Source organism: Aminobacter sp. DSM 101952 (assembly GCF_001424795.1).
Taxonomy (GTDB): domain Bacteria; phylum Pseudomonadota; class Alphaproteobacteria; order Rhizobiales; family Rhizobiaceae; genus Aminobacter; species Aminobacter aganoensis.
This window is the reverse complement of record NZ_LMCL01000005.1, coordinates 1-115,343: the sequence shown is the minus strand read 5'-3', so window position 1 is coordinate 115,343 and position 115,343 is coordinate 1. Positions and strand designations below refer to the sequence as shown.

Here is a 115,343-nt window from a genome sequence, read left to right as displayed (position 1 = left end):
TTGCCGTGCTGATGATCGAGCACGACATGGATCTCGTTTTCCGCTTCGCCAGGCGCGTCATCGTGCTCGCCGCCGGTGCCATCATCTTCGACGGCTCGCCAGCGGACGTCACCAGGGACGCCCGTGTCCGCGAAGCCTATCTCGGAAGCTACGCCAATGACCGCAGCGCCGCTTGAAGTCGCCGACCTGAGCGCCGGTTACGGCCCGACGCGGGTCCTGGAGGGCGTCAGCTTCTCCGTGCCGGCCGGCGCGCGGCTGGCCGTGCTCGGCCGCAACGGCATGGGCAAGACGACGCTGCTTGCCACGATCGCCGGCCAGACCAGGCGCTATGGCGGCTCGATCCGCCTCGGCGGCACCGATCTCAGCAGCCAGGAAAGCTCTGCTCGTGCCCGCAGCGGCCTCGGCTACGTGCCGCAGGCACGCTGCATCTTCCCCTCCCTGACCGTCGAGGAAAACCTCTTCGTCGGCCTCAAGGGCCGCGACCGGTCGGCGATCGAGGAAGCCTACCAGATGTTCCCGCGGCTCAAGGAGCGCCGCCGGAACCTCGGCTCCCAGCTTTCCGGCGGCGAGCAGCAGATGCTGTCCACCGCCCGCACCATCCTCGGCAAGCCGACAGTGCTCTTGCTCGACGAGCCGCTGGAGGGGCTGGCCCCGGTCATCTGCGAGGAGCTGATGACCGCGTTCTCGAATCTGGCTTCCGGCGGCGAGATGACCGTTGTCCTGGTCGAGCAGCGCATCCAGAGCGCGCTTGATTTCGCCGACCACGCCATCATCCTCGAGCGTGGCCGGGTTGCCTGGTCCGGCACGCCGGCGGAGCTGTCCGCCCGGCCCGAGGTGGTGGAAAAGCTGCTCGGCGTCGGCGGCCTGCACTGAGCTGCCGAAAGGCTCCGGCTACCCGGCTGCGGCCTCCGCCGCCTCGGTCGTCGGTGTTGCCTCGCTTGGCTCCTTGATCCTGAACCAGGCGACATAGAGTGCGGGCAGGAACAGCAGCGTGATCGCCGTGCCGGCCAGGATGCCGCCCATCATCGCATAGGCCATCGGCGCCCAGAACACCTCGCGCGCGATCGGGATCAGCGCCAGCGATGCCGCCGCGGCCGTCAGCGCGATGGGGCGCATGCGGTGTTCCGATGCCTCGATCACCGCGTGCCATTTGTCGGTGCCGGTGGCGATCAGCTCCTCGATCTGCACGATCAGGATCACCGAGTTGCGGATCAGGATGCCGACCAGCGCCAGCACGCCGAGAAGCGCCACGAAGCCGAGCGGCTGTCCGGTCGGCACCAGTGCCGCCACCACGCCGATCAGCCCCAGCGGCGCCACCGCCACCACCAGGAACAGCCGCTGGAAGCTCTGCAGCTGGATCATCAGCACCGTCGCCATGATGAACAGCATGATCGGCACGACCGCGACGATCGGACCCTGGCTGTTGGCGCTTTCCTCGACCGAGCCGCCGGTCGCCACCGCATAACCCGCCGGCAGCTTGGCGGCGAAGGCCTCGACTGCCGGCTTCAGCTCGGCAACCACGGTGTCGGGCAAGGTGTTGCCGACCATGCCGGCCTTGACGGTGATCGTCGGCATCCGGCTGCGCCGCCAGATCGTCGGCTGTTCCAGCTCGTAGCGGAAGTCGGCGACCGTCGCGAGCGGGATCGCCTCGCCGTTGCCGGTCGGGATCTGCAGGTTGCGCAGCGTCTCGATCGAGCCGCGCTCGACGTCCTGGGCCCGCACCACCACATTGATCAGGTAGGTCGCGTCGCGCACCTGGGTGATCGCCACCCCGCCGACCACGCTGTTCATGGCGCTGGCGATATCCTCGGAGGTGATGCCGAGCTGGCGTGCCTTGTCCTGCAGCACCTCGACCTTCAGCACCCGCGACGGTTCGTTCCAGTCGAAGCTCGGCGCCTGCAGCTTGGCATTGGCGGAGATGACGCCCGCCAGTTGCTGCGACAGCGTCCGTACCGCCTGCACGTCGGGACCGCTGACGCGATACTGCACCGGCCGGCCCACGGGCGGGCCGAGCTCCAGCGTCTTGACGAAGGCGTCGGTGCCCACGAACTGCTCACGCAGGATCTTCTCGATCGCCGGCTGCACCCTCTGCCGCGCCTCGAGATCCTTGGTCACGATGACCGTCTGGCCGAAATACGGGTTGGCCGGCTGCACGTCATAGGCCAGCACGAAGCGTACCGCGCCCTGGCCGATGTAGGAGCTGAAGTGGTCGATGTCGGCGTTGCCCTTGAGGGCGACGTTCTCGAACTGCTCGATCTCGGCGCGCGTCTCGGCGATCGAGCTGTTCTGCGGCAGGTTCCAGTCGACGATCAGTTCGGGCCGGTCCGACGGCGGGAAGAATTGCTGCTGCACGAAGGTCAGCCCGACCACCGACAGCGCGAACAGGACCACGGTCGCGATGATGGTCAGCCAGTGACGGCGCACCGCCCAATTGAGGATGCGGGAAAAGCCCGCGGCAACGCGCCCCGGGCGGTCGTCGTGCTTTTTCATCGTTGCCGGCAAAAGCGTGACGCCGAGCAACGGCGCAAACAGCACCGCCACGATCCACGACAGCAGCAGCGACACCGCGATGACCACGAACAGCGTGTAGGTGTATTCGCCGGCCTGGCTGCTGTTCAGTCCGATCGGCACGAAACCGGCGACGGTCACCAGCGTGCCGGTCAGCATCGGAAACGCCGTCGAGGTGTAGACATAGGTCGCCGCTTTCCGCAGCGAGTCGCCCACCTCCAGCCGTGCCACCATCATCTCGACCGCAATCATCGCGTCGTCCACCAGCAGGCCGAGCGCGATGATCAGCGCGCCGAGCGAGATCCGTTGCAGCGAGATGCCCATATAGGCCATGACCAGGAAGGTGATCGCCAGCACCAGCGGGATCGACAGCGCCACCACGAAGCCGGCGCGTATGCCCAGGCTGATGAACGACACGGCGAGCACGATGGCCACCGCCTCGAACAGCGCCCGCGTGAAACCGGAGACGGCATGCTCGACGATGGCCGGCTGGTCGGCGACCTGGTGCACGCCGACGCCGATCGGCAGTTCGCCGGTCACCTCGTGCATCAGCTCCTTCAGCGCCTCGCCGAATTCCAGCAGGTTGGCGTTGGGCTTCATGCCGATGGCCAGCCCGATCGCCGGCGCGCCATTGACCCGGAACAGCGAGGTCGGCGGGTCGACATAGCCACGGCTGATGGTGGCGACGTCGCTCAGCCGGAAGAAGCGGTCGTTGACCCTGAGGTTGATCGCCTTCAGGCTCTCCTCCGAGGTGAACTGGCCGCCGACGCGCACCGCGATGCGCTCCGACCCGGCCTGGATCACCCCCGACGGCGCAATCGCGTTCTGCGCCTGCAGGCTGGCGACGATGGCTTGCTGGTTGAGGCCGAGCGCCGCGATCTGGCGGGTCGAGAATTCGAGGTAGATGACCTCGTCCTGCGCCCCGATCAGCTCCACCTTGCCGGCGTTCGGAATGGTCAGGATGCGGGTGCGCACTGTCTCGACATGGTCGCGCAGCTGGCGCATCGACAGCCCGTCGGCGGTAAAGGCATAGACATTGCCGAACACGTCGCCGAAGCGGTCGTTGAAGAACGGCCCCTGCACCCCTTGCGGGAAATTCGGCCTCAGGTCGTTGACCATGTTGCGGACCTGCACCCAGGTCGGCGCCACGTCGCGCGCCTTGGTCGTCGACTTGAGGTTGACGAAGATGATCGTCTGGCCGGCGGTGGTCACGCTGCGGCTGAAGTCCAGGCTTTCCAGCTCCTCGAGCTTCTTTTCGATACGGTCGGTCACCTGCCGCGTCGTCTCGTCGACCGAGGCACCCGGCCAGTTGGCCTGGATCAGCATGGTCTTGATGGTGAAGCTCGGATCTTCCTCGCGGCCGAGGTTGAGATAGGCGAACACGCCGGCGATCGTGAAGATCAGCATGAAGTACCAGACCATCGAGCGGTGGCTCAGTGCCCAGTCGGAAAGATTGAAGCCCTTCACGCTATGCCCCCTCGTCGATCCTGACTTTCTGGCCTTCCTGGAGGCTGTGCACGCCTGCCGTCACCACGCGTATGCCCGCCTCGATGCCGCCGGCGGTGAAGCTGGCGCCGTCCTTTTCCTTGACCTCGATACCCCGCAGGCTGACGGTCGACGCTGCCTGGTCGACGACCCAGACGAAGCTCTTGCCGTCCTTCTCCAGAAGCGCCGACAGCGGCAGGTCGATCGCCTCGTCGGCCTTCGATACCGGGATCGCGGTGACCGTGGACCCCAGCCGGAAGGCTGTCGGCGGCTCGGTCAGCGCCAGCCGCACCCGTCGCGTCCGGGTCGAGGCATCGGCCTGCGGCGCGATCTCGCGGACATGCGCCTTGGTGCGCAGCGACAGCGCCGACTGCAGCGACACTTCGAATTCGGCGCCCTCCTTCAATTCGCCCGCCATCTGGTCGGGAACGTCCACCACCGCCTCGCGGGCGTCGGAGCGCGCCACGGTCACCACCATCTGTCCGGGCGACACCGTCTGCCCCACTTCGGCGCCGGTGGCGGTGACGATGCCGTCGAAATCGGAGAACAGCCGGGCATAACCGAGCTGTTCCTCTGCCTTGGCAAGGGCGGCGCGCGCCCGTTCGACATTGGCGGCGGCCGAATCGAGCGCCTGCTTGGCTGAATCGTAGACCGCCTGCGAGGTGTTGGATTCCTGGAGCAGGGTGCGCTGGCGTTCCTCGCTCGCCGAGGCGTTGGCAAACTGCGCCTCGGCGGTCGACAGGTCGGCGCGGGCCGACTGCATCGACAGCTCAAGCGCCAGCGGGTCGATGGCGGCGAGCGTCGTTCCCCTGGTCACCTGGTCGCCGACGCCGACATCGCGTGCCACCAGCCGCCCCAGCAGGCGGAAGGCGAGGTCGGCGGAAAACTCCGGCTGGATGGTGCCGGCGAAACCCTGCACCGTCCGTGCATGCGGCTCGACGACCACCGACAGCACCGGACGCATGACTTCGGCGGGAGGGGCCTGTTCCTGGCTGCAGCCGGCCAGTGCCAGCACGGCCATCATGGCCATTGGCAAGGGCGGCCTCATGGCGTCACCTCCACCACCTGACCGGGGCTCAGCAACTGGCCGCCTTGCGCGACGACCGTCTGCCCCGCTTCCAGCCCCTTCGACACGACGACGACGCCGGAGGCGAACGACAGCACCTCGATCGGCACCATCGCCACCGCCTTGGTGCCGGGATCGACGGTCCACACGGCGGGCCTGCCGTTCTCCGACATCAGCGCCTGCCACGGCAGCATGATGGCCTGCTGCGGCTTGGCGGTGATCGTGCCCGTGATCGCCGCGCCGAGCGGCATTTCCGCCGGCGTGTCGGGCACCGCCACCTTGACGCGGATCGAGCCGGAGGCCGGGTCGACGGCGGGCGACACCTCGCGCACCTGGCCCGTCGCCTCGATCCTGGGGTCGGAGATCAGGGATATCCTGACCGCCGGTGCCACCGGGGTACGGGCGACCATGGCCTCGTCGACATTGAACACCGCGTCGCGGTCGCCGTCCTCGGCGACGGTGAACACCGTCTGCGCCGCCTGAACCACCTGGCCGACCTCGATCGTCCTCGCCGTAACCACGCCGGACGCGCTGGCCTTCAGCTCGGTGTAGCCCAGGCGGTCCCGCGCATTGGCAAGCTGGCTCTGCGCGGCCTCGACCCCGTTTCGCGCCACGCGCAGCGATTGCTCCGCGAGGTCATATTCGCGCCGCGTCGTGAAGCCCTGGGCAAGCAGCGTCTTCTGCCGGTCAAACGCCGCAGATGCCTGACGCAGCTGTGCGTCGGCGGAATCCAGGCTGGCCTGTGCCGCGCGCACGTCGGACTGCTGCTCCTGTGGGTCGAGCCTGGCCAGGACCATGTCCTTGGCCACGCGCTGGCCGACATCGACGGCTCGTTCCGAGACACGTCCGCCGACCTGGAACGACAGGCTGTTGAGCGTACGCGCGGCGATCACGCCGGTCAGCGACGTGGCCGGGGCGAAGTCGGACAGCTTCACCTCCACTGCGCGGACTACTACCGGCAGCCGTTCCGCCGCCTCCTGCTTCTGGCAGGCGGCCAGCGGCACTGAAAGGCAAAGGGCAAGAAGGACGAACGAGGAGGTCGAATGGGCGCGGGCAGGCGTCCTGCCATGCGTGCCTGACGGGTTCGGGTTCGCGGAAGTCATGTACATCCCCCAAAATCGTTCCCCCACAGGCTACGACGGAGATTGCGATCCGGCAACGGCAAGACGTGTTCCGGGCGGCTACGGGCGTCGGTCATCGTTTTGTGATCCTGCGCAGGCGCCATGGACTGGGAACCAGTACATTTCCCGAGCGTTCTGTTGGTCGCAATCAACCTCGGAGGTCGCCATGGATCGCCTGCTTTTCGACAGTCCAGTACAGATCCGCATCGGGCCGGAAAGCACCCAGCGCGAGGTCACGACCGTCAAGGGCGCTTATGAGGCGCTTGTCGACTGGCCGCATTCCAAGCGCAGCGGCCCGCTCTACCGCGAGGCGGTCGAGATCGTCTCCGCCGCGCTGGCCGGCACCCGCACGCGCGAGGCGGCCCGGCGGGCCTTCGTCGCCGCGGCCGACGAGATCGGCATTCAGGTCTGAGCCATCGCCGGCTTCCCGGCCGCGATCAGGGTCAGGCCGTGGCGAGCTTGGCCGGGGCGGGCTTGGCCTGCTGGGGGCGCTGGCTCAGCCAGACGCTGCCGAGCACCACCACCATGCCGAGGATCTGCGCTGCGCTCAGCGACTGGCCGAGCACCGACCAGCCGAGGATCACGGCGGTCATCGGGCTGAGGAAGCCAAGCGGCGACACCACCGACGGCTCCAGCTTGGCGATGCCCCGGAACCACAATATGTAGGTCAGTGCCGCGCCGATCAGGCCGAGCCAGGCGAGGCCGAGCAGGTTGGACATGGTCAGCGAAGGCAGCGACGGCTCCTGCAACAGGGCGACGGGGAGGAGCAGCAGGCCGCCTGCGGTCAGCTGCCATGCGGTGAAGGTCAGCGGCGACACGGGCGGCTGCCAGCGGCGGCTGAGCACCGTGCCTGCCGCCATCGACACGGCACCGGCAAGACCGGCGGCGATGCCGATGGGATCGAGCGCCGCATTCGGCGTCAGGATCAGCAGCGCCACGCCGGCCATGCCGGCAAGCGCTGCGACGATCGCCAGCGGGCGGATCGGCGAGCCGAGCAAAGCGCGGGCAAGCAGGATGACGATCAGCGGCTGGATCGCGCCGACAGTGGCCGCGACGCCGCCCGGCAGGCGGTAGGCGGCGACGAACAGCAGCCACCAGAAGACCGAGAAGTTGAGCGCCCCGAGCACCAGCACACGGGCCCACCAGATGCCTTGTGGCAACTGCCGCACGAGCAACAGCAGCAACAGGCCGGCGGGCAGGGCGCGCAACAGCGCCACCGTGAGCGGATAGCCGGCCGGCAGGAACTCGGTCGTCACGATATAGGTGCTGCCCCAGATGGCGGGGGCGATGGCCGTCAGCAGCAGGTCGGTGTTCCGGGACATGGGATTTATCTCCACATCAATAATCTTGATGTCAAGATATCCTATGTTCTCTTGACGTCAAGAGAATTTTTCCCGAAAGCTTGGCCATGGATCGCGTTGACGACATTCTCGCCCAGTGGAACCGCGAACGGCCCGACCTCGACGTCGCGCCGATGGGTCTGATCGGCCGCCTCAACCGTGTGTCGCAGCATCTCGGCCGCGAGATGGAAAAGACTTTTGCGGCCCACGGTCTGAACTATGCCAGCTTCGACGTTCTGGCGACGCTGCGCCGCTCCGGCCCGCCCCATGCGCTCTCGCCGGGCGATCTTTCGGCGGCGATGATGATCACCTCGGGCACCATGACCAATCGCGTCGACCAGCTGGAAAAGGCGGGTCTCGTCGAGCGCCGCCTCAACCCCGACGACCGCCGCAGCTTCATCGTCTCACTGACCGACAAGGGTTTTGCCATCATCGACGCTGCGGTCACCGACCATGTCGCGACCCAGACGCGCATCGTCGAAAAGCTCGCCCCGGAAGAGCGCGCCGTGCTGAGTGCGCTGCTCAGCAAGTTTCTTGTCGGTTTCGAGAGCGAGTGAGGCAAGGCAGGGCAAGAGCCGCAGCGTCCCCGGTATGGGCGCCAGTCGCTGCGCTGCCCTCATCCCCTGCCGGGACCTTCTCCCCGTAAGGACGGGGAGAAGAAGGCTGGCCGCAATGCCTGCGCCCTCATAGGGGCAACGGGCTTTTTGAGAAGGGCGATGAAGGATCAGGCTCAACGCTGACGTCCCCCTCGCCCCGTTTACGGGGAGAGGGTAAGGGTGAGGGGCAGCTCCAGCTCACCAAACCAGCGTCGGTGAAACTCACCCCGCCAGCGCCTGCTCCAGGTCGGCGATCAGGTCGTCCCCGTCCTCGATGCCCGCCGACAGCCTGACCAGCGAATCCGAGATCCCGATCTCGGCGCGCTTCTCCGCCGGGATCGAGCCATGCGTCATCAGCGCCGGATGCTCGATCAGGCTCTCCACCCCGCCCAGGCTTTCCGCCAGCGTGAACAGCTGCGTCCTCTCGAGGAAACGTTTTGTCCCCGCAAGGTCGCGGTCGAGGTCGACGGAGATCATGCCACCGAAATGATACATCTGCGCCTTGGCAATCGCGTGCTGCGGATGGCTTTCGAGGCCGGGATAGATCACCCGCACAACGTCCTTGCGGCCTGCCAGCCAGCGCGCGATTTTTTCTCCATTGGCCGAATGCCGCTCCATGCGCAGCGCGAGGGTCTTGATGCCGCGCAGCGCCAAAAAGCTGTCGAACGGCCCCGAGATCGCGCCGATGGCGTTCTGCAGGAACTTCAGCTGGTCGGCGAGGTCCTTGTTGTCGCCCACCACCACGCAGCCGCCCACCATGTCGGAATGGCCGTTGAGATATTTGGTCGTCGAATGCACGACGATGTCGATGCCGAGTTCAAGCGGCCGCTGCAGGTAGGGGCTGCAGAAGGTGTTGTCGGCGACCGAAAGGATACCCTTGCGCTTGGCCAGCGCCGCCACCCCTTCGAGGTCGACGATGCGCAGCAGCGGGTTGGTCGGCGTCTCCACCCACAGCATCTTCGTCTCCGGCCGGATCGCGGCTTCCACGGCGGCGAGGTCGGTGAAGTCGACGAAGCTCACCTGCAAGCCCGCCGAGCGCTTGCGCACCCGTTCCAGCAGGCGGAACGTGCCGCCATAGATGTCGTCGGTGGCGACGATATGCGCGCCGCTGTCGAGCAGCTCGAACACCGTGCCGATCGCCGCAAGCCCCGAGGCGAACGCGAAACCGGCGGAACCGCTTTCGAGGTCGGCGATGGCGCGTTCGAAGGCAAAGCGCGTCGGGTTCTGGCTGCGGGCGTACTCGAAACCCTTGTGCACGCCCGGGCTCTGCTGGCCATAGGTCGAGGTCGCGTAGATCGGCACCATCACCGCGCCCGTCGTCGGGTCGTGGCTCTGGCCGCCATGGATGGTCCGCGTCGAAAATGCCAGCCTGTTCTTCTGCGTCGTCATTTTGTCCGCCTGAGATGGTTGATGAGGTCGACCCGGGTGATCAGCCCGACGAATTCGTCGCCGTCGAACACGATCGCCACTTCGTTGCGGTCGAAGATCGGCAGCAGCGCGTCCAGCGTCTGGTTGGCCTGCAGCGTGTGCAGGTCCTTGGCCATGGCCGTCGACACCGGCGCGTTGAAGCGGTTCCAGCGGCTGTCATAGGGTCCGTCGACCTTGGACAGGATGTCGCCCTCGTCGATGATGCCGACGAGCTTGCCGTCCTCCAGCACCGGCAGCTGCGACACGTCCCCGCGCCGCATCCGGCCATAGGCGGTGAGCAGATTGTCCTCCGGGCCGACGAACACCGTGCCGCCCTCGCGATGCGAGCGCGCCACCAGGTCGCTCAAATCGCCGTGCTGCTCCTTCTCGGCCAGCCCCTGTTCGGCCAGCCAGAAGTCGTCGAACACCTTGGACAGGTATTTGTTGCCGCTGTCGCAGACGAAGGTCACCACCCGCTTCGGCGTCTTCTGCTCGCGGCAGTAGCGAAGTGCGGCCGACAGCAGCGTGCCCGACGACGATCCGGCGAGGATGCCCTCCTTGGCCAACAGGTCGCGCACCGCCAGCATGCTTGCCTTGTCGTTGACCGAATAGGCCTTCTTGACCAGCGAAAGGTCGGCATTCGGCGGCACGAAGTCCTCGCCGATGCCTTCCACCGTCCAGCTGCCGGCCTCTTCCATCTTGCCGGTCTTGACCAGCGGCGCCAGCACGGAGCCGACGGGGTCGGCCAGCACCATCTCGGTCTTCGGCGAAACTTTTGCGAAGAACCGCCCGAGCCCGGTCAGCGTGCCCCCCGATCCGACGCCCACCACCACCGCGTCGACGTCGCCGTCGAGCTGGTCCCAGATCTCCGGGCCGGTCGTCGTTTCATGCGCCTGAGGGTTGGCCGGGTTGGCAAACTGGTTGACGTAGAACGAGCCGGGGATCTCGGCGGCGATCTTCTCGGCCATGTCCTGGTAATATTCGGGGTGGCCCTTGCCGACGTCCGAGCGCGTCAGCCGCACCTCGGCGCCGAGCGCCCGCAGGTGCTGGATCTTTTCGCGGCTCATCTTGTCGGGCACCACAAGGATGATGCGGTAGCCCTTGGGAATGCCGACCTGCGCCAGGCCCAGGCCGGTGTTGCCGGCGGTCGCCTCGACGATGGTGCCGCCGCGCTTCAGCTTGCCCTCGCGCTCGGCCGCCGCGATCATCGACAGCGCGATGCGGTCCTTGATCGAACCGCCGGGGTTCTGGCTTTCGAGCTTGATGAACAGCCGGCAGGGCCCGGTGTCGAATTGCGTCAGCTCGACGACCGGCGTTTCGCCGATCAAATCGAGCACGGACCTGAAGGGCGGGTGCAGGCGGCTCATGGCGGCGTCTCCCTCGTGCAGGTAGCTGAACATAGCGCATCTCGCCGGGCGGGGCATCCGCCGGATCTGGCCGCATTTACCGGCGGCAACCCCGGCGAACAAAGGCAAGCGATTTCGTTTCCGGCCGATGCCTGAGAAGGAAATTCCGTGAGAGGCCGGCGAGTTCCCTTTCGCAGGCAAACTGGTTTCGTCCTCACGCGTTGTTGACTCTCCACCTGGTGGAGCACCTACAAGGGGTCGTCATGGACGACAGGATCTACACCATCGGCGAGCTTTCGAAGCTGAGCGGCATCACCGTTCGAAAGCTCCGTTTTTATTCCGACAGGGGACTTCTGCCCCCGACGATCAGGGCGGAGAGCGGCTACCGCATGTATTCGGGTGCCGACCTCGAACGGCTGGGCCTTATCCTCGCCTTGCGCGACGCCGGCGTCAGCCTCGCCGAAATCGGCAAGATCCTGTCGAACCGCCTCGCCATCTCGGCCGTGCTGGAGCTCAGGCTCAAGGCGCTCGAGGCGGAAATCAAGTCCAAGCGCCGTGTCGCCGCCGCCCTCAGGGCGGCCATCCGGGTCCCCGACCCGACAACAGACGACCTCAGGAGAATATGGACCGTGACAAAACTCTCCCAGACCGAATTCCGCGCCGCCATCGAGGGTTTCTTCGACGCTGCCGCCGCCGATGCCAACGTGTCGCCGGAATGGAGAAAGCAGATGATCGATTCCTCGACGCCCGAGCTGCCAGACGATCCCACGCCCGAACAGGTCGACGCCTGGACCGAGATCATGGCCTTCGTCTCGGACAAGGAATATGTCGCCGAGCTGCGCAAGGGAATGGCGACGATGTGGAACGGTGAGTTCGATCCCGCCGCCTATGCCGAGGCCTCCAACGCCACCTTCGCCCGCGTCCGCGAGGCGATCGGCAAAGGCAAGAAGCCGGACTCCGATACAGGCAAGGCAATTGCCCGCGACTGGCTCGAAAGCTCGGCCAAGGCGATGAACAGGACACCCGACAAGGCGTTCCTGGAGTGGCACGACAACCAGTATCGCAAATACCACGGGCGCTCGGCCCGCTATTACGAGCTGCTCCGCATCCTCAGGGGCGACCGGCAGCCCGACACCATCAGCGAGGAATGGAGCTGGATCAACGCGGCGATGGGCGCGGCGTTCTGATCTGGCGCAGGGTCAGCATTGATCGAACACGGCCCGCTAAACGACGAAGGGCCCGCGCGGCGGGCCCTTCGTGTTCGTTTGGCTGGGTGCCTTCTGTCGTGAGCGCGTCCTCAACTCGTCGCCTGAACGAGTCGAACTGCGCTTCTTCCGAACAGTCTGCCACTTCGCTCGATTGCCAGTGCGGGAGGAGAATACGCGATGACTGCTGTCATTGCATGGATTCTGGTGTCGAGCTGTGCTTCACTTGGTCCAATCGTTGGGAACAACATGAGCACCTCAGACACGCCAATCAGAGCCGAGGCCAACAGTTCGGTGGTCGCCAGAAATTATGCCTTCATTCTTGTCGGAGGCGTCTTCTTCCCATTGTTGATTGTCGCCCATTTTATAGCTCGGAAACGTAGCCGCCAGCCGGTCGGGTTCGAGCAAAGCCACTACCAGTTTCAGTATCGGACTACTTCGGTCACGTTGATCATTCTGCTTGCTTTGTGCGTCATCTGGATACTCCTCGTATCCCGAATGAGCCCGACAACTCCGTTGGAAGCGGCGCAGTATCAAATGAAGTTCAGCTTCGTTAGCCAGATAGGCTGGTTAGGTTTCGTTTGGACGGCGATTAGGGCTATTCGTGGGATCTATCTATCGGGGGCCAATAGGACGATCCAGAACTCAAAAACGCTGTGGGTTTGGCCCAGATAGCAACGCAGCAGACATCCGTCTTCCCCATGGACCGAGGATGGGCGCGGACCTTCGAATGGCAATACCAACTGCGATGAAATCGAAATGCTGTGACGCTTATTGGCCTGCGATCCCGTCGATGGCGCCAAACAAAAAAGGGCCCGCAATGCGGGCCCTTTGCATTCGTATCAGCGAAAACTTATTCGAAGTCGCCGAGGTCGCGCACGGCACCGCGGTCGGCCGAGGTGGCGAAGGCGGCATAGGCCTTCAGCGCCTTGGTCACCTTGCGCTTGCGCACCTCCACAGGCTTCCAGCCCTTGGCGTCCTGCTCGGCGCGGCGGGTGGCGAGCGTCGCCTCGTCGACGCGCAGGCTGATGGTGCGGTTGGGGATGTCGATGTCGATGATGTCGCCCTCGCGCACCAGCCCGATCGTGCCGCCATTCGCCGCTTCCGGCGAGACGTGGCCGATCGACAGGCCAGAGGTGCCGCCCGAGAAGCGGCCGTCGGTCAGAAGCGCGCAGGCTTTGCCCAGGCCCTTCGACTTGAGGTAGCTGGTCGGGTAGAGCATTTCCTGCATGCCGGGGCCGCCCTTCGGGCCCTCGTAGCGGATCACCACCACGTCGCCGGCCTTGACCTCGTTGGCGAGGATCGCCTTGACCGACGCATCTTGGCTCTCGAACACCCGCGCCGGGCCGGAGAATTTCAGGATCGACTCGTCGACGCCGGCGGTCTTCACCACGCAGCCGTTGAGCGCGATGTTGCCCTTCAGCACGGCCAGGCCGCCATCCTTGGAAAATGCGTGCTCGGCCGAGCGGATGACGCCGTTTTCACGGTCGGTGTCGAGCTCGTCCCAGCGCCGGTCCTGGCTGAAAGCCGTCTGGGTGGGCACGCCGCCGGGTGCGGCGAGGAAGAAGTCGCGCACCGCCTGGCTCTTGGTTCGCGACGTGTCCCAATGGTCGATGGCTTCGCCGATCGTCGCCGTGTGCACGGTCGGCAGGTCGCGGTTCAGCAGGCCGGCCTTGTCGAGCTGGCCGAGGATGGCGAAAATGCCGCCGGCGCGATGCACGTCTTCCATGTGCACGTCCTGCTTGGCCGGCGCCACCTTGCACAGCACCGGCACCTTACGCGACAGCGCGTCGATGTCGTCCTGGTCGAAGTCGATCTCGCCTTCATGGGCGGAGGCCAGGATGTGCAGAACGGTGTTGGTCGACCCGCCCATGGCGATGTCGAGCGCCATGGCGTTTTCGAACGCGCCCTTCGACGCCACGCTGCGCGGCAGCACGCTCTCGTCGTTCTGCTCGTAATAGCGCTGTGCCAGGTCGACGATCAGGTGTCCTGCCTCGACGAACAGCCGCTTGCGGTCGGCATGCGTCGCCAGCGTCGAGCCGTTGCCGGGCAGCGACAGGCCGAGCGCCTCGGTCAGGCAGTTCATCGAATTGGCCGTGAACATGCCCGAGCACGAGCCGCAGGTCGGGCAGGCCGAGCGCTCGATGATCTTGACGTCCTCGTCGGAAACCTTGTCGTCGGCGGCGGCGACCATGGCGTCGACCAGGTCGAGCGCCACGTTCTTGCCGCCGAGCACCACCTTGCCGGCTTCCATCGGGCCGCCCGAGACGAACACCGCGGGGATGTTGAGGCGCATCGCGGCCATCAGCATGCCGGGCGTGATCTTGTCGCAGTTGGAGATGCAGACCATGGCGTCGGCGCAGTGCGCGTTGACCATGTATTCGACGCTGTCGGCGATGATCTCGCGGCTCGGCAGCGAATAGAGCATGCCGTCATGGCCCATGGCGATGCCGTCGTCTACGGCGATGGTGTTGAACTCCTTGGCCACGCCGCCGGCCGCCTCGATCTCGCGGGCGACGAGCTGGCCGAGGTCCTTGAGGTGGACGTGGCCCGGCACGAACTGGGTGAAGGAGTTCACCACGGCGATGATCGGCTTGCCGAAATCGGTGTCTTTCATGCCGGTGGCGCGCCATAGGCCACGGGCGCCCGCCATGTTGCGGCCGTGAGTGGTGGTGCGCGAACGATAAGCAGGCATGGGGGCTCTCTCATACAATAGATGGCTAACAGTGGGATTGAGCCACTATCGCCCCTGCGTCAACCATTTTCCGCCTGAACGCCATTCTGGCATGCCGGCAGCGGGAAGCTGCCATGCGCCCAGCGCAGCCCGGCGGCGGTTCAACCCTTGGAGCTGGCTGATTTCTTGCCCTTGCGGCCGCGCCTCAGTTCGGCGACGCCGACCGTCAGGCCCATCGCCAGCGCCATCGTCGCGGCCAGCGAGCGGAAGCCGCCGAAATCGGCCTCCGCCACCTCGAACCACACCTTGGCGAACTGCGCCAGCGGCGAGAACGCGCTGTCGGTGATGGCGATGACGGGCACGTTGTTGGCCGACAGCACCCGTGCCTCCTCGACGGTCGCCGAGGCATAGGGCGAAAAGCTGATGGCGATCACTGCGTCCCTGGAGCTGGCAAACGAAATGATCTCGGGGCTCAGGCCGGAGGCGGATTCGATCAGCTGGCTGCGCACGCCGAGCTTGCCCAGCGCATAGGCGATGTAGCTGGCGACGGGATAGGAGCGGCGGCGGGCCAGGATGTAGATCGTCTCGGCGCCGTGCAGGATGTCGATGGCGCGGTCCAGCGTCTCGTCGTCGAGATTGCGCGACATCACGTCGAGCGACTTGCTGGCGGCGGCGAGGAAACCGTCGACGATGCGGCGGTTGGAGGTGCCTTCGTCGGCATCGCCGCGCACCACGGTCAGGCGTTCTTCGTAGGAGGTCGTCCGCTCCCTCAAGCGCTCGCGAAAGACCTGCTGCAGGCTGGTGAAGCCGTCATAGCCGAGATGCTGGGCAAAGCGGATCAGCGTCGACGGCTGCACGCCCGCCGATGTGGCGATGCTGGCGGCGGTGCCGAAGGCGATCTCGTCGGGATTGTCGAGCGCATAGGCCGCCACCTGCGCGATGCGCTTGGGCAGGCTCTCGCGGCGATCGAGGATCAGCGCCCGCAATGCCTCGAAATCGCGCGGCAGTGCCTCCGAAATCGTATCCGCCATCTCGTCCATTCCGCCTCCGCCTATTCCACCATAACGCCGCGCCCACGGGCTGTCCAAATAAAATGAACTGTATGTTCCATTTTCGCCAAAATTCGACTATTCAGTCCGCCATGAGCATGATCCCGAAAAGTGGGAACCGGTCTCGTGGACCGGATCACGCTCCGACAACAAGGAATTCGCCGCATTCCGATGCCTCGGAATGCGTAGTCCTATAAACCGGGAGTGCGTGAAGTGACAGGTGTAGGTCTTATCGGAACCGGCTTCATGGGCAAGTGCCATGCGCTGGCGTGGAATTCGGTGCGCACGGTGTTCGGCGACGTGGCGAAAGTCAGGCTCGTCCATCTCGGCGAGGCCAACGCCGATCTCGCCAGGCAGCGTGCCTCCGAACTCGGCTTCGACAAGGCGTCGGGCGACTGGCGCGCCGTCGTCGCCGACCCCGAGGTCGACGTAATCTCGCTGACCACGCCCAACCAGTTCCACCCCGAAATGGCCATCGCCATCCTCGAGGCCGGCAAGCACCTGTGGTGCGAAAAGCCGATGGCGCCGACGCTCGCCGAGGCCGAGGCCATGGCGGCGGCCGCCCGCAAGTCGGGCAAGACCGCAGTGCTCGGCTACAACTACATCCAGAGCCCGGCCATCCGCCACATCAGGCAATTGCTCGACGAAAAGATCATCGGCGAGGTCAACCATCTCCGCGTCGAGATGGACGAGGACTTCATGGCCGACCCCGAGGCCCCGTTCTTCTGGAAGCACGAAGCCAAGTCAGGCTACGGCGCGCTCGACGATTTCGCCGTCCATCCGCTGTCGCTGATATCGGCCCTGTTCGGCCGCGTCGGTTCGGTCATGTGCGACATGGCCAAGCCCTATCCCGACCGTCAGGTCGCCGGCGGCGGCCGCCGCGCGGTCGAGACCTACGACATCGCCTCCAGCCTGATCCACCTCGAAAACGGCGTCTCCGGCACGCTTCTGGTCAACCGCTCCGCCTGGGGCCGCAAGGGCCGCATCCAGGTCCAGATCTTTGGCTCCAAGGGCTCGATCGTCTTCGACCAGGAGCGCTTCAACGAGATCCAGCTCTACGTCACTTCGGATCGTGCGACCGAACAAGGCTACCGCACCATCCTCGCCGCCCCCGTGCACGAGCCCTACGGCAAGTTCATCCCCGCCCCCGGCCACGGCCTCGGCTTCAATGACCTCAAGACCATCGAATGCCGCGAACTCCTCGCCCGCATCGCGGGGCAGCCGGCGCGCGTCATCGACTTCGACGAGGGGCTTGAGATCGAGCGTACGGTGCATGCCATGGCGCAGTCGTTTGCGGAGCAGAAGTGGGTGAAGGTGAGGTAGGGCGTACGCTCTACGCCTCAGTAGCCCTCATGGTGAGCTTGTCGAACCACGAGGGCGCTAGGCATCCCATTCTGCGGGCCAGGACCCCCATGGTTCGACAGGCTCACCATGAGGGTCTCGCGGAAGCTCTTCCCCACCCCGCCTGCACCACATAAAACGCCAGCAAGATCGCCGTGTTCATCTCAAGCACCTCCTCGACCGCCGAGAGCGCGCGTGACGATGCCGCGATGTCGATCGCCTGCGCCAGGCCGATGAAGCCGACATGCAGGAAAAGCAGTGCGTGGCCCGACAGCCAGCCCGTCGTCCCGGCCATGTTGCGCGCGATCTGGCGTGCCGCGAACAGCACCAGCCCGGCCGACAAGGCGAGCACAAGCGCCACCAGCAGCCAGGCCAGGTTGTGGCTCACCTGTTGCAGCAGGCGAAACGCCAGGATCAGCAGGTCGTGGAAACCGTCGAGCTGTCCGCCGCCATAGAGCGGCAGCGGCTGGAGCCCGAACAGCCGCGAGCCGAAGCTGGTCTCGTCCAGGAACTCGGCGAGCCCGATCAGGCCGGCCAGGACGACCGCGAACCGCGCACCGCGCAGAATGGTAGAGGCCGCGGCGCCCAGGACGGCTGCGGCCAGGAAGATCACCGTCCCCGTCTCGACGATGCCGTCCTCCTGGAGCAGCAACTGGCGGATGCCGGGCGCAAGGATTGCTGCGAGTGCCGCCGCCGCAGTGACGGCGCCGACCAGTGCCAGCGCCGCGACGACGAGGCGCAACTGCCCGCGCCGTCCCGGGTTCGGCGTCGCGCCGGCCAGTGGGGAATACGCAAAGTCCGCCATGGACCTCTCCTGTCACAAATCCGTCAAGTGCCTGTCACGGTAAGCGTCATTCCGGCGAAGCAAGGGCGGCACCGATCACTCTTGGCGACCGTCTGTGACAGGAGGCTCCCTATCATTTGTTGCAGCGGTTCAGTCGCGCCCGAATGCGTGTTGACACCCGGCATCGAGCTTGTATCCAGTCGAACCACGGATTCGACTTGTCGTCGTCTGAGGGGGAAACATGAAACGTCTTGCCGTTGCTGCGGCTGTAGTGGTGTCAACTGCCGGGTCTGCTTTGGCGCAGGACGCAAGCCGGGTCGGCGTCGACTGGTCCGGCGTCTATGTCGGCGCGTTCGCTGGTGGCGCCAATGGCGATGCGTCATACACCAACGTGCCCGTTGGCATTCCCGATGTGGGCGCGATCGATGGCGGCCTTGCCGGCCTGAAAGCAGGCTATCGTTACCAATACGGGCCGGCGGTGGTGGGCGTGTCCGTGGACGGAGCGCTGGCCAACGTCAAGGGCATGGTAGGCAGCTTCAATCATGCCCGGTTCAAGGTCGAATGGCTGGCAACCGCCAACGCCCAGCTTGGCCTGGCGTTCGGTCGCGCACTGGTCTACGGCACCGCCGGCGGCGCGCTGGTCGGTCTCCAGCACGACTATGACTCGGTAGCGTCCGTTGACGTTTCTTATCCCCGCCGCACGCACTCGGGCTATGCCGTCGGCGGCGGCGCCGAATATGCATTTGCGGACAAGGCCTCGATCAGTTTCGAAATCCGCCATTTTGTCCTTGAGGAGGAGACCTTTCCCCAGGTGCTCAATGTGATGGGTCACGCCGTCGATGCCAATTTCACCGCCGGCACCATCGGATTGCACGTCAGGTTCTAAGAGATCGTCGTCGCGCGCCGTGCGCATCGGCCGGCCACGCTGCGATACCGTCAAATGCTTTGCCTGGGACATCGGCGTGGCCGTCCCGCCGCAGGTGCTCCGGCCGCCGAGCTTGCCTCGTGGCGGCCTGCACTGGTATTGCCGGCCGGACCGCCTGCGCGGCGGAAAAAGGCGGAACGAACCCGATGACCAAGCTCCCCGACCTGCCGGTTTCGGCGGTCCTGCCGCACCTTGCCGAGGCCTTGTCCTCCGGCAACAGCGCGGTTCTGGTCGCCCCGCCCGGCGCCGGCAAGACCACGCTGGTGCCGCTGGCGCTGCTCGACGCGCCCTGGCGCGGCGACGGCAGGATCGTCCTGCTCGAGCCGCGCCGGCTTGCCGCCCGCGCCGCCGCGCGCCGCATGGCAGCGCTTCTCGGCGAGGAGCCCGGCGAAACCGTCGGCTACGCCATGCGCATGGAAAACAAGGTCAGTGCACGGACGCGCATCCTCGTCGTCACCGAGGGCGTTCTGGCCCGCATGATCCTCGACGATCCCGAACTGCCCGGCATATCCGCCGTGCTGTTCGACGAGTTCCACGAGCGCTCGCTGGATGGCGATTTCGGTCTCGCGCTGGCGCTCGACGTGCAGGGCGCGCTGCGCCCCGACCTCAGGCTCGTCGTCATGTCGGCGACGCTCGACGGCGCCCGCGTGGCAAAGCTCCTCGACGCAGCCCCGGTCATCGAGAGCCAGGGCCGCAGCTTCCCCATCGACATCCGCTACGACGAGCGCCCGGCCGGGGTTGCCATCGAGGACGCCATGGCCAGGGCGATCCGCACGGCACTCGCCGACGAACCGGGCAGCGTGCTCGCTTTCCTGCCCGGGCAGCGCGAGATCGAGCGCACCGCCGAACGTCTTGACGGCCGTATCAGTGCCGATGTCGACGTTGTGCCGCTTTATGGCATGCTCGACGGAAAGGCCCAGGACGCTGCGATCGGGCCCGCTCCGGCCGGCCGCCGCAAGGTGGTGCTGGCGACCGCCATCGCCGAGACCTCGATCACCATCGACGGCGTCCGTGTCGTCATCGATTCCGGCCTGTCGCGCCTGCCCAGATACGAGCCGTCGAGCGGGCTGACGCGGCTGGAGACCGTGCGCGCCTCGCGCGCCGCCGCCGACCAGCGCGCCGGCCGTGCTGGCCGCACCAGCCCCGGTGTTGCCGTGCGCTTGTGGCGCGCCGAACAGACGGCGGCACTTCCGGCATTTTCGCCGCCCGAAATCCTGGAGGCCGACCTCTCCGGCTTCGCGCTCGACTGCGCCGCCTTCGGCGTTGCCGATCCCGCTACGCTTGCCTTCCTCGATCCGCCGCCGGCGCCGGCGTTGGCCGAGGCGAGGGCATTGCTGGCCGATCTCGATGCCATCGATGCCGATGGCCGCCTGACGCCCTCCGGCCAGGCGATGCGAAAACTCGCTCTGCCCGTCCGCCTCGCCCACATGGTCGCCGAAGCGGCAGGGCAGGGTGCGGCCCTCGAGGCCGCACAGCTCGCCGTGCTGATGACCGAGCGCGGCCTCGGCGGCGACAGCGCCGACCTTGAACGCCGGCTGCAGCGCTTCCGCAACGAGCGCGCCCCCCGCGCCAACGCGGCACGGCAACTGGCCGAGCGCCTGGCGCGGGCGGCGGGGAAGAATGCCCCTCACCCTTACCCTCTCCCGGTGAATGACGGGGAGAGGGGAGCATCGACGTCGCGGCCAGCCTCCTTCTCCCCGTCGTCACGGGGAGAAGGTCCGGCAGGGGTTGAGGGGCAGCGCGAACCTGCGCGAGGGTCCGCAACGTCAGACCCGCTGACTCCCGGCGCCCTTCTCCTCTTTGCCTGGCCCGACCGTGTCGCCAAGGCGCGCGGTGAGCGCGGCCGCTTCGTGCTCGCCAATGGCAGAGGTGCCGCCATCGATGCCGCCGATCCGCTCGCCGGCGAGCAATATCTCGTCGTCGCCGATCTCCAGGGCAAGGCACAGAACGCCCGCATTGCCTCCGCCGCCGCAGTCTCCGAAGCCGACATCCGCACGATCCTTGCGTCGCATCTGGAGCGGAAGACGCAAGCCGCCTTCGACCGGGAAAAGCGCTCCGTCCGCGTCCGCGAAACCGTTCGCATCGGCGCCGTCACCCTGTCCGAGCGCATGCTGCCGGCACCGAGGGGCGAAGAGGCCGACCGCGCCATTCTCGAAGCGCTCCGCGCCCACGGCCTCGACCTTCTCGACTGGGGCAAGGAGGCCGAGACGCTGCGCCAGCGCCTCACCTGGCTGCACCGCGGCCTCGGCGAGCCCTGGCCCGACATGGCGGACGCAGCCTTGCTCGACCGCCTGGAGGAGTGGCTGCTGCCCTTCCTGCGCGGCGAGGCATCCTTCGCCCGCATCGGCGCCGGCGTGCTGCACGACGCGCTGCTGTCGCTCGTCCCGCACGATCTCCAGCGCAAGATCGCCTCGCTTGCCCCGACGCATTTCACCGCGCCCTCCGGCAGCCATGTGCCTATCCGCTACGATGGCGAATTCCCGGTGCTGGCCGTTCGCGTGCAGGAGCTGTTCGGCATGGACAGGCATCCCGCGATTGCCAACGGCACCGTGCCGCTCACCCTGGAGCTGCTGTCGCCGGCCCATCGCCCGATCCAGACGACACGCGACCTGCCCGGCTTCTGGCGCGGTTCCTGGGCCGATGTCCGCTCCGACATGCGCGGCCGCTACCCCCGGCATGTCTGGCCGGACAACCCGCTGGAGGCCCAGGCGACCGCCCGCGCCAAGCCGCGCGGCACCTGACGCCTGGCCCGGCGCCGGCAGGCTGCGGCACCGTCGGCGCGGTTTTCGGAAAAGACCGTGCACGGGCACTTGGCGTGGATGCGCCTTGCAGCGCATATAGCGGGCATGAATTCGCTGACCCGCACCCCCGACCTCCAGCACAGCCACCGGCTGCGGCTCAACACGCTCATCCGCCTGCGCTGGCTGGCGATTGTCGGCCAGAGCTTCACCGTCGTGGTGGTTGCCTACTGGCTGGAGTTCCCGCTGCCGGTCAGCCTGTGTTTCGCGCTCATCGCCAGTTCCGCCTGGCTCAACCTGTTCCTCGCCTTCCGCTATCCCGCCACCCAGCGCCTCAACCCCTTTGCCGCCTTCGCCATCCTCACCTTTGACAGCCTGCAGCTCGCCGGCCTGCTGTTCATCACCGGCGGCCTCACCAATCCGTTCTCGCTGTTGATGACGGTGCCCGTCGTCATCTCGGCGACGTCGCTGCCGCTGCGGCTGACCGCCATGCTGGCGGTTTTGGTCATCGTCATGGTCAGCCTGCTTGCCTTCTTCCACCTGCCGTTGCCCTGGTACGACGGCATCGTGCTGGCAATGCCGTTCATCTATACCTCGGGCATCTGGATCGCGGTCTGCTGCTCGATCGCCTTCACCGCCATGTATGCCTTCCGCGTCGCCGACGAGGCCCGCCTGCTCGCCAACGCGCTTGCCGCCACCGAGCTGGTATTGCAGCGCGAGCAGCACCTGTCGGCGCTCGACGGCCTCGCCGCCGCCGCCGCCCATGAGCTGGGCACCCCGCTCGCCACCATCACCCTGGTCGCCAAGGAGATGGAGCGCGCGCTCGGCAACGATCCGAAATACGGCGAGGACGTCACGCTGCTGCGCAGCCAGAGCGAGCGCTGCCGCGAGATCCTCAAGCGCCTCACCAGCCTGTCTTCGGAGGGCGAGGAACATCTCGCCCGCCTGCCGCTGACCTCGCTGGTCGAGGAGGTCATCGCCCCGCACCGCGATTTCGGCATCTCCATCAAGCTCGACCCCGGCGAGCGCATCGGGCCCGAGCCGGTCGGCCACCGCAACCCGGGCGTCATCTACGGTCTCGGCAACCTCGTCGAAAACGCCGTCGACTTCGCCCGCAGCCGTGTCACCGTGCACTGGCGCTGGGACAGCGACACCGTCGCCTTCAGCATCATGGACGATGGCCCGGGCTTCCCGGCGGACATCATCGACCGCATCGGCGAGCCCTACATGTCGACCCGCCAGGGCGCCGAGCCCGGCGGCGGCCTCGGCCTCGGCCTGTTCATCGCCAAGACCCTGCTCGAGCGTTCCGGTGCCGAGATCAGCTTCAGCAATTCCAGCGGGCCGGGCGAGGGGGCCGTGGTCCGGATCTCGTGGCCGCGCACCGTCTTCCTCAATCCGGCCGCTGCCGGCACGACGATGTTCGACACCGCATGAGGCCTGAAGTCACGGCATTTGGGCCTGCGCCATTGGACATGACGCCTCCGCACCTATATCTGCTTGGAAAAACATAAGAACGACTGGGATCAACGATAAAAGGACAGAGGCGATGACCACCCAGGACATTGCGGCCGGATTGCCGGGCGAAGACCACTCACTGCTGCTCGTCGACGACGACAAGCCCTTTCTGACCCGCCTGGCCCGCGCCATGGAAAGCCGCGGCTTCGCCGTCGATACCGCCGAGAGCGTCGAGGAAGCGGTCGCCAAGGTCCGCGCCAATCCGCCGGCCTATGCCGTGGTCGACATGCGCCTGGGTGACGGCAACGGCCTCGATGTCGTCTCGGCCATCCGCGAGCGCCGCGAAGACACCCGCACCGTCATCCTGACCGGCTACGGCAACATCGCCACCGCCGTCACCGCCGTGAAGCTCGGTGCCATCGATTATCTCTCCAAGCCTGCCGACGCCGACGACGTCTATGCCGCGCTGACCAATTCGTCCGGAGAGCGCGCAGCTCCGCCGGAAAACCCGATGTCCGCCGACCGCGTCCGCTGGGAGCATATCCAGCGCGTCTACGAGATGTGCGAGCGCAATGTCTCTGAAACCGCACGCCGGCTCAATATGCACCGCCGCACCCTCCAGCGCATCCTCGCCAAGCGGGCGCCGAGATAAGCGAATAGCGAGCAGTGAGTGGCGAATAGTGGGCGGCGCTTGATCTTCAGGCGCCGTTTCTCGTTCTGCTATTCCCTATTCCCTATTCCCCTCTTACTCGCTTTCCCCTTCCAGCGCCGGCACCGCCACGCCCGCCAGCTCCGCCGCCAGCAGCCGGGCGGCTCCCGCGCGTGCGATGCGCAGCATCAGCGCCTTGCGTGTCGCCGCCGCGATCCGGTGTTCCGGAGCCTCGCGCATGATCTCGGCGCCATAGCCGTCGGAGAGGATGAAGCCGCACTCCTCGGGAAAGATGCCGGCCGGCACCTCGGGATGCGTGGCGAAGAAGAAGCGGTCCGAGTGCAGCCGGTATTCCGGCCATTTGCGGTCGACGCGGAAGTCCTCGATCGACGACTTGATCTCGATGATCCAGATGTCGCCCTGCCGGGTCAGCGCCACGAGGTCGGCGCGCCGTCCCGTCGCCAGCGACAGTTCGGGCAGCACATGCGCGCCCATCTGCATCAGCAGGCGCTGCACGCCGCGACGCACCAGCATGGCGCGCTCGGACTGGCGGCCATCGACGAGGGGGTTGGAAGCGACGGGGGAAATGATCGGCATGGACCAATCATTACATCATTTGTTCACGTTTTGAACCCGCTCGCTGGATTATTCCAGACAGCGTCCCGCCAGGCGGTTCCGCGCCCGGGCAAAACCCGCCATTGCCGCCTGTCGTTGAATCTGTTGGTTTTTCCCGCGATGCGTGTTGCCGAAATGCCATAACCCGGACCTTACGTTAACGAGAGCGCGGCTTTGCTGGTCCGCGCCTCTTGGCAAGCAAAATGCCTGACCGGTAAGAATGGTGGCAAAAATGAGGCCGAATCGGTCCGGATGTCGCTCTTGCTTGGGAACCCCACATGCGATTGAAGTCTCTTGCCATTGTCGCCGCCCTGGCGCTGACCACCGCACTCGCGGGCTGTTCGACCGACGGCGTCTCGCGCATGTTCTCCAACGATTATGGTGGCCGCGTCGATGCCGGCTACCAGCTGCCGACCATCCCGATCAGCAAGGTTCCGCGCCAGTTCCATCGCCAGATCGTGCGTTACGAGACCAACGAGGCTCCGGGCACGGTCATCGTCGATACCGGCCCCAAGTTCCTCTACCTCGTCCAGCCCGACGGCAAGGCGATGCGCTATGGCATCGGCGTCGGCCGCGAAGGTTTCGAATGGCAGGGCACTTCCCGCGTCGCAGCGAAGCGCGAGTGGCCGGTATGGACGCCGCCCTCGGCGATGATCAAGCGCCAGCCCGAGCTCGCCAAATGGGCCGGCGGCATGCCGGGCGGACCCAAGAACGCGCTCGGCGCCCGCGCCCTCTATCTCTACAACAAGGGTGGCGATACCGGCTACCGCCTGCATGGCACGCCGGAATGGAACTCCATCGGTAAGGCCATGTCCTCGGGTTGCATCCGCCTGATGAACCAGGACATCATCGACCTCTACAACCGCGTCGACGTCGGCGCCAAGGTCATCGTGCAATAACTGCGAACCGTCCAGGCAACACGGACGTCGCAAACGAAAAACCGGGCGCTTTGGCCCGGTTTTTTGTTGTCTGGTCTTTTCGTCCCCGCTGATGGCCCGCGGAACGGCCTCGGTCTCAGGAGATCTGTTCGACCTGCTGGACCTCCGGCACGAAATGGCGAAGCAGGTTCTGGATGCCGTGCTTCAGCGTCGCCGTCGACGATGGGCAGCCGGCGCAGGCGCCCTTCATGTGCAGGAACACGGTGCCGTTCTCGTAGCCGCGGAAGGTGATGTCGCCGCCGTCCTGGGCCACCGCCGGGCGCACGCGCGTGTCGAGCAGTTCCTTGATCGTCACCACGATCTCGGCGTCGGCCTTGTCGAAGAACTCGTTCTCGTCGTCATGATGGCCGCCGCCGCCCGCGGCCTGGCCTGCCATCACCGGGGCGCCCGACATGAAGTGTTCCATGATCGAGCCGAGGATCGCCGGCTTCAGGTGCTGCCAGTCGGGGCCGTCCTTGCTGACGGTGATGAAATCGTAGCCGAAGAACACGCCGGTCACGCCCGGAATGTCGAACAGCCGGCCGGCCAGCGGCGAGGCTGCGCGCGCGCTGTCGGCATCGCGGAAATCGGCGGTGCCTTCGAGCAGGACTTCCTTGCCCGGCAGGAACTTCAGCGTCGCCGGATTGGGGGTCGCTTCGGTCTGGATGAACATGGGCGTGTCTCCGTGCCCGCGCGCGCGGGGTTGTCAGTTTGGAATAGTTCTAATTAGGCTTAAGACGGCCGACATTCAAGCCGCTGGCGCGCCTCCGCGCCAATATGTTGCGCCCCGTCATTAGGCCAGGGGTCTATTGGGCCAGGGTCTATCAGGCCAGGACATCGATCAGGCTAGGCTGTCGATGTCCTCGTCGGACAGGTTGAGCGGCACCACCGTCACCGGGATTGGGAAGGCGGCGCCCTTGCCGGCGATCGAGGCGACGAGCGGGCCGGGGCCTTCCTTGCCGGCGCCTGCCGCCAGCACCAGGATAGCGATATCCTGGTCGTCTTCAATCAGCTTGTGGATCTCGTCGGCCGGCCGGCCCTCGCGCACCACCAACTCCGGTTCGATGCCCAGCGTCTCGCGCACCTTTCCGGCCTGCGTGTCGAGTGCGCTGTTGGCCGCGGCGGTCGCCTCCTCGCGCATGATCTTTTCGACTCCCAGCCAATGCTGGAAATCGTCGGGCTCGATGACATAGAGCAGCACCAGCACGCCGTTGGTGCTCCGCGCCCGCTTGGAGGCATAGGCGACCGCGCGTTCGCATTCCGGCGTATCGTCGATGATCGCCAGGAACTTGCGCCGGTGGCCGGCTTCCTTGCTGAGGCGTTTGGAGACCATGTGCTACCCTGATGTTCGGTTGGCAATCTGCCACCGGCGCGGGCCGCCCGCAAGCAGCCGGCGCCGATGTCGTTTTTCAGTCGCCCAGCAGGCCGATGATGTTGCGCACGTCCTTCATCGTCGTTTCGGCGATGGCGCGGGCGCGGTCGCCGCCATCGCGCAGCACGGCGTCGATATGGCCGGGATCGTCCATCAGGCGGCGCATCTCGCCGGCGATCGGCGCCAGTTTCTCGACCGCCAGGTCGGCCAGCGCCGGCTTGAACACCGAGAACTGCTGGCCCGAAAACTGGCGCAGCACCTCTTCCTTGGTCATGTCGGCCAGGCCGGCATAGATGCCGACGAGGTTTTCCGCCTCCGGGCGCTCCTTCAGGCCGTCGAGCTCGCTCGGCAGCGGCGCCGGATCGGTCTTGGCCTTGCGAATCTTCTTCGAGATCGTGTCGGCATCGTCGGTCAGGTTGATGCGCGACAGGTCGGAGGGGTCCGACTTCGACATCTTCTTCGAACCGTCGCGCAGGCTCATGATGCGCGCCGCCGGCCCGCCGATGATCGGCTCGGTGATCGGGAAATAGCCGTTGACCGTCTCTTCGCCGACTTGCATCTCGACGCCGATGCCGAGATCGGCGATGCGCGCCGAGAAGTCATTGTTGAACTTCTGGGCGATGTCGCGCGTCAGCTCCAGGTGCTGCTTCTGGTCCTCGCCGACGGGCACGTGGGTAGCGCGATAAAGCAGGATGTCGGCCGCCATCAGGCTCGGATAGGCGAGCAGGCCCAGCGAGGCGTTCTCGCGGTCCTTGCCGGCCTTGTCCTTGAACTGCGTCATCCGGTTCATCCAGCCGATGCGCGCCACGCAGTTGAAGATCCACGCCAGCTCGGCGTGCTGCAGCACGCGGGCCTGGTTGAAGACGATGTGCTTCTTGGGGTCGATGCCGGAGGCGAGGAACGCCGCGGTGATCGAGCGCGTCTGGCTCTCGAGGTCGTCATGGACGAGCTGTGCGGTCAGCGAGTGCAGGTCGACGACGCAATAGATGCAGTCGTTGGTGTCCTGCAGGGCGACGAACTTGCGGATGGCGCCGAGATAGTTGCCGAGGTGGAGATTGCCGGTCGGCTGGACGCCGGAGAAGATGAGCGGTTTGAAGTCGGTCATGATGGATCCCGTGGCTTGTGGAGGGCCGTTTCGCGCGCGGCGAAAATCGAGTGGCGCTTATGAACGATGGCAGGGGATCGGGCAAGGGCAGTCAGCGCGCTGGGCCAATCAACCCGAATGGCTGTCCGCGCGTCGCACCGGCTCCGCCTGCGCCGTCACTCGGGCTCGGTGGCACCAGTGGCGGCGTTGGCGCGGTTGCGCCTGATGTTGCGCCGGATCATGCCGATATCCGCCCCGCCGATGCCGAAGGCGACGCCGAAATAGATGACCATCGCGCCCGCCACCAGCACGGCCAGCGCTGCCGCCTGCGTGTAGACCGGGGCAGCGGACCCGAGCCATTGCTCGGCCTCGCCTGCGGCGAACCACAGCCCCGCCGCCATGATCGCCGCGGCGATGACCAGGCGGGGGATGCGTTTCAGCAGCGCCGCGTCGCGGTCCCAGTGGCCGCGCCAGATCAGGGTTCCCAGCAGCATCGTCGCGTTGACCCAGCCGGCGATCGCGGCGGCCGCGGCGATGCCGGGCGCGCCCCAGGACGGAAACAGCGTCAGCGCCACCGACACGTTGACCGCCACCGAGATGGCCGCGAAATACATCGGCGTGCGGGTGTCTTCGCGGGCGAAGAAGCCGGGCGTGAACGCCTTGATCAGCACGAAGGCCGGCAGGCCGAGGCCGAAGATGGCGAGGATCGCCGACACCACCGGCGTGCTGTTGGTGGCAGCAAACGCGCCTCGCTCATAGAGCACCCGCACGATCGGTTCGGAGATGACGAGCAGTGCCGCCGCCGCCGGCAGCGTCAGGAACAGCGTGAACTCGACCGAGCGGTTCTGCAGGTTGGCCGCCTCGATCAGGTTGCCCGACTTCAGCGCCCGCGACAGCTCCGGCAAAAGCACGATGGCGACCGCCACGCCGACCACGCCGAGCGGCAGCTGGTAGACCCGGTCGGCAAGGTTCAGCGACGACACCGCGCTGTCCTGGCCCGAGGCGATCGCCGTGCCGATCAGCGTGTTGATCTGGGTGATGCCGCCGGTGATCGCGGCGGGCAGGGCGAGCCACAGCAGCCGCTTGACGTTGGGCGTCAGCTTCGGCCGGCGAAAGCCGATGGCGATGCCGGCATGGCGCACGGCGATCCAGACGATGGCAAGCTGCACCAGGCCGGCCGCCAGCACGCCCCAGGCCAGTGCATAGCCCACCGTCAGCCCGTCATGGCCGCGATACCAGGCATTGGCCAGCACGCCGACCAGGATGATGTTGAGGAACACCGGGGCGACTGCCGCCGCGAAGTAGCGGCGCAGCGAATTCAGCATGCCACTCATCATCGCCGCCAGCGACATGCAGATGAGATAGGGGAACATTATGGTCGCGAGCGCCACCGTCAGGTCGTACTTCTCCGGGTTGTCGGCAAAGCCGGGCGCCACGACGAAGCGCACGATCAGCGGCATCGCCAGTTCCATTGCGATCGTCAGCGCCAGCAGCGCCGTGAACAGCACGCCGAACACCTCTTCCGAGAAGCGCTTGGCGCCCTCGACGCCGTTGGCCTCGATCTCCTTGGCGAACAACGGCACGAAGGCGGCGTTGAACGCGCCTTCGGCAAACAGCCGGCGGAAGGTGTTGGGAAACTGGAACGCTGCATAGAAGGCGTCGGCCACTGGCCCGGTGCCGAGTGCTGCCGCCATCAGCATCTCGCGGGCAAAACCCAGCGCCCGGCTCATCAGCGTGCCCGACGCGACCGTCGCGAATTTCTTGATCAGTGACATGGGACGCGACGATGCCTTGCGGATTTGGGCGGGAGAATGGCTGCGCTCATTCCGCCGCCGCTTTGGCCTTGGCGCGATCGGCGTTCGGCCCTTCGAGCGTGGCGATCAGGCGGGCGCGGATGTTTTCGAGCCGTGTCGGGTTGTCGATCTTCTGGCCGGTCAGGTCGGTGACGTAGAAAGTGTCGATCACCTTCTCGCCGAAGGTGGTGATGTGCGCCGAGGCGATGTCGAGCGACAGGTCCGACAGCGCGCCAGTGATCTCCGACAGGAAGCCGGGACGGTCGAGGCCCACCACCTCGACCACCGAGAATCGGTTCGACAGCGTGTTGCGGATCTCGGCGCGCGGCTGGATGCGGAAGGTCTTCTGGCCGCGCTTCGGCTTGGCCCGCTTGGCGATCATCTCCGGCAGCCAGCTCTTGCCCGAAAGCACGTCCTCGATCAGCTGGCCGACGCGCTCGGCGCGGCGGCGCTCGTCCTCGTCTCGGTCGAACTCGCGGGAAATCAGGATGATGTCCAGCGCCCGCCCGTCGGAGGTGGTGAATATCTGCGCGTCGACGATGTTGCCGCCGGCAGCCGCACAGGCCCCCGCAATGACGGACAGCAGTCGCGGGTGGTCCTGCGCCAGGATGGTGATTTCGGTGACGGCCTCGAACTCGTGCGTCCGCACCATCGTCGACAGCTGCTTGCCCGCCTCGTCGGCGCCGCGAATGAAGTCCGCATGGCGCTTCTGGTCGTCGAGATCGACGGTCAGGAGGTAGTTCTCGTAGTGCAGCTTGACGTATTTCTTGCGCGCCTTCTCCGGCCAGTCGGCAAGTGCTCCTGCCAGCGTCTCGCGGGCCGCCGCCGTGCGCTCGGCCCGGGACAGCTCGGAAAAGCCGCCGGTGAGCAGCAGCTCGGTCTCGAAATACAGCGTGCGCAGCAACTGGCCCTTCCAGCCGTTCCAGACACCGGGCCCGACGCCGCGAATGTCGCATACGGTCAGGATCAGCAGCAGCTTCAGCCGCTCCACCGACTGCACCACGTCGGCGAAGTCGTCGATGGTCTTGCGGTCGTTGAGGTCGCGCGTCTGCGCCGTCATCGACATGGCGAGATGGTTCTCCACCAGCCAGGCCACCGTCTCGGTGTCGGCGGGCGATAGCCCCATATGCGGGCCGATGCGGCGGGCGATCTTGCCGCCGGCCTCCGAATGGTCTTCCGGCCGGCCCTTGGCGATGTCGTGCAGCAGCACGGCGACATACAGCACTTCGCGCTGCTTCTTCAGCCCGCCGATCAGCGAGTGGCTGAGCGGGTGGATCTTCTCGCCGTCGCCATGCTCGATCTCCGACAGCACGCCGATGCAGCGCAGCAGGTGCTCGTCAACGGTGTAGTGGTGGTACATCGAAAACTGCATCATCGCGACGATCTTGCCGAAATCGGGGATCAGCCGGCCGAGCAGCCCCGCCTCGTTCATGCGCCGCATGTTGAGCTCGGGATTGCGGTCCGACGTCAGGATGTCGAGGAAGTAGCGGTTGGCCTCCTCGTTGCGGCGCAGGCCCTTGTCGACCAGCCCGAGCGAGCGGGTCAGAAGCTTCAGCGCGTTCGGGTGCAGCTCCAGCCCGTGCCGGTCGGCAAACCAGAAGAAGCGCAGCATGTTGACCGGGTCGCGCCGGAACACCTCGTCGTCGGCCACGTTGATGCGCTGGTTGTCGATGATGAAGTCGCTGGTCCCGGCGAGCTTGCGCCGCCGCCGCGAAAAGCCCTGCAAAAGCCCGTGGAAGCCGGGCGCGTCCTTGGCCTGTTCCTCTTCGAGGGCGGCACAGAAGATGCGGGTCAGGTCGCCCACCTCCTTGGCCACCAGGAAGTAGTCCTTCATGAAGCGCTCGACCGCCGAAAGCCCCGGCTGGGTGGTGTAGCCCAGCCGCTCGGCGATCTCGCGCTGGATGTCGAAATGCAGCCGCTCTTCCGGCTTGCCGGTCAGGAAGTGCATGTGGCAGCGCACCGCCCACAGGAAGTCCTCGGCCTCGACGAATTGGCCGTGTTCCCCTTGCGTGAACACGCCCTTGTTGATCAGCTCGGCGCCGGTGCGCACCCGATAATAATATTTGGCGATCCAGAACAGCGTGTGCAGGTCGCGCAGCCCGCCCTTGCCGTCCTTGATGTTGGGCTCCACCAGGTAGCGGCTCTCGCCTGATTTGGAATGGCGGGTGTCACGCTCGGCGAGCTTTGCCTGCACGTATTCGGGCCCGGTGTCCTTCACCAGCTCCTTGTCGAAGCGCTCGATCAGCTCGTTGCAGAGCTTCTCTTCGCCCCACACGAAGCGGGCTTCGAGGATCGCCGTGCGGATGGTGATATCGCTGCGCGAAAGCCTCAGGCATTCGTCGATGTTGCGGGTGGCGTGGCCGACCTTCAGCCCCATGTCCCACAGCATGTAGAGCATGTATTCGACGATCTGCTCGCCCCACGGCGTCTGCTTGTAGGGCAGCAGGAACAACAGGTCGATGTCGGAGCCCGGGGCGAGGGTGCCGCGGCCATAGCCGCCGACGGCCACCACCGCCATGCGTTCGGCCCGCGACGGGTTCTTGGCCCGGTAGACGTGGGTGACGGCGAAGTCGTAGAGGACGCGGATCACCTCGTCCATGAGGTGCGATATGCGGATGGCGCAGGCGGTGCCGCCCTCGTCCTCCATCAGCATGGTCTCGGCGATCTTCTTGCCGGCGGCGACGCGCTCCTTGAGCATCGCCAGCACCGACGTCCTGATCGCCGGATCGGCGCCGTTGCCGTCTTCGCCGGTCAGTGCGCTCAGGTCGCGGCGCAGCGCGTCCGCGTCGATCAGAAGCTCCAGGTTGAGCGGAATGTCTGTCATGTGCCTCGGCTGGCCTCGCCCTTGAGGTCGCGTCTATAGCGCGATTTTTCCGCCATGGGTATGGCTGCGCGCTGTTGCAGTTCCCGCTGATATGGGTGCGCCGGGATGCCGAGCCAGCCAGGGAACGATTGCCCCGGCGTCCTCGTTAGAGATTGTCGAACATGTGTTCGACAAAGCCCGTCCCTTTTGGGGCGCGCTGGGGAACAGGGGTTTCGAACACGCCATCCCGCCGGGCTGTTGACCTTCCCCGTACTGGAACCTCTAGAATCGCTGCACGAGGAATGCGGAACCTGCGACATGAACGACAAGCACGACCATCACGGCCACCAGCATCACGCGGCCAACACCAAGGCCCCGGCCGAAGGCGAAGCCGTCGTGCGCGATCCGGTCTGCGGCATGACCGTCGATCCGGCCGCCGGCAAGCCGACGCTGGAACATGCCGGCCACCGTTACCATTTCTGCAGCGATTCCTGCCGTGACAAGTTCGAGGCGGCGCCGGACAAGTATGTTAGCGCCAAGGATCCGGTCTGCGGCATGGATGTCGCCCGCGACACGGCCAGGCATTTCCTCAAGCACGAGGGCTCCGGCTACTATTTCTGTTCCTCCACCTGCGAGGGCAAGTTCACCGCCGAGCCGGCAAGATACCTTTCCGGCAAGGCTGCGGCGGAGCCGATGCCCAGGGACACGCAGTACACCTGCCCGATGCATCCCGAGATCATCCGCGACAAGCCCGGTTCCTGCCCGATTTGCGGCATGGCGCTCGAGCCGATGATGCCGAGCGCCGACGACGGCCCCAATCCTGAACTGGTCGATTTCACCCGCCGCTTCTGGGTCAGCGCCGTCCTGTCCATTCCCCTGCTCGTCATTGCCATGGGGCCGATGGTCGGCCTGCCGGTGCGCGACTGGATCGGCGAACCGCTGGCCTCCTGGCTCGAGCTGGCGCTGGCCACGCCGGTCGTGCTGTGGGCGGCGCTGCCCTTCTTCCATCGCGGCCTGGATTCGTTCCGCAACCGCAGCCCCAACATGTGGACGCTGATCTCGCTCGGCGTCGGCGCGGCCTATATCTATTCGGTCATCGCCACGCTGTTCCCCGGCCTGTTCCCGCACCAGTTCCGCGGCCATGGCGGCTCGGTGCCGGTCTATTTCGAGGCGGCGGCGGTCATTATCGCCCTCGTCTTCCTCGGCCAGGTGCTCGAACTCAGGGCGCGCGAGCGCACCGGCTCGGCCATCCGTGCGCTGCTCGATCTCGCGCCCAAGACCGCCCGTCGCGTCGCCGACGACGGCTCCGAGGCCGAAGTGTCGCTCGACCAGGTGGTCGGCGGCGACCGCCTGCGCATCCGCCCGGGCGACAGCGTTCCCGTCGACGGCATCGTGCTCGAAGGCCGCTCCTCGGTCGATGAATCGATGATCACCGGCGAGCCGGTGCCGGTCGAGAAGACCGAAGGCGACAAGCTCACCGGCGGCACGCTCAACAAGAACGGCTCGCTCATCATGCGTGCCGAAAAGGTCGGCAGCGAAACGGTGCTGTCGCAGATCGTCGACATGGTCGCCAAGGCCCAGCGCAGCCGCGCCCCGATCCAGGGCCTCGCCGACCGCGTCTCGTTCTACTTCGTGCCCACCGTGGTGCTGATCGCCATCGTCTCCTTCATCGTCTGGGCGCTCATCGGCCCTGAGCCGAGCATGGTCTTCGCCTTCGTATCGGCTGTCTCGGTCCTCATCATCGCCTGTCCCTGCGCGCTTGGCCTCGCCACGCCGATGTCGGTCATGACCGCCACCGGCCGCGGCGCCCAGGCCGGCGTTCTGATCAAGGACGCCGAGGCGCTGGAGCGTTTCGCCCGCGTCAGCACCCTCATCGTCGACAAGACCGGCACTTTGACCGAAGGCCGGCCGAAGCTGACCGACGTCGTCACCGCCGAAGGGGTCGGGGAAAAGGACCTGCTGTCGCTCGCCGCCGGCCTCGAGAAGGGCTCCGAGCATCCGCTCGCCGAGGCCATCGTCGAGGGTGCGGCCGAGCGTGGCGTTGCCGCACCCGACGTCCACCACTTCGAATCGATCACCGGCAAGGGCGTCGTCGGCGCGGTTTCGGACCGCAAGGTGGCGCTCGGCAATGCCGCGCTGATGGCCGATCTCGGCATCGACTTCGGCGACCTCGCCACCCGCGCCGACGCGCTGCGCGGCGAGGGCAAGACCGCGATGTTCGTCGCCCTCGACGGCAAGCCGGCCGGCCTCGTCGCCGTCGCCGATCCGATCAAGGCTTCCGCCGCCGCCGCCATCCGCGAGCTGCACGGCCTTGGCCTGCGCATCATCATGGCGACCGGCGACAACGCCCGCACCGCCAAGGCCGTCGCCGACAAGCTCGGCATCGACGAGGTCCGCGCCGACATGCTGCCGGAGAGCAAGAAGGCACTTGTCGACGAGCTTTGCGCCAAGGGGCAGGGCGTCGCCATGGCCGGCGACGGCGTCAACGACGCGCCGGCACTCGCCGCCGCCGATGTCGGCATCGCCATGGGCACCGGCGCCGACGTCGCCATGGAAAGTGCCGGCATCACCCTGGTCAAGGGCGATCTCGGTGGCATCGTCCGCGCCCGCAAGCTCGCCCAGGGCACCATCCGCAACATCAAGGAGAACCTGTTCTTCGCCTTCATCTACAACGTCCTGGGTGTTCCGGTCGCGGCGGGCGTCCTATATCCGGTCCTCGGCACGCTCCTGTCGCCGATGATTGCCGCCGCCGCGATGAGCCTGTCGTCGGTGTCGGTCATTGCCAACGCGCTGAGGCTCAGGGCGATCAAGCTCTGAACCGCGGCTCCCAAGAAGGATGTTCTGTATGAACCTGATGAAGAAGATCGTGCTGTCCCTGATGGCTGCGGGCATGCTCGTCGCCGTCATGCTCGAAACCGCCTCGGCCCAGATGGACCACGGCGGCCACGCCATGGGCATGACCGCCCCCGCCACCGACAGCGCTTCCGCCCAGGCCTACAAGGCGGCCATGGACAAGATGCACAAGGCCATGCTGGCGATCGAATATTCCGGCGACGCCGATGTCGATTTCGCCCGCGGCATGATCCCGCACCATCAGGCCGCCATCGACATGGCCAAGGTCCAGATCGAGCACGGCAAGAACCCCGAGATGCGCAAGCTCGCCGAAGCGGTCATCGCCGCCCAGGAGACCGAGATCAAGGAGATGGAAGCCTGGCTCGCCGCCAATCCGGTCAAGTAGCGCGAAACGGACTGCAGCGTCATTGCGGTAGCCAACGCCGGATGGCGCTGTAAGCTGGCGGAAACCGCCGAGGAGACCGCCATGCCATCCACGACCACGACGCTGCCCGCCGGCGAAGCCGTGCCGGTGCTCGGCCAGGGCACCTGGATGATGGGCGAGGACCGTGCCCGCGCCGCCGACGAGGTGGCGGCGCTGCGGCTCGGGCTCGACCTTGGCGTCACCCTGATCGACACGGCCGAGATGTACGGCAATGGCGGCGCCGAAAAGGTCGTCGGTGAAGCCATCGCCGGCCGCCGCGACGACGTCTTCCTCGTCTCCAAGGTACTGCCCTCCAACGCCTCGCGCAACGGTGTCGTCAGGGCTTGCGAAGCCAGCCTCAAGCGCATGCGCACCGACCGCATCGACCTCTATCTGCTGCACTGGCGTGGCGGCGTGCCCCTGGCCGAGACCATTGCCGTGTTCGAGGAGCTGCACCGTTCGGGCAAGATCCGCCACTGGGGCGTCTCCAATTTCGACGCCGACGACATGGAGGAGATGGAGCGGCTGCCGGCAGGCAGGAACGCCCAGGCCAACCAGGTGCTCTACAATCTCGGCCGGCGCGGCATAGAGTTCGACCTGGCGCCCTGGTGCCGCGAGCATGGCATGCCGGTCATGGCCTATTCGCCGGTCGAGCAGGGCGCCCTGGCCGACGATGCGGGCCTTCAGGCCATCGCCGCCCGGCACGACGCGACGGCGGCGCAGCTGGCGCTTGCCTGGGTCATGGCCCGGCCCGGCGTCATCGCCATCCCCAAGGCCACCCGGCTCGAACATGTCAGGCAGAACGCCGCCGCGCGCGACATTCGCCTCACCCCTGGCGATCTTGCCGAGCTGGACACGCTGTTCCCGCCGCCGGCGCGCAAGCGGCCGCTGGAGATGATCTGACCCCGGTCAGTTCGCCCTGACGGTGCAGCCGCCGGCCCGCCGCCCTTGCCGGTGCAGGAAACACTTGGCGACCCGGCGGTCAGCTCGCCAGCGGCAGGTTCGGGTTTGCGCCGCTGGCGCGGCCGAAGCCGCGCTTCTTGCCAGCGGCATAGCCGTCGTCGAAGGGCTGCGGCCGCGCGATGCCGTAGCCCTGCGCATAGTCGACGCCGATGTCGCGCAGCGCCATGGCGATGTCGTCGTTCTCGACGAATTCGGCGATCGTGCGTTTGCCCGTCACCTCGCCGATGTGCTGGATCATCTCCACCATGGCACGGTCGATGCGGTCGACGAGCATGTCCTTGACGAAGCCGCCGTCGATCTTGAGATAGTCGACCGGCAGCGCCTTGAGGTAGCTGAACGACGACATGCCCGAGCCGAAATCGTCGAGCGAGAAGCGGCAGCCATGCGCCTGCAGCGCCTTGATGAAGCGCGCCGCGCTGTCGAGGTCGGCGATGGCGCTCGTCTCGGTGATCTCGAAGCAGATCGTCGACGGCGCCACGCCGCTGCGCACGAACTGCTCCAGCACGTAGCTGACGAAGCTGTCGTCGCCGAAGCTGGCGCCGGACAGGTTGATGGCGCAGATGGCGATCGGGTTGTCGGGCTGCGTGCGCTTGTGCACGGCCAGCCGCTCGAAGGCCGAGCGAACCATCCAGCGGTCGATCAGCGGCATCAGCCCGTAGCGTTCGGCCGCCGGGATGAAGGCTCCGGGCGGGATCATGTTGTTGTCGGCGTCGGCCAGGCGGATCAGGAGCTCGATATGCGCGCCCGTCGTCTCGTCCGCCTGCAGCGGCACGATCTCCTGCGCGTAGATGCGGAAGCGGTTCTGTTCCAGCGCCTCGCGCAGCCGCTGCACCCAGGCCATCTCGCCCAGGCGATGCTCCAGTTCGAGGTCGCCGATCTGCTGCAGCTGGATGCGGTTGCGGCCCTTGTCCTTGGCCATGTAGCAGGCGATGTCGACGCTGCGCAGCGTCTCTTCCAGGGTCATGCTGGCATCCGACAGGCCGACGACGCCGATGCTGACGCTGGTGCTGAAGGCGCGTCCGGCCCAGACGAAATGCAGCTCTTCCACCGCCTTGCGCAGGCGCTCTCCGGTGCACGCCGCCAGCTCGGCAGGGCAGTTCTCCATCAGCACGCCGAATTCGTCGCCGCCCAGCCGCGCCAGCAGGTCGCCCGACCGCAGGTTCTGCCGCAACGCGGTCGACACTTTTCGCAACAGTTCGTCGCCGGCGGCATGCCCGCAGGTGTCGTTGACGATCTTGAACTGGTCGAGGTCGAGATACATCAGCGCATGTGTCGATGGGCGCTTTGCCAGGCCTTCGAGCGAGGCGCTCAGCCGGGTCTCGAATTCGAAGCGGTTGGCGAGAGAGGTCAGCGTGTCGTGCCTCGCCTGCCAGGACAGTTGCGCCAGGAATTCCTGTTCCTTGGTCCGGTCGTGGAACACCAGCACCGCGCCCACCACCCGCTGCTCGACATAGAGCGGCGCGCCGACAAGCGAAATCGCCACGCTCGACAGGTCGGGCCGCACCAGCTGCTGCGGCACGCCGCTGCCGTCGATCGCCTCGCCGGCGAGAACCCGCGCCACGAAGCCGCGGTCTTCCTGGTCCGCCTCCTCGTTCATCAGGCGAAACAGCTGGTCGAGCGGCTTGCCCCTGGCGTCCGCGCCGCGCCAGTCGAGCAGCCTCTCCGCCGCCTCGTTCATGTAGTCGAGCCTGCCGTCCCGGTCGGTCGCCACCACCGCTTGGCCGATCGAGGCCAGGGTGATCTGAGCCCGCTCGCGCTCGGCGTTGAGCGCGTCCTCGAAGGCTTGGCGCTGTTGCAGCAGGTTTCCCGTCCGCCGAATGGCGAGCAGGATCAGCAAGGCGGCGGTGATCACGTTGACGCTGAGCAACAGGTTGGTGATGGCGCGCGATCCGCGTCCGAGCGATTGCGAGAACGCATCCGCCAGCGGTGCCGTGTCGCCGTTGAGGCGCTGGATCTTGCGGCTCCAGTCGGCGCGCATGTCCGGCGTGGCGCGGTTGCTGGAGATCTCCTGGTGCATCGCCTCGCCAAGCGCCGCCACCTCGAGGATCTTGGGGTCCGCGTCGATCCAGCGTTGCACCGCGTTGGACAGGTAGCTCACGTCCCTGAAATAGCGGAACAGCCAGATCATGCCCGGAATGTCTTCGGGGTGGTTGCCGGCCCGCCGGAAGCTGTCATAGGCGGCGTCGTAGTCCGGCACTGGCTGCTCCATCGCCAGCCTGGCTTGCCGGTCGGCCAGCGGCACGGCGATCGTTTGCTGGAACCGGTGATGGTAGTGTTCGTCGCCGGTGCTGGCATACATGGCCAGGCTGTAGATGGCGTCCTTCTGGCCCTTCGACCAGGCGCTTTCGCCCGCAACATAGGCGCGCACCGCCGAAAGCGTGTAGAGGCTGGCGCCGGCGATGATGGCCTGCACCAGCACCACGGCGATGAACGGCCACAGCAGCGCGAACAGCCGGAATCTGGATCTGATATCGCGTAGCCTCGTCACATGCCCCAACGAAACGAACTCGCTCTCACCTGCAGTTGTTTTCGCGTCCTCGGCGCGATGTTTCGCAAAACCTATATCGGCGGGCTTTAAGAATTCCCTTCACGGCAGGTTTCAGGAACGTTCGGGTATATTGACCTTGCGGCAGATGTTTCCAGTATGGGCAGCAGGATATGCCTGTGCGTCTGGTTGGCTGCCGGTATAGGCTGCGGCGACACCGTGTTGTTCGAGGAAAAGATGCAGAACCGGACATACCATTGCTCGTCGTCGGCCTGTTCGGTCGCGGCGCCGGCCGGGGCGCAGCCACTCTGATGGCGCCCGTCACCGTCGATCCGGCCAAGGTCCACGAATTCAAGGACGCCGGGAGCTTCTACCGCTGGCTCGGCATCCATCACGACAAGCAGGACGAGGTCTGGATCAGGATCCACAAGGTCGCTTCCGGCCTGCCCTCGATCACGCCCAAGGAAGCCATCGACGTCGTGCTGTGCTGGGGCTGGATCGACGGCGTCCGCAAGGGTCTCGACGACACAAGTTTCCTGCAGCGCTATTCGCCGCGCGGCAGGAAGGGCACCTGGAGCCAGATCAACGTTGACAACGTCGCCCGCCTCATCAAAGAGGGTCGCATGACCGAGCACGGCATGAGGCAGGTCGAGGCGGCCAGGGCCGACGGACGCTGGGATCGTGCCTACAAGTCCGGCAAGGACATGAAGATCCCCGACGATCTCCAGGCCGCCATCGACGCCGAGCCGGCGGCAAGGGAGATGCTCGGCAAGCTCAGCGCGCAGAACCGCTTCGCGCTCGCCTTCCGCACCCACAACATGAAGACCGAGGCCGGCCGCAGGAAGAAGATCGAGACCTTCGTCGAGATGCTCAAGCGCGGCGAGACGATCTACCCGCAGAAGATGAAGTAGGTCGACCGACGCCGAACGTCAGGCCCGATAAAGCCGCAGCGGCTTGGTCGCCTCGCGGCTGACCACGCCCCGTGCCTCGAGATCCAGCTGGGCCGCCTTCAGCCACCAGCCGGCCTTGTCGCCGCCGGGAAACAGCTCTTGAGGCAACAGCGGCAGCAGCGCCGCCTTGGCCTCGGCCACCGTCAGTCCCGGTGTCTTGGCCGGCAATACGGCCAGCAGCGCGTCGCGCATCGCCGTGTATTTGGCCTTGTCGACGCGCACGACGTGGCCGGGCGAGATCACGTTCCTGATTTCGATCTTGTCAGCTGCCTTGGACATCGAGCTCGCCCTGGACATAGTCGAGTTTGGGGGCCCGAAAACCCATCGCCGCCCAGGCCGCCAGCAGCCGCCACATGAAGCGGCCGGAATGCTTGGCGTAGCTCGGCAAGCCATCCGCGAACTCGACGCCCGGTCTGCGGTCGGCGGTCATCGTGCGCATCTCGAGCGGTGGCCGGTCGTCGGGCTGGATGCGCTCGCGATAGAGCGACAGCCAGTGCCCGCCCTTGAACTCCAGGAACATCGGCGCATTGCAGCAGGCGGCCACCACGCGCCGGGTTGGCGCCGCCGGGCTCAGCCGGTGTTCGCGCAGCAATTCCGCACCGCGCACGCAGCGCACCCGGTCCTTGCGGTAGAGTGCAAAGACGGTGCCGCCGTCGCTTTCCAGCACCGGCGTCCCGCCGGGCAGGTCTTCGAAAATCTTGCCCGCCTTCTGGCAGCTCGAGCAATGGCAGGCCGCCGTGACGATCGGCACCCCGCTCGCCTCGAACCCGACGCGTCCGCATCTGCAGCTCGCGCTTCGCATCTGTGACGTGGAACCTGACATCTTCGCCGCTCCCGTTGGGGTCCAGCAACTAGACTGTACCGTCCAGTTTGATTTGTCAATCGGATCGGCCTATCCTGCCGCCGGGATTGCCGACGCCAGGGAAGGGCCAGCCATGAGCGGTGCGAAAAGTCGCCAGCAGCGGACACGCGACGCCATCGTTTCGGCGGCAGCCGTGCTGTTCCTGAAGAACGGTTTCCTCGGCACCAACATGGACGAGATCGCGGCCACGGCCGACGTCTCCAAGCAGACCGTCTATGCCCATTTCCAGAGCAAGGAAGCGCTGTTCCTCGACGTTGTCAGGGGCATGACCGGCCTCGCCGGCGACGAGCACGAGCAGCAGGTCGCCGAGCCCGAGGACGACCGCCCCATCGGTGCCTACCTCCAGGAATTCGCCGAGCTCCAGCTCACCATCGTCATGACGCCCCGCCTGATGCAGTTGCGGCGCCTGGTCATCGGCGAGGCCGGACGCTTCCCCGAACTCGGCAAGGCGTTGCATGCGCTTGGGCCCCAGCGCTCGATCGGCCGCCTGTCGCGCGCCTTCGAGCGCTATCGCCGGCAGGGCCAGATGCAGGCCGAAGACCTCGAGGCCGCCGCCGGCTTCTTCAACTGGCTGGTCATGGGCGGCCCGGTCAACGACGCCATGCTGCTGGGCGACGGCGCGATCCTGTCGCGCCAGGCCTGCCGCAGCCACGCCCGGGAGAGCGTCCGCATCTTCCTGGCGGCGTACGCACCGCGCTAGACGCGCACGCCGCATGGCACCGGCCTATGGCCGGCACCGGGCAGGGCTCATTGCCCGGGAGCCATCAGGTCGCGCACCAGCCTGTCCTTCACCAGCCTGATCATCTCGGCATGCAGTTCCCCGCGCGGCCTGCTCGCCTCGTCGGAACAGATCGGATCGATCTCGCCCACCGACTTCAGCACATCGGCGGCACCGTCCTTGCATTCCGGCAGGAAGCTGAAATGCGTGGCGCCGGCCACCGTCGCATAGCTGCCCTTCGGCGTCAGTTTTGCCAGCTTGTCGGAGATCACGGCCAGCGGGATGGTTTCGCCCTCGCCGAGATTGATGAAGTGCATCGGGATCGCGATCTCCGTCAGGCTCTGCGCATCGTAGGCCTGGGCGAGGCCGGGATCGGCCAGCACAGCCGTCTTGATGCGGCGGTCGAGGTTCGACTGCTCGAAGCGCGCCCGCTCGATGCTGCGCAGGTCGAGCCTGTCGACCGTCACCCGCTCTTCGTCGACATAGCCTGTGCCGCCGGCAAACCAGGCGCAGTCCCATTTCTTGTAGCCGTCGCAATAGCTGGCATAGGCCTCGAGATCGGCGCGTGCGCCGGCGAGCTCCATCGCCGCGGCGCCGCCGAGCGAAAAGCCGACCACGCCGATCCTGTCGGCGTCGATGACGTTGCTCCAGGCCGGGTCCACGGTCATCGCGTCGATGACGGCCGAAAGGTCGCCGGTGCGCTGCCACAGCTTCGGCGTGTCGGCCGGCGTTGAATCCCCGCTGGTCGTGCCCGGATGGTTGGGGCCGGCAACGACGAAGCCCGCCTTGGCCAGTTCGGTGGCGAGCCAGCCCATGGCCTGCACGCGGCTGCCCGAGCCGTGCGACAAAAGCACCAGCGGATGGCGGCCCGGCACGGGCGGCGCGTCTCGCGCGGCTGGCGTACCCTTGAAAACCCTGTTGTCGCCCAGGGTCGTCGGCGTGCCGCCGGCGCCGGCCGGATACCAGACGGTCACGGCAAGGTCGCGGCCGGGCTGGGCCACGGTCCCCTCGCGCACGCCCACCTCCGAAGCGAAGCAGGTGGAAACGAAGCCGATGAGGGCAGGAATGGTGGAAAGCAGCTGGAGCATGAGAACCTCGCTCTGTTTTTCGAAACGACGAGCCAGCAATGGCGAAATCGGGCAGCCTCATCGTCCTCGATCGCGATTCAGGTCGTGCTTGATCGCGATGCAGGCCATGATCGGCCGTCTTTTCCTCAGGTGAGATTCGCCTTGATCTTCGTGCCCCTGTCCTTCGTCGCCGCGCTGTTGCTGGTCATCCTGCTCGTCGCGGCGCTGCGCGCCCGGGAAACCACCGGCGGCAACACGGCATTCCTCGTCCTCGTCGCCCTCTGCGCCGTGCAGTCGGTCGTCGTCGGCCTGCGCTGGGGCTACCATGTCGAGGCGGCGCGTTATGTCCTGCCGATCCTGGCAGCCAGCCTGCCGCCGCTGGTGCTCCTCAGTTTTCGTACCTTGCTCCAGCGCGACGATGCCGGCAGCGGCGCCGTGCGCTGGCTCCACGCCTTGCCGCCGCTGGTCATGATCGCTCTGGTGCTGTTCGTGCCCGCCCTCATCGACGTCGCGCTGATCGTGATCTTCGTCGGCTATGCGCTCGCCGTGCTGAACCTCGGGCGCAGCGGTCCCGACGCCCTTGTCGAGGCGCGCCTCGACAGCGCGGTCGCCGCCCACCGCGCGCTGGTCATCGCCGCCGCAGCGCTATGCCTGTCGGCTTTGTTCGACCTCGGCGTGCTGCTCGCCTTCGAATGGTCGATGGGGGCGAACGCCGAGATCATCGCCAGCAACGCCAACATTCTCGGCTTGTTCTTCATCGGCCTGACCGCCTTCGTCGCCTCGCGCGCCCATCCCTCGGCGCCGACCCAGCCCGGCCCGCCCGAGCCGTCGCCCTCCGAGCAGGACCGCGAAATCCTCGACCGGGTCCAGCGCCTGCTCGTCGACCAGAAGCTCTATCGCGATGACAACCTCACCTTGTCGCGGCTGGCCCGCCGCGTGGGCGTGCCGGCGCGGCAGATCTCCGGCGCCGTCAACCGCCTCGCCGGCAAGAACGTCTCGCAATACATCAACGACATCAGGATTTCCGAAGCCTGCCGCCTGCTGCGCGACACCGACATGTCGGTCACCGCGGCCATGCTCGACGCCGGCTTCCAGACCAAGTCCAACTTCAACCGCGAGTTCCGCCGCGTCACCGCGCTCAGCCCGGCCTCCTGGCGCGAACAGAACCGGCCCCGGGCCACAGCCTGAGGCCGGCTATCTTTTTTTGCGCGGTTTTATCCCCGCAGCCCGTCAAAGAACGCCGCGACCTCTTGCGCCCACGCCTCTGGCACCTCCATCGCCGCGAAATGGCCGCCGCTGCTGAGCTCCGTCCAGCGCACGATTGTGTTGCTTGCCTCGCCATAGCGGCGGATGGCGATCTCGTCGCGGGCAAACACCGCCACCCCTGTCGGCACGCCCGAATTCGGCTTCGGCGACCACGCCTCCGGGTCGTGCGCGTTCTCGTAATAGAGCCTTATCGACGAGGCGGCGGTGCCGGTGAACCAGTAGACCAGCACGTTGGTCAAAAACCCGTCCAGATCGACCGCGTCGGGACTGTCGCCGAAGCCGGCAAACATGTCGCCCAGCCAGGCGATCAGCCCCGCCGGCGAATCCGAAATGCCATAGGCCAGCGTCTGCGGCCGGCTCGACTGCAGCGCGTTGAAACCGAAGCGTTCGGCCATGAACTGCTGCAACCGCTGCAGCCTGGTCTTCTCGGCGTCGCTGAACGTCGCGATGTCGCTCGGATCGATGGGCCCGAGCGGAATGAAGCCCATCGTCGCCGCGTTCACATGCACGCCGATGACCCGTTCGGGCGCTGCCCGGCCGATCGCCGGTGCGATGATCGCGCCCGCATCGCCGCCCTGCACGCCGAAGCGCTGATAGCCGAGCCGCGTCATCAGCTCCAGCATGGCGTTGGCGATGCGCCCGTCGTTCCAGCCGGCCTCGCGTGTCGGGCCGGAGAAGCCGAAGCCGGGCAGCGACGGGATGACGAGATCGAAACCGGCCTTGGTAAGTGGTGTGATCGCGCCCAAAAACTCGACGAACGAGCTCGGCCAGCCATGCAGCAAAAGCAGCGGCACCGCATCGGCAACGCCCGACTTCACATGCAGGAAATGGATCTTTTGGCCGTCGATCTCGGTGACGAATTGCGGGTGGCGGTTGATTTCGGCCTCCTGCGCGCGCCAGTCGAAGCCGTTCTTCAGCCGCTCGATCGCGCGGGTGACGAAGCCCGACGCCATGCCATAGCTCCAGCCCGCGCCCGCGACCTCGTTGGCGAGCCGCGTGTTGGCCAGGCGCTGCTTGAGGTCGGCCAGTTCGGCCTCCTGAATGGCGATCTTGAAGGGGGTGATGTCAGACATGTGCCGCGTCCACTTTGACTTGGTGCATCGACCCTTTCGAAAACAGCTTCCGCCATCAGGGGCCGTGCACGGGGTTGAAAGTGCGTCCTTTCTAGCCGGCGGCAGGGTGCGCGGGATTGAAGATTTCCGACAGTTTCAGCGGCGCGCGGCCTGCCCGGGTGTCGTGCCCATGATCGCCTTCACCGAGCGGATCATGTGCGGCTGGTCGGCATAGCCGAGCGCGAAGGCGACGTCCGCCGCCGGCCGCCCCTGCTGCAACAGCGCCAGCGCCTTCTGGGCGCGCTCGATCTGGGTGAAGGTCTTGTAGGTGACCCCGGTCGTCTTCAGGAAATGCCGCTGCATCGTCCGCTCCGACATTGCCATCGGATGCCCTGAGACGACCGACGCGACCACCCGGTTGTCCTCGACGATACAGTTGCGCACCAGCTTGCGCACGAAGCCGTCGACGGTCTCGAAAGTCGGGATCTCCAGCACGTCCGCCCCGAGCCGGAAGCGGTCCTTGCCGATCATGTCCAGCACCACCCCTTGGTCGCGCATCACCTCGCCCGGCATCAGCGGCATGAAGCTGCTCGGCTTGAAGGCGATCGCCAAAATCTCGTCGCCGGCGGCATAGTCGTGGGTGACGGCAGCCGTGGTCAGCCCGGTGCGCAGCACTGACGTGGTATCGCCGTTCCTGAACGACCCGTCCTAGCTCGGCTGCACCTTCACAGAGCCGCCGCTGCCAATCCTTGTCCGCGTCACCCGGCGACCCCTGCAGTGTCACGACCTCATGCATGTCTACCGTCGAACTCCTCGCGAAGGCTGTGTCGCCGCAGATCGATCAGCGATTTCCACAAACCACCAACTCTTCAAAGATAGGACAGCCATTCATACATGAGCTTTGATGCCCGCAGCCGGAACAGCGATCGGAGCGGAAATAGTCTCTGAACGACTTCATATTCGCCGAGTTTCTCCAGATATCCTCTAGGGAATTTTCGGACGTCAACTTATCACCTGCGACGAGTCCGCTCTGAAAGGAACAGGGATGGACCTGCATATCTTCGGACACATAAAGCGAAAATCTTCCTGCGTCGCACGCATCGACGACAGTGGAGCTTGTTGTTGTTCGGCCAAACACGCCGCTCACACAACAGGCGTCAAAGCCAATCTTTATTTTGCAGTCCTTTGACGTTGCCAGTTTGAAAAATTCATCAAGCCTAGCGCTGTGTCGGAGCAGCTTTGCTTCAAAAACCTTTCGGCCCGATGGCTTGTAATTCAGGAACACAAGGGCGTTGATGCCGCGCAGGAATTCTGGGGGATCAGTCATCCAATCAATGGCTGTCTCAACACTGTCGGCATCAAGAATGAAATGGATGTTCGTTCTGATCTGATGACCAGCCAGAAGCCGAATAGTCGCCGCCGTTTCATCGTAAGGGGGATAGGCCGAGACCGCGACCGCGCCGCAATATGCTCTGGTTGCCTCCAATATCCCGACTGTCAGGCCGCGACCATTGGTCGTGTAATTGGGCACGATGTCACGTTCGTGAGTATACCTAAGGATTTCGATGAAATCTGGATGTTGGTTTGGATTTCCGCCTCCCAGTGCAACCTGGAAGGTCCCCATCCGAGCGGCCGAATCAATGACGCTCTTATAGTCGTCAAGCTTCATGTGGTGGCCGGACTTGGTCGAGCTTTTATAACAAAACGCGCATCCCTTGTCGCACCAATTGGTGATCGATATGTCCATGAGTTCGGGGCCGTGTGGCGACCAAAAGGGCTCTGGCATGCCTCTGTCTTCGACGCGAGCGAAGAACCCCGTCTTAGCGTTAAAGAACGTCGAGTAACCCATGTCCTTATAGCGGTTCATCTTGAGCATCTGATCACCAATAATTTGGGTAGGCGTTGATGAACATTTTGTCGGTCTCGATTTCGAAAATCTCCACGCAAAGTATTGATTCGGCCAACGCGCCGTCGCTACTCAGCGTGCCTCTAACGACACGCTTACCCTCGGTCAGAGCGACTGAAATTCGTTCAAAGACCTCTGGTGTTATGTCGAAATCACGATCAGCGGCTACTTGGTCGATTCCTACAATTCTCTCGCCGTTCGCAATGGAGCTGTTCAACTCCTCGTACATGGAGACGAAAAGGTTGCCCAATGGACCTTGGTCTGAGGCACCGACAGCTTCGAAGAAGCTTTCCTTTGTAAACTGCCGGTCCGAGATATATATGAATGACGTCGAAGAGCTGTTGGACACAAAATCCATTTTAATTTTCATGGCCAGACTTCCACTTATCTAAAGCCTCTAACACCGACTCCAAGTAGTTGTCGCTGTATGACGGGTCCACCATTTGAGGTAAGTGTTTGATCCGAAATATGTGTTGCTGATTTAGCTCTTCCTCTCCGAGGCGCTCGCCGTAGCACATTTCAATGTAGTCGCTAAGATTTAGGTACTCGACGCAATAATAGCGCCGATATTCCTCCTTGAGATCAATGGATCCAAGGAAAAGGCTATCATAAACACGTTCTGTAATTTGAGCGGCCAGACCATTAGGTTTGACCGATAATATATCGAAAAACTCTGGAAGCGAAGGCGGCCTAGGGAAAGGCAGTATGACCTTGGCGTCGCTCATTGCGTCACACCCACGAACGCATTGATTGATCGCGCGAAGCCTGCAATTCTGGCCGAGCGTGCGTTCTCAACGAACGAAAAGCAGGCAGGGTTTCTGCCGCGTCCCTTGATCTGAGCCAATGTAGACCGAAGTTCAAACTGTTGGCCGACCTTAGCTAGAATCGAAAGCTGAATGACGAACGCTAGGTGGTCGTCGTCAAAGCCCTTGTCTGTCGCCGCAGCGTCTAGCCATGCAGCAAGAAACTCCTCTATAGGATTTGCTTCATAGCTGGGAACGTAGGCTCTGGTCCGGAAAAGGATATAAAAGAGCTCCGACACATCCGGATCGGCAAGTGAATTAATATGATCAATTAACAATCGCCTATTAAGTGTTCGTTCATTGGTCCCTCTATTGAACAGAAAAACGCCAATCCGTTGAACGACCTCTCTCTTCCTGTTGACGTTGAGGTACTCCAACACACGTCTACGATCATCGTCATTCTGGTATTCGTGAGGAAGAGTGCCAATCGCTATTGAATAGTGAACGTCGAAATCTTCCGCTGCTTCGCAGTGTCTGAGAATATTAGAATCGCCGGTTTGACGCGCGAGAAGGTAGACGTACTTGAAAACGCCTTCATAGATCGGAAGGGGTCGAAGCCTATCCAGCACTTCAAGGAATCTTGAGAAGCCGGATTTTGCGAGGCGGTCCACGAGGTAGAGACCGATGACGAAATCGCGCAGTTCATCATAGGTGAACGATATCGTCTCATCGAGCATCGTCTGAAGGGTCTTTTCCGCAGGCTCTCGCCTTAGAATTATGTCTTCCGACACCAGACGATCGACAATTTGCTGTTGTGGATGGGTATATCCACCGACGTTGATGCTGTGGTACCGATCTGCGGAAAGCATATGCTCAACGATCTTGTAGAGGCACGAGAGGAATTCCTGCTTCAATTCGGGTGGAAGGCTGTCTCCTTTGCGGAGCAAATAGTTTTCATAGAGTGTCACCTTGTATATATCCGAGATGACGCCCTTATCCTGCCCTTCGTTAAGGTCGCAGAATATTCTCATCATCAGCAGGTCACTTTTGAGAAAGTCAGCCGCCCGATCCGAAAGATGCGCCTGGATGTTGAAATGAGTCAAATAGGACAACAGCATCCGTTCGAGGCTCTCGTCCGACATATCAGCTTTCAAGTCATTGATGCGCAGAATAGCGTCAGCAAATGGTTGGTGGAGAAGCGAAGCGAATTTGCTCTCGAAGAACTCAGTTCTGCATGTGATTATGACTTTGATGAATTCATATTGGCAAACCGCGTTAAGGAAATCTGAGAGCTCTGACAAGAAGCTCTCTAAGTCTTTCACTTCATTGATGCCGTCAATTGCGATGACGAACGGCTTCTGTATTCCTTTCGAAATCTGATTGAACAGATCGAGTATCGTATGGATGTCGTCGCGCTTCGGTAGGAAGCGGTTTTGGGATATGAACGAAAGGAGGCGGCTCGGATGAGCGTACTTGTTCAATTCCCGTGCTGGAATGAACACTGACGGAATTTCGAATTTCCCGAATTGATTTTCAACAAGATCGCAAAGAAAATTCGTTTTCCCCTGCCCGGCTGCGCTGGTGATAAGCATAATTTTGCATTCTGTTGTATTAATGAGCGCGAGCGCCTCATTGTATATTCTCTCTAGCCCACTTGCTGTTCCTTCAATCGCAAGCTTTAGCAAGGATTGCATGGCTTTCTTCTCTGGGGCGACATCGTACTCCGGATTGGTCACCTTCGGTGAGTATCCCAGCGGGTTCACTCGTTTCAGCTCTTGATCGATGAGCCTTTTCCTGTCGGACAAATGACTGAACACTTCTCGCAACGACCGCGGATAATCGGCATCACACAGAGTCGTAATACTGGATTGAAGTGGATTGATGCCGACCTTGGGAAGATAGCGATTTAGGTAGGAATAATCGGCTTTTCGGAGCTTGTCCTCGATCTTTCGTGAGAAGAAGACCGGATGGCCAAAAAGTCGAGTGGTTTCCTTCGATTTTGTTGGCTCTACAAAAATTGAAGGTATGTACTTCTTCGTTCTTTTTTCAATTTCAATTTTTGAGTTACTGAATTGCAAGAATCCATTCAGGTCTGACTTGAATTGATTGTAATCTGTCCGCCGGTCAAACTCAGCCGCTAGGGATTCGTAAAGTTGCGTTATTTTGTCAATTGGCGCTGACGCAATCTTGGCGATGAGGTCTGTGTAGTCGATGATGTTGACATCAGGAGAAAATGTGATCGTCTGTCGCGCAATTTCTGCCTTGAGTGCTTCTGATGTGTAAGACCGCTGCTTCTCGGTTATAATTAATACAAAAAGTTTATTGTAGACAGAGTCGAGCTTATATTCGCGGAATTTCTCAAGTGTGTATACTACCTTCGAGCTGCTACCGTCGGATGTTACCTGGAAAGAGTAGCCAGTAACGTTGCACCCGAGATCGACAGACGGGAAATTCGCCTTTATCACGTTTTGGTTTTTTAGAGCCGAGCAGTCATATACGATAGATAGAATTGGGATAAAAAAATTCTCTGCAATCTTGTTGATATCGAAGTGGTCGCACGCGTTGTTGCATTTTATTTCGACGATCAAATGCGCAAAATAGCTCTTAATTTGATTTAGGTATTCCTGACTGTTCATCGTATACGTCAGCCATTTCCCGAATATTAGATAGATAAACAAAATTGTACGCGGAGTCGGAGATTATGGAAACTGGGAAATGTGCAATAGTCGAAATCGGCTCCTGATGCATTACTCGAGGCAGATATGTACGCCGTGATGCAGAAGCCGCCTTTAGTCGTCGTGCAAGATAGGTTGGCCGTCTTTTTTCGCCGCGCCAGGTCTGGTCAAACGTCCCACCTGGTTGACGTCGCTGCCTATTTCCCCGCCAGCTCCTTCAGCCTGTACAGCGCGTCCAGCGCCTCGCGCGGGGTCATTTCGTCGGGGCTCAGGCCCTTGAGCGCCTCGCTCAGCGCGTCGTTGGCGACCGGCTTGGCCGCCTCGCGCTTCACCGCGACGGAAAACAGCGGCAGGTCGTCGACGAGCTTGTTGGCTTTCCCGGAGGTTTCGCCTTCCTCGAGCTGGTGCAGCACCTCCTTGGCGCGCGCCACGACAGCGTCGGGCAGGCCAGCGAGGCGGGCCACCTGCACGCCGTAGGAGCGGTCGGCCGCACCCTTGCCGACCTCGTGCAGGAACACCACTTCGCCCTCCCACTCCTTCACCCGCATCGTCACATTGTGCAGGCGGCCGAGCTTGCCGGCGAGTGCTGTCAGCTCGTGATAGTGGGTGGCGAAGATGGCGCGGCAGCGGTTCTTCTCGTGCAGATATTCGACCGCCGCCCAGGCGATCGACAGGCCGTCGAAGGTGGCGGTGCCGCGGCCGATCTCGTCGAGGATGACAAGCGTGCGCTCGCCCGCCTGGTTGAGGATCGCGGCCGTCTCCACCATCTCGACCATGAAGGTCGAGCGCCCGCGCGCCAGGTCGTCGGAGGCGCCGACGCGGCTAAACAGCCGGTCGACGACGCCGATATGGGCGCGCTCGGCGGGCACGAACGACCCCATCTGGGCGAGGATGGCGATCAGCGCGTTCTGGCGCAGGAAGGTAGACTTACCGCCCATGTTCGGGCCGGTGAGCAGCCAGATGGCGCCGTTCTTGTCGTTGCCGTCGGGCGACAGCGTGCAGTCATTGGCGACGAAGGGGGCCGAAGCCGTGCGCCTCAGCGACTGCTCGACAACCGGATGGCGCCCGCCCTTGACGTCGAAGGCAAGGCTCTGGTCGACCTGCGGCCGACACCAGGCCTCGCCTGCCGCAAGGGCTGCGAGGCCCGTCGAGACGTCGAGCACCGACAGCGCGTTGGCGCCGGCGCGGATCGCATCGGCATGGGTCACCGCCTCGGCCACCAGCTGGTCGAAGGCGGCGAGCTCGATCGTCAGCGCCCGGTCGGCGGCGTTGGCGATCTTGGTCTCGAGGCCGGCGAGTTCGGTGGTGGTGAAGCGCATCGCGCTCGCCATGGTCTGGCGGTGGATGAAGCGCGCCTTGGCTTCGTCGCTGCCGTTGAGCGCCGCCTGGTTGTTGGCCGTCACCTCGATGTAATAGCCGAGCACGTTGTTGTGGCGGATCTTGAGCGAGCGGATGCCCGTCTCTTCGATCAGGTCGCGCTCCATGCCGGCGATCACCCGCCGCGACTGGTCGCGCAGCGACCGCATCTCGTCGAGCTCGCCATGGTAGCCTGAGCGGACAAACCCGCCGTCGCGCTTGAGCAGCGGCAGCTCCTCGCCGAGCGCTGTGTCGAGATGGCCGGCGAAATCGGCGGGCAGGGCCGATATCGCCGCAATCGCCGTCGCCAGCTCCTTCGGTAATGTCGCCCCGGCAAACAGCCCGGCAATCGTCCGCGCGGCGGAAAACCCCGAGCGCAGCGCGCCGAGATCGCGCGGGCCGCCGCGGTTCAGCGCCAGCCGCGACAATGCGCGCGGCATGTCGGCGACGCCCTTGAGGCTGGCCCTGAGCGCATCGGAAAGCCTGGTCTCGCCCATGAAGAACGACACCGCGTCGAGTCTGCCGTTGATCGCGTCGGGATCGGTCAGCGGCGACATCAGCCGGTCGGCCAGAAGCCGCGCGCCGCCGCCCGTCACCGTGCGGTCGATGGCGCGGAACAGCGAGCCGTCGCGGTTGCCCGACAGCGTGCGCAACAGCTCCAGATTGGCCCGTGTCGCCGGGTCGATGAACAGGGTGGCGCCTTCCTGCTCGCGCTCGGGTCGCGACAAAGGCGGCCGCTCGGCCTTCTGCGTCTTTTCGACATAGGCGATGACGCCCGAGATCGCCGACAGTTCGGCACGCGAGAACGCGCCAAAACTGTCCGGCGTCGCCACGTCGTAGAAACGCGCGATGCGGCTGGGCGCCGAGGTCGAATCGAACAGGCTCGGCGGCTGCGGATTGACGATGCGCCCGACGAGGTCGAAGGTCGGGCGCAGCTCCTCGTCATGGAACGCCGGCTCGGCGACGATCAGCTCGCGCGGGTCGATGCGGAAGATGTCGGCGGCGAGTTTTTCCGGTGTCGTCTCGGCGACGCGGAAGATGCCGGTGGAGATCTCGATCCAGGCCAGCGCGAGGCTCGCTTCGCCCGCACCCTTCACCCGCCCCAGCGCCATCAGGAAGCTCGATTCCTGCGGCGCCAAGAGCTTGTCCTCGGTGATCGTGCCCGGCGTCACCAGCCGCACCACGTCGCGCTTCACCACCGATTTCGAGCCGCGCTTCTTGGCCTCGGCCGGGTCCTCGATCTGCTCGCACACCGCGACGCGATAGCCTTGCCCGATCAGCTTCTGCAGATAGTCGTCCGCCGCATGGATCGGCACCCCGCACATCGGGATGTCCTGGCCCTGGTGCTTGCCGCGCTTGGTCAGCACGATGCCGAGCGCCCGGCTCGCCTTCTCGGCGTCGTCGAAGAACAGCTCGTAGAAGTCGCCCATGCGGTAGAACAGCAGCGAATCCGGGTTCGCCGCCTTGATCTCGATGAACTGCTCCATCATCGGCGTCGGCGGCGCATGCACGGCGGCGTCGGCCGGCCCCCGGGTTTCCCCGAAGTCAGCTTCCGCGTTGATGGTCGGTCGATCGTTCACGCCAGGGCCTGCGAAAAAATGAAAACCACCCCACTGCTTGGCGGTTTACAGCGCCGATGTGTAGCCTTAATCCGGAACCCTCCACAAAAAGAATATTTCAGGGACAGGGACGCTTCTCATCATGGCCGCCAACAAGAAAACCGACAACACGGGCCCCTCCGTCAGCGCCGAGGAGGCGCTCGAGTTCCACGCCATGGGCCGCCCCGGCAAGCTGGAGGTCGTTCCCACCAAGCCGATGGCGACGCAGCGCGACCTCAGCCTCGCTTATTCGCCCGGCGTCGCCGTGCCGGTGAAGGCCATCGCCGAGGACCCGAGCCGCGCCTTCGACTACACCACGCGTGGCAACATGGTCGCCGTCATCTCCAACGGCACCGCGATCCTCGGCCTCGGCAATCTCGGCGCGCTCGCCTCCAAGCCGGTCATGGAAGGCAAGTCGGTGCTGTTCAAGCGCTTCGCCGACGTCGATTCCATCGACCTCGAGGTCGACACCGAGGACGCCGACGAATTCATCAACTGCGTGCGTTTCCTCGGGCCCTCCTTCGGCGGCATCAACCTCGAGGACATCAAGGCGCCCGAATGCTTCATCATCGAGCAGCGCCTGCGCGAGCTGATGGACATCCCCGTCTTCCATGACGACCAGCACGGCACCGCCATCATCGCCGCCGCCGGCCTGATCAACGCGCTGGAGATCACCGGCCGCGACATGAAGACCACCCGCCTCGTCTGCAACGGCGCCGGCTCCGCCGGCATCGCCTGCATCGAGTTGATCAAGGCGATGGGCTTCGCCCCCGAAAACGTCATCCTGTGCGACACCAAGGGCGTCGTCTACCAGGGCCGCACCGAGGGCATGAACCAGTGGAAGTCGGCCCACGCGGTCAAGACCGAGCGCCGCAGCCTGGCCGATGCCATGGATGGCGCCGACGTCTTCTTCGGCCTCTCGGCCAAGGGCGCGCTGACACCCGCGATGGTCGAATCGATGGCCAAGAACCCGATCATCTTCGCCATGGCCAATCCCGATCCCGAGATCACGCCCGAGGAGGTCGCCGAGATCCGCACCGACGCCATCATGGCCACCGGCCGTTCGGACTACCCGAACCAGGTCAACAACGTGCTCGGCTTCCCCTACATCTTCCGCGGCGCGCTCGACGTCCGCGCCACCACCATCGACGACAACATGAAGGTCGCCGCCGCCCAGGCGCTGGCCGACCTCGCCCGCCAGGACGTGCCCGACGACGTCGCCGCCGCCTACCAGGGCAACCGGCCGAAGTTCGGCCCCAACTACATCATCCCGGTGCCGTTCGACCCGCGCCTGATCTCGGCCATCCCGGTCGCCGTCGCCCGCGCCGCCATGGAATCGGGCGTCGCCCGCCGGCCGATCCTCGACCTCGCCAAATACGCCGACGAGCTCTCCGCCCGCCGCGACCCCATCGCCTCCACCCTGCAGCGCATCTACGACCGCGTCCGGCGCCAGCCCAAGCGCGTCGTCTTCGCCGAGGGCGAGGAGGAGCAGGTCATGCGGGCCGCCGTCTCCTACGTCAACCAGAAGCTCGGCACCGCCATCCTTCTCGGCCGCGACGACGTCATCAAGGAAAACGCCAGGCAGGCCGGCATCGACCTCAACAAGCCGGGCCTCGAGATCATCAATGCGCGGCTGTCGCGCCGCAACGCCATCTATGCCGACTTCCTCTACGAGCGGCTGCAGCGCAAGGGCTATTTGCTGCGCGACTGCCAGCGCTTGATCAACAACGACCGCAACCACTTCGCCGCCTGCATGGTGGCGCTCGGCGACGCCGACGGCGTCGTCACCGGCGTCACCCGCAACTACTCGACCGTGCTCGAAGACGTCCGCCGCGTCATCGACGCCAAGCCCGGCCACCGCGTCATCGGCGTGTCGATCGTGCTCGCGCGTGGCCGCACCGTCATCGTCGCCGACACCGCCGTCCACGACATGCCCAATGCCGAGCAGATCGCCGACATCGCCGAGGAAGCCGCCCACTTCGCCCGCCGCATGGGTTACGAGCCGCGCGTCGCCATGCTCGCCTACTCGACCTTCGGCCACCCTGCCGGCGAGCGCTCCGAGCGTGTCCAGGAAGCGGTCAAGATCCTCGACAAGCGCCGCGTCGATTTCGAGTATGACGGCGAAATGGCCGCCGACGTCGCCCTCAACCACCGCCTGATGCAGCAGCAATACCCCTTCTGCCGCCTCTCCGGTGCCGCCAACGTGCTGGTCATGCCGGCCTTCCACTCCGCCGCCATCTCGACCAAGATGCTGCAGGAACTCGGCGGCTCCACCGTCATCGGCCCGCTTCTCGTCGGCCTCAACAAGCCGGTCCAGATCGTCCCGCTGAACGCCAAGGACTCCGACATCGTCAACATGGCGGCGATCGCTGCGTATAACGCGGGGACTTGAGGCGCGGTTCGCGAAGCGAACGAAAAGCCCCCAAATGGGCTTTTCGAGCGCCTCGAGGCCCTGAGCCGTAGCGAAGGGCATAGCGCTGCCGCTTTCCTTGCGTCGCCAGCCGGTTGGGCGAGGCGCCGAAGCTGCCGATCTCCCTCCTTGTGGGGGGTGAGGAGTGGTTGCCGCAGGCAACGAAAAGCCAATTGCTTGGCTTTTCGAACGACGAACGCCCGGCAGGGCAGAGGGGGGTGCGAAGGATCGCGAGGCCTTGCCCTTCTTCTGCTTCCGGGATGTTACTTCCAATCCGACGAGAGTTCATCGCCCGACTCGCGCCTACGACGCCGATGCGAGGTACCGGCTGGAAGCTACTGCACCAAGCAATCTGATCTAACTACCTGAAAGCCTTCAAAACCTTCGCTAGCCAGCATCGTTCTGATGTCCTGGGCAGTCAATTCACATCGAGGGCCGCACGTTACTCTCTCGATTGCCCGCGCGTAAACGGCTCTGCCATTGGAGAATCTGCCATACTCAAAGTCGAGATACTTGACGTCACGCCCACGGGATTGTCTTATAAGTGGCTTGCGCCAGCGAACGTAAGTGTCGTCAGGATTGATCGACGTTATTTGCGTCAAAAATTCTTCTGGCTCCGGCTTTGTGTTCCGCTGAATTAAGGTGACCCGGACCTCTCTTTCGTACTTCCACGAGTTGTGCTTGACTAGGGTGGTAGCCGCAAGCGCTTCACCTAACGTCAAAGCTCTCTGCAATGTGTGAGGCGCGCCCATCGTCGCGGCCGACTTTTTGACGAGAATTCTAAAGAATTCATGCAACTTCTCATCTGCATATCGAACGAGTTGCAGTTGGTCGAAATCCGATGCTTACACCTCTACCTCCGTCCGCGTATTCTCTCCACATCGGAAGTTGATCTCCATCCAAGGAGAAGCAACTTGTATAGCAGGTGGACAACGGCTTGAACCGTTGCATCTCTGCCAGAAAGGCCTCCATATGCCGACGGGTGACGCCGGCCACATCGTTGTCCCTGTACGAACTGACCGCTTGCTCCAATAGGCTTTCGCCAAGCTTAAGTTCTCGTGGATCGTTTGAGGCTGTGACATCCGAAAGCCAGAGCTTTTTGGAACTGATAATCCCGGCAAGTCCAGCTGAGTTGGCATACGCGAAGAGAGTTCTATTCGGCGTGTATTCGAAAAAGGCCATATGAATTCAGATCCAGGCGATTGTCTGCAAACAAATTATAGGTGAAAGTTTTCTGACCTCGTAGATTTTATAGATTTCGAGAACTCACGTTATCACGTATCCTGGTTGAATTTAGACCTCTAAAGTTTGCGCCAAGCGTTCTTTTTGCCCTTGACCTTAGGGATCTGTTCCAGTTGACCCCTGTCTCGGAGGCGATAGAACACGTTTTTCATCGTGTTTTCTGATTTTATACCAGTAAGTTCTCTAGCAATCTGATTTGTAATCTCATCGTGATCTTTCAAGTAGTCCAAGACTAATTGCTCAGGAGAGGCGAGGCTCTCGTGTTTGAGGGTTACCACCAGTGAGGCATCTGTCTCGTCGAATTGGGGTTGTTTTAGTCGAAGTTTTTCCATTGCCTCAAAGGCCGTGTTAATGCCCTCGCCAACGTCTTTGTTCGGTGGATTCTTAAATTTGTTAATAAGGCGAACAATCTTTGGGTTTCGCGCAAATTGTGTTTTCTTAATGTTTGCAAGTGTGACATGGCCTGGAAGGCGGCCCGGACTTTCAATTTCGACTCGGTTGTCAAAAATTCGGACCTGAACATCAGACGCTATACTGTAGTCACGATGAAGAACGGCATTTGTCACTAGTTCATGAAGGGCTTCCTGCGGGTATGTGATACGTTCCATACCCTTTTCCCCCATCTTTTCGATCCCTTCGATAATTTGCTTCACCCGGTCTACAGTGTCGTAGATGAGATGATACAGGGGGCCTTCAATTGTCTCCGGGTCAAAGGCCAAGAAATCTCGCTCCGCGTCAGCTTTCGTCTGGTAGCGAAGGATCTTAACTGCAGATCTTTTGGGTAGAATGGCTTGCGGATTGTCGGAGAATAACAAAACGCCTGCTACTGTTGGTTTTTTTGCTGGAGCACAAATTGTTTCGTCAACCAATCCTCAGGCTCGCCGGTAGGGATTGTCTCTATAAGAAATTCTATTATGGTTTCAGAATTTGTAATTTCGACTGAATCTAGGCCGAGTAATTCATCTTCATATGTTTGGATCCCCTTGTCGTATCGCAATCGCTCAAGTGCGTCATCTTTGACAGGCAAGCTAGAAGCATTGCTCCTGATGTAAATTCGTCCATCGCTGGCAGCAGTGATATTTTGAGTCTTTGAAACGGTTACATGGAGAACCAATCCTTTGGCGCCATCAGCCTGAAGAAATTGCATCGAAAAATTCTTACTAAGGGGGTCTAATTCGTGGACCACTTGGAAGAAAGCATTTGCTGCCTCCGGATCGTCAAATCCATCCCAGGTTCGTTCCTTGCCGTCGACACCTTCAAGTTCTTCGATACCAACATATATTTCCCCTCCTCCGGCATTTGCGAAAGCGGATACGGCTTTCGTGAATTTCGCAGGGGTGATGGCCTTTCCCTTTAAGTCGGCGAAATGCCCTTCGTTAAGAAGCAGGAGAGCTTCTACGTCTTCCTTGGAAATTTGCTTTATCTCAGCCACCGGAATCCCCCTTTTGCTCCGAGCAAGTACGACTGCATCGCCACAACGTCATCCGCGGTTCGTTTCGTGGAGACTGAAGTGCTGGAGAATCGGCCGAAGATTTGCATCAGGCTAGAGTAGGCTCTTAGCACGCTCGTAGCCAGATAGTTTCGCTTGGAGTTAATTGGATTAAGTGTGCTGGAGATGCTTTTCTTGTCAAGATATCGGACCACTATGCAGCTGTGCGTTGTTTTGCGGTGTTTGGAGTTTGGAAGTCTGGCAAGATGACTAATCGGGGTGGGCTGTCGGCACAAATTTGGCCCACCCTTGTCACTATCTGTCAGCAATCTCGCCCCCAAACCCGCCCCCGTTTTTCCACACCCCCTGCCACCTCCCGTATCATCCCCCGCAGTTCCTCCCGCGGGAACGCCGGTCGCGACGGTGACATGCGGGGAGGAGCCGGCGCCTCCGGCGATGGGCTGACGTAGCCTGTTGCCCGGGGAGGTTCCGTCCGAGGGTTCCCCTCCGGGTACTACGGCCCGGGTGCGCTGGACGATGCGCTAGTGGGGCAGGGGCGAAAATGCCCGTGCTTCGAGAAGCGGAACGGGCGGAGACAGAAATCGCCGGCGGAGCGCGGGTTCGCGCCATTCACTTGTTTTCGGCAGGCACGGCCCCGCGCCCCGCTTCCCGAACTACCTCATCCTGAGCTTGTCGAAGGATGACAAAGGCCAGACCGGAAACGGGGCGTGGCGAGGGGCGAGCTTGGTCTCTTCTCCCCGTTCTTACGGGGAGAAGGTGCCGGCAGGCGGATGAGGGGCAGAGCAAACAGTGAAAGACGTGGCGCCGCCCCTCACCCGACCGCTTCGCGGCCACCCTCTCCCCGTAAACGGGGCGAGGGAAAAGGAAGGCTCAGAGCAACCCGGCCTGTTCGGCCTCGCGCTTCAAATTCTGCCGCGGGCGCGGGCCGATCTGCTGGATCACGAGACCTGCGGCCAGCGAGCCGAGGTCGCCGCAATCCTTGAGGCTGCGCCCTTGCGTATAGCCAAACAGAAAGCCGGCGGCGTAGAGGTCGCCGGCGCCGGTCGTGTCGACCAGTTCGTTGATCCTGGTCGCCTCGATGACAACGGTTTCATCGCCGCGCACGATGACAGAACCCTTCTCGGAGCGGGTGATGGCGGCGAGCTTGCAGTCCTTGCGGATCTGGGCGAGCGCCTCGTCGAAGGACGACGTCTCGTAGAGCGACTTGATCTCGTGGCTGTTGGCAAACACGATGTCGACCGTGCCGGAGCGCATCAGCTCGAGGAATTCGGCGCGGTAGCGGTCGACGCAGAAACTGTCCGACAGCGTCATCGACACTTCGCGCCCGGCGGCGTGCGCGTGTGCCGCCGTCATGCGGATCGCCTCCTTGGCCAGCGGCGGGTCCCACAGATAGCCTTCGAAATAGGTGACCTTGGCACCCTTGGCCTTGTCGGCCTCGACGTCGTCGGGCCCGAGCTCGACGCAGGCGCCGAGATGGGTGTTCATCGAGCGCTCGCCGTCGGGGGTGACCAGGATCATCGAGCGCGCCGTCGGCGGGGTACCGTCCAGCGGTTTCGTGTCGAAGGCGACGCCCTGGGCGCGGATGTCGTGGGTGAAGACCTCGCCGAGATGGTCGCGCGACACCTTGCCGAAATAGGCGGCGCGGCCGCCGAAGCTGGCGATGCCCGCCGCCGTGTTGCCGGCCGAACCGCCCGAGGCCTCGATCGCCGGGCCCATGCGCGTGTAGAGCAGCTCGGCGCGCTCGGCGTCGATCAGGTTCATCGCGCCCTTGATGATGCCGTTGTCGGTCAAAAAGGCCTCGTCGCATTGCGCGATGATGTCGACGATGGCGTTGCCGATGCACAGCACGTCATATTGGCTCATCAGGGTCTCCGCGGCACTTTGGCCATGACAGGCGCCGACAGCTCGGCAAAACGTGTTGCGTTTAGCGGCTCGCGGCCCGTTTGCCTACCCGGCAATTTGGCCGGTCCGCGCTTGAGGCCGGCGATGCGGCACCTTATCTCAGGGACCGAACAGGGAGCGACCACGCCAACATGATCCTCGACGCCGCCCGCACCGCCGCCAGCCAGCTGTTTTCGGCCGAGTTCCGCAGCGTGTTCCTGAAGACGCTGGGGCTGACGCTTTTGGCGCTGATCGCGCTGTGGTTCGGCATCCGCGAGGTCTTCGAATGGCTCGCCTGGCCGTGGATCGACGCCCTGCTGCCCGGCCTGCCCGCCTGGACCGGCTGGCTCGGCCTGATCGCGGCGATCGTCGCCGGCATCGGCCTGGCGCTCGGGCTGGCATTGCTGATCGCGCCGGTAACGGCCGTCGTCGCCGGCCTGTTCCTCGACGACGTCGCCGAGGTCGTCGAGAAGACCAACTATCCCCAGGACCGCCCCGGCCAGCCGGTGCCCGCCTTGCGCGCCATGGTGCTGGCGATCAAATTCTTCGGCATCGTCATCCTCGGCAACCTGCTGGCGCTGCTGCTGATGTTCATCCCCGTCGTCAACATCGGCGCCTTCTTCCTGGTCAACGGCTACCTGCTCGGCCGCGAGTTCTTCGAATTCGCCGCGATGCGTTTCCGTTCGGAAGAGGACGCCAAGGATCTGCGCCGCCGCAACGCCGGCACAGTGTTCATGGCCGGCATCGTCATCGCCGCCTTCCTCGCCGTGCCGATCCTCAACCTTCTCACCCCGCTCTTCGCCGCGGCGATGATGGTCCACCTGCACAAGAGCGTGTCGGCGGCCGAGCGCCGGCCGGCCATGGCGCGGGCATGACGATGGCGTTCGCGCGCGATTCCGACAGGCGGGGCGCTCAGCCCTCGCGGCCGAACATCGCCTGCAGCTTGGCGTACGCCATGCCGTCGCGGGCGAATTCGAACGTGCCCTGGCCCAGCATCTCGCGCGACGCCCGCTCCATCATGCCGAAGGCATATGCGGTGAGCTTGGAGCCGAGCGAGATGCGCTTGGCGCCGGCCTCGGCCAGCACCGCGACCGAAAAGCCCGGCACCGCCAGCACGTTGACCGGCTTGGTCACCGAACCGCACAGCGTCCGGATCATGCCGATGTCGCTGATCCCGGGCGCATACAGCACGTCGGCGCCGGCCTTCTCGAAGGCCTGCAGCCGCTTGATCGTGTCGTCGAGGTCGGGCCGGTCCCAGAGAAAATTTTCCGAGCGCGCCGTCAGCACGAAGTCGCTCTTCAGCGCCCGCGCCGCTTCCGCAGCCGCGGTCACGCGCTCCACCGCATGCGAGAACTCGTATATCGGCCTGTCGGCCTCGCCGGTGTGGTCCTCGATCGAGCAGCCGGCAAGGCCGGCGGCCTCCGCCGCGAAGATCGTCTCGCCGGCACTTTCGGGGCTGTCGCCCTTGCCTTTCTCGAGATCGGCCGACACCGGCAGGCCGGTGGCATGCGCCATGTCGCGGCAATGGTGGATCATCTCCTCGAAGCCGACGTCGCCGTCGGGTCGCCCCCGCGAGAAGGCATATCCCGCACTCGTCGTTGCCAGCGCCTCGAAGCCGAAGGAGGCGAGCAGCTTGGCGGTGCCGATGTCCCACGGATTGGGGATGATGAAGGCGCCGGGCGCCTCGTGAAGTTTCCGGAAGACCGCGCCCTTGTCCATTGCCTCGCCCTCGAGCTCAACCAAGGGTCCAATACTAGACCGGAGCGCGGAGGGCGACAAACCCGATTTCAGCCGATCGGGATCAGTCCTGCCAGCTTGCGCATGTCGTCGAACAGCACCGCGCCGGCGGCGGAAAGCCCGTCGCGGTCGGAGTGCGGGTCGGCGTGGTAGCCGAACACGCGCATGCCGGCGGCACGCCCCGCCTGGGCACCGGCGACGCTGTCCTCGATGACGATGCAGTCGGTCGGCTCGAAGCCCATCGTTCCGGCGGCATGCAGGAAGAGATCGGGAAATGGCTTGCCGCGCGCGACCATGGTAGCGGAGAACAGCACGTCGCGGAAATGGGTCAGCAGCCCGGTCTGGCCGAGCGTCATGTGCATCTTGTCGACGCGCGCCGACGAGGCGACGCAATAGGCGATGCCGGCGGATTGCACCGCCGTAACGAAGGTCTCGATATGCGGGATCGCCTGCACGCCCGTCTCGAAAAGTTCCGGCAGCTCGCGGTACCAGCGCTCGACGAAATCGGGGCCGAGGCTGGCGCCCGTCGCCTCGACCTCCGTCTGCACCGACACCAGGCTGCGGCCGACGAACTGGCGGCGGCACTCCTCGTAGCTGACGGGATAGCCGGCTTCGGTCAGCCAGGCCGACAGCCGACGGTTGGCCAGCGGCTCGGTGTCGACCAGCACGCCGTCGCAGTCGAAGATGACGAGCTTGGGCCTGCTCATGCCGTTCCGGTCGAGCCGAAGCCGCCATTGCCACGTTCGGTCGAGCCGGCGAGGCTGCGCTCCTCGACTTCGGCGCGGGTCACCGACGCGATGACGATCTGGGCGATGCGCATGCCGCGCTCGACATAGAAGTCCTCGTCGCCGTGGTTGATCAAGAGAACCTTGACCTCGCCGCGATAGTCGCTGTCGATGGTGCCGGGCGTGTTGAGGCAGGTGATGCCGTGCTTGTAGGCGAGGCCGGAACGCGGACGGACCTGGCCTTCGAAGCCTTCGGGAATCTCAAAGATAAGGCCGGTCGGCACCAGCGCCCGCTTGCCCGGCAGGATCAGCAGCGGCCGGTCCTCCGGAACTGCGGCGCGCAGGTCCATGCCGGCGGAGCCGCCGGTTTCGTAGGCCGGCAGGGCCAAGTCGCCGGCATGCGGCAAGCGGACGATCCCGATGACGGGGGCGGAAGAGTTTTCGGCGGCGGATTTCATGGCGGCGATCCTATGGGACGGTGCTCGGAGAACGTCAATCCCGATCTCCCCGTTGGGCGCGCGCAGGCACAGGGCTGTGTGGTTTTTGCACGACCCGGATGAACCTTTGCCACAGCCGCGACACAAACGGATGGAGAAGCTCGGCAGCGTGCGATTCTGCACATTTACCATTTGTTATCCATGCTGGCCGAGTGTGGGACGATGTCCCCGATGCGGACAGATATTGAGGTTGAAGAACCATGTGCCGGTGGGCCGCCTATCTCGGTGAAGAGGTCTTTCTCGAAGACATCGTTTCGGCGCCCTGCCACTCGCTGATCGCCCAGAGCCACTGCGCCCAGGAAGCCAAGTCGGCGACCAATGGCGACGGCTTCGGGCTCGCCTGGTATGGCGACCGTGCGGAGCCCGGGCTCTACCGCGACATCCTGCCGGCATGGTCGGACCCCAATCTCAAGAGCCTGTGCCGCCAGATCAAGTCGAGCCTGTTTCTGGCCCATGTGCGCGCCGCGACCGGCGGCGGCACCAGCCGCGCCAATTGCCATCCCTTCGTCTCGGGCCGCTGGAGCTTCATGCACAACGGCCAGATCTCGGGCTTCGAGCGCATCCGTCGCCGGCTCGAGGCCGCCGTCTGCGACACGCTCTACGACCAACGCCAGGGCACGACCGATTCCGAACTGTTCTTCCTGCTGATGCTGGAAGAAGGGTTGGATGCCGACCCGCAGGCTGCGGTGGCGCGCGCCGCGCGCCGCGTCATCGAAGCTTCCGAGGCCGTCGGCATGGCCGCCTCGTTCAAGCTGACGGCGGCGTTCAGCGACGGCGACAGCCTGTTTGCTGTCCGCTACGCCACCGACGCGCAGGCGCCGACGCTCTACACCCGCGACGGCGCCACCGGGCGTTGCATCGTCTCCGAGCCCTTCGACCGCGAGGGCGAAAGCTGGCAGGCGGTGCCGCCGTCGAGTTTCGTCACCATGACCCGGCAGGGCATGACGGTCAGTCCCTTCGAGCCGGCATCGGCGAAACTGGCAATGGCCGGCTGAAACCTGCTGACAGCGAACGATGGTTTGGCCGGCGGAACGCGGCCCTTCGCGCAAACGGATCGAACTGGCCTGAGAGATGACCTTGTCGGCCCGCTACACTGAATTGAGCCGGCTTGCCGACCTCGGCGAAGAGGTCGAGGCAGCGTGGTCCTCCGTCAGCGATCGCGCCGGAAGCTACCGGGTCCTGCCGGACGGTCGCTGCGACATCATTCTCAGGTTCGATGCCGGGCGGCGACCGATCGCTGGGGCGACCGTTGTCGTCACCGGCCCGACAACGCGCTTCTACGATGTCCCGATCGAACCCGGCATGGGGTTTGTCGGTATCCGGCTTCGACCGGGCTGTTTCGAGACGGTTCTCGGCTTCGAACCGGCGGACTTGGCAAACGCCAATCTGGTCGGCCCTGACGCTTTCGCCGCATGCCCCGACCTGGAAACACTCTGCGCGCCGGCGCGAGATGAGAACGAGCTCGTCGCGCGGCTGACGGCTTTTGTCCGGCGTCGCGTCGCCGACAGCAGCAGCAAGCCGGCGCCCATGGCCCGCGTCGTGATCAGTGCCTTTCACGCCTCCGGCGGCCGCCTCCGCATAGGCGACGTCGCCAATATGCACGCCATCTCGGAACGGACGGTGCAGCGCATCGTGGTCGGGGCAACGGGACTGGCGCCGAAGACCTTCGCGGCAATCCTGCGCTTCCATCGCGCCTTGCGGCTGCTGCGGGATCATCGCTTGAGCCCCGCCGACGCCGCACTGGAAGCCGGCTTTTCGGACCAGGCGCATATGAGCCGGGTGTTTCGGCGCATGGGCGGCTTTTCGCCGGCGCGGCTTCCCGACGTCACCCTCGTCAGTTTGCGCGACTGATGTCCGATTTGTTCAAGATCGGATCGGAGCAAGGCGTATTGATAGGCCACTAGCCGGGCGGAGTTCACCTCGGCCCAGTCCGGAGACCTGCGATGTCGGTACGCCTTGGCTACACCATCCTCTATGTCGCCGATGTCGAGGCGACGGTGTTGTTTTACGAGGCCGCTTTCGGCCTCCGGTGCAAGTTCATTCACGAGAGCAATCTCTACGCCGAGATGGACACCGGCGAGACGACGCTGTCCTTCGCCGGCGAGGCGATGGCCGAGATGAACGGGCTGGCCATTCGCGCCAACCGCAGGAAAGACCTGGCGGCAGGGTTCGAACTCGCCCTGGTCTTCTCGGACCCTCGCGAGGCCTACGGCCAGGCGGTTGCCGCAGGCGCCACGCCGGTGAAACTGCCCGAGAACAAGCCGTGGGGCCAGGTCGTCGGCTACGTCCGCGATCTCAATGGCTGCCTGGTCGAGATCGCTTCGGCGATGCCGGGCTGACGCGACGCACCAGCACGACAACCGACAACAGAGGAGGCCAAAAGATGCGCCCGACAACTGCATCTCCTTGCATCACGACAAAACGGGTCGGCGAGACCCGCGACTTCTACATCAGGCACTTCGGCGCGCGAGCCACCTTCGATTGCGGCTGGTTCGTCAGCCTTGACCTTGGCGCGGGGCTTTCGCTCCAGTTCATGGAGCCGCAGGGCGAACAGTCCCCATGCAACACGGCAGGACTGACCTACAATTTCTGTGTCGAGGACGTCGATGGCGAGCATCGGCTGATGACGGCGGCCGGGCTGGTGCCCGTGATGCCGATAGAAGACCATCCGTGGGGCGATCGCGGCTTTGCCGTGCAGGATCCAAATGGCGTCGTCCTCTATGTCTATGCCAACCGGGAGCCGTCCGCAGAGTTCCGCCAATTTTACGCGCCACAGGCCGGATGACCGCTAGTCGCATCCAGGCGTTTCTCGACGATCTGCGCGACCGTCACGCGGACCATTTCGCCATCGTGTCGCGGCTGCGCGAGATCGTTCTGCAGTCCGGTCCTGAGGTCTCCGAGGAGATCAAGTATGGCGGCATCCTGTTTTCGTCGCGGGCGGCATTTTGCGGCGTCTTCTCATATGCCGGTCATGTCACGCTGGAGCTCAGCGGGGGCGCGTCCCTGCCGGACCGGCACGGCGTGCTCCAGGGGCAAGGCACGTTGCGGCGCCACATAAAGCTGTTTGCCGTCACGGATATCGAGGATCGGCATGTCGCGGAATATGTCGGACTGGCGCGCCAGTCCGCCGACGCGTGAGCCGCCACACTTGAACTGCTCAATGGTGCATCAGCGCCTTGTTCATCGGCTCCCAATACATCTTCGGCCAGCCCTCATGGAGGCTGGCGTGGGCAGTGCGGGGATAGCCGTTCTGGTCGAAGATCAGCTTGGTGCCGCCGCCCTCGGCCTCGAGTTCGAAGCGGACGACCGAATAGATGCCCTCGGCCCACTGGCGCGAGCGCCACGCCTGGACGATACGGCGGTTGGGCACCAGTTCGAGGTTGCGGGCCTCGATGTCGCCGCCGAAGATCGACACTTCGCCGCCCTCATGCGTAGAGATATGGGCCGAACGTCCGCCCGTCATCGCCTGGAAGCGGGCGGAATTGAGAAGCAGGTCGTAGATGTCCTTCGGCGTGCTCTTGAGGTGCACTTCCTGATGGATGGTCATGGCGACCTCCCTGTATGCGGACAGCGCTTTCGACGGTATTTTCGGCCTGTCTCGGGGGATCGTCAATCTCGACATGGGCCCGTTGCCGGCCGCATGTCGAGACATCGGAAACGTCAGGCAGCTGCGCCCAGCGCCGCGTCGAAGCCGGCGAGAATGCCGCCCCAGCCGCCGTCGGAACCGAGCATGGAGCCCGTCTCACCATTTTGTGCTGTAGAAGCGGTCGCCCGGCGAAGCTCCTGACAGTCCGGTGGCAGGAGAGAGGTTGTAGTTTCGAGGTTCGGTTCGTACTTCAAGGGCGCTTCCTGCACGTTCGATGCACGGGAGCCGGCGCGGGGGCGCTGGACAGGGACAAGACGATGACGGAAGACCTGACGCAAGCCGCGCCGGCGCTCAAGGAGATTTTCGACCGAGACAGGCTTCGCCATATCGCCACCGAGACGGCTTCCATCTCGCCGGGTTTCGATGCGGAAAGATTCATGATGTTGGCGACCGAGGGCCTCGACGGCCTCGGCATCATGCAGCGCCTGCGGCAGACGGCGACGAGCCTGAACGGCTGCCTCGCGGGCAGCTTCGAGGACGCGGTTGCCGTTCTTTACGACCTGGCGCCACGCATCCAGCATGGTTTTGCCTCGATCGTGTTGCCGGAATTCGTCGCCCTCTACGGCCGGGCCGACTTCGATCGCTCGATGGAGGCGCTGCATTATTTCACGCGGTTCGGCTCGGCCGAGTTCGCCATACGCCATTTCCTCGCCGACGATTTCGACCGCACCATCAAGGTCATGCGCGGCTGGGCGCTCGACGACAACGAGCATGTGCGCCGCCTCGCCAGCGAGGGCTCGCGCCCGCGCCTGCCATGGTCGTTCCAGATGAAGAACCTGGTTTCCGATCCGTCGCCGACGCTGCCTATTCTCGAGGCGCTGAGGGCCGACCCGAGCCTTTACGTGCGCAAGTCGGTGGCCAACCACCTCAACGACATCTCCAAGGACAATCCGGGCCGTTTGCTCGAGCGCCTGGCCGGCTGGGACATGGCTGACAGGAACACGGCCTGGATCGTGCGTCACGCCTTGCGCACGCTGATCAAGAAGGGCGACCCGCAGGCGCTTGACCTGATCGGCACGACCGGCAAGCCCAAGGTCGACGTCGCGGCTTTTGCCGTGACACCGGCGTCGATTGCGCTGGGCGGGCGCATCGCGCTCAAGACCAGCATCGTGTCGACGGCACAGGAGCCGCAGCAGCTCGTGGTCGATTATGCCGTCCATTATGTGAAGAAGGCCGGCGGCACCTCGAAGAAGGTGTTCAAGCTCAAGGAGATCACCTTGCCGCCGGCGGGGCAGAAGGAACTGTCGATCAGCCAGGCGGTGCGCGACTTCACCACGCGCAAGCATTATCCCGGCCACCACCGTATCGAGCTGATCGTCAACGGCGAGACGGTCGCCGAAGGTGGATTCGAACTGCGCGGATAGGTTTGGCGCAAAGATCAAATTCAGAGTTGATTTGATCTCTATCCAACTTAAAAATTATTTGAGATATCAGTAGGATATGGAAGTTGAATTTATATATAAATTCAAAGACTTGCGAATTAAGATAATAACGAGCATCGATGGATGACGCGCCACGTCGAATTGATTGGCGCCTAAATCCATCGAGGACACGAAATGACCGGCTTCAATTATGTGGGCTCCGGCCCGTATTGCTATGCGAACGCCTTTGCCATGATGTTCGGCGCGGCGTCGCCCTCCGTCTCCGTGATCGAGTTCGCCATGTCGAGCCCGTTCGGCATGCAGCTCGTCGGCGGTTCGCTGCCGTTCTTCGATCCTTATGGCTGGGACCCCGAGAAGGGTTTTGCCGCTGCGCTGGCCGCTCTTGGCTGGACCTCCGAGGCGTCGAGCGGCGGCGGCGAAGCCGCGGCCCTTGCCCGGCTGAAGGCGGCGCTCGCCCAGGGTCCGGTGTGGATCGGCCCGGTCGAGATGGGGCATCTGCGCCACCAGCCCGGCATGCGCGGCCCGATCGAGGCGGATCACTTCGTCGTCGTGCTGGCGATCGAGGACGGGCGCGTGCTGATGCACGACCCGCAGGGCTATCCCTATGCAGAGCTGCCGCTGGCCGACTTCATGGCGGCGTGGCAAGCAGCGACGCTGATCTATGGCACGGCCTACTCGATGCGGACGGCGTTCCGGCGCGTGGCCGAGCGCACCGAACTCGAAATGCTAGAGGCGTCGCTGCCGGCGGCGCGGCGCTGGCTGGCGATGACCGACACCGGTGACATGCCCGGGGGCAGCCTTGGCAATGGTACGGCGGCCGAACGGCTGGCCGACATGATCGAACCGGGCTGCGACGACGGCCTGCGCGGCCATCTGATCCATTTCGCCGTCCGCGTCGGCGCCCGCCGGGTCAATGATGCGGCGACCGGGCTAGAGCGCATCGGCCGCACCGACGCGGCCCGGATCGCGGCCAGGCAGGCCCGGCTGATCGGCGCGCTGCAGCATCCGCTCGTCGTCGGCGACGACGCCAGGGCGGCCACGGCCCTCCGGGCGCTGGCGCCGACCTATGACGAGTTGCTGGCGGTGCTGTAGCGTCGTGGACAGGCGGGGCCCCGGCTGTTAGAAGCCCCGCCATCACAAGGAATCCCCGATGGCTGAAGACATCGAAAAGGCGGTGGCGCGCCGTCGCACTTTCGCGATCATCGCGCACCCTGACGCCGGCAAGACGACTCTGACCGAAAAGCTGCTGCTGTTCGGCGGCGCGATCCAGCTCGCCGGCGAGGTCAAGGCCAAGAAGGACAAGATCCAGACCCGCTCGGACTGGATGAAGATCGAGCGCGAGCGCGGCATCTCGGTCGTAACCTCCGTGATGACCTTCGAATATGGCGACAACGTCTTCAACCTGCTCGACACGCCCGGCCACGAGGACTTCGCCGACGACACCTATCGCACGCTGTCGGCGGTCGACAGCGCGGTCATGGTCATCGACGCCGCCAAGGGTATCGAGCCGCGGACGCTGAAGCTGTTCGAGGTCTGCCGCCTGCGCGACATCCCGATCATCACCTTCGTCAACAAGATGGACCGCGAGGCGCGCAACACCTTCGAGATCCTCGACGAGATCGAGGAGAAGCTGGCGCTCGACACCGCCCCGATCACCTGGCCGATCGGCCAGGGCAAGACCTTTGCCGGCACCTACCACCTCGCCCAGAACGCGGTGCGCCGCGGCGACGACGAGAAGGAGCGCACCGAGGTCCACGGCCCCGACTCGAACCGCGCCGCAGGCCTTTTGCCAGACAACGATCGCCCGGCCTTCATCGAGGAACTGGAGCTTGCCCGCGAAGCCTGCCGGCCGTTCGACCTCCAGGCGTTCCGCGAGGGCCACCTGACGCCAGTCTATTTCGGCTCGGCGCTGCGCAATTTCGGCGTGCGCGACCTGATCGAGGCTTTGGGCGAGTTCGGCCCCGCACCGCGCGCCCAGGAGGCCGACACCCGCAAGGTCGAGGCGACGGAAGAGAAGATGACCTCCTTCGTCTTCAAGATCCAGGCCAACATGGATCCCAACCACCGCGACCGCATCGCCTTCGTCCGCGTCTGCTCGGGCGAGCTCAAGCGCGGCATGAAGGCCAAGCTGGTGCGCACCGGCAAGCCGATGAGCCTGTCGGCGCCGCAGTTCTTCTTCGCCCGTTCGCGCATCACCGCCGACGAGGCCTATGCCGGCGACGTGGTCGGCATCCCCAACCACGGCACGCTGCGCATCGGCGACACGCTGACCGAGGGCGAGGACATCCTGTTCCGCGGCGTGCCCAACTTCGCGCCTGAAATCCTGCGCCGCGTGCGCCTCGGCGACGCGATGAAGGCCAAGAAGCTCAAGGAAGCGCTGCACCAGATGGCCGAGGAGGGCGTGGTCCAGCTGTTCCAGCCCGAGGACGGCTCGCCGGCCATTGTCGGCGTCGTCGGCGCGCTGCAGATCGACGTGCTCAAGGAACGCCTGTCGGTCGAATACACGCTGCCCGTCGATTTCGAGATGGCGCGGTTTTCGATCTGCCGCTGGATCGATGCCGACGATGCGGCCGACCTGCATCGCTTCATAGAAAGCCATCGCGGTGACATCGCCCGCGACCTCGACAACGATCCGGTGTTCCTCGCCCAGCACGAATTCTCGCTCAACTACGAGGCCGAGCGCTGGAAGATGATCCGCTTCGCCGCGATCAAGGACTACCAGGTCCGCGACAAGGTGGCTTGAGCGGGGCGGTGTTGCCGCCCCGTCTTCGCGTTTCGTCATTCCGTCATGCAAATCGCCTAATGGCATCGCAGCGTCGCCGTTTGCCCGTGGTCCAACCCATGGGGCGTGACAGGGCGGTGGCCGAGATGTTCAATGCGCCGTTGCCTGTCCAGGGCCCTGGCGTCGCCGGGGCGGGGGCTCTGGCATGGAGGATATGACGTCGCATGATGGTTTCAGCATTGATCGAGCGTGAATTGACCCGCGTGGGCTCTCCCGTGCGCAACGGCGTGTTCGTTGCAGTGGTCGGTCCCAGTGGCGCCGGCAAGGATACGCTGATCGCCTATGTCCGCGAGCGGCTGACCGACGACGATCACGTCGAATTCGCCCGCCGCGTCATCACCCGCAACAGCGACGGCGCCACCGAGGATCACGACACGCTGGCAGATGCCGCCTTCGTCGAGGCCGAGGCGTCGGGCGCCTTTGCGCTGTCGTGGGAAGCGCATGGCCTGCGCTATGGCATTCCGGCGTCGGTGGACGACGCGATCTCGGTCGGCCACGTCGTCGTCGCCAATACCTCGCGTGGCGTCATCCCGGCCCTGCGCGCACGCTATGCCCATGTCGCGGTGGTCGAGATCACGGCCGCCCCCGAAATCCTCGCCAGCCGTCTCGCCGCTCGTGGCCGCGAGTCGCGCGGCGAGGTCCTGGCGCGGCTGGCCCGCACCGTGCCGCACGATCTCTCGGGCCCCGGGCATGTGCTGATCGACAATTCCGGCGCAGCCGAGATCGCCGGCGAGAAGTTCCTGGCCGTACTGCGCCGCTCCGTCGCCTATGCGGACGTCTCCGGGCTTGTCTAGGTTCAATAGGTACGTATTAACTTACGTATTTTGCAAGTCGATGCGCAGCATGTGGTTGTCCCAGACATGCTGCGGGTCGTCGGTCGCCTCGCCGCCGGGCGCGACGATGAGACCGGCGCCGGTCGTGGCGAGGAAGCCGTCATGGTCGGGGGCGAGGCCGCAGACCTCGACCAGATCGTTCTTCGCCACCATCTTGCCCGTCTTCGCCTCGATCGTCGCCCAGGCATTGCCCTGCGGCGAGGAGACGGCAATCAACCCGGACTTGCGGTTGGCGGCGACCGAGCCGATGTAGTTGCGGAAGCCGCCGAGGATGTCCTCGGGCATGTCGAGCATCTGAAGCTCCTTGCCGCGTGCGGCGCGGCCGACGAGCAGCGGCCGTTCCGTCGCCGGGCCTTCGTGCTGGCAGCCGAACCAGACGGTGCCCTCGGCGTCGATGTCCATGTGCCGGATCGACAATTGGTGAAGCTTTTCAGGCAGTTCGTGCTTTTCGACGAGGTCGCCGGAAACGCGGTCGACCAGCACGAAGGACGGCTTCATGCTGGGGATGTTGAGCTTGGCGCGGCCGAAATCCGGGTGGGTCTCGATGCCGCCGTTGCAGATCGCCAGCGTGCGGCCGTCGCCGAGCAGGATCAGTTCGTGCGGGCCGACGCCATGGGTCGGGAATTCGTGGAGACGGCGGAAGCCATCGCGGGCATCGTAGACCCCGACCATTCCGGCTGCGTTGTCGAAGTCGTTCTCTGTGACGTAGAGCAGCGCGCCGTCGGGCGAAAAGACACCGTGGCCGTAATAGTGCCGGCCGGCGATGCTCGGGATGGTCAGTGGTGCTTCCTTGCCGGTGTGGTCGAACACCGTCATGAAGGTGCCGGGCTGGCGGGCGAAGACCACGGACTTGCGCGAGTTGGGATCGAAGGTGACGTCGTGGCCGCGTTCGGGCAGGGCGACGCTGTGCAGGATCTTGCCGGCTTCCGACAGCACGGCGACGCCATATTCGCCAGTGCGCGCTTGGTAAGCCGTGGCGAACATGGCGTCGGCTTCGAGCGCCAGCGCACGCTTGGCCGGCGACAGCGCCGATAGGAAGGTGACGCCAGCCGCCGTGAGGAAATCGCGGCGGTCGAACAGGGGCGTGCGCATCGCAGGACCCTCAGTCGCCGTCGAGCGAGGAGAAGCCGGCGGTGAGGCCGAGCGCACCGGCAAGCCGGGTGCCGAACAGCTCCGACAGGCCGGAGGTGACGACGCCGAAGTAATTGAGCTTGCCGCGCTTTTCGGCATCGCTGAGGGCGGCATCGATCGGGCCGGTGACGGCAGCCGCGGCGTTCTGCGCATTGGCGAACTCAAAGTCGATCGACTGGGCGACCCACTGGAAATCGTCGGGCAGCAGGCTGCCGAACTGCGAGGCGTCGAACAGCGCCTTCATGCCGGCGATGTTGCCGCCGAGCGCCGCCGGGGTTCCTTGCGAGCGCCAGTAGAGCGCCTGTTTCGGCTTGTCGGAGGTGGCATCCTCGCCAAGGAAGCCGTTGACGCGCACGTCGCGCACCAGTTCGAGCCCGTTGACATAGACCTCGAGCAATTCGGTGATCGCTTCGGTGGCGTTGCGGTAGAGCGGGTTTTCGGCGTCCGGATGGGTCCACTGGGCGGCGAAACCCTTGTCGTCGCGCCAGGCGGCCTCGACGTCGGACGCGATGGTGCCGATATTGCCCGAGATCGCCTTGCCATAGGCGCAGCGATAGGCGCCTTCGGCCCCGGCGAGTTCGTCGGCTCCGGTGCCGAACAGCACGAACTCCAGCGCCCCGAGGCCCTGCATGGCGACGCTCTTCCGGGCCAGCCTCGTGGCATCGGTCGCCGTTGCGTCCTTGTTGGCCAGGGCCGCCTGCACCTGCTTGAGGCCTGTGCCCTTGCGGTCGGGCCAGAACAGGATGCGCTCCAGCCGGTTCTGCTCGGTGATCGGGCCGAAGCGGATGATCTCGACTTCCGACCATGTGGCGGTGGTCTTCGAGAACTGTTGGCGTGCGGCATCCAGATTGCCGTCCGACGGCGCCGTGCAGAGCGTATCCATCGACTTGCCAAGCGTTTCGGTGGCGCCGACCAGCCGGCCGTAGGCCGGCCGGATGAAGCCGTCGATGGCATCTGCAATCACCTTGTCCGACGCCGGGTTGGCGTGGGCCGCAGGCACGGCGAGGGTGAGGCACAGGAATGCCGCTGCAAGCGCGCGTCTGGTCATCAGAGCGACTCCAGGAATTTGATCAAAGCATCGCGGTCGGGCGCAGGAAGTGCTGCGAAACGGTCTCGGGCGGCCTGGCCTTCGCCGCCATGCCACAGGATGGCTTCGGTCAGGTTGCGGGCGCGGCCGTCATGCAGGAAGAAGGTGTGGCCGTTGACGGTCTGGGTCAGGCCGATGCCCCACAGCGGCGGCGTCCGCCACTCGCTGCCTGTAGCGTCGCCGACCTGCTGGCCGTCGGCGAGGCCATCGCCCATGTCGTGCAGCAGGAAGTCGGAATAGGGCCAGACCAGCTGGAACGCCTGCGCCTTGTTGGGTGTGTCGCGGCGGGTGACGAATTTCGGCGTGTGGCAGGAAGCGCAGCCGGCCTCGTAGAACATCTGCTTGCCGCGCAGGACCTCCGGCTTGTCGATGTCGCGGCGAGCGGGCACGGCGAGGTTCTGCGAATAGAAGGTGACGAGGTCCATGATCGGATCGGGCGCTTCCGCCGGCCCCAGCCTGTCCTGCACGCCGTTGGGCATGGCCAGGCAGCCGCCTTGCGCCTTGGTGCAGTCGCCCCAGTGGTGCGGCACGTCGGGCGTCGAGATGCCGATGTCGCCGGCAAAGGCGTCGGCCGACTGCTGGCGGATCGACGGCGTCTGCGCCTTCCAGCCGAAGCGGCCGAGCGTCAGCTCCCCGCTCTTGCCGTCGCGCAGGATGGAGGGCTTGCCGGAGATGCCGTCGCCGTCCCTGTCGTCGGGATCGGCATTGGCGAGGATGTCGGCGGGATGGATCTGCTCGACAAGCCCGAGGCCGATCATCTGCGGCGTGACGCGCGGCGACAGTGTCGTGCCCGGGTTCATCGCGCCATAGGCGAGGTCGCTGACCGAATAGCTCGGCTTGCGCAACGAAAGCTTCGTGCCGTCGGCAAGCTCGACCGGAATCTCCTGATAGGAGATGACCATGCGGCCTTCGCCCTTGAGCCCGGGCACGGCCAGGTCCTGGAACTGGCCGCCATAGGTAGGATCGGGGAAATTCAGCACCTTGCGGTCGGCGAGCGCTGCCTTTTCCTCTTCCGTCTCGGCGCCCCGGGCGAGCCGCAGGAACATCGAGGTGGCGTCGGCATTGCCTTCGGGCGGATGGCCGCGACCGTCCTTCAGGTGGCAGCTCTGGCAGGCGCGCGCATTGAACAGCGGGCCGAGCCCGTCCGACGCCTGGGTCGAGGACGGCGACGACACCCACAGCTTGCGGAACATGCCGTTGCCGAGCTTGAAGGTGCCTTCTTCCTCGAAGGTGATGTTGGCGGAGGAATGCGAGAATGCGTCCTGGTTGACGCGCTTCTCCGAGGTGCCGGCGCCGCCCTGCATCCGTTCGAACTGCTCGGGCCTGGAGAAGTCGGTCGTTGGCCTGACGACCTTTTCGACGCGGGCCTTGTCCTTGGGCTTGAGGTCGTGGCGCTCGGTGGCCAGACCGGCCGGAACCGGCTCGCCGGAGGCCGAGGGCACGGCCGCAGCGAGGAGGATCAGGCTCGATGCGACGACGGTGCGAAGCGCCCGGGCGCTTCGCGTCTCGTCGGCCTGGTTGGTGCTGAGAGGTGCACCCGGCAGGTTGCGGCGCTTGGTCAGAAAAGTGCGCCGCATTCCGGCATGTCCTATTCGGCCTTGTCAGCTGTCTCGGCGTTGAGCTGGCCGTACTTCTCTTCGCCAATCTCGTTGAGCAGCTGCAACTGCGTCTCCAGGAAGTCGATATGGCCTTCCTCGTCGGCAAGCAACTCCTCGAAGAGCTTCATGGATACGTAGTCGCCATGCTGGGAGCAGACGTCCCGCGACTTCTTGTAGGAGGTGCGGGCGTCATATTCGCCGGCAAGATCGCTCTCGAGCACTTCCTTGACGTTCTGGCCGATGCGCAAGGGGGCCAAGGACTGCAGGTTGGGGTGGCCTTCGAGGAAGATGATGCGCGCGACAAGCTTGTCGGCGTGGTGCATCTCCTCGATCGATTCCTCGCGTTCCTTCTTGGCCAGCTTGCCGTAGCCCCAGTCCTCGAGCAGGCGGTAGTGCACCCAATACTGGTTGACCGCGCCGAGTTCGAGGAAAAGCGCTTCGTTAAGCCGCTCGATGACCTGTTTTTCGCCCTTCATTGATCCTACTCCCGAATTGGACCCGCAACTCTCTCACACGATCCATGTGTGAAACGATATCCACCCCACTCGCCTCACTACGAGCGTGATAGGCTTCGGTGACCCGAATGATCGTTTCGACCACATTTGGAAAGCAGCCGCAACAGCGCCCGCGCTTTTGCAGCGTGTGATAGACCTTTGCTGGCACAATCAGGGACCACGGATCCCTGTCCAGGAGTTCAATGATCGTGTCTTCGATCTCCTTCTGGGTGATCAGGTTGCAATGGCAGATCAGCATGACTTGCTCTGGGCTGGCTGGCGGCGCGCGTCGTGCGCGCCGCGTGGCTTGAATTATCTAGGTACGGCAGGCGCTCACTGGAAGACCTTGTCCGGAGCGTCGAGGCTGTCCGAGCCCTCGAAGGCGATGGCGTCGAGCTTGAGCACCGCGACCGCGCGCTCGATCGACTTGGTCTGGTCCACCAGCGCGTCGATCGCCGCCTGGACGGTGGCGTTGCCCTCGGCATTGCCTTCGCCGATCTGCTGGTCGTAGGCCTCGCCGCCGACGGCGCGCGCCTGGATCGCTTCCATCTTGGCGACGGTGGTGTCCAGCTTGCCGGTCAGCTCGGTGTCGACGGCGGCGTCGGTTTCCTTGACCATGTCGGACACCGACGGTCCTTCGACGGTGGAGCCGTCGATGCGCTTGTAGCTGCCGTGATAGGCGTTGCGGATGCCGACCGCGTCGTAGAGATGCGAGATGTGGGTGTTGTCGGAGAAGCAGTCGTGCTCTTCCTCCGGATCGTGCAGCAGCAGGCCGAGCTTCATGCGTTCGCCGGCCAGTTCGCCGTAGGACAGCGAGCCCATGCCGGTGAGGATGGTCGAGATGCCGGCCTTGGCGTCGCCGTCGAGCAGCGCCTTGCGCGCAGCGCCGTCTGCCGTCCAGTTGCCGACCATCTCTTCGAGGTCGGCGACCAGAAGGTCGGTGGCCGCGTTGAGATACTGGCCGCGGCGGTCGCAATTGCCACCGGTGCAGTTGGCGGTGTCGTAGTCGGTGTGGGGGCGGTTGCCGGCGCCGGGGCCGGTGCCGTTGAGGTCCTGGCCCCAGAGTAGGAACTCAATGGCATGGTAGCCGCTGGCGACGTTGGCCTCGATGTCGCCGGCTTCCTGCAGCGTGCCGGACAGGAACTCGGGCGTGATCTTGGAGGCATCGACCTTCTGGCCGTTGATCTCGATCGACGGATTGGCGATCACATTGGCGGTGTAGAGCTTGTTCTCGTCGGATTCGGTGCCGTAGCTCTTGTCGACATAGTCGATCAGGCCTTCGTCGAGCGGCCAGGCGTTCACGCGGCCTTCCCAGTCATCGACGATGGAATTGCCGAAACGATAGACTTCGGTCTGCTGGTAGGGAATGCGGGCCGCCTTCCAGGCTTCGCGCGCTGCATTGAGCGTTTCCGTCGACGGCTTGGCGATCAGCGCCTCGACCGCGGCGTCGAGCGCCTTGGCGGTGGTCAGCGAGTCCTCGTACTTGGCCAGCGCGATGTCGGAATAGGTGGTCAGCACCGCCTTGGCGTCGGTCTCGGCCTTGGCCGGCAGCACGAAGATGGCGGCGGTCAGCGCCGTCGTTGCCGCAATGGCGGCAAGCCTGCCGACGTGCCGGTTGCGCGAGATGGATGCAGGCATGGTCTCTCCTCAGTGAACCAGATGGCGCTGGCGGGCGCCGGAAAATCGTGTGCCGGCAGCGACTTGCTGCAGCGGCGGCATGGGTTCGAATGAAAGCTGAGGGGTGGCCGGGCTTCGGACATGCGCACGTCTCGAAGCCCGTTTCGGGCTCGGCAAGACCATGCTGCACACAGCCGCGCCATGGCGCGGTTCGACGAAGGCAGGCACCCGATAGGCTCCAATCGAAAGGGTTAAAGGCCCAGACATCAAAGACAGGCGCTGTAAAGCACAGCTTCATAAAAGCGTTGCGTCTGCAAAAGTCAACGCAAATTGCGCCAAAAAGTGTAACAGGATCAATAGTTTAGAATTATTCTAAACTGATTTTGTCCAGTTTGTGGCGCAGCGAATCCGCCAAGTCGTTGATTTGTCGAGATACGCATAGGTCTCGCGGCGTCCCGGCACACGCCGGCTGCGACAACGCGTAGCGGTCAGCCAAATGTGCCGGTGGACGGCAAATGCCGCCTGGCGCGCTTGACAGGCCGGCATCCGGCTGTCACCCAAAATTCCGTCCCTGGCCCCTTGTGGCCGCGCGGGCCAACGGCCATTTCCCCGGTGACTTCCCAATAGCGAGGCGGGCATGAAGAACGGTGTCGTGATTGTCGGTGCAGGCCATGCCGGGGTCCAGGCCGCCGCCAGCTTGCGCGAGGAAGGCTATGACGGCCCGGTCATCCTGCTCGGCGACGAGAAGGAGCTGCCCTACCACAAGCCGCCGCTGTCCAAGACCTTCATCAAGGACGCCGCAGCCCAGCCGCAGCCACTGCGCGGCGAAGCCTTCTACACCGGCCACACCATCGATTTTCGCCCGGGCTCGCTGGTCGAGCGCATCGACACCGCCGCCAACAGCCTGTCGTTGGCGGGTGGCGACAGCCTCGCCTACGACCACCTGATCCTTGCCACCGGCTCGCGCCCGCGCGTCCTGCCCTTGCCCGGCGCCGATCTTGCCGGCGTGCTGTCGCTGCGCTCGGTCGCCGACGCGCGGCTGATCCGCGACCACAGTGCCGCCTGCGAGGACGTCGTCGTCATCGGTGGCGGCTTCATCGGCCTGGAGATTGCCGCGACGCTCGCCGCCGGCGGCCGCCGCGTGACGGTGGTCGAGGCGCTGGATCGCCTGCTCGGCCGCGCCGTCGCCCCGCTGATCGCCGAGCATGTGCGCCAGCGGCTGGAAGCCTCGGGCGTCCGCATCCTGCTCAAGACCACCATCGAGCGCATCGAGGGCGAGGGTGGCCACGTGTCGGGAGCGCTGACGTCGGCCGGCGAAAGGCTGCCGGCAAAGATGGTCATCATCGGCATCGGCGTGGTGCCCAATGTCGAGCTTGCCGGGACCGCCGGCCTGACCATCGCCAACGGCATTCGCGTCGACGGCGCCATGCGCAGTTCGGTCGCCAACATCCTGGCGGTGGGCGACAATGCCAGCTATCGCCACTGGCAGACCGGTGGCGACGTGCGCCTGGAATCGGTGCAGAACGCCACCGACCAGTCGAAGCTCGCCGCCCGCACCATCGTTGGCCATGGCGGCGACTATGGCGCCGTGCCGTGGTTCTGGTCCGACATCGGCGACATGAAGCTGCAGATGGTCGGCCTGACCGCCGGCAGCGACCGCCAGATGCTGTCGGGAGACCCGGCCGAGAACCGCTTCTCGGTGTTCCATTTCATCGGCGACCGGCTGGCAGCGATCGAATCCGTCAACCGCCCAGCCGACCACATGCTCGGCCGCAAGATGCTCGGCCTCGGCTTCTCGCCGACGGCGGAGCAGGTCGCGGGTGGCGCCGAGGCGTTGAAGGCGGCACTTGCGGCGTTAGCTGCGGGATAGTTTTTCCGTTCTTTGCGCTGCCCTGATACGACTGCCGTGGTCGAAGGGCTCCCCAAAACCTCATGGTGAGCCTGTCGAACCATGGGGTTTTGGCATGCAGCAGGTGGCCTGGCGCCCTCGTGGTTCGACAGGCTCACCATGAGGGCTACTGAGTCGTTGCGCGCCCCAGTCTCATCGATGCAGGCGGGGGCTGGCCGCAACGCTGGCGACCCTCTCTCCTCGTCGCTCACGGGGGAGAAGGTAAGGGTGAGGGGCGATGCTACCCGCGTCGGGGCAGCGTCACCCCGCCCGCACGTCCCGGATCGACGCTTCCAGAATGTCCAGCGCCTCGGTCATCACCTCGTCCTGGATGGTGATCGGCGCGAGGAAACGGATGACGTTGCCGTGGACGCCGCAGGTAAGCAGGATCAGGCCCTTTTCCTGCGCCTTGAGCCGCACCGCATTGGTGAACTCCGCCGAGGGCATCCTGGTCTTGGCATCGTTGAACTCGACGGCGTTCATGAAGCCAGGGCCGCGGATGTCGGCGATCTCCGGGACGTCGTCGCGCAGTGATTCCAGCCGCTGCTTGAGCCGCGCGCCGAGCTGATTGGCGCGGTCGCAGAGGTTCTCGTCCTCGATGATGTCGAGCACGGCGTGCGCTGCGGCAATGCCGATCGGGCTGCCGCCATAGGTGCCGCCGAGGCCGCCGGGATTGGGCGCGTCCATCAGTTCGGCCCGTCCCGTCACCGCCGCCAGCGGAAAACCGCCGGCGAGGCTTTTCGCCATCGTCATCAGGTCGGGCGCGACGTCATGGTGGTCCATGGCGAACATCTTGCCGGTGCGGGCAAAGCCGGTCTGTACCTCGTCGGCGATCAGGAGCATACCATGCTGGTCGCAGATCTTGCGCAGCGCCGTCATGAAGTCGCGCGGCACCTCGTAGAAGCCGCCTTCGCCCTGGACCGGCTCGATGATGATGGCAGCGACGCGGGCCGGGTCGACATCGGCCTTGAACAGCCGGTCGAGCGCTGCGAGCGCATCGGCCACCGTCACGCCATGCAGCGGCACCGGGAAGGGCGCGTGGAACACGTCGCCCGGCATCGCGCCGAAGCCGGCCTTGTAGGGCTGTACCTTGCCGGTCAGCGCCATGCCCATGAAGGTGCGGCCGTGGAAGCCGCCGGCAAAGGCGATGACGGCCTGGCGGCCGGTCGCGTTGCGGGCGATCTTGATCGCGTTCTCCACCGCCTCGGCGCCCGTGGTGACGAAGACGGTGCGCTTGTCGCCCTTCATCGGGGCGATGGCGTTCAGCCTTTCGCCGAGCCGGACATAGCTCTCATAGGGCACGACCTGGTGGCAGGTGTGGGTGAAACGGTCGAGCTGGGCCTTTACGGCTTCGATGACGCGCGGGTGACGGTGGCCGGTATTGACCACGGCGATGCCGGAAGAGAAGTCGATGTAGCGGCGGCCCTCGACGTCCCAGATCTCGGAGTTCTCGGCCCGGTCGGCATAGACCTGCGTCGTCATGCCGACGCCGCGGGCGATGGTCTGCGTCTTGCGTTGTGAGATTTCGGCGTTCTTCATCGCGCGTCCTCCAACATTATGGGCGCCTTGCGCGCGCCAGACCGACGCCATATCTGCACCTCTCCCGGTTTTTCACAAGCCGTCATGACGGACGAAGGCCCCCGTTCCCGATGGCGCAAAAAAAATGCCGACGCCATGTCGGAATTGCGCATACTCGCGCGTCCTAGACATGAAGGAACCGAACCGATGCTCTATGCGATCCTCTGCTACAACAACGAAGACGTGGTCTGCGCCTGGTCGAAGGAACAGGACGACGAGGTGATGGCGCGCCTTCAGGTGGTGACCGGCAAGCTTCGCGACCAGGGCAGGCTCGGACCGGTGGCGCGGCTGATGCCGACCACGGCGGCCACGACCCTGCGCAAGACAAGGGACGAACCGCTGGTCATCGACGGTCCCTTCGCCGAAACCAAGGAACAGTTCCTCGGCTTCTACGTCGTCGACTGCGCAACCCTCGACGAAGCGGTCGATGTCGCCAAGGACCTGGCCGAGGCCAATCCCGGCGGCGGCTCCTACGAGCTTCGGCCGATAAGCGCCTTTTTCGCCCCTCGAGAGGTAGCATGACCGACCCGGCCTGGATCAACACGGCATTGTCTTCGGCCCGGCCGCAGGCCGTGGCAGCCCTGCTGCGCTATTTCCGCGACCTCGACACCGCGGAAGAAGCGTTCCAGGAGGCCTGCCTGCGCGCCCTGCGCACCTGGCCGAAGAACGGACCGCCGCGCGATCCGGCCGCCTGGCTGATCTTTGTCGGCCGCAACTCCGGCATCGATGCCGCCCGCCGCCGCAACAAGCAGGCGCCGATGCCGCCCGAGGAAACGATCTCCGACCTCGACGACGTCGAGAGTGCGGTCGTCGAACGCCTCGACGGCGCGCACTACCGCGACGACATCCTGCGGCTGCTGTTCATCTGCTGCCATCCCGACCTGCCGGCGACGCAGCAGATCGCGCTCGCCCTGCGCATCGTCTCGGGCATTCCGGTCAAGCAGATCGCCCGCGCCTTCCTGGTCGGCGAAAGTGCCATGGAGCAGCGCATCACCCGGGCCAAGGCGCGCATCGCCAATGCCGAGGTGCCGTTCGAGGCGCCGGGGCCGGTCGAGCGCTCGGAGCGGCTGGCGGCGGTGCTGGCCATGGTCTACCTCGTCTTCAACGAGGGCTATTCGGCGGGCGCCACCGAGATCGCCAACCGCGCGCCTCTCTGCGAGGAGGCGATCAGGCTGGCGCGGCTGCTGCTGCGCCTGTTCCAGACCGAGCCCGAGGTGATGGGGCTGACGGCGCTGCTCCTGCTGCAGCACGCCCGTGCCGCCGCCCGCTTCGATGCCGATGGCGAACTTGTGCTGATGGACGACCAGGACCGCAGCCTGTGGAACCGGGCCCTGATCGACGAAGGCCTGGCGCTGATCGACAAGGCGATGCGCCATCGCCGCTCCGGTCCCTACCAGATCCAGGCGGCGATCGCGGCGCTGCACGCCCGCGCCGCCCGCCCCGAGGACACCGACTGGGCCGAGATCGACCTGCTCTATTCGGTGCTGGAATCGATGACGCCATCGCCTGTCGTCACGCTCAACCGGGCCGTCGCCTATGCCAAGCTGCGCGGCCCGGAAGCTGCGCTCAAGCTGATCGAGCCGCTGGAACCCAAGCTCGCGGGCTACTTCCACTTCTTCGGCGTCAAGGGCGGGCTGTTGATGCAGCTCGGACGTGCCGAGGACGCGCGCGAGGCGTTCGGCCGGGCCATCGCGCTCGCCAACACCGCCGCCGAAGCGGCCCATATCCGCATGCATCTCGACCGGCTGTCGGCCGAGAGCCTCCCGCGCAACGGCATGTCGGCCTGATCGGCTTTCGCACCAGCCGCGCGGGCGAGTCGCCCGCGCGGCTGGTGCGTTGCCTGGCTTCCTCGGCTACCAGCGAAGCCAATATGGGAAGTGTCGATCGTCCCGTTCGGTGTTGGCAGGTGGCAGGGGCGTTTTCTTGTCGGCCGGCACGTCGACGACCTTGCGATAGAGGTGCCACGTCGCATGGCCGAGGACCGGGATGACGACTGCGAGGCCTGCCAGGAACGGCAGCGACCCGATCAGCAGCGCCACCGCGACGATCAGGCCCCACAGCAGCATCGGCACCGGATTGCTCTGCACTGCCCGTACCGAGGTCTCGACCGCGGCATAGGCGCCGACATCGCAGTCGAGCAGCAGTGGAAAGGCGACGACGGTGGTGCAGAGCACCACCAGGGCGAACAGGAATCCGATCAGATTGCCGAGCACGATCAGCGTCCAGCCGCGCTGGGTGGTGAAGAGATCCTCGAAGAACGCTGCGGTCGACTGCGGGGCGTCCGCTCCGTAAAGCCATGCGTACAGCCCCTGCGCGACCAGGAGCCATGCGACGAACAGCACGAGCAGCATGATGCCGATCGCCACCATTGCAGGAATGGCCGGCGAAAGCCTGACGTCGAAGGCATGCCTCCAGGACGTGTCGAGGTTTTGCTCGCGCCTTCGGCTGATCTCGTACAGCCCGATTCCGGCGAAGGGCCCGAGCAAGGCGAAGCCCGACATCAGCGGGAAAATGAGCTGCAGGGCGTTGCCGCCCGATGTCCATGTGATCAGAAACACGCCGACGATCGGGTAGATCAGACACAGGAAAACGTAATGCGACGGCTTGTCCCAAAAATCGTCGAAGCCGCGGCGCAAGGCGTCAAACACGTCCGCGACCGTTATCCGGCGGATGGCGGGATGCTCGAGCGTATTGGTGGCGCCTGCGTACACATGGAAGCTTGCCATGACCACTCCTCCTTTGGGGTGGGTCGCGGCCCGGGTTCAGCATGAGTGGTCACACCAAAACCGCGACCTTCACCATGTCAAAATATAACGTGCTTCGAGCGATTTGACGACTCTGGTCGAACGGGTCCTGGGCCCGCGGTGGCCGTGCCCGTTGCGGCGCCCAGGCTCTTGCTGGCAGCGTGTCAGGCGCTGTAGCGCCGCGGGAAGGTCGAGATCGCACGGGCCGCCGTCTCGACGCCGCGCGCAAGGGCAGCACCGAGCGAGCCGCCCCTGGCAAGGGACGCGAGGAAGGCGGCATTGAACGTGTCGCCGGCGCCGACGGTGTCGATGACCTCGACCCTCGGCGATGGCGCATGAAAATGCGCGCCGCCGGCAAAGGCATGGGCACCCTGCGCGCCGTCCTTGACCACCAGCGTGTGCGCGGCGCCGATCTGGCCGACGAGCAAGGCGGTCGCGGCGTCGAGATCGTCGATGCCGGCCAGCCCCTTGGCCTCCTCGGCATTGATCAGCGAGATGTCGGCCGCAGCGATCCAGGCATTGACCTGCCGCTTGTTCGCCTCGGTCCAGCCGACCGGCGGCCAGCCGGGATCGATGGCGGTGCGCCAGCCCTTGGCCGACAGCGCCTCGAGCAGGGTCGTCGTGCCGGCCTCGATGCGCGGCATCAGGTGTCCGCCGGAGATCAGCGCCAGGGCATTGTCGCCCGGCGCCTGCGGCAGCCTCTCGATCAGGTCTTCGAGGCTGGCGCGCTGCAGGTGTCCCGGCGTGGTGAAGAACACCCGGTCGCCGCCCTTGTGGACGATGCCGACCGTCAGCGTCGTATCGCAGGGCTCGACGATCCATTCGCAGGAGGCGGCGTCGAACTGCCCGCTCAGCCACGCTCCGTTGGGGTCGTTGCCGACGGATGCGATCATCAGATGGTTTTCGCCCATGCCGGCGAGCGCAAGCGCTGTGTTGCCGGCGGAGCCGCCCGGACGCATCTCGGAGCGGTCGACGACCACTTCGGTGCCGACGGCGGGCCAGCCGTCGACCTCGCCGAGCACCAGGTCGACATTGACATTGCCGAGAACGAGCAGCGTCGGAACGGTCATAAGTCCTGCCTATGCAATGGCAGCGGCCGCCCCGATGGGAGCGGACGCCGGTATGTCAGTGTCGGTCACGCGCCGGTGCGCGCCACCACCGGCACATAGTCTTCGAGTTCGGGGGCAGGGAAGCTGACCGTTCCGTTGATCTCGGCAGAGCGATAGAGCCCCATCAGGATCTCGACCACCGCAAGCCCGTCGTCGAAGGTTTCGATCGGCTTCTCGCCCTTGCGGAAGCACTCCACCATGTGACGATTCTCGTCGGTATAGCCGTAGATGCCGGCTTCGTCTTCAAGAACCGGCATCAGGCCCTGCTCGGCGTTCTGCTTTTCGACCAGGTCCTCGCCTTCGGCGCCCTTGACCTCGCGCGACATGAACACCTTGAGGCCGGTGTTGAGTGAGTTGAACTCCATCGCATATTCCGGCCCGAGCAGTTCGAGCTGGATGCGCAGCCCGGCGCCGACATAGGCCCATGAGGTCGTCGCTTCGATCACCAGCTCGTTGCCGTCCTCGTCCTCGAGCAGGATCGTGCCGCGGGCGAAATCCTCGGACGGGCGGTTGCGGTAGTCGACTTCGGTGCCGAAGCGCTTCCGGAGCTGGTCGGCATAGTTGGGCCGCGTCCATTTGAGGTTGGCGACGGTGCCGCTGACCTGCTTGATGGTCAGCGACTTGCGCTCGGCACCTGGCTTGGTCAGCAGGTGCCGCGCCACCTCGACGCTGTGGCACATCATGTCGGAGAGTACGCCGCCGCCCTGCTTGTCGCCCTGCCAGAACCACGGCTCGTGCGGGCCGGAATGCTCCTCGGCGGCGCGCGCCAGGTAGGGCCGGCCGGTGGCCGACGCGGCACGTCGCCAGATGATGTCCTTGCCGCGGATGACCGGGGTGCAGAACACCTGGTTTTCGAGATAGCCGTGGTTGAGGCCGGCGTCTTCGGCGAGGCGCAGCATCTCGCGCGCTTCGGCGATGGTGCGGGCGAGCGGCTTCTCGCAGGCGACGGCGATGACCTTGCTGCGGCCTGCCTTCACCTGGGCGTGCAGCGTGCGCATTACGTCGAGGCGGGTGTAGTTGGGCGAGAGAATCCAGATCGCGTCGACGTCGCCGGCATTGACCAACGACTCCAGGCTGTCATGGCTGGTGCATTCGCCGAGGCCGAGCTCGGCGACGCGGGCGGCAAACCGGGCGCGGTTCTCGGCCTTGCGGCTGAAGACGCCGGTGACGTCGACATTGCGCACGCCGAGCATGCCCCTGAGGTGGAATTCCGCGATGAAGCCGCTTCCGACGAAGCCGACGCGCAGCCGCTGTTTGGGCAATCCGGTCATGGTCGATCCCTCATTTTCCTGAATGTCTGATGTCATTTCGGCGCCGGCGCCGTGGTGCCGCGCACCTTCAGCGTCGTCGGCAGCATGGCCGGCTTGCGCGGCGTCAGCCCGCCGGCCAGCATGTCGAGCAGCATGTTCATGGCGGCGCGGCCGATCTCGGTGCGCGGCTGGCTGACGGTGGTCAGCGGCGGGTAGAAGGCCTCGCTCAGGAACAGATCGTCGAAGCCGACGACGGAGACGTCTCCCGGCACGTCGAGCCCGAGGCGGCGCAGTTCATGGATCACGCCGAAGGCCATTTCGTCGTTGGCGACGAAGATCGCCGTCGGCGGTTGCGGCAGCTCGAACAGCTCCCGGCAGAGCCGCTGGCCGGTGTGCAGCAGGTAGTCGCCGACCGGCTCGTAGCCGTCCGGGATGGCGAGCCCGGCGGCCTGCATGGCGGCGCGGTAGCCGTTGCGGCGGCTGACGCTCATGATCTCCGGCACCGGGCCCGAGACGTGGGCGATGCGCTTGTGGCCGAGCCCGATCAGGTGCTCGACGGCGTCTCGCGCGGCACCTTCGTTGTCGATCATGACATGGGGGAAGCCGGCGTCGCGGATCTCCTCCAGCGCCACCACGATGGGCGCGTCGGCGACCGAATCGACAAAGCCATCGCGCGCCGGCAGCTTGCCGGTCATCAGGATCATGCCGTCGGCATGGCCGTCGCGCAGCATGTCGAAATACTCGACCTCGCGGTCGGAGTCGTTTTCGGTGTTGCCCATCAGGACGGAATAGCCGGCGGCCCGGGCGGTGGCTTCGACGCCCTTCAGGATCTCGAGATAGAACGGGTTGCCGACGTCGCGGACCACCATCAGCACGGCCATGGCGCGTTGCGTGCGCAGGTTGCGCGCACTGACATTGGGCCGGTAGTTCATCTCGCGGGCGACCTCGCGGATGCGGCTGAGCGTCGGTTCGGCCACCAGCCCGCTGTCGGAGAGCGCGCGCGACACGGTGGCGGCGGAGACGCCGAGCCGTTCGGCGATGTCCTTGATCTTGGGCCGCTCGTTCATCCGCGCATCGCCCGCCCGCGTCCGTAGAACAGCATCAGCAGCAGCAGCGTGGCGCCGAACACCATCTGCCGGCCGGATTCGTCGATGTGGACCGTGGTCAGGATGCCCTGCAGGATAACCAGCAGAAGCGCGCCCGCCATGGTGCCGGTGTAGCCGCCCTTGCCGCCGGACAGCGGCGTGCCGCCGAAGACGACGGCGATGATCGAGGCCAGCATGTACTGCTCGCCGACATTGGCGAAGGACGAACCGGAATAGCCGAGCAGGCAGATGCCGGTGATGGCGGCGAACACGCCCGACAGCATGAACAGCGAGATGCGCATCGCCCGGACCGGCACGCCGGCCATGTAGGCGGCCTGCTCATTGGAGCCGATGGCGTAGATGCGGTGGCCGTAGACGGTGCGGGTCAGCATGAAGGCCATCAGCAGCCCGATCGCCACCCACAGCCAGATGATGCCGGGCAGGCCGAGCAGGAAGGGCTGGGTGACGAAGCGCGACAGGCCGGGCGCGGCGAAGCCCGAGGGGATGCCGTTGCGGACGACGACCAACAGGCCCTGCAGCACGCCGAGCATGCCGAGCGTCATCACCAGCGGCGGGATGCGCAGCAGCGTGACGCCCATGCCGTTGATCAGGCCGATGAAGGCGCCGGCCGCCATGCAGGCGAGCACCGCCGGCACGATGGCGCTGTCGGCACCGTTCATGACGTTGCCGGCGATGATGGCCGAGAGCGATATGACGCCGCCGACCGACAGGTCGATGCCCTCGCGGCCGCCGAGGATGACGAGGTTCTGGCCCGCGGCGACGATGCCGAGCAGGGCGGCGACGATCAGCAGGCGCAGGATCTGCTGGGCCGAGGCGAAGCCGGGCGACAGCACTTCGCCGAGGATCAGCAGCGCCGCGATCAGGATCAGCGCCACCACCAGCGGCTGCTTGAGGAAGGTCAGCACGGGCGAGGGCGCGGGCGCCTTGGCCGGGGTCTGGGTCGTGGCGGTCATGCGCGTGCCCTCCGGCCGACGAGGACGCCGGCCATCAGCGCCACCAGGATGGCGAGGCCCTGGACCAGGTTCTGCCATTCGGACGGCGTGCCGACGAAGAACACCAGCGAGTTGATCAGGCCGATGATCAGCGCCCCGATGATCGAGCCGACGACGGTGCCGAAGCCGCCCGACAATGCGCTGCCGCCGAGCACCACCGCCGCCACCGAGAACAGGGTCATCTTGCCGCCGACCAGCGGGTCGCCGCTGGCTGTGTCGCCGGTGATGCAGAAGGCGGCGAGTGCTGCGAACAGGCCGCACAGCGCGTAGCCCTGGATGCGGATTTTCGTGACCGGCAGGCCGCTCTGGAAGGCCGCCTGCGCGTCGTCGCCGACGGCGAGGAGCTGGGTGGCGAGGCGGGTGCGGGCCAGCACGTAGAGCATGATGGCCAGCACCACGACGGCGTAGAACACGAACGGGACCTCGAAGAAGCGGCCGCCATAGGTGCGCCAGAAGGCGGCGGGCGCCGGGGTTCCGGCGACCGGCATGACGTAGAGCGCCAGCCCGGTGAAGAAGATCGAGGTGGCGAAGGTGGCGACGATCGCCTGCAGACGCAGTGCGGCCACCACGATGCCGTTGACGATGCCGCAGGCAAGCCCGGTGAGCAGGCCGACGCCGAGGGCCACGACAACCGAAAAGCCGCTGCCGCCCATCTTTTCCATCAGCACGACGATGACGACATTGACCAGCGAGACGATGGCCCCGACCGACAGGTCGATGTCGCCGGCATAGACGACATAGGTCTGGGCGATGGCGAGCATCATCAGCGCCAGATAGGTCTTGGTCAGGCCGGTGATGCCGATGAAGCTGACGCTGCGCGGCTGGTAGAGGCCGTTGAGCGCCAGCAGCACCAGCGCGATCAGCAGCGCCGGCAGGAACGGATGGCGTTCGACGAGGCGCTTGAGCCCGCCGCCTGGCTTTTGCGTGGAAAGGGTCGCGGTCGTCATCACGCGGCCTCGTAAGCTGCCTGGTAGAGATTGTAGCGCGTGCGGTCTGCGCCGATGAGTTCGCGCCGCACCGACCCGCCGTTGAAGACGAGGATGCGGTCGGCATTGTTGAGCAGTTCGGCGTCTTCCGAGGAGTAGAGCACGATGCCCATGCCCTCTTCGGCGAGCTTGCGGATCAGCGCAAACAGGTCCGCCTTGGCCGACAGGTCGATGCCCTTGGTCGGGTCGTCGAGCAACAGCACGTCGGGCCGGTCGATCAGCCAGCGGGCGATGACGATCTTCTGCTGGTTGCCGCCCGACAGCGAATTGATGGGATGGCTGAGCCCGCCGAACTTGGTGTGCAGCGCCTCGAGCGCCGGCTTCACCCGCGCCGCGAGCGCTGCCGGCCGGGCCAGCTTCAGCTTCTGCCGGAGATAGTGGATCGGCGTCGCGTTCTCGATGATCGGCCGGCCCTGGATGACGCCGTCGCGGCTGCGGTCGCCGGAGACATAGGCGAGGCCGCGCCGGATAGCGTTGCGCGGGTTGGACGGCGCGAAGGCCGAGCCGCCGAGGGTGATCGTGCCGCCCGCCGCGGGATTGGCGCCGAAGATGGCGCGCAGCACCGCTGACTGGCCCTGGCCGTGCAGGCCGCCGAAGCCGAGGATCTCGCCCCGGGCGACCTCGAAGCTGACATTGGCAAAGCCCTTGCCGGAAAAGTTCTCGGCCTTGAGCACGGCCGCCTTGCGGTCGGTCGCCGCTGCCGGCGGCGCGCTGGCGCCGGCGGCGAGCTCGTCCTGGCCGCCGACCATCAGCCGGATCACGGCTGCCGGGTTGGTGTCGGCGATGTTTTCGGTGCCCACCGTCTCGCCGTCGCGGATGACGGTGACGCGGTCGCCGATGGCGAAGATCTCGTCCATGCGGTGCGAGATGAAGATGATGCTGCGGCCCCCAGCCTTCAGGTCGCGCAGGATTTCGAAGAAGCGGTCGACCTGGGCCCGGTCGAGCGCCGAGGTCGGTTCGTCGAAGATGGTGATCGGCGCTTCGGTCGCCAGTGCCTTCATGATCTCGACCAGTTGGCGCTGGTCGGCGCGCAGGTTTTCCACCACCGCTTCCGCCGAAAAGCCTTCGCCGGCGACCGTGTCGAACAGCGCGATGTATCGTGCGGCGCGGGTCTCCAGCGCCTTGCGGTCGACGAAGATGCCACCCGGCATGTCGGGCAGGCAGATGTTTTCCGCCACCGTCCTGTGCCCGGCCAGGCTGAGCTCCTGGTAGAAGATGCCGATGCCATGCTCGCGCGCCGCATGCGGGCCGGTGATGGTCACCGGCTTGCCGTCGATCAGGATCTCGCCACCGTCGGGCCGCACGCTGCCGGCCAGCACCTTGCACAGCGTGCTCTTGCCCGAGCCGTTGGAGCCGATCAGCACATGCACTTCGCCGGCTTCGACCGTCAGGTCGCCGCGGCGCAAGGCCAGGGTGGCGCCGTAAGCCTTGCTTACGCCGCGCATGATGAGTTTCGACATTGTGGTGGCTTTCCGGTGCTTCGTCGGTCGGGGAACGCGCGGCTTTTCGAGGCGCGCGTCCCCACTGGTGGGATGAAGCTTACTTGAACAGCGCCTCGGCGTCTGCGATCGAAAGCTGGCTGGTGTAGGAGAAGTAGCCCGGCTTGCCGTCGAGCTCCTTGGCGACCTGCTCGACGTTCTTGCTGTCGATGAAGGGGATCGGCAGGTACATGGCGTTCTTGTACTGGCCAGCCGTTGCCGGCTCCTTCAGTTCCTTGCCTTCAAGCATCAGCACGGCGACGTTGAGCGCCGAAGCCATGACGCCGGGAGGGTTGACCGAAGCGCCCGAGTTCAGCTTGTCCTTGACCCACAGGTCGATGAAGTCCTTGCGGATCTCGCCGGTGGCGGCGATCGACGACTGCTTGTTGGCGTCGATGATCGACTTCCAGGCACCCGCCGCCATGCCGTCCTGCACCCAGACGCCGTTGATGTCGGGGTTGGTGGCGAGCAGGTTCTGCATGGCCTGCTGGCCCTGCGCCTGGTCCCAGTTGGCGTTCACTTCGTTGACGATCTTGATGTCGGGATACTGGCCGAACACTTCCTTGTAGCCGGCGACTCGCATCTCGTTGGCGGGATGGCCGGCGACGCCGTTGATGGCGACGACGTTGCCCTTGCCGCCGAGCGTTTCGGCGAGCCACTTGGCGCCTGCCGCGCCCCATGCCTTCTGGTCGATGCCGACATAGGTGGCGTCGGGCGACGACACTTCGGCGTCGGTCGAGATCACCAGGATGCCGGCTTCCTTGGCCTGGGCAAACACCGGATCGAACGCCGTCGGGCTGTTCGGGTTGATGATGATGGCGTTGACGCCTTCGCTGATGAAGTTACGGACGTGTGCGATCTGGCCGGGCACGTCGACATTGGCGCTCTGCACCACGACCTCGACATTGACGCCCTTTTCCTTCCAGGCCGCAGCCGCTGCCTGTGCCTGTTCGATCATCTGGGTCCGCCACTCCGAGCCGACCCAGCCATTGGACAGGCCGATCTTGTAGTCGGCCGCCTGGGTCGAGAACGCCGACACGGCCAGTGCCGCGACGGTGGTGAGCGCCAGTGCTGCAAATTTCTTCATGAATTCCTCCCGGTGCAAAAACTACTGCAGCAGATGATAGCCAGAAAATGTAATCGATTTCAATCGCCATTTTTCAAGGGTTTGCGGAGCATTCGTTTGCCTCAAAATGAGGTCTCCGCGGCAGGCTTTCAGGGTGAACCTTTCCGGGCGTCGGCGCGACCAAAGTCCAGGCGCCGCGTGGTGCGGTGTCACGAAAGGAAAACCCAATGACCACAGACACCAGGTGTTGCGGGTCACCGCGAGCACCCGGAGCACGGCGCGACCACCGCCTCAGGGAGAGGGTGGACGCGCTGGGCTTCGGGCTTGTTCCATTGACCCTGGGTAAGCCCCGGCGTATCGTCGCGCCGAGGGACAATAGCAGGACTGCAAGGGAGGAAAGTGCCGGGTATCAGCGCTTCGCTCTCGCATGCGCTCCAGCACCTTCTTCCACACAACTCGGGAGAGGTGTCATGCCGTGCTTTCGTGGTGGTTCCGGCGCGCCTGCGCGTCCATCAGAACCGTCTGGCACCCGCCTGAGAGCACTCGCGCTGAACGCCGGCATGACGGCGCTGGCGCTTGCCGCCAATCTCTGGCTGGTGCCGCCGGCCGGCGCCCAGGAAACCCGGATCATCAACCCCGGATCGATGGCGGTTACCGGCTTTTCAGGCACCGTCATTCCCGGCTTCGAGGAAGGGCTGCCGCCCGGCGTCGACCCTGTCGACGAAACCTTCATCGACACCGAGCGCGCGACCTTGCGCGTTTTCGACGTTTCGGCCCTCGGCGGACCGCCGACCGGCCAGATCGTCAACACGCCGCAGCCTTTCGAGGTTCTGGCCGGCCAGATCGGCCAGGTATTTGCGCTGACCTATGACGACGGCGTCCGCGACGGCACCCTGTCCGGCGTGCCCGACCTCTATGCGGGCGCGACCTCGCTGCACGGCATCCGCATCGTCACGCCCGATGCCGACGACGACGGGCGTCCCGAGCGCCAGCGCCGCGGCATCGCCGGCGCCACCTTCATGGCCGGCCAGTTCGGCGAGGAGAATGGCGGCGGACCCGGCACCATCTGGCGCATCGATGGCATGTCGGGCGCCGTCAGCAAATTCGCCGACATCGGCACCAACAGCGGACCCGGCATCGGCGACGTCGCCTTCGACAAGGTCCATCGCCAGTTCTTCGCCTCCGACCTCGACACCGGCCTGATCCACCGCATCGATGCCTCGGGCGCCGTGCTCGACAGCTTCGACCACGGCGTCACGGGTCGCCCTGTCCGCGGGCTGGCGCCGACGGCCGACGACGGCGCGGTGATGGACATCGCCGGTGCCGCCTTCGACAGCGAGGACCCCGGCACCTGGGGCTACACCCAGGACGAACGCCGTGTCTGGGGCATCGCCTTCCACGGCGGCCGTGTCTACTACGCGGTCGGCGACAAGGCCGAGATCTGGTCGGTCGGCATCGCCCGCGACGGCAAGTTCGCCGGCGACCCGCGCTGGGAGCTGACGGTCGAGGCCGAGGAAGACCTGCCGGTCACCGACATCGCCTTCGACAGCAGGGGTTTCCTGTACTTGGCCCAGCGCGGCGAGATCGAGAACCGCTTCGACTACAGCCAGTTCGCCGACACCGGCGATGGCGAGGTCATCCGCTACTGGCGCGAAAGCCCCGACGATCCGGCGACCGAAAGCATCTGGGTGCCGGTACCGCAGGAATATGCCGTCGGCTTCCCGGAAGGCAACCGCCGGTCGGCCGGCGGCATCGACCTGCAATATGGCTATGACGCGCAGGGCTTCATCAACCCCAACGCCTGCACCGACACCATCGTCAAGACTGGTGACAAGCTGCGCGACAATCCGGCCCTGGCCGACCAGCTTGCCGCTGGCGGTCCGCTCGCCGTCCACGGCGTGCAGATCACCTCAGCCGCGCTTGTGAAGCCGGCCAACGTTCCGCCTTTTGGCTCGTGGTTCGCCGATTTCGACAGCTTCTTCGAGGATCCCGAGGTCGAGGGCCATGTCGGCGATGTCGAGGTCTGGCGTCCGTGCGAGGGCCGCGCCGGCTATTACGAGCAGATCCCCTATCCGGGCGACTATCCGACGCCGCTGTGGCCGCCGGCCTTCCCGCCGCCCGGCAACATCCCGCCCTGCCTCGACCTCGAGGCGGTCGAGTATTTCTGTACCCCGGCCGGGCTCGAGGCCGATCTTTATGTCCGTGACGTTGCAGGCATCGGCGGCGATTCCGTCAAGGCCGATTCCAGGACGCCGGGCGTTGGCATCACACCGCTGCAGCAGAGCAAGACGGCAGGCGCGCCGTTCACCATCGGGGTGACCGGCCACTTCCCCGGTGACACCGTCAATGTCGGCCTGTGCTTCTACAAGCAGTCCGACGCCGACAAGGGCGGCTACTACCCTTGCTGCAAGGTGGTGGTGCCGCTCGAAACGCCCGCCGCAAGCTGCGAACCGTGAGGGAGGGAGAGATGAACATCCACGCTCCCGTCCCGCGCCACAGCAAGGCAACCGTCATGGAGACGATCATGAAACCCCTGTCATTTGCCAGGCGCGGCGCGCGCTGGCTGGTGGCGGCAGGGATCGCGCTCGCCGCCATGCCCCTGTCGCCGGCAGCCGCCCAGCCGTTGCCCGAAATCGTGCCCGAACTGAGGCTCGACCGCGTCCTGCCGCATCCCGGACATGACGACGTCGTGCCGTTCTTCACCAAGAAGGGTGTCCAGCGCAATTGCGACTATGTCGTCTATAATCTGCGCTTCGGTGCCCGTGGCAATCCGGAAAAGTTCTTCGATCCGGCCTTCGCCAACGGCCTCAAGACCTTACGGATGGATTTCCGCGACCAGGTTGCCGCCGGCCTGACCATCGTCAACGTCCAGGCTTCCGGCGACGGCACCGATGCCGTCGGCGGTCCGCTGCCGGCAGCCGCCATCGGCACGACGACCAACCCCAACGACACGGCGACCATTGCCGATTTCCGTCTGTCGGCGACCGATCTCGATGGGGTTGGCGCACCCAACGAACGCTACATCGACATCCGCATCACCGCCCTGATCGACCACGCCGCCTTCCCGGCGCCCGCGGTCATAGACAACCAGGGCTTCGTCAAGCTGTCGGCCGGCCCCGGCTCGATCGAGATCCCCTCGCACGATCCGGCCAAGCCCGACGACGGCGATTTCCGCACCGGCGAGAAGACCCAGATCCGCATCGACGTCACCGACTGCGAGCCGCCTCCCCCGGACGACAAGGAGGCATGCTTCAAGGTCGAGACCGGCGATGTCGACTGCGTGCCCGGTGGCGGCGCCTACATCTACAACATGCCTGTCGGACCCGAGATGGCCGGCCGCTGGGTGCAACTGCGCACCACCACGCCCGGCATCACCATCGATCCGCCGATGCAACTCGTCCCGCCCGGCGGCGGCGTGCTGCACTGGGAGATCGAGGGCGCGGGCCCTGGCGATGCCGTCCATCTGATCGTCACCGGCATCGAGACCTATGCCGGTCCGGAAGGAGGCGTCGGCCTGTGCTGCACCCAGACGGTCGACATCGTCATCCCGCCCGATCTCAGGTGCCCGCCCGAGAAACAGCCGGACATCAAGGTCGAGAAGCGCGCCGACGTCGCCCGCTGCACGGTGCTTGGCGGCTGCAACTTCACTATCCGCGTCACCAATGTCGGCGACGGCCCCTACAACGGCAAGATCGTGCTCGACGAGGTGACATTGCCCGGCAACGCGACGATCGATTCCGGGCCCAATGCGCCCTGGACCTGTCTGCCGGCAACCAGCCCGATGAGTTGCGAGCATCCCGCGACGACGCTCGATCCCGGCGAGTCGGTCGATCTCAAGATCGGCTTCAAGCCCGGGCCCGGCTGGGAGGCACGCTTCATCCGCAACTGCGCCGAATACGACTACACGGCGAGCGGCAAGCCCGAGGTGTTCGGCCGCACCGACAACGACAAGGCCTGCGCCACGATCCCGATCTGCAGGCGCGGCGACCCCGATTGCCGTCCGCCCGTGGAAAAGAAGGTCGACCTGCGCATCACCAAGGACCCGCGTTCGGTTTCCTGCAGCGCCGACGGCGTCTGCAGCTTCCTGATCCGCGTCTACAACAACGGTACCGAAAACTATGTCGGCCCGCTGACCGTGATCGACGACTATCCCACGGGAGCGCCGGCGTCCTCGACCTTCGGCCCGACCCCGCCCTGGGCCTGCGGTCCTGCCGGTCCCGGCCAGTTCCGTTGCGACCATCCGGGCGTGGCACTCGTGCCGGGTGCGTCGGTGCCGCTTTCCGTGGTCGCCATCGTGCCGGCGGACTATCCGTCCGACACGATCCGCAACTGCGGCGAGGTGCGGGCGATTCCGGGCGAGGCGGTGCTCACCAACAACCAGGCCTGCGCCACGATGCGCATCCCGCATCCGGAGCGTCCGCGGCTGACGGTTGCCAAGACCGGCGACCGGCAGTGCGAGACCGGCCAGCCCTGCACGTTCGAGATCACCATCACCAACAGCGGCACGGCGGCCTTCAACGGCTCGGTCCGCATCGGCGATGCCATCGGCGTGGACGGGCTCGGCCGGCTGGGCGGCGTTGCGATCAGCTCGATCGAACCGCCCTTCGGCTGCACGCCCGAACCGGCGACGCTGCCGCTGTCCTGCGTCACCAACATCAGCCTCGGCGCCGGCGAAAGCCGCGTGCACAGGGTGACGGTGGTGATCCCGGACGATGGCCGCCTCGCCAATCTCCCGAAGCCCGCGCCGGCCCAAAACTGCGTCGCCGTGCTTCCGCCCGACACGCCGGTTCGCGGGCTCGACTTGGCTGGCGGCGCTGCGGTTCCGGGCGGCCTTGGCGGCAGCCCCTATGCCTGCCACCGCTTCCTGATCGACCACGAGGACAAGCCGCAATGCTCGGAAGGCCTGGTGCTGAACCAGGCAGGGCGCTGCGTCTGCCCCGAAGGCACGACGTTCCGCAACGGCCAGTGCGTGGCCGATAGCGGCACGGTGACGCCGGTTCCGCCGGTCAAGCCGCAATGCCGGCTGCTGCCGGGCCAGATCCGGACCGAGGACGGGCGCTGCATCTGTCCGCGCGGCACGGAACTGTCGAACGGCAAGTGCGTGCGGCCGGAACAGCCGCCGGTGCGTCAGTGCAAGTTGCTTCCGGGGCAGATCCGGACGCAGGACGGACGCTGCATCTGCCCGCGTGGCACCGAGCTGAGGAACGGCCGCTGCGTCAAGGACCAGCCGCCGGTGCGCCAGTGCAAGCTGCTGCCCGGCCAGATCCGGACCCAGGACGGGCGTTGCATCTGCCCGCGCGGGACGCAGCTGGTCCGCGGCGCATGCCGCAAGGCGCAGGTCGAGTGCCCGGCAGGGACCAACCTCGTCCGCGGCCGCTGCGTGCCCGACCGCCAGGACACCGTCTGCCGTCGTGGCGAGGTGCTGGTCAACGGCCAGTGCATGACCATCGAGCGTGAATGCCCGCGCGGCACGGTCGGGCAGTATCCGAACTGCCGCCCGCGCCAGCGTCCGACGTTCGAGATCATGCCGATCAACCCGGATGTGTTCCGTGGCCTGATCCCGCAGAGGCAGCCTCAGCGGCCAAGCAACAACAACATCATTCCGCAGTGATCGGAGCGAACGCGATGGAACCCCGCCGGCCTCGCCGGCGGGGTTCTGCTTTTTCAGGATAAGCGGCGATGTGACGGAATTCTCGGCTCGACAAGGGCGGCGGCTGATATTAGGCAGTCCGGAAAACCGGCTCTGCCCCTTTCGAAAGGCCTGAACGTGAGCAACAAGACCCTGATCGCGCCGTCGGTGCTGTCGTCCGACTTCTCCAAGCTCGGCGACGAGGTCGAGGCCATCGTCGCCGCCGGCGCCGACTGGATCCATCTCGACGTCATGGACGGCCATTTCGTCCCCAACATCACCTTCGGCCCGCCCGTCATCAAGGCGATCCGCGACCGCACCGACAAGGTGTTCGATTGCCACCTGATGATCCAGCCTGCCGATCCGTATCTGGCGGCCTTTGCGGACGCCGGCTGTGACATCATCACCGTGCATGCCGAGGCCGGCCCGCATCTCGACCGCTCGTTGCAGACGATCCGCAATCTCGGCAAGAAGGCCGGCGTGTCGCTCAACCCGTCGACGCCGGAATCGGTGATCGAATACGTGCTCGACCGGCTCGACCTGGTGCTGCTGATGACGGTCAACCCGGGCTTCGGCGGCCAGGCCTTCATCCCGGCCGTCATCGACAAGGTCAAGCGCGTCAAGGCGATGATCGGCAACCGCCCGATCGACATCGAGATCGACGGTGGCGTGACCCCCGAGACCGCGCCGCTGGTCACCGCGGCAGGTGCCAATGTGCTGGTCGCCGGCAACGCCGTGTTCAAGGGCGGGCCGTCGGCCTATGCCGCGAACATCGAGGCGATCCGGGTTGCCGCGGACAAGGCTGCGATCTAGAGAATTTGCCCCTCACCCTTACCCTCTCCCCGTGAAGAACGGGGAGAGGGGGCGTCAACGTAGCCGCTTGTCCCTTCTCCCCGTCATTACGGGGAGAAGGTGCCGGCAGGCGGATGAGGGGCGGCTCCAACGCTGGATCAGGTCGGCTTCCTCGCCCCCACCCGGTGGGGAGAGGTGGCACGGCGAAGGGGCTTCTCCCCACTCCCTGTCTTAAGCCGAGAACACCTTGTTGCCGTCGATCCAGGTGCCCGACACGTCGAGGGCGTCTGTCAGTTGCACGGCGTTGGCGGCAAAACCCCTCGCGAGCCGTCCCAGGCGCTTGTCCTGACCGACGGCCTCGGCCGGATAGAGCGAGGCCATGCGGATCGCCTCGCCGAGGTCGTAGCCGATCTTTTCGTGCATGAAGCGGATGGCCGAGATCATGTCGAGGTCGGCGCCGGCAAGCGTGCCGTCCTCCAGCGTCAGGCGGCCGTTCTCGCGCTTGATGGTGCGGCCGTTGAGCGTGAACGATTTGAGGTCGGTGCCGATGGTCGCCATCGCGTCGGTGACCAGGAAGATGCGCGCCGGGCCGTTCTTGGCCCTGAGCGCGATGGCCATCGCTGCCGGGTCGACGTGGACGCCGTCGGCGATCAGCCCGGCCGAGAAGGTGGAAATGTCGACCGCGGCGCCGACGAGCCCGGGCTCGCGATTGCCGATCTGGCTCATCGCGTTGAACAGGTGCGTCGCCATGGTGGCGCCTGCCTCGGCATATTGCTTGGCCGTACGGTAGCTGGTGTCGGTGTGGCCGAGGCTGACGACGACGCCGGCAGCGGCCAGCGTCTTGACCTGCTCTGCCGTCACCGATTCCGGCGCCACGGTAGTCAGCAGCACCGGCATCGTCTTGCGCGCGGCGATCAATGCGGCCTCGTCGTCGCCGTCCATCGGGCGGATCAGCCTGGGATCGTGCGCGCCCTTGCGGCTGAGCGACAGATGCGGGCCCTCGAGGTGCAGGCCGAGAAAGCCGGGCATCTTGCGCGCCACGGCCTCCGCACCCGCCGCGATGGTGGCCCGGGTGATCTCGCGGGTGTCGGTGATCAGCGTCGGCAGCACCGCCGTCGTGCCGAACGGCATCTGCGCCTTGCAGATCGTCGCCAGCGTCTCGGCGTCGGGCTTGTCGTTGAGCATCAGCCCGCCGCCGCCATTGACCTGCAGGTCGATGAAGCCGGGCACGAGCATGGCGCCGCCTTCCGTCACCGCAATGCCGGCCGGCACGGCATCGCGCCGGACGACGCCCTCGACCAGCCCGTCGGCGACGACGAGCGCGGCGTCGTCATGCCACGCCTCGCCGTCGAAGATGCGGGCAGCCGCTATCGCAAAGCGATCGCTCATATCGTTTCGGTCACTTTCCTGAGATTGGGCGGGCTGTCGGGGTCGAGCCCGCGGTGGCGGGCAAAGGCCTCGACGAAGCCGTAGAACGAGGCGATCAACATCAGCGGGTCGGTCAGCGGGTGGCCGGTGGCGACATGCGGCAGGACCTTGGCCTTCTTCGCCATCGACGAGGTGATGTGGATGGCGGCGCCGCGCCCGGCGAGCCCGTCGGCGGCGTCCGCGATCGAAGCCTCCGAGGCGTCGCGGGCGGCGAGCGCCAGCACCGGGAAGCCGGGCCGCACCAGCGCCAGCGGGCCGTGCATGACTTCAGCCGCGCTGTAGGACTCGGCATGCATGGCGCAGGTTTCCTTGAACTTCAGCGCCGCCTCGTTGGCGATGGCGAAGGAGGGGCCGCGGCCGAGGATGAACAGCGAGTTGCCATCGGTCAGGTCTCCGGCAATGTCCATCCAGTCGCAGTCGACCGCCTTGGCGAAATGCTCCGGCAGGGCCTCGAGCGCCGTGAGCAGCTTGTCGTCGCCGGTCCAGTTGGCGAGCACGGCGAGGCCTGCCACCGCCGAGTTGACGAAGGTCTTGGTCGCCGCGACGCTCTTCTCGACGCCCGCGCGGATGTCGATGGCGTGGTCGGACGCCTCGGCCAACGGCGAGCCGGCGGTGTTGGTCAGCGCGATGGTCAGCGCGCCGCCTGCGCGGGCGCCTTCCGCCATGGCGACGATGTCGGGGCTCTTGCCCGACTGCGAGATGGCAAGGCAGGCCGAGTCGGCGAGCTTGAGCCTGGCGCCGTAGATCGACGAGATCGACGGGCCGATGGACGCGACGGGAAGGCCGGTGTTGAGCTCGATGGCATATTTGAGGAACGACGCCGCATGGTCGGACGAGCCGCGCGCCACCGTGGTGACGAAGCGCGGTGCCGCGCGCTTGAGATGCGCGCCGGTCTCGGCCAGTTCCGTCGCCGAACCTTCGAGCAGGCGGGCTGTCGCCTCGGGGATTTCGGCGATTTCGCGCCGCATGTGCGTTGTCGCGTTCAAGCGATGTCTCCTTCTTGCCCATCCGGGCCGGGTAGCCTTAGTTCGGCGACGAAATCATAGGCGTCGCCACGATAGATCGACTTGGTGAACTCGATCACCTTGCCGCTGGCAAGGTATGAGATGCGCTCGATCTGCAGGCAGGCCGAGCCTTCCGGAACGACCAAGAGCTTGGCCTCGGCGCCGCCGAGATTGACCGCCGAGATGCGCTGCACGGCGCGCACCGGCCGGTGGCCGGTCTTGCCCAATGCCACATAGAGCGAGGACGTGACTTCGCGAGGGTCGGGCAGCACCGAAGCCGAGATTGCCGCGCGTTCGATCGCCAGCGGTGTCTCGTCGGCGATGCGCAGGCGGCTCAGCCGCGACACGAGCTCGCTCGCCGACAGGCCCAGCACCATCATCTCGTCGGGAGAGGGCGGATAGACACCGCGTTCCAGCCATTGCGAGCGTGCCGCCATGCCGCGCCGGGCCATGTCTTCGGTGAACGAGGTCAGCCGCGACAGCGACTGCTCGACCCGCTCCATGCGCGGCGCAACAAAGGTGCCTGAGCCATGGCGCTGCACCAGCACGCCGGACTTGACCAGGTCCTGCACTGCCTTGCGCACGGTGACGCGGGAAATGTCGGCCTGGGCCGCGATGTCGCGTTCCGAGGGCAGGGCGTCGCCGGGGCCGATCAGCCCGCGCCTGACGGCATCCTCGATGTTCTTCTTGAGCTGCAGATAGAGCGGCGCGCCGCTCTGGCTGACGTCGCGCAGGGCTGCGAAAATCCGCTCGGCGGCATCATCCATGGCCGCCTCCCGTCTTGCCGAATACCCTGACCGCCATGGCCACCGCGCCGCCGAGGGCGTCCTGCAGCGGCGGATGCATGATCGTCCGGTAGCGCCGCGACAGCAGCGGCGCATAGAGACCGGCGAGCCCGCCGAGCAGGCACAGCCGCTCGGTCGGCGACAGGTCGAAGACTGCGAGCGTTTCCTCGACGTCGGCGACGGCGCGCTCGACCAGCTTCTGGCCGACAAAGTCGCCTTTCGCGGCGTGCTCGAACACCATCGGCGCGAATGCGCCGTAGTCGGCGGGCTTGGCTGTCGTGGTGAATTCGACGATCTCGCTGGGGTCGTTGTTGAAGCGCTCGAGAATGATGCCGGTCAGGGGCGAGCCGGCATGGATCTTGTCATGCACCAGCAGGGTTTCCTGCAGCAGGTCGCGGCCGATGCGCGCGCCGCTGCCGAGGTCACCGATCTGGAAGCCCCAGCCGCCGAGCGGGCGGAACTGTCCCTTCTGGCGTCCCAGGTAGACGGTTCCGGTGCCAAGCGCCGCGATGGCGCCGTCATGGTCGCCGAGCGCGCCTTCGAGCGAGATCAGCGAGTCGTTTTCGATGCGGCTGTTCCGGAACGGCAGCATCGCTTCGAGCCGCTGCTTGTAGTCGCCGACATTGGCGCCGGCGAGGCCAAGCACGGCATCGGCCTTGCCGATCAGATCGGGATCACGGCTGGCATCGGCAAATGCCAGGCGGGCGGCGTCGACGATGTTGGCACAGGCGCCTGCGAGGTCGGTGCGGATATTGGCGGGTCCGCCCCGCCCGCGACCCAGAATGTCGCCAGTCGCGGTGGCCAGTGCGGCCCGGCAGCCGGTGCCGCCACCATCTATCCCGAGCACAAGATCCACGGCGTTTTCTCCTCGGGTTTGATAATACCAATAAAATACCAATAGCCAAGTGTTAAATTCCGCCTTCCGGTCGGGCGGTCGCTTTCTGTTGAATTTTATAGGATTTTCGTTCTGCCTTGCATTGCAGCAAAGGAAATTGTTAACGCCGCTGGACAAGTGGTATTTTTTTGGTATTGTCGGTGAAAGGGAGAGACAGAATGGCGCCAACGCGTACCGAAGCGGTGCATAAAGATGCCCGGGGCATAGATGTCCAGGCGCCTGAATCCGTTCTTCGCCTGCTTGCCGCAGCACAGGTCGAGGCCGTCGCTGCCGTTCATGCCGCCATCCCCGCAATTGCCGAAGCCGCCGCCAGGATCGCCGGCAGCCTCGCGTCCGGCGGGCGCCTCGTTTATGCCGCTGCCGGCAGTTCAGGCCTGATGGCGCTGGCCGACGCGCTCGAACTTCCCGGAACCTACGGCATCCCGCGCGACCGCGTCGTCATCCTGCTTGCCGGCGGCACCGACAGCCTGGTCAATCTCGCCGGTGCGCCGGAAGACGATGCCGGGCAGGCCGTGAGGGAGGTCGCTTCCGCCGGGCTGAATGCCGGCGATTGCCTGATCGCCGTCTCGGCCAGCGGTTCGACGCCCTTTGCCATCGGCGCGCTCGAAGAAGCCCGGCGCCGCGGTGCCGCGACCGTTGCGGTCGCCAACAATGCCGGCGCGCCGATGTTCAACATCGCCGACATCTCGGTCCTGCTGGCCACGCCGCCGGAAGTCGTCGCCGGCTCGACCCGCATGGGCGCGGGCACGGCGCAGAAGATCGCGCTCAACATGATGTCGACGCTCGTCGCCATTCATCTCGGCCATGTCCATGACGGCTACATGGTCAATCTCCATGCCGACAACATCAAGCTGCACGAGCGCGCCGCGCGCATCGTCTCCGCGATTGCCGGCTGCGACATGCCAACCGCCAAGACCCAGCTCGAAGAGAGCGGCGGCTCGGTCAAGGTGGCGATCCTTTTGGCCTCGGGCGCGGCAAGCCCGGAGGCGGCAAACCAACTTCTGGATGGGGCGGACCAGAAACTGAGGTCCGCTCTGTCGAAGCTCGAGGGGAGCAGAGGCTCTCATCAGTAGAGGCCCGAGAGAACGTAAACAGGGAGAATGGAAATGAAACACAGGTTGCTTACTGGACTTCTGATGGCGTCCAGCATCCTCGGCTCCGCCGGGATCGCTCTCGCCCAGGACACCACGCTGACGATCGAAAGCTGGCGTAACGACGATCTTGCCATCTGGCAGGAGAAGCTCATTCCGGCGTTCGAAGCCAAGAACCCCGGCATCAAGGTCGTGTTCGCGCCGACGGCTCCAACCGAGTACAACGCGGCCCTCAATGCCAAGCTCGACGCAGGCTCGGCCGGTGACCTGATCACCTGCCGTCCGTTCGACGCCTCGCTCGAGCTCTTCAAGAAGGGCCAGCTCGCCGACCTGACCAGCCTTGCCGGCATGGAGAACTTCTCCGACGTCGCCAAGTCCGCCTGGCAGACCGACGACGGCAAGGCCAGCTTCTGCGTGCCGATGGCCTCGGTCATCCACGGCTTCATCTACAACAAGGAAGCCTTCGACAAGCTCGGCATCACGCCGCCGGCGACCGAAGAAGAATTCTTCGCCGCCCTCGACAAGATCAAGGCCGACGGCACCTACATCCCGATGGCGATGGGCACCAAGGATCTCTGGGAAGCCGCGACCATGGGCTACCAGAACATCGGCCCGAACTACTGGAAGGGCGAGGAAGGCCGCCTGGCGCTCATCAAGGGCGAGCAGAAGCTGACCGACGCCGACTGGGTTGCGCCTTACACGACTCTCGCCAAGTGGAAGCCTTACCTCGGCGACGGCTTCGAGGCACAGAGCTATCCCGACAGCCAGAACCTCTTCACGCTTGGCCGCGCTGCGATCTTCCCGGCCGGCTCGTGGGAGATCTCGGTGTTCAACACCCAGGCGCAGTTCAAGATGGGCGCCTTCCCGCCGCCGGTCCAGAAGGCCGGCGACACCTGCTACATCTCCGACCACAACGACATCGGCATCGGCCTCAACGCCAAGAGCAAGAACGCCGACGCTGCCAAGACCTTCCTGACTTGGGTGGCTTCGCCCGACTTCGCGACCATCTATGCCAACGCGCTGCCGGGCTTCTTCAGCCTGAATTCGGCTGCCGTGAAGATGGAAGATCCGTTGGCCCAGGAATTCGTCTCCTGGCGCGAGAAGTGCAAGCCGACGATCCGCTCGACCTATCAGGTCCTGTCGCGCGGCACGCCGAACCTCGAAAACGAGACCTGGGTCAAGTCGGCCAACGTCATCAACGGCACGGAGACCCCGGAAGCCGCTGCTGCCGAGCTGCAGAAGGGACTCGACAGCTGGTACAAGCCGGCTAAGTAAGATGCGGCGGGCTTGATGCTCGCTCGGGAGGGCGCCGCTTCGGCGGCGCTCTCCCACCCCTCGAACATTCGAACCTCGCGGACTCGAAATCAGGGGTTGAACGTCGGCGTACAAAGATGCGCTACTGCTTCCGACAGCCATTGGCGGGAAGCCCGCTGGGGTCCATCCTCGCTATCACCATCAACGGCCCGCCGCGGCCGGACCAGGGAATATGAGATGTCGGAGCAAAGCCTAGAGCATAGCCAGGACAAGAGACCGACGCGTTGGCACATTGCCGTCTTCCTCGCGCCGGCCCTCCTGGTCTATACCGCCGTGATGATCCTGCCGCTGTTCGGCACGTTGCAGCTCTCGCTGTTCCGCAGCGTCGACAACGTCCAGGTCTTCACCGGCTTCGACAATTTCCGCACCCTGTTCGGCGACCCGCGCTGGTCGGCGTCGTTCTGGAACGCGCTCGGCAACAACACCTGGTTCTTCATCATCCACATGCTGGTGCAGAATCCGATCGGCATCCTGCTTGCCGCGCTGCTGTCGAGCCCGAAGCTGCGTTTCTCCGCCTTCTACCGCACGGCGATCTTCATCCCGACCATCCTGTCCTTCGTCATCGTCGGCTTCGCCTGGAAGCTGATCCTGAGCCCGCTCTGGGGCGTCGCACCCAACCTGCTCGACCTCGTCGGGCTCAAGAGCCTGTTCGTGCCCTGGCTCGGCAAGGAAGAATACGCGCTCACCGCGCTCAGCCTGATCTCGGTGTGGCAATTCGTCGGCATCCCGATGATGCTGATCTATGCCGCCATGCTGTCGATCCCCGACGAGGTCATCGAGGCCGCCGAATGCGACGGCGTCACCGGCTTCTCGCAATTCTGGAAGATCAAGCTGCCGCTGATCCTGCCGTCGATCGGCATCATCTCGATCCTGACCTTTGTCGGCAATTTCAACGCCTTCGACCTGATCTACTCGGCGCAGGGCGCGCTGGCCGGGCCGAACTACGCCACCGACATCCTCGGCACGTTCCTCTACCGCACCTTCTTCGGCTTCCAGCTGCAGACGGGCGATCCCAACATGGGCGCCACCATCGCCTCGATGATGTTCTTCATCATCCTCACCGGCGTCTGCGTCTATCTTTTCCTCATCCAGACGCGGCTGCGCCGCTACCAGTTCTGAGGGCGTCATGAGCAAGGCTGCCACATCCCTGCCGCGCACCATCGGCACACACGCGATCCTCCTGACCTACACCGTCATCGCACTGTTCCCGGTGATCGTCATCGTCGTCAACTCGTTCAAGTCGCGCGCCGCCATCTTCCGCTCACCGCTGACGCTGCCGACGGCCGAGACCTTCGACCTCGTCGGCTACACCACCGTCATGGCCCAGGGCGACTTCATCCAGTATTTCCAGAACAGCCTGACGGTCACCGTCGCCTCGCTGTTCTTCGTGCTGCTGTTCGGCGCCATGGCGGCGTTTGCGCTGTCGGAATATCGCTTCAAGGGCAACACCATTATGGGCCTCTATCTGGCCCTCGGCATCATGATCCCGATCCGCCTCGGCACGGTGGCGATCCTGCAGCTGATGGTGGCGTCGGGGCTGGTCAACACGCTGACCGCGCTGATCCTGGTCTACACCGCGCAAGGCCTGCCGCTGGCCGTCTTCATCCTCTCCGAGTTCATGAAGCAGGTGTCGGACGACCTCAAGAATGCCGGACGCATCGACGGGCTTTCCGAGTACCGCATCTTCTTCCGCCTCGTCCTGCCGCTGGTTCGCCCGGCCATGGCGACCGTCGCCGTCTTCACCATGATCCCGATCTGGAACGATTTGTGGTTTCCGCTGATCCTGGCACCGGGCGAGGCGACGAAGACCGTGACCCTCGGCGCCCAGGTCTTCATCGGCCAGTTCGTCACCAACTGGAACGCCGTGCTGGCAGCGCTGTCGCTCGCCATCCTGCCGGTGCTGGTCCTCTATCTCTTCTTCTCGCGGCAGCTGATCCGCGGCATCACCTCCGGAGCCGTCAAGTGAGCACTGAAAAACCCCTACGCGTCGTCGTTGCCGGCCTCGGCAACATGGGCCGCAGCCATGCGCTGGCCTATCACAACAACCCGGGTTTCGAGATCGCCACACTGGTCAACCGTTCCGACGTGCCGCTGCCCGGCGAACTGTCGGGCTACGGCATCCAGCGTTCGTTCGAAGGTGCGATCCGTGAGCTGAAGCCCGACGTCGCCTCGATCAACACCTATTCCGACAGCCATGCCGACTATGCGGTGATGGCGCTGGAGGCGGGTTGCCACGTCTTCCTCGAAAAGCCGCTGGCGACCACCGTCGCCGACGCCGAGCGCGTGGTCGCTGCCGCCAAGGCCAATGGCCGCAAACTGGTGATCGGCTACATCCTGCGCCATCACCCGTCCTGGATGCGGCTGATCGGCGAGGCGCGTGCGCTTGGCGGCCCCTATGTCTTCCGCATGAACCTCAACCAGCAGTCTTCCGGCCACAAGTGGGACACCCACAAGCAGCTGATGAAGACGACGTCGCCGATCGTCGACTGCGGCGTGCACTATCTCGACGTCATGTGCCAGATCACCGACGCCGAGCCGGTCGAGGTGCGCGGCATGGGCCTGCGCATGACCGACCAGATCGACCCGGCGATGTACAACTACGGTCACCTGCAGGTGTTGTTCGCCGACGGCTCCGTCGGCTGGTACGAGGCCGGCTGGGGCCCGATGATGTCGGAGACCGCCTTCTTCGTGAAGGATGTCATCTCGCCCAAGGGCAGCGTCTCGATCGTCGTCAACGAGGCCGCCACCAAGTCGGACGACGTCGATTCCCACACCAAGACCAGCATGATCCGCGTCCACCGCGCCGACCTCGGCGCTGACGGCAATTTCGTCCATGCCGATGAAGACCTGTCGATGAAGGACGAGCCGGGCCACCAGGGCCTCTGCGACCGCGAGCAGGCCTTCGTGCTGAAGGCCATCCGCGAGGACATAGACCTCACCCGTCACATGGATGACGCCGTCAAATCGCTGCGCGTGTGCCTGGCTGCGGACGAAAGCGTCCGCACCGGCCGCCCCGTGAAGCTCTAGAGACAGGAAACCGCCCGTGGGTTCGCTCAAGATCGAAAATGTCAAGAAATCCTTCGGCCCCGTCGAGGTGCTGAAGGGCATCGACCTCGACGTCAAGGACGGTGAGTTCGTCGTCTTCGTCGGCCCGTCCGGATGCGGAAAGTCGACGCTGCTGCGCATCATCGCCGGCCTCGAGGACGCCTCGTCGGGCGACGTTCTGATCGACGGCCAAAAGGTCACCAACGCGCCGCCGTCCAAGCGCGGCATCGCCATGGTGTTCCAGACCTACGCGCTCTATCCGCATCTGACCGTGCGCGACAATATGAGCCTTGGCCTCAAGCAGGCAGGTACGCCGGCCGCCGAGATCGACCAGCGCATCGCCGCGTCCTCGGCCATGCTGTCGCTCGAACCCTACCTCAAGCGCCGCCCGGCCGAGCTCTCCGGCGGCCAGCGCCAGCGCGTCGCCATCGGCCGCGCTCTGGTGCGCGAACCGAAGCTGTTCCTGTTCGACGAGCCGCTGTCGAACCTTGATGCGGCGCTGCGCGTCAACACGCGCCTGGAGATCGCCCAGCTGCACAACCGGCTGAAGTCGACGATGATCTACGTCACCCACGACCAGGTCGAGGCAATGACGCTCGCCGACCGCATCGTCGTGCTCAATGCCGGCCGCGTCGAGCAGGTCGGCGCGCCGATGGAGCTCTACAACAAGCCGGCGAACCTGTTCGTCGCAGGCTTCATCGGTTCGCCCAAGATGAACTTCATCGACGGCGCCAGGTTGGGAGAGACCGCCAAGACCGTCGGCGTCCGCCCCGAGCACATCGCCGTCAGCGACACCGCCGGCGCCTGGAAGGGCACGGTCATCCACGCCGAGCACCTCGGCGCCGACACCAATGTCTTCCTCGAAACGGAGAAGGCCGGACTGGTCACCATCCGTCTGTTCGGCGAGTACCAGACCGGCCCCGGTGCCACGCTCTACGCCACGCCCGACGTGGCGCGGACCTATCGCTTTGGCGAAGACGGCAAGGCGCTGGGCTGAGGCCGATTGGGTCAGGCATGTAGCCGTCAACGGCTCGAGTGGCTGCCGGGGCTCGTTTCGCCGAAGCGAGCAATCCGTCGGCATGATGGGCGCCTTCACGGTTGATTGTTCTTCTCCCCGTTCTTCACGCGGAGAAGATGCCGGCAGGCAGATGAGGGGCAGCGCAAGCGCTGGAAGATTGCCCCTCACCCTTACCTCTCCCCGTGAAGAACGGGGCGAGGGGGCGCGTCGCGCCCTGTCACTGGAGGGGATGAGGGGGCAATTGGGGCCTTCAGCGTCGCCTCAACCGATCCGTCTCCGCGGCATCCACGCCGCCATCTCCGATGACCACTCCAAACATTTCCGCCGCCTGCTCGCGGGTGTAGTATCCCAGCCCGACATCGCGCAGCACCAATTCCGGGTCGCGTAAAAACGGATCGCCATAGCCGCCGCCGCCGGGCGTGCCGACGAGCACCCGGTCGCCGGCCTTGAGCGGAATGTCCTGTTCTTTCGATAGATGCGGCGGCACATGCGGCCGGCCGTCTCGAAACACAGTGACCGTGTTCACCGCACCATCCTTGCCGCCCAGCGCGCCCTGCGGGCCGACGCGACCATGGTCCATGACGAAGGACGCGCGCGCCTCGCCGCGCAACAGCTCGATCTCGTAGGCGAGACCGAAACCGCCGCGCTGCCTGCCGGCGCCGCCCGAGGCCTCGCGCAGGGCGTATCGGCGATAGAGCACCGGATAGGCCTGCTCCATGATCTCGACCGGCGGCGACTTCGAGATGCCGATGGTCGAGCAGCCGTTCGACAGCCCGTCATGGCCCGAATTGCCGCCATAGCCGCCGCCCGAGATCTGGTACATGACATAGTCGCGGCCGCGGGCCGGGTCGTTGCCGCCGAGCGCGAAATTGCCGCTCGATCCTGCCGGTGCCGCCGTCACCTTGTCAGGCGCGGCCTGCACCATCGCCGCGAACACCGCTTCGGCGATGCGCTGGGAAACCTCCGCCGCGCAGCCCGACACCGGTCGCGGATAGCGCGCATCGAGGAAGGTGCCTTCGGGGCGCCTGACGACGAGAGGCTCGAAGGCGCCGGCGCTGATCGGCACGTCGGGAAAGATGTGGCGCATGGCGAGATAGACCGCCGACAGCGTCGTCGCCAGCACGCTGTTCATAGGCCCGGCGCAGGGTTTGGACGAACCGGTGAAGTCGAATGTCAGCGTGTCGCCGGCCTTTTCGACCGACAGCGCGATGATCAGCAGCGCATCGACCACGCCGTCGGAATCGACGAACGCTTTCGACAAGTAAGTGCCGTCAGGCAGCGCAGCGATATGTGCCCGCATCTGTTCAGCCGCACGCCGGCGCAGCTCGGCGATGGCCTCGACGACGGTTTCGTCGCCGTAACGATCCAGGATCTGCACCAGCCGGTCCTGCCCGACATGCAGGGCCGCGGCCTGGGCGCGAATATCGCCGATGCGCTGGTCGGCGACCCGGATGTTGGAGCAGATGATGGCGTAGATCTCGGGGTCCATCACGCCCTTCTTGAACAGCTTGACCGGCGGCAGGCGCAGGCCCTCCTGCTCGACCGCCGTCGCCGAGGCGGAAAACCCGCCCGGCACCGCGCCGCCGATGTCGGGCCAGTGGCCAGTGTTGGACAGCCAGCAGAAGATCTTTCCGGCGCGCCAAACCGGCATGGCGAAGCGCACGTCCATCAGATGCGTGCCGCCGAGATAGGGGTCGTTGACGACATAGACGTCGCCCGGCTCGGGCGGCAGCACGCGCCCGTCGGCGATCATCTCGATGATGGTCCTGGTCGAGTGCTGCATCACGCCGACGAACACCGGCAGGCCTTGCGACCCTTGCGCGATCAGCGACCCGTCGACGGCGGAGTAGATGCCGTCGGAACGGTCGTTGGCCTCGGCGATGACGGGCGAGAACGCCGCGCGCGAAAAGGTCAGGTCCATCTCGTCGCAGGTCTGCTGCAGGGCGGCCTGGATGACGGACAGGGTGATGGCGTCGAGGGTCATGCTGCGACTTCGCAGGGTGCTTGAAGCACCCCCTCACCGGTTTGCTGCGCAAACCACCTCTCCCCCTGCCCGGGGGAGAGGAATCGCAGCTTTGGCGCCAGCGCTTTTCCACCTTGGGTTCCTCGCCCCCGCGGAGCGGGGGAGAGGTGGCGAGCGAAGCGAGACGGAGAGGGGGACTTCATACGCATTTCCCCACCTCCACGACAATGTTCCCATCCCTATCCGACCGCGCCCGGTCGCTGGGCTCCAGCACCGTCGTTGCGTCCATCTGCTCGAGGATGGCCGGCCCGTCGATCACGGCGTCGAGCGGCAGCTTCTCCCTGAGATAGATCGGCGTGTCGCGCCAGCCGCCGTCGAACCACACCGGCCTGACTTCGCGCAGCGCCCCCGCAAGCGTCGCCGCCCGTCCTGCCGGATCGATCAGCCGGCTGAGGTCGATGTCGGGCCGAACTCCGGTCACGGAGGTGTTGAGGTTGACGAGATTGGCGCGGATTTCCGGCAGTTCGACCTTGAAGCGGGCGAAATAGGCCTTCTCGAATAGACCCTGCAGCGTCGCGCGGTCGACCTCGGCCGATGGCAGCAGCACCTTGATGAGGTGCGTCTGCCCGACGAACTGCATGTCGGCGGAATGGCCGACGCGGAGGCTTCGCGGCCGGATCGCTTCCTTGGCGATCAGCGCCTCGCCTTCGGCGCGATGTCGCGCCAGAACGTCGCGCGCGTGCTTTTCGTCAAGCGTCGCCACCGGCTGATTGACCGTGTTGACGAAGTCGTGGCGCAAATCGGCGACGACGCAGCCGAGCGCATTGGTGATGCCCGGCCGCGCCGGCACCAGCACGCGCGGCAGGCCGAGTTCGCGTGCCAGCGCCGACGCATGCAGCGGTCCCGCGCCGCCGAAGGCAAACAGCGTGAAGTCGCGCGGGTCGTGGCCGCGCGACACCGACACCATGCGGATGGCGCCCGCCATCCTGATGTTGCCGAGCCGCAGCACCGCCCCGGCGGCGGCAGCCCCGTCGAGCCCGGTCGCCTTGCCGATCCTGTCTTCGAAGATATTGCGCACGGTTCCCACCGTAACCGGGGTGTCGACGGCGAGCAGCTTCTTCGGGTCGAGCCGCCCGAGCACCAGATTGGCGTCGGTAATCGTCGGCTCGGTGCCGCCGCGGCCATAGCAGATCGGCCCGGGATTGGCGCCGGCACTTTCCGGGCCGACCTGGATCAGCCCGGAGGCATCGACCCGCGCGATCGAGCCGCCGCCGGCGCCCACCGTGTGCACGGCCACCATCGGTACATGGATCGGCATCGCATATTCGATCTCGATCTCGTTCGACACCGCCGGCTCCGCCCCGAGGATCAGCGCCACGTCGGTCGAGGTGCCGCCCATGTCGTAGGTGACGAGATTTTCGAAGCCGGCGCGCCGGCCGGTATAGGCGGCGGCGATGACGCCCGAGGCCGGGCCCGACATCACGGTCTTGGCGGCCTCGCGGGTGACGAAGCGGGCGGAGATCATGCCGCCATTGCCGTTCATGATCAGGAAATCGCGGCCATAGCCCCGGCTCGACAGCTCGTCGCGCAGACGCCCGACGTAACGTTCCAGGATCGGCTGGACGGCGGCATTGACGGAGGCGGTGACGCCGCGCTCGAACTCGCGCGCTTCCGACAGCAGCGAGTGGCCGGTCGTGATGTGGCCGTTCGGCCAGGTCTCGGCGGCGATCTCGGCGGCGCGGCGCTCGTGTTCCGGGTTGGCATAGGCATGCAGGAAGTGGATCACCAGCGCTTCGCAGCCGGCATCGATCAGCTCGCGCACCGCTGACCGCACGCCGTCCTCGTCGAGCGGTTCGCGCACGCGCCCCGAGGCCTCGACGCGCTCGCCGACCTCGAGCCTGAGGTTGCGCGGGATGACGGGCACGAAGCTGCCGGTCATGCCATAGGGCTGCGGCCGGGTGCGGCGCCCGAGCTCGATCACGTCGCGAAAGCCGCGGGTCGTGATCATGCCGGTCTTTGCCAGCCGTCGTTCCAGCACGGCATTGGTGGTGGTCGTCGTGCCGTGGACGATGAGGTCGATACCGGCGATGGGAAACCCTGTCTCGTCGAGCGCGGCGATGACGCCGTGGGCCTGGTTCTCGACCGTCGTCGGCGTCTTGGCGATGCGGACCGCGCCGCCGTTCGCGCCGTCGACCAGAAGCAGGTCGGTGAAGGTCCCGCCCACGTCGATCCCCGCCACGACATTTCCCGCCTTTGCGGGAATATTCTCGTCCATGGACTAATCCCGAAAAGCCCGGACTACGATCATGTGCCAGTTTAGAAAGGCGTTTTATGCCACAATCTTGACGCTCATATCATTTGTATACTAATTAATAAGGCGAACAAGGCCCCACTATTTGCCTGTATTTCCGCAGCGCGCCGGTCCCAAAACGCCGCCCGCGCCGGGCGAGAGGTTTGATCGATGAACACTGCAGCAGCGCTGAAGACGGCCGACGCAAAGCCGCTTCAGTTCCCCATCCCTGCCAATGTCTATGCCGAAACTGTGGTTTCGGTGAAGCATTACACGGATCGCCTCTTCTCTTTCCGCATCACCCGGCCGCAGTCGCTGCGCTTCCGCTCGGGCGAATTCGTCATGATCGGCCTGCCCAATGCCGAGAAGCCGGTCTACCGCGCCTATTCGGTGGCTAGCCCCTCCTGGGACGACGAGCTCGAATTCTTCTCGATCAAGGTGCCGGATGGTCCGCTGACCTCCGAGCTGCAGAAGATCGAGCCCGGCGACACCGTGCTGATGCGCCAGAAGTCGACCGGCACGCTGGTGCTCGACGCGCTGACCCCGGGCAAGCGCCTGTTCATGATCTCGACCGGCACTGGCATCGCGCCTTTCGCCAGCCTGCTGCGCGACCCCGACACCTATGAACGCTACGAGCAGGTCGTGCTGACCCACACCTGCCGCGACGTCGCCGAACTGGCCTACGGGCAGGAACTCGTCGCCAATCTCGAAAACGATCCGCTGATCGGCGAGCTGACGCATGGCCGCGTGACGCTCTACAATTCGACGACGCGCGAGGAATCCGAGCGCATGGGCCGCATCACCGCGCTGATCTCGTCGGGCAAGTTCCACAGCGACCTCGGCATCGACAAGCTCGATCCCGAAACCGACCGCATCATGATCTGCGGTTCGATGCACATGCTGAAGGACGTCAAGGAACTCGCCGAGAGCCTCGGCTTCGTCGAAGGCTCGCTCAACGAGCCGGGCACCTTCGTCGTCGAGCGCGCCTTCGTCGGCTGACGCTTGTTGATTTCGTCGGGCCGGCGACCGGTCCGACGCCGTGACCGTCCGGTCAACGACAGCGCTGCACCCTTTCGGCTTTTTCGTCTATCTTCCGGCTTCGGGGGCTCGTGGAGCGTCGCTCCGCGGGCTATTCTTCGTCGCGCCGCGCCAAGCGGCGCCTGAGATGTTGCCCCGCGACGAGTGTCACGCTGCAGGGCGTCCGGAGGAAAGGCAGTCAGATGAGCGGCAAGCCACGCGAAGCCGAAACACAGTCCTCGGCAACTGTCATGCCCCTGCCGTCCCGGCAGGCGGCGAATGCGGCGGAGACGCACGCCATCGTGCGCAATCCGGGCATGGCGCTTGATCTTGGTTTTCTGGAATCGATGCGTTGCGTGAACCGTTCCGCACTTGAGCGTCGGGTCGGCACGCTGACCAGGCGGCGCTCGATCAAGGCGGACAACCAGGCGGCGTGGCTGTTGCGGTCGATCTCGCTGATGGACCTGACGACGCTGAACTCCAACGACACCGACGAGCGCGTGCGCAGGTTGTGCGCCAAGGCGCTGAACCCGCTGCGGCGCGATCTTGTCGAGGCGCTGGGGCTGGGCGAGACGATCATCCGGCCGGCGGCGGTCTGCGTCTACCACCCGTTCGTCGCCACTGCCGTGGAAGTGGTGAAGGGCTCGGGCGTCCATGTCGCTGCGGTGTCGACGGCCTTTCCGCATGGTCTACCACCCGTTCGTCGCCACTGCCGTGGAAGTGGTGAAGGGCTCGGGCGTCCATGTCGCTGCGGTGTCGACGGCCTTTCCGCATGGCCTGGCGCCGCTGTCGACGCGTCTTGCCGAGATCGAGGCGTCGGTCGCCGACGGTGCCGACGAGATCGACGTCGTCATTCCACGCGGGCTGGTGTTCGGGGCGAAGTGGCAGGAGCTCCATGACGAGATCAGGCAGATGCGCGCTGCCTGCGGCGAGGCCCATCTCAAGGTCATCTTGGGCACCGGCGATCTGGCGACGCTGCGCAACGTCACGCTGGCCTCGATGGTGGCGATGATGGCGGGGGCGGACTTCATCAAGACCTCGACCGGCAAGGAAAGCGTCAACGCGACGCTGCCGGTGGGTCTGGCGATGGTCCGCGCCATCCGCGCCTATCACGAGCAGACCGGTTATCTCATCGGCTTCAAGCCGGCCGGCGGCATCTCGACCGCAAAAGTCTCGCTCGACTGGCTGGTGCT

At 65.2% G+C, this 115,343-nt stretch carries 97 protein-coding genes and 1 pseudogene (1 of these 98 running past the window's edge); 43 read left to right on the top strand and 55 right to left on the bottom strand.

Going from position 1 to position 115,343, the window contains the following annotated elements; translation table 11 throughout:
• A protein-coding gene (locus tag ASC75_RS07170) for an ABC transporter ATP-binding protein (protein ID WP_055972293.1) crosses the window boundary here: on the top strand, nt 1-176 show its end. 589 nt of this gene lie to the left of the window's left edge; only the last 176 of its 765 coding nucleotides appear in the window; the start codon falls outside the window, past its left edge; the stop codon is at nt 174-176.
• Nucleotides 157-873: an ABC transporter ATP-binding protein gene (locus ASC75_RS07165; RefSeq protein WP_055972288.1), complete on the top strand. Its 717-nt coding sequence runs from the start codon at nt 157-159 to the stop codon at nt 871-873. The genes ASC75_RS07170 and ASC75_RS07165 overlap by 20 nt, the downstream gene beginning before the upstream one ends.
• An 18-nt stretch (nt 874-891) precedes the next feature.
• On the opposite strand, the gene ASC75_RS07160 is transcribed toward ASC75_RS07165, so the two are convergent.
• Genes ASC75_RS07160 through ASC75_RS07150 form a run of 3 tightly spaced genes read right to left on the bottom strand, consistent with a single transcriptional unit; the run spans nt 892 to nt 6,162 of the window.
• A complete protein-coding gene (locus ASC75_RS07160) occupies nt 892-3,975 on the bottom strand; it encodes an efflux RND transporter permease subunit (protein WP_055972285.1) in 3,084 nt (1,027 codons plus the stop codon).
• Nucleotide 3,976: 1 nt separating this feature from the next.
• Nucleotides 3,977-5,041, bottom strand: a complete 1,065-nt coding sequence (locus ASC75_RS07155; RefSeq protein WP_055972282.1) for an efflux RND transporter periplasmic adaptor subunit — start codon at nt 5,039-5,041, stop codon at nt 3,977-3,979.
• A complete protein-coding gene (locus ASC75_RS07150; RefSeq protein ID WP_082496432.1) occupies nt 5,038-6,162 on the bottom strand; it encodes an efflux RND transporter periplasmic adaptor subunit in 1,125 nt (374 codons plus the stop codon). The genes ASC75_RS07155 and ASC75_RS07150 overlap by 4 nt, the downstream gene beginning before the upstream one ends.
• A gap of 184 nt (nt 6,163-6,346) precedes the next feature.
• Between ASC75_RS07150 and ASC75_RS26265 the strand changes: the two genes are divergently transcribed.
• Nucleotides 6,347-6,592: a DUF982 domain-containing protein gene (locus ASC75_RS26265; protein ID WP_055972277.1), complete on the top strand. Its 246-nt coding sequence runs from the start codon at nt 6,347-6,349 to the stop codon at nt 6,590-6,592.
• Between the two features lie 31 nt (nt 6,593-6,623).
• Here the strand turns inward: ASC75_RS26265 and ASC75_RS07140 are convergent, their stop codons facing one another.
• On the bottom strand, nt 6,624-7,502 hold the full coding sequence (locus ASC75_RS07140; protein ID WP_055972274.1) for an EamA family transporter: 879 nt from the start codon (nt 7,500-7,502) through the stop codon (nt 6,624-6,626).
• A gap of 86 nt (nt 7,503-7,588) precedes the next feature.
• On the opposite strand from ASC75_RS07140, the gene ASC75_RS07135 reads away from it, so the two are divergent.
• A complete protein-coding gene (locus ASC75_RS07135; RefSeq protein WP_055972270.1) occupies nt 7,589-8,077 on the top strand; it encodes a MarR family transcriptional regulator in 489 nt (162 codons plus the stop codon).
• A 261-nt stretch (nt 8,078-8,338) separates the two neighbouring features.
• Here the strand turns inward: ASC75_RS07135 and ASC75_RS07130 are convergent, their stop codons facing one another.
• Together ASC75_RS07130 and ASC75_RS07125 are read right to left on the bottom strand one after the other, a co-directional pair.
• The gene (locus ASC75_RS07130) at nt 8,339-9,505 is read right to left on the bottom strand and encodes a cystathionine gamma-synthase (RefSeq protein ID WP_055972267.1); all 1,167 of its coding nucleotides are present in this window, start codon (nt 9,503-9,505) and stop codon (nt 8,339-8,341) included.
• Nucleotides 9,502-10,890, bottom strand: a complete 1,389-nt coding sequence (locus ASC75_RS07125; RefSeq protein WP_055972369.1) for a pyridoxal-phosphate dependent enzyme — start codon at nt 10,888-10,890, stop codon at nt 9,502-9,504. Before ASC75_RS07125 ends, ASC75_RS07130 begins: the two co-directional genes overlap by 4 nt.
• A 242-nt stretch (nt 10,891-11,132) precedes the next feature.
• On the opposite strand from ASC75_RS07125, the gene ASC75_RS07120 reads away from it, so the two are divergent.
• Together ASC75_RS07120 and ASC75_RS07115 are read left to right on the top strand one after the other, a co-directional pair.
• Complete coding sequence (locus ASC75_RS07120; RefSeq protein ID WP_055972263.1) at nt 11,133-12,056, top strand: MerR family transcriptional regulator; 924 nt, start codon at nt 11,133-11,135, stop codon at nt 12,054-12,056.
• Nucleotides 12,057-12,254: 198 nt separating this feature from the next.
• A complete protein-coding gene (locus ASC75_RS07115; RefSeq protein WP_156381139.1) occupies nt 12,255-12,749 on the top strand; it encodes a hypothetical protein in 495 nt (164 codons plus the stop codon).
• Between the two features lie 178 nt (nt 12,750-12,927).
• Here ASC75_RS07115 and ilvD read toward each other — a convergent pair whose 3' ends face one another.
• Nucleotides 12,928-14,769, bottom strand: coding sequence for a dihydroxy-acid dehydratase (gene ilvD, locus ASC75_RS07110; RefSeq protein WP_055972259.1), 1,842 nt, complete (start codon nt 14,767-14,769; stop codon nt 12,928-12,930).
• A gap of 140 nt (nt 14,770-14,909) precedes the next feature.
• Entirely contained in the window at nt 14,910-15,788 is an 879-nt protein-coding gene (locus ASC75_RS07105; RefSeq protein WP_156381138.1) for a MurR/RpiR family transcriptional regulator, read from the bottom strand.
• 222 nt (nt 15,789-16,010) lie between these two features.
• Here ASC75_RS07105 and ASC75_RS07100 point away from each other — a divergent pair, with 222 nt between their 5' ends.
• Complete coding sequence (locus ASC75_RS07100; protein WP_055972255.1) at nt 16,011-17,120, top strand: Gfo/Idh/MocA family oxidoreductase; 1,110 nt, start codon at nt 16,011-16,013, stop codon at nt 17,118-17,120.
• A gap of 103 nt (nt 17,121-17,223) precedes the next feature.
• Here ASC75_RS07100 and ASC75_RS07095 read toward each other — a convergent pair whose 3' ends face one another.
• A complete protein-coding gene (locus ASC75_RS07095) occupies nt 17,224-17,943 on the bottom strand; it encodes a hypothetical protein (protein WP_055972253.1) in 720 nt (239 codons plus the stop codon).
• Nucleotides 17,944-18,163: 220 nt separating this feature from the next.
• Between ASC75_RS07095 and ASC75_RS07090 the strand changes: the two genes are divergently transcribed.
• The 4 genes from ASC75_RS07090 (at nt 18,164) to ASC75_RS07075 (ending at nt 23,692) form a co-directional block, all read left to right on the top strand.
• Nucleotides 18,164-18,808: an outer membrane beta-barrel protein gene (locus tag ASC75_RS07090; RefSeq protein ID WP_082496430.1), complete on the top strand. Its 645-nt coding sequence runs from the start codon at nt 18,164-18,166 to the stop codon at nt 18,806-18,808.
• Between the two features lie 185 nt (nt 18,809-18,993).
• Nucleotides 18,994-21,588, top strand: a complete 2,595-nt coding sequence (gene hrpB / locus ASC75_RS07085; RefSeq protein ID WP_055972247.1) for an ATP-dependent helicase HrpB — start codon at nt 18,994-18,996, stop codon at nt 21,586-21,588.
• Nucleotides 21,589-21,693: 105 nt separating this feature from the next.
• A complete protein-coding gene (locus ASC75_RS07080) occupies nt 21,694-23,019 on the top strand; it encodes an ActS/PrrB/RegB family redox-sensitive histidine kinase (RefSeq protein ID WP_055972244.1) in 1,326 nt (441 codons plus the stop codon).
• Nucleotides 23,020-23,131: 112 nt separating this feature from the next.
• Nucleotides 23,132-23,692, top strand: a complete 561-nt coding sequence (locus ASC75_RS07075) for an ActR/PrrA/RegA family redox response regulator transcription factor (RefSeq protein ID WP_055972241.1) — start codon at nt 23,132-23,134, stop codon at nt 23,690-23,692.
• 93 nt (nt 23,693-23,785) lie between these two features.
• Here the strand turns inward: ASC75_RS07075 and ASC75_RS07070 are convergent, their stop codons facing one another.
• Nucleotides 23,786-24,286, bottom strand: a complete 501-nt coding sequence (locus ASC75_RS07070) for an MmcB family DNA repair protein (protein ID WP_055972238.1) — start codon at nt 24,284-24,286, stop codon at nt 23,786-23,788.
• A 296-nt stretch (nt 24,287-24,582) separates the two neighbouring features.
• Between ASC75_RS07070 and ASC75_RS07065 the strand changes: the two genes are divergently transcribed.
• Nucleotides 24,583-25,203, top strand: coding sequence for a L,D-transpeptidase (locus tag ASC75_RS07065; RefSeq protein WP_055972236.1), 621 nt, complete (start codon nt 24,583-24,585; stop codon nt 25,201-25,203).
• Between the two features lie 115 nt (nt 25,204-25,318).
• On the opposite strand, the gene ASC75_RS07060 is transcribed toward ASC75_RS07065, so the two are convergent.
• The 5 genes from ASC75_RS07060 to ASC75_RS07040 all read right to left on the bottom strand — a co-directional run bounded on the left by ASC75_RS07060 (nt 25,319) and on the right by ASC75_RS07040 (nt 32,294).
• A complete protein-coding gene (locus tag ASC75_RS07060) occupies nt 25,319-25,894 on the bottom strand; it encodes a NifU family protein (protein ID WP_055972233.1) in 576 nt (191 codons plus the stop codon).
• 168 nt (nt 25,895-26,062) lie between these two features.
• Entirely contained in the window at nt 26,063-26,554 is a 492-nt protein-coding gene (locus ASC75_RS07055; protein ID WP_055972231.1) for a universal stress protein, read from the bottom strand.
• A gap of 76 nt (nt 26,555-26,630) precedes the next feature.
• A complete protein-coding gene (gene trpS, locus ASC75_RS07050; RefSeq protein WP_055972228.1) occupies nt 26,631-27,698 on the bottom strand; it encodes a tryptophan--tRNA ligase in 1,068 nt (355 codons plus the stop codon).
• A gap of 155 nt (nt 27,699-27,853) precedes the next feature.
• Nucleotides 27,854-29,452 (bottom strand): murein biosynthesis integral membrane protein MurJ, encoded by a 1,599-nt coding sequence (gene murJ / locus ASC75_RS07045; protein WP_055972225.1) that lies wholly within the window; start codon nt 29,450-29,452, stop codon nt 27,854-27,856.
• A gap of 46 nt (nt 29,453-29,498) precedes the next feature.
• Nucleotides 29,499-32,294 carry a [protein-PII] uridylyltransferase gene (locus tag ASC75_RS07040; RefSeq protein WP_055972221.1) on the bottom strand — a complete coding sequence of 932 codons (2,796 nt, stop codon included), beginning with the start codon at nt 32,292-32,294 and terminating at the stop codon, nt 29,499-29,501.
• Between the two features lie 297 nt (nt 32,295-32,591).
• Between ASC75_RS07040 and ASC75_RS07035 the strand changes: the two genes are divergently transcribed.
• The 3 genes from ASC75_RS07035 to ASC75_RS07025 all read left to right on the top strand — a co-directional run bounded on the left by ASC75_RS07035 (nt 32,592) and on the right by ASC75_RS07025 (nt 36,432).
• A complete protein-coding gene (locus ASC75_RS07035; RefSeq protein WP_055972219.1) occupies nt 32,592-35,090 on the top strand; it encodes a heavy metal translocating P-type ATPase in 2,499 nt (832 codons plus the stop codon).
• 28 nt (nt 35,091-35,118) lie between these two features.
• Nucleotides 35,119-35,511, top strand: coding sequence for a DUF305 domain-containing protein (locus ASC75_RS07030; RefSeq protein WP_055972363.1), 393 nt, complete (start codon nt 35,119-35,121; stop codon nt 35,509-35,511).
• A gap of 81 nt (nt 35,512-35,592) precedes the next feature.
• A complete protein-coding gene (locus ASC75_RS07025) occupies nt 35,593-36,432 on the top strand; it encodes an aldo/keto reductase (protein WP_055972216.1) in 840 nt (279 codons plus the stop codon).
• A gap of 79 nt (nt 36,433-36,511) precedes the next feature.
• Here the strand turns inward: ASC75_RS07025 and ASC75_RS07020 are convergent, their stop codons facing one another.
• Nucleotides 36,512-38,980, bottom strand: coding sequence for an EAL domain-containing protein (locus tag ASC75_RS07020; protein WP_244487773.1), 2,469 nt, complete (start codon nt 38,978-38,980; stop codon nt 36,512-36,514).
• A 308-nt stretch (nt 38,981-39,288) separates the two neighbouring features.
• Between ASC75_RS07020 and ASC75_RS07015 the strand changes: the two genes are divergently transcribed.
• Nucleotides 39,289-39,888, top strand: a complete 600-nt coding sequence (locus ASC75_RS07015; RefSeq protein WP_055972359.1) for a YdeI/OmpD-associated family protein — start codon at nt 39,289-39,291, stop codon at nt 39,886-39,888.
• Between the two features lie 18 nt (nt 39,889-39,906).
• Here the strand turns inward: ASC75_RS07015 and ASC75_RS07010 are convergent, their stop codons facing one another.
• On the bottom strand, nt 39,907-40,206 hold the full coding sequence (locus ASC75_RS07010; RefSeq protein WP_055972213.1) for a hypothetical protein: 300 nt from the start codon (nt 40,204-40,206) through the stop codon (nt 39,907-39,909).
• Complete coding sequence (locus ASC75_RS07005; RefSeq protein WP_244487772.1) at nt 40,190-40,678, bottom strand: hypothetical protein; 489 nt, start codon at nt 40,676-40,678, stop codon at nt 40,190-40,192. The genes ASC75_RS07010 and ASC75_RS07005 overlap by 17 nt, the downstream gene beginning before the upstream one ends.
• A gap of 184 nt (nt 40,679-40,862) precedes the next feature.
• Between ASC75_RS07005 and ASC75_RS07000 the strand changes: the two genes are divergently transcribed.
• Entirely contained in the window at nt 40,863-41,489 is a 627-nt protein-coding gene (locus ASC75_RS07000) for a TetR/AcrR family transcriptional regulator (RefSeq protein WP_055972207.1), read from the top strand.
• A 47-nt stretch (nt 41,490-41,536) separates the two neighbouring features.
• Here ASC75_RS07000 and ASC75_RS06995 read toward each other — a convergent pair whose 3' ends face one another.
• Entirely contained in the window at nt 41,537-42,595 is a 1,059-nt protein-coding gene (locus ASC75_RS06995) for an alpha/beta fold hydrolase (RefSeq protein ID WP_055972356.1), read from the bottom strand.
• Between the two features lie 150 nt (nt 42,596-42,745).
• Between ASC75_RS06995 and ASC75_RS06990 the strand changes: the two genes are divergently transcribed.
• The gene (locus tag ASC75_RS06990; protein ID WP_348271280.1) at nt 42,746-43,762 is read left to right on the top strand and encodes an AraC family transcriptional regulator; all 1,017 of its coding nucleotides are present in this window, start codon (nt 42,746-42,748) and stop codon (nt 43,760-43,762) included.
• A gap of 26 nt (nt 43,763-43,788) precedes the next feature.
• On the opposite strand, the gene ASC75_RS06985 is transcribed toward ASC75_RS06990, so the two are convergent.
• The 7 genes from ASC75_RS06985 to mutS form a co-directional block, all read right to left on the bottom strand.
• Nucleotides 43,789-44,913: an epoxide hydrolase family protein gene (locus ASC75_RS06985; RefSeq protein WP_055972201.1), complete on the bottom strand. Its 1,125-nt coding sequence runs from the start codon at nt 44,911-44,913 to the stop codon at nt 43,789-43,791.
• Between the two features lie 135 nt (nt 44,914-45,048).
• On the bottom strand, nt 45,049-45,567 hold the full coding sequence (locus tag ASC75_RS06980; protein WP_055972197.1) for a helix-turn-helix domain-containing protein: 519 nt from the start codon (nt 45,565-45,567) through the stop codon (nt 45,049-45,051).
• A 166-nt stretch (nt 45,568-45,733) separates the two neighbouring features.
• Nucleotides 45,734-46,768, bottom strand: a complete 1,035-nt coding sequence (locus ASC75_RS06975; RefSeq protein ID WP_055972194.1) for a radical SAM protein — start codon at nt 46,766-46,768, stop codon at nt 45,734-45,736.
• A gap of 4 nt (nt 46,769-46,772) precedes the next feature.
• Nucleotides 46,773-47,168, bottom strand: coding sequence for a hypothetical protein (locus ASC75_RS06970; RefSeq protein WP_156381137.1), 396 nt, complete (start codon nt 47,166-47,168; stop codon nt 46,773-46,775).
• The gene (locus ASC75_RS06965; RefSeq protein WP_055972188.1) at nt 47,158-47,523 is read right to left on the bottom strand and encodes a hypothetical protein; all 366 of its coding nucleotides are present in this window, start codon (nt 47,521-47,523) and stop codon (nt 47,158-47,160) included. The genes ASC75_RS06970 and ASC75_RS06965 overlap by 11 nt, the downstream gene beginning before the upstream one ends.
• Nucleotides 47,520-50,177, bottom strand: a complete 2,658-nt coding sequence (locus ASC75_RS06960) for an SMEK domain-containing protein (protein ID WP_156381136.1) — start codon at nt 50,175-50,177, stop codon at nt 47,520-47,522. Before ASC75_RS06960 ends, ASC75_RS06965 begins: the two co-directional genes overlap by 4 nt.
• 236 nt (nt 50,178-50,413) lie before the next feature.
• Nucleotides 50,414-53,062 (bottom strand): DNA mismatch repair protein MutS, encoded by a 2,649-nt coding sequence (gene mutS, locus ASC75_RS06955; protein ID WP_210309531.1) that lies wholly within the window; start codon nt 53,060-53,062, stop codon nt 50,414-50,416.
• Nucleotides 53,063-53,273: 211 nt separating this feature from the next.
• Here mutS and ASC75_RS06950 point away from each other — a divergent pair, with 211 nt between their 5' ends.
• Nucleotides 53,274-55,562 carry an NADP-dependent malic enzyme gene (locus tag ASC75_RS06950; protein WP_055972181.1) on the top strand — a complete coding sequence of 763 codons (2,289 nt, stop codon included), beginning with the start codon at nt 53,274-53,276 and terminating at the stop codon, nt 55,560-55,562.
• Between the two features lie 1,319 nt (nt 55,563-56,881).
• On the opposite strand, the gene ASC75_RS26390 is transcribed toward ASC75_RS06950, so the two are convergent.
• From ASC75_RS26390 to ASC75_RS06935, 3 genes are all read right to left on the bottom strand, one after another.
• Nucleotides 56,882-57,691 carry an ATP-binding protein gene (locus ASC75_RS26390; RefSeq protein ID WP_200943440.1) on the bottom strand — a complete coding sequence of 270 codons (810 nt, stop codon included), beginning with the start codon at nt 57,689-57,691 and terminating at the stop codon, nt 56,882-56,884.
• On the bottom strand, nt 57,646-58,254 hold the full coding sequence (locus tag ASC75_RS26385) for an ATP-binding protein (protein WP_200943439.1): 609 nt from the start codon (nt 58,252-58,254) through the stop codon (nt 57,646-57,648). The genes ASC75_RS26390 and ASC75_RS26385 overlap by 46 nt, the downstream gene beginning before the upstream one ends.
• 888 nt (nt 58,255-59,142) lie before the next feature.
• The gene (locus ASC75_RS06935) at nt 59,143-60,135 is read right to left on the bottom strand and encodes an adenosine kinase (RefSeq protein WP_055972175.1); all 993 of its coding nucleotides are present in this window, start codon (nt 60,133-60,135) and stop codon (nt 59,143-59,145) included.
• A gap of 170 nt (nt 60,136-60,305) precedes the next feature.
• Here ASC75_RS06935 and ASC75_RS06930 point away from each other — a divergent pair, with 170 nt between their 5' ends.
• Nucleotides 60,306-61,028 carry a sulfate transporter family protein gene (locus ASC75_RS06930; RefSeq protein WP_055972173.1) on the top strand — a complete coding sequence of 241 codons (723 nt, stop codon included), beginning with the start codon at nt 60,306-60,308 and terminating at the stop codon, nt 61,026-61,028.
• A gap of 37 nt (nt 61,029-61,065) precedes the next feature.
• On the opposite strand, the gene ASC75_RS06925 is transcribed toward ASC75_RS06930, so the two are convergent.
• The 3 genes from ASC75_RS06925 to dut form a co-directional block, all read right to left on the bottom strand.
• A complete protein-coding gene (locus ASC75_RS06925) occupies nt 61,066-61,872 on the bottom strand; it encodes an isocitrate lyase/phosphoenolpyruvate mutase family protein (protein ID WP_055972170.1) in 807 nt (268 codons plus the stop codon).
• Nucleotides 61,873-61,940: 68 nt separating this feature from the next.
• Complete coding sequence (locus ASC75_RS06920) at nt 61,941-62,597, bottom strand: HAD family phosphatase (RefSeq protein ID WP_055972167.1); 657 nt, start codon at nt 62,595-62,597, stop codon at nt 61,941-61,943.
• Nucleotides 62,594-63,073, bottom strand: a complete 480-nt coding sequence (dut, locus tag ASC75_RS06915; RefSeq protein ID WP_055972161.1) for a dUTP diphosphatase — start codon at nt 63,071-63,073, stop codon at nt 62,594-62,596. Before dut ends, ASC75_RS06920 begins: the two co-directional genes overlap by 4 nt.
• 239 nt (nt 63,074-63,312) lie before the next feature.
• Between dut and ASC75_RS06910 the strand changes: the two genes are divergently transcribed.
• The 5 genes from ASC75_RS06910 (at nt 63,313) to ASC75_RS06890 (ending at nt 66,250) form a co-directional block, all read left to right on the top strand.
• Complete coding sequence (locus ASC75_RS06910) at nt 63,313-64,107, top strand: class II glutamine amidotransferase (RefSeq protein ID WP_055972158.1); 795 nt, start codon at nt 63,313-63,315, stop codon at nt 64,105-64,107.
• A 76-nt stretch (nt 64,108-64,183) separates the two neighbouring features.
• Nucleotides 64,184-64,963: an AraC family transcriptional regulator gene (locus tag ASC75_RS06905; protein ID WP_055972155.1), complete on the top strand. Its 780-nt coding sequence runs from the start codon at nt 64,184-64,186 to the stop codon at nt 64,961-64,963.
• A gap of 92 nt (nt 64,964-65,055) precedes the next feature.
• Complete coding sequence (locus ASC75_RS06900; protein WP_055972152.1) at nt 65,056-65,451, top strand: VOC family protein; 396 nt, start codon at nt 65,056-65,058, stop codon at nt 65,449-65,451.
• Between the two features lie 44 nt (nt 65,452-65,495).
• Nucleotides 65,496-65,897 carry a VOC family protein gene (locus ASC75_RS06895; RefSeq protein WP_055972149.1) on the top strand — a complete coding sequence of 134 codons (402 nt, stop codon included), beginning with the start codon at nt 65,496-65,498 and terminating at the stop codon, nt 65,895-65,897.
• Entirely contained in the window at nt 65,894-66,250 is a 357-nt protein-coding gene (locus ASC75_RS06890) for a DUF1801 domain-containing protein (RefSeq protein WP_055972146.1), read from the top strand. Before ASC75_RS06895 ends, ASC75_RS06890 begins: the two co-directional genes overlap by 4 nt.
• Nucleotides 66,251-66,269: 19 nt before the next feature.
• Here ASC75_RS06890 and ASC75_RS06885 read toward each other — a convergent pair whose 3' ends face one another.
• Both ASC75_RS06885 and ASC75_RS25920 read right to left on the bottom strand, forming a co-directional pair.
• Nucleotides 66,270-66,659, bottom strand: coding sequence for an SRPBCC domain-containing protein (locus tag ASC75_RS06885; RefSeq protein ID WP_055972143.1), 390 nt, complete (start codon nt 66,657-66,659; stop codon nt 66,270-66,272).
• Nucleotides 66,660-66,772: 113 nt separating this feature from the next.
• Nucleotides 66,773-66,952 (bottom strand): hypothetical protein, encoded by a 180-nt coding sequence (locus tag ASC75_RS25920; RefSeq protein WP_156381134.1) that lies wholly within the window; start codon nt 66,950-66,952, stop codon nt 66,773-66,775.
• Nucleotides 66,953-67,015: 63 nt separating this feature from the next.
• On the opposite strand from ASC75_RS25920, the gene ASC75_RS06880 reads away from it, so the two are divergent.
• The 4 genes from ASC75_RS06880 (at nt 67,016) to phnN (ending at nt 71,716) form a co-directional block, all read left to right on the top strand.
• Nucleotides 67,016-68,122, top strand: a complete 1,107-nt coding sequence (locus tag ASC75_RS06880; RefSeq protein WP_055972140.1) for a DNA alkylation repair protein — start codon at nt 67,016-67,018, stop codon at nt 68,120-68,122.
• A 192-nt stretch (nt 68,123-68,314) separates the two neighbouring features.
• Nucleotides 68,315-69,232: a hypothetical protein gene (locus ASC75_RS06875; protein WP_055972136.1), complete on the top strand. Its 918-nt coding sequence runs from the start codon at nt 68,315-68,317 to the stop codon at nt 69,230-69,232.
• 58 nt (nt 69,233-69,290) lie between these two features.
• Nucleotides 69,291-70,883 carry a peptide chain release factor 3 gene (locus tag ASC75_RS06870; protein ID WP_055972133.1) on the top strand — a complete coding sequence of 531 codons (1,593 nt, stop codon included), beginning with the start codon at nt 69,291-69,293 and terminating at the stop codon, nt 70,881-70,883.
• 203 nt (nt 70,884-71,086) lie between these two features.
• Nucleotides 71,087-71,716 (top strand): phosphonate metabolism protein/1,5-bisphosphokinase (PRPP-forming) PhnN, encoded by a 630-nt coding sequence (phnN, locus tag ASC75_RS06865; RefSeq protein ID WP_055972124.1) that lies wholly within the window; start codon nt 71,087-71,089, stop codon nt 71,714-71,716.
• Nucleotides 71,717-71,737: 21 nt separating this feature from the next.
• On the opposite strand, the gene ASC75_RS06860 is transcribed toward phnN, so the two are convergent.
• The 6 genes from ASC75_RS06860 to ASC75_RS06840 form a co-directional block, all read right to left on the bottom strand.
• Complete coding sequence (locus ASC75_RS06860) at nt 71,738-72,847, bottom strand: DUF1513 domain-containing protein (protein ID WP_055972122.1); 1,110 nt, start codon at nt 72,845-72,847, stop codon at nt 71,738-71,740.
• Nucleotides 72,848-72,857: 10 nt separating this feature from the next.
• Complete coding sequence (locus ASC75_RS06855) at nt 72,858-73,934, bottom strand: imelysin family protein (protein ID WP_055972119.1); 1,077 nt, start codon at nt 73,932-73,934, stop codon at nt 72,858-72,860.
• Entirely contained in the window at nt 73,934-75,550 is a 1,617-nt protein-coding gene (locus ASC75_RS06850; RefSeq protein ID WP_082496427.1) for a di-heme oxidoredictase family protein, read from the bottom strand. The genes ASC75_RS06855 and ASC75_RS06850 overlap by 1 nt, the downstream gene beginning before the upstream one ends.
• 11 nt (nt 75,551-75,561) lie before the next feature.
• Complete coding sequence (gene bfr, locus ASC75_RS06845) at nt 75,562-76,047, bottom strand: bacterioferritin (protein ID WP_055972116.1); 486 nt, start codon at nt 76,045-76,047, stop codon at nt 75,562-75,564.
• Complete coding sequence (locus ASC75_RS25235; RefSeq protein ID WP_082496426.1) at nt 76,013-76,324, bottom strand: (2Fe-2S)-binding protein; 312 nt, start codon at nt 76,322-76,324, stop codon at nt 76,013-76,015. The genes bfr and ASC75_RS25235 overlap by 35 nt, the downstream gene beginning before the upstream one ends.
• Nucleotides 76,325-76,398: 74 nt before the next feature.
• Entirely contained in the window at nt 76,399-77,703 is a 1,305-nt protein-coding gene (locus ASC75_RS06840; protein WP_055972113.1) for an imelysin family protein, read from the bottom strand.
• Between the two features lie 616 nt (nt 77,704-78,319).
• Between ASC75_RS06840 and ASC75_RS06835 the strand changes: the two genes are divergently transcribed.
• Nucleotides 78,320-79,552, top strand: coding sequence for an FAD-dependent oxidoreductase (locus tag ASC75_RS06835; protein ID WP_055972110.1), 1,233 nt, complete (start codon nt 78,320-78,322; stop codon nt 79,550-79,552).
• 279 nt (nt 79,553-79,831) lie between these two features.
• Here ASC75_RS06835 and ASC75_RS06830 read toward each other — a convergent pair whose 3' ends face one another.
• On the bottom strand, nt 79,832-81,109 hold the full coding sequence (locus tag ASC75_RS06830; protein ID WP_055972107.1) for a 4-aminobutyrate--2-oxoglutarate transaminase: 1,278 nt from the start codon (nt 81,107-81,109) through the stop codon (nt 79,832-79,834).
• Nucleotides 81,110-81,295: 186 nt separating this feature from the next.
• Between ASC75_RS06830 and ASC75_RS06825 the strand changes: the two genes are divergently transcribed.
• Both ASC75_RS06825 and ASC75_RS06820 read left to right on the top strand, forming a co-directional pair.
• Nucleotides 81,296-81,670: a YciI family protein gene (locus ASC75_RS06825; protein WP_055972105.1), complete on the top strand. Its 375-nt coding sequence runs from the start codon at nt 81,296-81,298 to the stop codon at nt 81,668-81,670.
• Nucleotides 81,667-82,935: an RNA polymerase sigma factor gene (locus ASC75_RS06820; RefSeq protein ID WP_055972103.1), complete on the top strand. Its 1,269-nt coding sequence runs from the start codon at nt 81,667-81,669 to the stop codon at nt 82,933-82,935. Before ASC75_RS06825 ends, ASC75_RS06820 begins: the two co-directional genes overlap by 4 nt.
• A gap of 66 nt (nt 82,936-83,001) precedes the next feature.
• Here ASC75_RS06820 and ASC75_RS06815 read toward each other — a convergent pair whose 3' ends face one another.
• The 8 genes from ASC75_RS06815 to ASC75_RS06780 form a co-directional block, all read right to left on the bottom strand.
• Nucleotides 83,002-83,874 (bottom strand): DUF2189 domain-containing protein, encoded by an 873-nt coding sequence (locus ASC75_RS06815; protein WP_055972100.1) that lies wholly within the window; start codon nt 83,872-83,874, stop codon nt 83,002-83,004.
• A 182-nt stretch (nt 83,875-84,056) separates the two neighbouring features.
• Nucleotides 84,057-84,962 carry a carbohydrate kinase family protein gene (locus ASC75_RS06810; RefSeq protein ID WP_055972097.1) on the bottom strand — a complete coding sequence of 302 codons (906 nt, stop codon included), beginning with the start codon at nt 84,960-84,962 and terminating at the stop codon, nt 84,057-84,059.
• Between the two features lie 65 nt (nt 84,963-85,027).
• Nucleotides 85,028-86,272, bottom strand: coding sequence for a Gfo/Idh/MocA family oxidoreductase (locus ASC75_RS06805; RefSeq protein ID WP_055972093.1), 1,245 nt, complete (start codon nt 86,270-86,272; stop codon nt 85,028-85,030).
• 32 nt (nt 86,273-86,304) lie between these two features.
• A complete protein-coding gene (locus ASC75_RS06800) occupies nt 86,305-87,318 on the bottom strand; it encodes a LacI family DNA-binding transcriptional regulator (RefSeq protein WP_055972089.1) in 1,014 nt (337 codons plus the stop codon).
• Nucleotides 87,315-88,310: an ABC transporter permease gene (locus ASC75_RS06795; RefSeq protein ID WP_055972086.1), complete on the bottom strand. Its 996-nt coding sequence runs from the start codon at nt 88,308-88,310 to the stop codon at nt 87,315-87,317. The genes ASC75_RS06800 and ASC75_RS06795 overlap by 4 nt, the downstream gene beginning before the upstream one ends.
• Nucleotides 88,307-89,299 carry an ABC transporter permease gene (locus ASC75_RS06790; RefSeq protein WP_162244902.1) on the bottom strand — a complete coding sequence of 331 codons (993 nt, stop codon included), beginning with the start codon at nt 89,297-89,299 and terminating at the stop codon, nt 88,307-88,309. The genes ASC75_RS06795 and ASC75_RS06790 overlap by 4 nt, the downstream gene beginning before the upstream one ends.
• Nucleotides 89,296-90,795, bottom strand: a complete 1,500-nt coding sequence (locus ASC75_RS06785; RefSeq protein ID WP_055972080.1) for a sugar ABC transporter ATP-binding protein — start codon at nt 90,793-90,795, stop codon at nt 89,296-89,298. Before ASC75_RS06785 ends, ASC75_RS06790 begins: the two co-directional genes overlap by 4 nt.
• A 79-nt stretch (nt 90,796-90,874) precedes the next feature.
• The gene (locus ASC75_RS06780; protein WP_055972077.1) at nt 90,875-91,900 is read right to left on the bottom strand and encodes an ABC transporter substrate-binding protein; all 1,026 of its coding nucleotides are present in this window, start codon (nt 91,898-91,900) and stop codon (nt 90,875-90,877) included.
• 539 nt (nt 91,901-92,439) lie between these two features.
• Between ASC75_RS06780 and ASC75_RS06775 the strand changes: the two genes are divergently transcribed.
• The 3 genes from ASC75_RS06775 (at nt 92,440) to rpe (ending at nt 98,321) form a co-directional block, all read left to right on the top strand.
• Complete coding sequence (locus ASC75_RS06775) at nt 92,440-94,335, top strand: hypothetical protein (protein ID WP_156381142.1); 1,896 nt, start codon at nt 92,440-92,442, stop codon at nt 94,333-94,335.
• Between the two features lie 11 nt (nt 94,336-94,346).
• Nucleotides 94,347-97,490 (top strand): hypothetical protein, encoded by a 3,144-nt coding sequence (locus ASC75_RS06770; RefSeq protein ID WP_055972073.1) that lies wholly within the window; start codon nt 94,347-94,349, stop codon nt 97,488-97,490.
• A 156-nt stretch (nt 97,491-97,646) separates the two neighbouring features.
• On the top strand, nt 97,647-98,321 hold the full coding sequence (gene rpe, locus ASC75_RS06765) for a ribulose-phosphate 3-epimerase (protein WP_055972070.1): 675 nt from the start codon (nt 97,647-97,649) through the stop codon (nt 98,319-98,321).
• 210 nt (nt 98,322-98,531) lie between these two features.
• On the opposite strand, the gene nagA is transcribed toward rpe, so the two are convergent.
• The 4 genes from nagA to ASC75_RS06745 are packed head-to-tail and all read right to left on the bottom strand — an operon-like array spanning nt 98,532 to nt 102,373.
• Nucleotides 98,532-99,689, bottom strand: a complete 1,158-nt coding sequence (gene nagA / locus ASC75_RS06760) for an N-acetylglucosamine-6-phosphate deacetylase (protein WP_055972067.1) — start codon at nt 99,687-99,689, stop codon at nt 98,532-98,534.
• On the bottom strand, nt 99,686-100,696 hold the full coding sequence (locus tag ASC75_RS06755) for an SIS domain-containing protein (RefSeq protein WP_055972064.1): 1,011 nt from the start codon (nt 100,694-100,696) through the stop codon (nt 99,686-99,688). The genes nagA and ASC75_RS06755 overlap by 4 nt, the downstream gene beginning before the upstream one ends.
• A 14-nt stretch (nt 100,697-100,710) precedes the next feature.
• Nucleotides 100,711-101,499 (bottom strand): GntR family transcriptional regulator, encoded by a 789-nt coding sequence (locus tag ASC75_RS06750; protein WP_055972061.1) that lies wholly within the window; start codon nt 101,497-101,499, stop codon nt 100,711-100,713.
• Entirely contained in the window at nt 101,492-102,373 is an 882-nt protein-coding gene (locus tag ASC75_RS06745) for an N-acetylglucosamine kinase (RefSeq protein ID WP_055972058.1), read from the bottom strand. Before ASC75_RS06745 ends, ASC75_RS06750 begins: the two co-directional genes overlap by 8 nt.
• A 197-nt stretch (nt 102,374-102,570) precedes the next feature.
• Here ASC75_RS06745 and ASC75_RS06740 point away from each other — a divergent pair, with 197 nt between their 5' ends.
• From ASC75_RS06740 to ASC75_RS06715, 6 genes are all read left to right on the top strand, one after another.
• Nucleotides 102,571-103,485: an N-acetylmuramic acid 6-phosphate etherase gene (locus ASC75_RS06740; protein WP_055972055.1), complete on the top strand. Its 915-nt coding sequence runs from the start codon at nt 102,571-102,573 to the stop codon at nt 103,483-103,485.
• Nucleotides 103,486-103,518: 33 nt separating this feature from the next.
• Nucleotides 103,519-104,778, top strand: a complete 1,260-nt coding sequence (locus ASC75_RS06735; protein ID WP_055972348.1) for an ABC transporter substrate-binding protein — start codon at nt 103,519-103,521, stop codon at nt 104,776-104,778.
• Between the two features lie 216 nt (nt 104,779-104,994).
• The gene (locus ASC75_RS06730; protein WP_055972052.1) at nt 104,995-105,936 is read left to right on the top strand and encodes a sugar ABC transporter permease; all 942 of its coding nucleotides are present in this window, start codon (nt 104,995-104,997) and stop codon (nt 105,934-105,936) included.
• A gap of 7 nt (nt 105,937-105,943) precedes the next feature.
• Nucleotides 105,944-106,783 (top strand): carbohydrate ABC transporter permease, encoded by an 840-nt coding sequence (locus ASC75_RS06725; RefSeq protein ID WP_055972049.1) that lies wholly within the window; start codon nt 105,944-105,946, stop codon nt 106,781-106,783.
• Entirely contained in the window at nt 106,780-107,844 is a 1,065-nt protein-coding gene (locus tag ASC75_RS06720) for a Gfo/Idh/MocA family oxidoreductase (protein ID WP_055972046.1), read from the top strand. The genes ASC75_RS06725 and ASC75_RS06720 overlap by 4 nt, the downstream gene beginning before the upstream one ends.
• 16 nt (nt 107,845-107,860) lie before the next feature.
• Nucleotides 107,861-108,859 carry an ABC transporter ATP-binding protein gene (locus tag ASC75_RS06715; RefSeq protein ID WP_055972043.1) on the top strand — a complete coding sequence of 333 codons (999 nt, stop codon included), beginning with the start codon at nt 107,861-107,863 and terminating at the stop codon, nt 108,857-108,859.
• A gap of 271 nt (nt 108,860-109,130) precedes the next feature.
• Here the strand turns inward: ASC75_RS06715 and ASC75_RS06710 are convergent, their stop codons facing one another.
• Complete coding sequence (locus ASC75_RS06710) at nt 109,131-110,864, bottom strand: hydantoinase B/oxoprolinase family protein (protein WP_055972040.1); 1,734 nt, start codon at nt 110,862-110,864, stop codon at nt 109,131-109,133.
• A 178-nt stretch (nt 110,865-111,042) separates the two neighbouring features.
• Nucleotides 111,043-113,118: a hydantoinase/oxoprolinase family protein gene (locus ASC75_RS06705; protein ID WP_055972037.1), complete on the bottom strand. Its 2,076-nt coding sequence runs from the start codon at nt 113,116-113,118 to the stop codon at nt 111,043-111,045.
• 186 nt (nt 113,119-113,304) lie between these two features.
• Here ASC75_RS06705 and ASC75_RS06700 point away from each other — a divergent pair, with 186 nt between their 5' ends.
• Nucleotides 113,305-114,132, top strand: a complete 828-nt coding sequence (locus ASC75_RS06700) for a ferredoxin--NADP reductase (RefSeq protein WP_055972034.1) — start codon at nt 113,305-113,307, stop codon at nt 114,130-114,132.
• A 221-nt stretch (nt 114,133-114,353) separates the two neighbouring features.
• Nucleotides 114,354-115,343, top strand: a pseudogene (locus ASC75_RS06695) (deoxyribose-phosphate aldolase); the annotation flags it as partial.

Coding starts and splice junctions, on each gene's coding strand:
- ASC75_RS07165 (WP_055972288.1), top strand. CDS start 157: ATGACCGCAGCGCCGCTTGAAGTCGCCGACCTGAGCGCCGGTTACGGC.
- ASC75_RS07155 (WP_055972282.1), bottom strand. CDS start 5,041: ATGAGGCCGCCCTTGCCAATGGCCATGATGGCCGTGCTGGCACTGGCC.
- ASC75_RS07150 (WP_082496432.1), bottom strand. CDS start 6,162: ATGACTTCCGCGAACCCGAACCCGTCAGGCACGCATGGCAGGACGCCT.
- ASC75_RS26265 (WP_055972277.1), top strand. CDS start 6,347: ATGGATCGCCTGCTTTTCGACAGTCCAGTACAGATCCGCATCGGGCCG.
- ASC75_RS07140 (WP_055972274.1), bottom strand. CDS start 7,502: ATGTCCCGGAACACCGACCTGCTGCTGACGGCCATCGCCCCCGCCATC.
- ASC75_RS07135 (WP_055972270.1), top strand. CDS start 7,589: ATGGATCGCGTTGACGACATTCTCGCCCAGTGGAACCGCGAACGGCCC.
- ASC75_RS07130 (WP_055972267.1), bottom strand. CDS start 9,505: ATGACGACGCAGAAGAACAGGCTGGCATTTTCGACGCGGACCATCCAT.
- ASC75_RS07125 (WP_055972369.1), bottom strand. CDS start 10,890: ATGAGCCGCCTGCACCCGCCCTTCAGGTCCGTGCTCGATTTGATCGGC.
- ASC75_RS07120 (WP_055972263.1), top strand. CDS start 11,133: ATGGACGACAGGATCTACACCATCGGCGAGCTTTCGAAGCTGAGCGGC.
- ASC75_RS07115 (WP_156381139.1), top strand. CDS start 12,255: ATGACTGCTGTCATTGCATGGATTCTGGTGTCGAGCTGTGCTTCACTT.
- ilvD (WP_055972259.1), bottom strand. CDS start 14,769: ATGCCTGCTTATCGTTCGCGCACCACCACTCACGGCCGCAACATGGCG.
- ASC75_RS07105 (WP_156381138.1), bottom strand. CDS start 15,788: ATGGACGAGATGGCGGATACGATTTCGGAGGCACTGCCGCGCGATTTC.
- ASC75_RS07095 (WP_055972253.1), bottom strand. CDS start 17,943: ATGGCGGACTTTGCGTATTCCCCACTGGCCGGCGCGACGCCGAACCCG.
- ASC75_RS07090 (WP_082496430.1), top strand. CDS start 18,164: ATGAAACGTCTTGCCGTTGCTGCGGCTGTAGTGGTGTCAACTGCCGGG.
- hrpB (WP_055972247.1), top strand. CDS start 18,994: ATGACCAAGCTCCCCGACCTGCCGGTTTCGGCGGTCCTGCCGCACCTT.
- ASC75_RS07080 (WP_055972244.1), top strand. CDS start 21,694: ATGAATTCGCTGACCCGCACCCCCGACCTCCAGCACAGCCACCGGCTG.
- ASC75_RS07075 (WP_055972241.1), top strand. CDS start 23,132: ATGACCACCCAGGACATTGCGGCCGGATTGCCGGGCGAAGACCACTCA.
- ASC75_RS07070 (WP_055972238.1), bottom strand. CDS start 24,286: ATGCCGATCATTTCCCCCGTCGCTTCCAACCCCCTCGTCGATGGCCGC.
- ASC75_RS07065 (WP_055972236.1), top strand. CDS start 24,583: ATGCGATTGAAGTCTCTTGCCATTGTCGCCGCCCTGGCGCTGACCACC.
- ASC75_RS07060 (WP_055972233.1), bottom strand. CDS start 25,894: ATGTTCATCCAGACCGAAGCGACCCCCAATCCGGCGACGCTGAAGTTC.
- ASC75_RS07055 (WP_055972231.1), bottom strand. CDS start 26,554: ATGGTCTCCAAACGCCTCAGCAAGGAAGCCGGCCACCGGCGCAAGTTC.
- trpS (WP_055972228.1), bottom strand. CDS start 27,698: ATGACCGACTTCAAACCGCTCATCTTCTCCGGCGTCCAGCCGACCGGC.
- murJ (WP_055972225.1), bottom strand. CDS start 29,452: ATGTCACTGATCAAGAAATTCGCGACGGTCGCGTCGGGCACGCTGATG.
- ASC75_RS07040 (WP_055972221.1), bottom strand. CDS start 32,294: ATGACAGACATTCCGCTCAACCTGGAGCTTCTGATCGACGCGGACGCG.
- ASC75_RS07035 (WP_055972219.1), top strand. CDS start 32,592: ATGAACGACAAGCACGACCATCACGGCCACCAGCATCACGCGGCCAAC.
- ASC75_RS07030 (WP_055972363.1), top strand. CDS start 35,119: ATGAACCTGATGAAGAAGATCGTGCTGTCCCTGATGGCTGCGGGCATG.
- ASC75_RS07025 (WP_055972216.1), top strand. CDS start 35,593: ATGCCATCCACGACCACGACGCTGCCCGCCGGCGAAGCCGTGCCGGTG.
- ASC75_RS07015 (WP_055972359.1), top strand. CDS start 39,289: ATGGCGCCCGTCACCGTCGATCCGGCCAAGGTCCACGAATTCAAGGAC.
- ASC75_RS07010 (WP_055972213.1), bottom strand. CDS start 40,206: ATGTCCAAGGCAGCTGACAAGATCGAAATCAGGAACGTGATCTCGCCC.
- ASC75_RS07000 (WP_055972207.1), top strand. CDS start 40,863: ATGAGCGGTGCGAAAAGTCGCCAGCAGCGGACACGCGACGCCATCGTT.
- ASC75_RS06995 (WP_055972356.1), bottom strand. CDS start 42,595: ATGCTCCAGCTGCTTTCCACCATTCCTGCCCTCATCGGCTTCGTTTCC.
- ASC75_RS06985 (WP_055972201.1), bottom strand. CDS start 44,913: ATGTCTGACATCACCCCCTTCAAGATCGCCATTCAGGAGGCCGAACTG.
- ASC75_RS06975 (WP_055972194.1), bottom strand. CDS start 46,768: ATGCTCAAGATGAACCGCTATAAGGACATGGGTTACTCGACGTTCTTT.
- ASC75_RS06970 (WP_156381137.1), bottom strand. CDS start 47,168: ATGAAAATTAAAATGGATTTTGTGTCCAACAGCTCTTCGACGTCATTC.
- ASC75_RS06965 (WP_055972188.1), bottom strand. CDS start 47,523: ATGAGCGACGCCAAGGTCATACTGCCTTTCCCTAGGCCGCCTTCGCTT.
- ASC75_RS06960 (WP_156381136.1), bottom strand. CDS start 50,177: ATGAACAGTCAGGAATACCTAAATCAAATTAAGAGCTATTTTGCGCAT.
- mutS (WP_210309531.1), bottom strand. CDS start 53,062: ATGATGGAGCAGTTCATCGAGATCAAGGCGGCGAACCCGGATTCGCTG.
- ASC75_RS06950 (WP_055972181.1), top strand. CDS start 53,274: ATGGCCGCCAACAAGAAAACCGACAACACGGGCCCCTCCGTCAGCGCC.
- ASC75_RS06935 (WP_055972175.1), bottom strand. CDS start 60,135: ATGAGCCAATATGACGTGCTGTGCATCGGCAACGCCATCGTCGACATC.
- ASC75_RS06930 (WP_055972173.1), top strand. CDS start 60,306: ATGATCCTCGACGCCGCCCGCACCGCCGCCAGCCAGCTGTTTTCGGCC.
- ASC75_RS06925 (WP_055972170.1), bottom strand. CDS start 61,872: ATGGACAAGGGCGCGGTCTTCCGGAAACTTCACGAGGCGCCCGGCGCC.
- ASC75_RS06920 (WP_055972167.1), bottom strand. CDS start 62,597: ATGAGCAGGCCCAAGCTCGTCATCTTCGACTGCGACGGCGTGCTGGTC.
- dut (WP_055972161.1), bottom strand. CDS start 63,073: ATGAAATCCGCCGCCGAAAACTCTTCCGCCCCCGTCATCGGGATCGTC.
- ASC75_RS06910 (WP_055972158.1), top strand. CDS start 63,313: ATGTGCCGGTGGGCCGCCTATCTCGGTGAAGAGGTCTTTCTCGAAGAC.
- ASC75_RS06905 (WP_055972155.1), top strand. CDS start 64,184: ATGACCTTGTCGGCCCGCTACACTGAATTGAGCCGGCTTGCCGACCTC.
- ASC75_RS06900 (WP_055972152.1), top strand. CDS start 65,056: ATGTCGGTACGCCTTGGCTACACCATCCTCTATGTCGCCGATGTCGAG.
- ASC75_RS06895 (WP_055972149.1), top strand. CDS start 65,496: ATGCGCCCGACAACTGCATCTCCTTGCATCACGACAAAACGGGTCGGC.
- ASC75_RS06890 (WP_055972146.1), top strand. CDS start 65,894: ATGACCGCTAGTCGCATCCAGGCGTTTCTCGACGATCTGCGCGACCGT.
- ASC75_RS06885 (WP_055972143.1), bottom strand. CDS start 66,659: ATGACCATCCATCAGGAAGTGCACCTCAAGAGCACGCCGAAGGACATC.
- ASC75_RS06880 (WP_055972140.1), top strand. CDS start 67,016: ATGACGGAAGACCTGACGCAAGCCGCGCCGGCGCTCAAGGAGATTTTC.
- ASC75_RS06875 (WP_055972136.1), top strand. CDS start 68,315: ATGACCGGCTTCAATTATGTGGGCTCCGGCCCGTATTGCTATGCGAAC.
- ASC75_RS06870 (WP_055972133.1), top strand. CDS start 69,291: ATGGCTGAAGACATCGAAAAGGCGGTGGCGCGCCGTCGCACTTTCGCG.
- phnN (WP_055972124.1), top strand. CDS start 71,087: ATGATGGTTTCAGCATTGATCGAGCGTGAATTGACCCGCGTGGGCTCT.
- ASC75_RS06860 (WP_055972122.1), bottom strand. CDS start 72,847: ATGCGCACGCCCCTGTTCGACCGCCGCGATTTCCTCACGGCGGCTGGC.
- ASC75_RS06855 (WP_055972119.1), bottom strand. CDS start 73,934: ATGACCAGACGCGCGCTTGCAGCGGCATTCCTGTGCCTCACCCTCGCC.
- ASC75_RS06850 (WP_082496427.1), bottom strand. CDS start 75,550: ATGCGGCGCACTTTTCTGACCAAGCGCCGCAACCTGCCGGGTGCACCT.
- bfr (WP_055972116.1), bottom strand. CDS start 76,047: ATGAAGGGCGAAAAACAGGTCATCGAGCGGCTTAACGAAGCGCTTTTC.
- ASC75_RS25235 (WP_082496426.1), bottom strand. CDS start 76,324: ATGCTGATCTGCCATTGCAACCTGATCACCCAGAAGGAGATCGAAGAC.
- ASC75_RS06840 (WP_055972113.1), bottom strand. CDS start 77,703: ATGCCTGCATCCATCTCGCGCAACCGGCACGTCGGCAGGCTTGCCGCC.
- ASC75_RS06835 (WP_055972110.1), top strand. CDS start 78,320: ATGAAGAACGGTGTCGTGATTGTCGGTGCAGGCCATGCCGGGGTCCAG.
- ASC75_RS06830 (WP_055972107.1), bottom strand. CDS start 81,109: ATGAAGAACGCCGAAATCTCACAACGCAAGACGCAGACCATCGCCCGC.
- ASC75_RS06825 (WP_055972105.1), top strand. CDS start 81,296: ATGCTCTATGCGATCCTCTGCTACAACAACGAAGACGTGGTCTGCGCC.
- ASC75_RS06820 (WP_055972103.1), top strand. CDS start 81,667: ATGACCGACCCGGCCTGGATCAACACGGCATTGTCTTCGGCCCGGCCG.
- ASC75_RS06815 (WP_055972100.1), bottom strand. CDS start 83,874: ATGGCAAGCTTCCATGTGTACGCAGGCGCCACCAATACGCTCGAGCAT.
- ASC75_RS06810 (WP_055972097.1), bottom strand. CDS start 84,962: ATGACCGTTCCGACGCTGCTCGTTCTCGGCAATGTCAATGTCGACCTG.
- ASC75_RS06805 (WP_055972093.1), bottom strand. CDS start 86,272: ATGACCGGATTGCCCAAACAGCGGCTGCGCGTCGGCTTCGTCGGAAGC.
- ASC75_RS06800 (WP_055972089.1), bottom strand. CDS start 87,318: ATGAACGAGCGGCCCAAGATCAAGGACATCGCCGAACGGCTCGGCGTC.
- ASC75_RS06795 (WP_055972086.1), bottom strand. CDS start 88,310: ATGACCGCCACGACCCAGACCCCGGCCAAGGCGCCCGCGCCCTCGCCC.
- ASC75_RS06785 (WP_055972080.1), bottom strand. CDS start 90,795: ATGTCGAAACTCATCATGCGCGGCGTAAGCAAGGCTTACGGCGCCACC.
- ASC75_RS06780 (WP_055972077.1), bottom strand. CDS start 91,900: ATGAAGAAATTTGCAGCACTGGCGCTCACCACCGTCGCGGCACTGGCC.
- ASC75_RS06775 (WP_156381142.1), top strand. CDS start 92,440: ATGACGGCGCTGGCGCTTGCCGCCAATCTCTGGCTGGTGCCGCCGGCC.
- ASC75_RS06770 (WP_055972073.1), top strand. CDS start 94,347: ATGAACATCCACGCTCCCGTCCCGCGCCACAGCAAGGCAACCGTCATG.
- nagA (WP_055972067.1), bottom strand. CDS start 99,689: ATGAGCGATCGCTTTGCGATAGCGGCTGCCCGCATCTTCGACGGCGAG.
- ASC75_RS06755 (WP_055972064.1), bottom strand. CDS start 100,696: ATGCGGCGCGAAATCGCCGAAATCCCCGAGGCGACAGCCCGCCTGCTC.
- ASC75_RS06750 (WP_055972061.1), bottom strand. CDS start 101,499: ATGGATGATGCCGCCGAGCGGATTTTCGCAGCCCTGCGCGACGTCAGC.
- ASC75_RS06740 (WP_055972055.1), top strand. CDS start 102,571: ATGGCGCCAACGCGTACCGAAGCGGTGCATAAAGATGCCCGGGGCATA.
- ASC75_RS06735 (WP_055972348.1), top strand. CDS start 103,519: ATGAAACACAGGTTGCTTACTGGACTTCTGATGGCGTCCAGCATCCTC.
- ASC75_RS06730 (WP_055972052.1), top strand. CDS start 104,995: ATGTCGGAGCAAAGCCTAGAGCATAGCCAGGACAAGAGACCGACGCGT.
- ASC75_RS06725 (WP_055972049.1), top strand. CDS start 105,944: ATGAGCAAGGCTGCCACATCCCTGCCGCGCACCATCGGCACACACGCG.
- ASC75_RS06710 (WP_055972040.1), bottom strand. CDS start 110,864: ATGACCCTCGACGCCATCACCCTGTCCGTCATCCAGGCCGCCCTGCAG.
- ASC75_RS06705 (WP_055972037.1), bottom strand. CDS start 113,118: ATGGACGAGAATATTCCCGCAAAGGCGGGAAATGTCGTGGCGGGGATC.
- ASC75_RS06700 (WP_055972034.1), top strand. CDS start 113,305: ATGAACACTGCAGCAGCGCTGAAGACGGCCGACGCAAAGCCGCTTCAG.